Here is a 111911-nt window from a genome sequence, read left to right on the forward strand (position 1 = left end):
CGTGGTCAGCGGACCAAGACTAACGCGCGTACCCGTAAGGGCCCGCGTAAGCCGATCCGCAAATAACACGCAGGCTCTTATCCAGGAGCCTTCGTAAAGACAGGAATAGACATCAACATGGCTAACCCGCGTAGTAACCGTAAAAAGGTTAAAAAGCAGGTAGTGGACGCCGTTGCGCACATCCACGCCTCTTTTAACAACACGATCGTGACGATCACAGACCGCCAGGGCAATGCGCTTTCGTGGGCAACTGCCGGTGGTTCGGGTTTTCGTGGTTCTCGCAAGAGCACCCCGTTCGCTGCTCAAGTAGCAAGTGAACGTGCAGCGACTGCTGCAGCCGAGTATGGTGTGAAAAACGTAGACGTGCTGGTCAAGGGCCCCGGCCCCGGCCGTGAATCCGCCGTGCGCGCACTCAACGCCGCCGGTTTCCGCGTGCAAAGCATCGTAGACGCGACGCCCATTCCTCACAATGGCTGCCGTCCGCCTAAGAAACGCCGCGTTTAAGGAGAAAGATTCATGGCTCGTTATATTGGACCGAAGTGCAAACTTTCTCGTCGTGAAGGTACCGACCTCTTTCTGAAGAGCGGCGTTACCCCCTTCGAGAAAAAGTGTAAATCCGAGCAGATCCCGGGTGTACACGGCCAGCGTCGTCAGCGTCTTTCCGACTACGGCTTGCAGCTTCGCGAGAAGCAAAAAGTACGCCGTATGTATGGCGTACTCGAAAAGCAGTTCCGCAACTACTACAAGGAAGCCGCTCGCCTGAAAGGCGCGACCGGTGAAGTCCTTCTGCAGTTGCTCGAATCCCGACTGGACAACGTCGTCTACCGCATGGGCTTCGGCTCGACGCGCTCTGAAGCGCGTCAGCTGGTCAGCCACAAGGCGATCGCCGTTAACGGTCGTAGCGTCAACGTGGCTTCCTACAAGGTCAAGCCGGGTGACGTGATCACCGTCCGTGAAAAGGCGAAGAACCAGGCCCGTATTCAAAACGCGTTGACCATTGCGGCCAACCGTGGCGACATCGCCTGGATCGACATCGACGCCAAGAAGATGGAAGGCACTTTCAAGGCTCTGCCTGAACGCGGTGACCTGACTGCCGACATCAACGAAAACCTGATCGTCGAGCTGTACTCCAAGTAAGCAGTTTGCCCGGCAATTATGCTTCTTGAAGCCCGGGCGGGCGGTTTTCCGCTTCGCCCGGATGCTCTTGAGTACACGCTCTAGAGTACTCAGTATCCGTTTGGCAGCCTGAAAGGTGTTCATATGCAGCGTTCAGTGACAGAGTTTCTTCGCCCGCGCGATATCAAGGTCGAAGAAATCAGCGCACATCATGCCAGGATCGTTCTCGAACCGTTCGAGCGCGGCTTTGGCCATACCCTGGGGAATGCACTGCGTCGCATTCTGCTTTCATCCATGCCCGGCGCCGCCGTGGTAGAGGCTGAAATCAGCGGCGTCGAGCACGAATACAGTGCCCTCGAAGGGGTGCAGGAAGATGTCATCGAGATCCTCCTGAACTTGAAAGATGTTGCGATCAAGATGCACAGCCGCGACGAGGCGGTGCTCTCGCTGAACAAGCAGGGCCCGGCCGTCGTCACCGCTGGCGACATTGCGCTTGATCATAGCGTCGAAATCGTCAACCCGGACCACGTCATTGCACACGTCAATGAAGGTGCCGAGCTGAAGATTCAGCTGAAAGTGGCGCTGGGTCGTGGTTACGAACCGGCTGACGCTCGTGGCTCGGATGAAGAGACCCGCGCGATCGGTCGCCTGCAGCTGGATGCCACCTTCAGCCCTGTCCGCCGCGTTTCCTACTCGGTCGAAGCCGCTCGTGTCGAGCAGCGCACCGACCTCGATAAGCTGATTATCGACCTGGAAACCGACGGTACTCTGGATCCGGAAGAGGCTATCCGCCGCAGTGCGACCATCCTGCAAGAGCAGCTGGCCGCCTTCGTCGACCTGGAAGCTGACAAAGAGCAGGAAGTCGAAGAGGAAGAGGATCATATCGATCCGATCCTGTTGCGCCCCGTAGACGATCTCGAGTTGACCGTTCGCAGCGCGAACTGCCTGAAAGCCGAGAATATTTACTACATCGGTGATCTGATCCAGCGCACGGAAGTGGAGCTGTTGAAGACCCCGAACCTCGGCAAGAAATCCTTGAACGAAATCAAGGACGTTCTGGCAGCGCGCGGTCTTTCCCTTGGCATGCGGTTGGAAAATTGGCCACCCGCGAGCCTGAAGGACGATAAGGCTTCCGCGTAAGCGTCGTCTCGAGTCCCAGTTTGGTAAGGAATCACAACCATGCGTCATCGTAAGAGTGGTCGTCAGTTAAACCGCAATAGTTCGCACCGCCAGGCCATGTTCAAGAACATGTCCGTGTCGCTGGTCGAGCATGAAATCATCAAGACAACCCTGCCCAAGGCCAAGGAACTGCGTCGCGTCATCGAGCCGCTGATCACCCTGGCCAAGCAGGACAGCGTCGCCAACCGTCGTCTGGCGTTTGCCCGTACCCGTTCCAAGGACGCGGTCGGCAAACTGTTCAACGAACTCGGTCCGCGCTACGCCGAGCGTCCCGGTGGCTACATCCGCATTCTCAAGTGCGGCTTCCGCCCCGGCGATAACGCGCCCATGGCGTACGTCGAGCTGGTCGACCGTCCGGCAGTCGAAGAAGCCGCCGCGGAAGAGTAAGCCGACCGCGTTGGCGCTGTTCGAAGCCGGGTCGAGCCGGCTTGGCTTCGACACAGAGTGAAAACCGACCCTTCGAGGTCGGTTTTTTTGTGCCCGGTGGTGTCAAAGCGCCTGGTTGGCGTTAGAAGGCGTTTACTGGCGCCCTGTACGTGCTAACCTGAGCGCTTGGGGGAGACCGCGTCGAGTGAGGCGGCCACAAGACGAATCCAGCAGTAAGCAAGGGGCAAGTATGGCAGCGAGGGACGTGACTTCAAACACCGCCCTGCGGTGGTGGCTCGTGTGCGCCGTGGCAATCGTGGCGCTGGTACTGCAAGGCACCGCCCAGGCCAACGGCAACCCGCGCTACGCGGGCATCGTGGTCGACCTGGAAAATGGCGAAGTGCTCTACTCGGAAAACGCCGATGCGCCGCGCTACCCTGCCTCGCTGACCAAGATGATGACCATTTATCTCGCCCTCGAGGCGGTCGAGAACGACCAGCTGCGGCTGGACTCGCCGCTGGCGGTCTCCGCCCAGGCCTCCGCCATGCCCGCCACCAAACTATGGCTTTCGGCGGGCAGTACCATCGATCTGGACACCGCCATTCGCGCGCTGACCGTACGCTCGGCCAACGATGTCGCGGTGGTGGTCGCCGAGGCGCTGGGGGGCAGCGAGCAGCGTTTTGCCAGCCTCATGACCGCCAAGGCGCGCGAGCTCGGCATGCAGAACACCACCTTTCGTAACGCCTCGGGCCTGCCGGATGATGGCCAGGTCACTACCGCCCGCGACATGCTGATTCTCTCTACCCGCGTGATGCAGGACTTTCCGCAGTACTATCACTACTTTGGCCTGCAGGAGTTCAGCTACAAGGGTACCCGCCATACCAGTCACAATCGTCTGGTGCGCGACTATCCAGGCGCCGATGGTCTGAAGACCGGCTTCATTCGCGCCTCGGGGTTCAACGTCGCCACCACCGCGGTACACGGTAACCGGCGCATGGTCGCGGTAGTGATGGGCGGATTCAGCTCCTCCTCCCGCGATGCTCACATGACCGACCTGCTCAACCGCAGCTTCGCCCGGGCAGAGCTTCGCGACAACCGCTCCTGGCTTGCCGATACCAACTTCTCCCGCGAGTTCATGGGCTTTGGTACTGCGCCGGCAGCGCTGAGCGCGCCGCCCCCGAGCACGCCGCCGTCGCCGATTCTGGCCAATGTCGATACCACGACGCTGTCACCTGCGGCCACCGCCGGTGCCAACGGCTCGGCGCAGCCCCAGCGCACCGCCGCTGCCCCGGCCCCGCAGCAGCCGCCGCGCGGTCAGCCGAGCGCCCCCCACGACCCGCTGCAGGCGCTGATCGACGAGCAGCGCTAGGCTACCGCCGCGCCGCTCGCCGTGGCCGCTAATAGCGGCGGCTGGGGCATTCAGGTCGGCGCTTTCAGCCAGGCAAGCCACGCCGAGCAGCTCGCCCGCCAGGCCGCCAATCAGCTGCCCACCAACGTTGGCGGGCGCGTGGCGGTGGATACGCTGGAGGGCCAGACGCCGGTATTTCGCGCCCGCGTGGTCGCGCTCGACGAAGCGCGCGCCATCGCCGCCTGCCAGACGCTTCACGCCCGCGGCATGGACTGCATGGTGGTCAACGCCAGCCTCTAGCGCACCCAAAATGCGGCCCCGCTGGCGTTTCGCCAGCGGGGCTTTTTTTCGCCCCGCCCAGGGTCGGGCGCGTACATGAAAAGGAGTAAAAACGCCATGTCGACATCATTCAAGGGAATACTCAGCATGTGTCTGGGCGTGTTCTTTCTGGCCCTGGGCGATGCGATTTCCAAATGGCTGGGCGAGACCCACTCACCGTTTCAGATCATGTTCTTTCGCTCGCTGGTAGCACTGCCGCTGATTGCAACGTTGGCCTATTTCGGCGGCGGGCTTAGAAAGCTTTCCACGCGAAGGCCCGGCGTACACCTGCTGCGCGGCGTCATCTATACCGGCACCATGGGCTTTTTCATTCTGGGATTGACGCTGTTGCCCCTGGCGGAGGCGACGGCGATCGCCTTCGTCGCGCCGCTGTTCGTTACGCTGCTGTCCGTTCCCCTGCTGGGCGAGCGTATTGCGCCGCCGGTACTGATGGCGTCACTGCTAGGCTTTGTGGGAGTGGTGATCGTCGTGCGGCCCGGCGCCGGCGCGCTGGGCCCCGGCGCGTTGTCGATGATCGCGGCGGCGATGTTCTACGCGCTCACCATGATCACGGCGCGGCGCTACGGGGCGCGGGAGAATCTCTGGGCGCTGCTGTTCTACGTTTCGCTGATCCCGATGCTGCTCAGCGCCACGACGCTTTTCTGGGTGTGGCAGACTCCGCAGGGATGGCAGTGGGCGGGGTTTCTCGCCTCTGGCGTGCTGGGCGTCGGCGCAATCGGCTTCATTACGCTGGCGTTTCGCTATGCCCCGGCGGCGATCGCCGCGCCCTTCGACTACACGGCGCTGTTATGGGCGGTGCTGCTGGGCTGGTGGTTCTGGGGCGAGCTTCCGGACCAGTGGGTCTGGGTCGGCAGCGCGCTGATCATCATAAGCGGGCTCTGGATCGCCTATCACGACCGCCGCACAACACTGAAGCGTCGGCCCTCTTCCTGACGCTTCACCGTCAGGCCCACGTCATCGAACGTCACGCGAAGGCGTACACGTCCATTGCCAGCACGCCGTGCTCGACGCTGTGATGGAGCTTTCGCCCCTCGCCGCCGGCGCCCATGGCCACCAGCAGCGGCTGAAAGTGCTCCGGGGAGGGGTGATTGCGCGCCGCCTGGGGCGCTTCTTGCCAGCCGAGCAGCGCCTCGCGGTCGTGGTGCTCGAACTGCGCGCTGACCCAGTCGGAAAACTCGCCGACCCATTCCGGCATCTGGCTGCCCATGGGCAGAGTCTCGTACAGGTTATGGGTCAGGCTGCCAGAGCCGATGATCAGGATACCCTCATCGCGCAGCGGCGCGAGCTTCTCGCCCAGTGCCACCAGCGCTTCGTTGGACCAGCGAACCGGCAACGAAACCGACACTACCGGAATGTTCGCTTCTGGAAACATCAGCGACAGCGGCACCCAGGCCCCGTGATCGAAGCCGCGCTCGACCAGGCTTGCATCGAGCAGCGAGGCCAGCCGCTCGGCCAGCGCCGGCTCACCGGGGGCCGGATAGCGGCACTCGAACAGCTCACGGGGGAAGTTGCCGAAGTCGTGAAGCGTCTCCGGCCAGGCGGTGCGGCTGACCCGCAGGCTCACGCTCTCCCAGTGGGCGGAGATCACGATCACCGCTTTCGGGGTCAGGGTACGGCCAAGCTCGCGAAGAAAGCGGTGCGCGGGCGTGGTGTTCAGCGCCAGCATCGGCGAGCCGTGGGAAATGAACAGGCTGGGTAACATGGTGACTCTCCTTTTACGGGCCGGCGCACCGGCCCGGGTGGCGTGAGTTAGCGGGTGCGTTCGAGTAGCGCGAAGCGGCCGCCGCCAAGCCCGGCCTGCACGAGCAGCGCCACGGCCCAGAACACCGGGAACTCCCAGCCGCCGCCTTCGTTGGAGAACATCCAGCCGTTGCCCAGGTGGACCGAGGCCGCGCCCAGCAGCAGCGGAATCATCAAAAGGCTCACCCAGCGGGTATACACCCCGGCGATCAAGGCCAGGCCGCCGCCGATTTCACCGGCAATGGTCAGGTAGGCGAGAAAGCCGGGCAGCCCCAGGGATTCGAAGTAGCTCACGGTACCCGGCAGGGTGAAGACCAGCACTTTCAAAAGGCCGTGGGCCAGCGCCATCACGCCCAGGGAAACGCGCAGCAGCGTGGCAGCGTAGGGGGTAAACGAGGATTCGGTGGGGGAAGTGAGTGCGCTCACGAGGTCTCTCCAGTAGGGGGCACGCGATGTGCCGATGAAGAGACTATAGCGATCTTCGATGCTGGGATAATCTGCGTTTTTTTCACATCACTGTTGCGCAGGTTGTGATAATCCCATGGCGCGTTCCCAGCAGGGCGGCTCGCCCCAGGCCTTGTGCAGCGTGGCGATGAAGCGCTCGACCTTGGCCGGCAGGTAGCGCCTGGCCGGGTAGAGCGCGTAAATATCGAGCAGGGTCGGCGGCTGATCGGTGAACAGCGCCACCAGGCGACCCGCCAGAATGCTTTCGGTTACCAGAAAGCTTGGCTGCTGCGCGATGCCCAGCCCCGCCTCCGCCATTTGGGTCAAGACATCGCCGTTGTTGCTTTCGAGCGGGCCGTGCGGGGTGAGCGTGGTACCGTCTCCCAGCCGCCACTCGGCGCTCGCCTGCCCGCTTTTGTAGCGAAGGCCACGATGCTCGGCGAGCGCCGCCGAATCCAGGGGCGTGCCGTACCGCTCCAGGTAGCCGGGCGAGGCGCAAAACAGCATGCGGCAACGTGTGATGCGCCGGGCGATCAGACTGGAGTCCGTCAACTGGCCGATACGAATCGCCAGGTCGTAGCCCTCCTCGATGAGATCCACGCGGCGGTCGTTGAGATCGAGGCGCACGTCGAGCGCCGGGTGCTCGACCATGAAATCTGCGACCAGCGGCGCGAGATGGCGTACGCCAAAACTCATCGGCGCATTGATGCGCATTTCACCACGCACGGTCTGGGCGGCACTGCTGACGTCGCTGGCCGCCTCATCCAGCGCGCGCAGAATCGACTGGGCGTGGGCCAGGTAGCGTTCGCCTTCGTGGGTCAAGTGCAGGCGCCGGGTGGTGCGCTGTAAAAGCCGCACGCCCAGCGTCTCCTCCAGCGCCATCACCTGGCGCGAGAGCCGGGTGCGCGAACTGCCCAGCGCCTCGGCGGCGCGAGTATAGCTGCCAAGCTCCGCCACCCGGACGAAGGCGCTGATATGCTCGAGCTGGTGGTTCATCGCCTGAACGCCTGGGCAGCGCGGTAAGGGTTTGGCGAGCCGCAAATGGCCGAGATCACCGCAAGCCCGCCGGCGCCCGCCGCGAACACGGCGCCCGCGTGTTCGGCCTTGAGCCCGCCGATGGCCACGGTAGGTAGGCGGCTCGCCCGAACAAGCTCGGCCAGGCCGGCAAGGCCCAGGGGCGCGGCGTGGTCCTGCTTGCTGGCGGTGGCGAACACCGGGCCGAGCCCCAGGTAGTCGAGTGCAGCCAGCGGCGCGCGGTCGAGCTGCTCGCGGGTGTTGATCGAAAGCCCGATGATTGCATTCGGGCCAAGCGCGGCGCGCGCGTCCAGCGCGGCGGCGTCGCTTTGGCCCACGTGCAGGCCGTCGGCGCCGCTTTTAATCGCCACGTCGAGGCGGTCGTTGATGATCAGGGGCACGCCGGTGCCAGCGAGTAGCGCTTTCAAGCGCCTGGCCTCGTCGATCATCGCCGCATCGCTTGCCTGCTTGTCGCGCAGCTGCACTACGCTGACGCCGCCGCGCACCGCCTCCATGACGGTGTGCTCGAGTCCGTGTTTGCGGCAAAGCGCGGCATCGGTCACGAGATACAGCGAGAGATCAAGCGCCATGGGCCGCTCCTTCGTCGGTGCTAAAGCTTACGCACTGGTTCGCGCCCTGTTCGAGCCGCGCCGGGGTCAGCGCGTAGAGCGCGTCCAGCAGCGCGACCTGAAAGGTGCCGGGGCCGCTGGCGCGAGTGCCGGCTTCCTGGCCCGCCAGCGCGAACGTGGCCAGCGCCGCCACGCTCGCTTCAAAAGGCGCCTCAGGACTCGCCCCGACGAAGCCCGCCGTAACCGCACTGAGCCCGCAGCCCAGGGTGGTGATCCGCGGCATCAGCGCGTGGCCGCCGCTGATGCGCGCAACGCGGGTGCCGTCGGTCACAAGATCGCGCTCGCCGGTCATCGCCACCACGCAGCCCTGGCGTTTGGCCAGCATGACGGCGGCGGCGGTGGCGTTCGGCGTTTCTGGGGCGGCATCGACGCCGCGCCCCTGGCTTTCAAGCCCGCACAGCGCGAGGACTTCCGAGGCGTTGGCGCGAATCACCGTGGGCTCAAGCTCCAGCAGCCGCTGACACAGCTCACGACGGTAGGCGGTGGCCCCGACCGCGACCGGGTCCAGCACCCAGGGAATCGAGCGGGCGCGCGCCACCTCGGCCGAGGCCAGCATCGCTTCGGCCCAGTGGGGAGAAATAGTGCCGATATTGATCGAAAGCGCGCTTGCAAGCGCGGTGAATTCCGGCGCTTCTTCGATGGCGTGAAGCATGGCGGGGGAGGCGCCCACGGCAAGCACCAGGTTGGCGCTCGAGTTCATCGCGACGAAATTGGTCATGCAGTGAACGAGCGGGGTGGTGTGGGTCAGCGCACTCAGGTAGCGCCCAAGGGAGGGGTCGGTCATCGCGTCTCGCATCCTCCGGGTAGAGAGGTGGTGCGAGCACCACGACTCCCTACGCCGGTGCTATCCGGTTCAGGTTCAAAGGGTGCATCTCAGCCCAAACGGGCGCCCCTGTCGTGGCGACTACTATCCGGATACGGCGGCGACTTGTAAAGCCGCGCCATGGATACATCGTCGCTAGTGCACCGCATCCATGGCGTGCTGCTGGAGGGTGACCAGCGGGATGATGTCGAGGGTTTTCTGGTGGGTGCCCGAGAGAATCACCGGCGGCGCCAAGCCCACTTCGGCAGCCTCCTGCCAGCGTTTGGCGCACAAACACCAGCGATCGCCCGGCGAGAGGCCGGGAAAGCCGAACTCCGGGCGCGGGGTAGTCAAATCGTTACCCCGGGATTGGGAGAAGGCGAGAAACTCCTCGGTCACGATGGCGCACACCGAATGCACGCCGGCGTCATCAGGGCCTACCCGACAGAAGCCATCACGATAAAAACCGGTTTTTGGCTCATGGCAGCAGGGCGTCAGGGGCTCACCAAAAACATTACGGTCACGAGACATGGTGCCTCCGGAGGCCAGGGCTGGAAATCGCCAGGCACTGACCTCATTTGTCAGAATGAAAGATAAAATGCAGGAAAATGTGCGTTACCGCGCTATCAAGTAGACTACAGCCTTGTACATCGTATCGGTTTCGTCAAAGTTTATCGTTTTGTAAGGAGAGTTCATGAGTTTTCACGGCGAGCAGCATCCCGGCGTCGAAGCCGCACCGGCCAACACCCAAGGGTTTCGTCTCAACCACACCATGCTGCGGGTGAAGGACCCGGAAGTGGCGCTGGCGTTCTACTCGAAGGTGTTCGGCATGCGGGTACTGCGCAAGCTCGACTTCGAGGAGATGCAGTTCTCGCTCTACTTTCTGGCCAACGTGGAGCAGGGCGAGCAGATTCCCGAGGATACCCGCGAGCGTACGGCCTGGACCTTCAGCCAGAAAGGGCTTCTGGAGCTGACCCACAACTGGGGCACCGAGGAGCAGGCGGATTTCGCCTATCACGACGGCAACGCCGAGCCTCAGGGGTTCGGCCACATCTGCTTTAGCGTGCCGGATCTCAACGCCGCCCAGGGCTGGTTCGATGTCTGTGAGGTCACTTTCGTCAAGCGCGCCGAGCAGGGCAAGATGAAGGACGTCATCTTCGTCAAGGACCCGGACGGCTACTGGATCGAGGTGATCCAGGCCGATCTGATGGCCGGTATGGGCGACTGACATGGCGCATCTGCTGTTTCGGCTGCGCCACGTGACCGAAGAAGAGGCCGCCGAGGTACGCGCGCTTCTGGACGAGCAGGGCTTCGACGTCTACGAAACCCAGGCAGGGTTTTTTCGCCTGGGCGTCGATGCCATCTGGCTCGCTGACACGCGCCAGCGTGAGGCCGCTGAAGCAGCGTTGGACACCTATCAGCAGGCGCGCCTGGCGCGCGAGCGTGACGCCTTCGAGCAGGCCCGCGCACGGGGCGAGGCGCCTACGCTGTGGAAGCGCTTTCTGGCACACCCGGTGCAGGTGGCGCTGACGCTCGTGGCGGTCGTAGTGATCGCGCTGTTGACGCTGCTGCCGTTTCTCGGGCTCGCCACGCCCTGAAGGCAGGCGTCAGGCCGCCGAGAGGTGGCCGCGCTTGAGATAAAGACGTACGCCCTCGCTTCCCGCACGCAGCGTGGGCTGCGCCCCGAACGGGTAGCGGCACCAGCTGCCCGCCGAGTACTCATGGCTATCTTCCCGGAGCGAACCTTCCAGCACGAACACTTCCAGCCCCTTGCCGAACTGCGGGGAGTCGAGGGTGACCCCGGCGGCCCAGCGCTCCAGGCTGACTCGCTCCTGGCCGTGGGTGTGCAGCATCTTGTAGGCCACGCCTTCGCGCCGGTCCGGCTGCCAGGGCAGGCGATGGGCGGGCATCGCCATCTTCAGCGTATCGGTGTGCTCGAACTGGTGCAGTTTGACCAGTATCAGCGCGCCCTCTGCGCCGATCTCGGGGGCGTGGTCGGTGCCGATGGGGTTTCGCAGGTAGCTGCCCGCCGGATAGCGGCCGTGTTCGTCGCCGAACACGCCCTCCAGCACCAGAATCTCCTCGCCGCCGCCGTGCACGTGACGCTCGAAGCGGCTGTTGGGCGCGTAGCGCACCAGGCTCGTGGCCCGGGCGACTTCGTCACCAATACGGTCGAGCATCATGCGCTCGACCCCGGCGCTTGGTGAGGCGACCCAAGCGTACTGGTCGGGCGTGACGCAGGCAAATCGGGAAAAGTCGGCGTTCAGGCGCATGGGGCAACTCGTCTTTCCTGGGGCAGGAAGGGCAGTCTCCCCACCCCTGGTGAAAAATGCAATGCGCGAAGGCGTATCAGTGTCGGCTCGAAGGGAGCGGTAGCGCACGCTTTGGCCATGAAAAAGGCGCCCACGAGGGCGTAATGCCGTTCAGTTAAGCATGAATAGCACTTGTGGGAGGGAGCTTCAGCTCGCGACGGGTGGTCAGGCCAAGGCACCTGACGGCGCCATTCGCCCGCTAAAGCGGCCTCCCACGATAAACGAGCTAAGCTCAATGGGTGTTGGATACCTTAACTGACTGGCATTACCCAAGAGGGCGCCTGGTGTAACGCGTTGGCCGCTTAATGGCTGTGTTCGTGCTCATGGTCGTGATCGTGGCCATGATCATGCGTGTGGTCATGCTCGGCGACCGTCTCGCCGTGACCCGGCTGCGCCAGCGCTTCGTGGAGCAGTTCGGCGTTGTGGCGCATCATGCCAAGGTAGGTGCTGGCTTCACCCTTCGATGCCAGGGAGTCCGCGTAGAGCGTGCCGGCAACCCCCACCCCGGTCTCCTCGGCCAGCTGGTCGATCACCGCCTGGTTGGTCATGTTCTCGTGGAACAGCGCCTCTACGCTTTGTTCGTTGATCAAATCGACCAGCTCCGCCATGCCCGCGCCGGTGGGTTCGGCCTCAGTAGAGAGCCCGACCGGCGACAGGAAACGCACGCCGTAGGCGTTGGAGAAGTAGCCGAAGGAGTCGTGGCCGGTGATCACGCTGGTCGAGGGCGGAATGTCGCTGATCAGCTCACGAATTTCGCCGTCGAGCTTAGCCATCTCGTCCAGGTAGCGCTCGGCGTTGGCGCGGTAGTCGTCGGCGTTCTCTTCGTCGGCGTCGATCAAGCCGTCGCGAATGTTGGCGATATAGACGCGCGCCTGCTCCATGTCCTGCCAGGCGTGGGGGTCGAACTCGCCGTGCACGTGGTCGTGAGCGTGGTCATGGCCGTGCTCATGCTCGTGATCGTGGCTGTGTTCATGATCGTGTTCGTGGCTGTGTTCATGATCGTGTTCGTGGCTGTGTTCATGATCGTGTTCGTGTGCATGATCATGGCTGTGGTCATACCCTTGTTCGTGAGCGTGGCCGTGGTCATGACCGTGATCGTGAGGATGGTAGTCGAGCTTGTCGATGCCATCGGTGGCGACGATCAGCTCGCCCTGGTATTCACTCGACTCGAGCAGGCGATCCATCCAGCCTTCGAGCAGTAGCCCGTTGAACACTACCAGGTCGGCCTCCGCCAGTGCGCGGGCGTCGCCGGGGCTCGGTGAGTAGATATGGGTGTCGCTGTCCGGGCCGACCAGCGAGGTCACCTCGACGTGCTCGCCGCCGACGTTCTCCACCATGTCGGCCAGAATCGAGAAGCTGGTGACGACCTGAACCCGGTCGGCGGCCAGCGCCGCGGGAATCGCCAGCAGCGCGGAGACGCCTACCAGTACGGGGGGGAAACGTAACGACATGACTCACTCCTATCCAGGGATCGGCTATGAAGAGCTCTATGGGTGTGTGGACTGCTCGTGAAGCGGCAGGGGTTTACGACGCAGCCGGGCGGCCAGGCTGTGGTAGCGCCCGAACAGCGTCGAAAAGAGGTACGCCGAGCCTGCCAGCAAAATGATGCTGGGGCCGGACGGAATATCCAGGTGGTACGACAGCAAAAGCCCGCCGATGCTTGCGAGCATCGCCAGTACCACGGCAATACCGATCAAACCTTCCAGCCGGCGGCTCCAGAAGCGCGCCGCGGTGGCGGGCAGCATCATCAGGCCCACCGCCATCAGCGTGCCCAGGGTCTGAAAGCCGGCGGTGAGGTTGAGCACCAGAAGTGCCAGAAACACGCTGTGAATCCAGCCGTTGCGCCGGCTCTGCCCGCGTAGAAAAAGCGGGTCCAGGCACTCGACCACCAGCGCGCGGAAGATCAACGCCAGCGTGAGTACGATCAGCGTGCTGATACCGGCGATCAAGAGCAGCGCTGTCGAGTTGACCGCCAGAATCGAGCCGAACAGTACGTGGGTCAGGTCCACGCTGCTACCGCCAAGCGAAATCAGCATCACCCCCGCCGCCAGCGAGGTGATGAAAAAACTCGCCATGGCGGCGTCCTCGCGCTGCCCGCCCATCTTCGACACCGCCCCGGCCATCAGCGCCATCAATAGCCCGCACAACATCCCGCCCAGGCTCATGATCGGCAGCGAAAAACCGGCCAGCAAAAAGCCCAGCGCAATGCCCGGAAGAATGGCGTGGGACATGGCGTCACCGATCAGGCTCATGCCGCGCAGTACCAGAAACACCCCCAGCGGCGGTGCGGCCAGCGAAAGCGCAAGCCCCCCCACCGCCGCGCGGCGCATGAAGCCGTAATCGAACGGGGCGATGAACCAGGCGTTAAGCAGATCCCACATGGCGGCCTCCGAAGATCATGGGCTGGGCGGGCATGTGGGCCGGGTGCTCGAGCGCTTCGGGCATCATCCACTCGCCGTGACCGCCGCTGAGCATCAGCACCTCGTCGGCCAGGCGTTTCAGGTGGTCCATGTCGTGAAGGACCACGATGATGGTCACGCCGCTCTCGGCCATCTGGCGCAGGATCGTCACCAGAATGTCCACCGTCTGGCTGTCGACATTGGCGAACGGCTCGTCGAGCAGCAAAAGCTCGGCCTCCTGCATCAGGGTGCGGCCGATCAGCGCGCGCTGGCGCTGCCCGCCGGAAAGCTCGCCAAGCGGGCGGTGGGCCAGCGCCGAGATACCCAGCCGGCCCATGATGTCGCGCCCCTTGCGGTAGTGGGCTGCGCAGTAGCCCTTGAGCGCGCCGTGGCTTGGCCAGGTGCCGGTCATCACCAGCTCCTCAACGCTCATCGGGAAGGTCAAGTCGAGCGCCAGCTGCTGGGGCAGCCAGGCCCGCCGCTCCTTGGCGACCAGGCACTCCACCCGGCCGGACACCGGGCGCAGCTCGCCCATGATCGATTGGATCAAAGTGCTCTTGCCCGCGCCGTTGGCGCCGATCAGCGCGGTAATCGCACCGGGCAGAAAGTCTCCCTGCAGGCGTTCGAGCACCAGACGCCGGCCTTGGGCCAGGTGAAGGTCGTGCAGGCGCAGGCGGCTCTCGTCGCGGTGACTCATCGTAGCCACCCGCCGGCCCACAGCACCAGCGCCCAAAGGGCGAGCAGCGGCAACGTGACCAGTAGCAAGCGCTTGGCAGCGGAAAGCGACATCAGCGAAAAGTGGCAAGGCCCCTCGCGATTGTGGCGGTGTGTTGGGTGACTCAAGACGACTCCTTGCGCGTACCGGCTAGGTTATAACATAACAATGATTGTGTAAAAATTGCCGGTCATTCTACTCTCTTCTCCGAGCTTGACAATGCATGTGACGCAACGCCGCGTTCATCGGACAATGTCACAGATCGTGGCGGTGAGGGTGAGCGGGACCGGTCAAACGCCCTAACTGACCGAAATCGACGCGCCCGATCTCGTCGTCGTAGAACACGTCCTGATGGCGGACGTTGCGCACCACGCGCACCCGGTTGGGCTGGCCGCGCTCGTCCAGACCCAGCACCCAAGCGAGATAGCCGTGGGAGAACTCGACCAGGCTGCCGAGCGGGTAGAAGCCGTGGCGCTGCACGTAGCGCGTGACCCAGTGCTGATCAAAACGCGTTGGGCGATGATACAGATAGTGATACGCCTGCACGGCGCTCATCGGCGCCCGGTCACCGCGCGGTCGGGTCATGGCGTCGATTACATCGACCACCGCCGCTAGCCGTGCCACGTTGGAAAGTGTCTCGCCGCTGGCGCCGCGCGGGTAGCCCGAGCCATCCAGGCGCTCGTTGATGTTATCGATAAGATCACGCTCCAGCGCATCAATGGGGTAGCCCGCCTGCGTCAGCGCCGCCATCAGCGTTTCCACGTGCGTTTGCAGCCGCTGGCGCTGGGCGTCGTTCAGCTCGCTTTCCAGCGATGGCAGGGTGTCGTCGATCAACAGCGCCTTGCCCATGTCGTGAATCAACGCCGCGCGCACTGCCACTCGCGTCCTTGGCGCCAGCGTTGGCTCGGCCTGTATCAAATCCGCCAGTTTGCCGGCCACGTTCAGCGAGTGCTGCAGCCAATGGGGCTCGTCGGTCAGGCACGCTAAGCCGTAGAAAAACCCCTGACGCTCCTTGCTTAGCAGCTCCAGCAGCGTATCGACGCCGCGCTCCAGGCGCTCGACCGGAAGCGCCTCACCGTTTTGCAACGCCAGCAAAAACAGGTGCAGTTGACGCGCGACCCGGCGCAGCGGCTCGACGGTTTTGGTAGAGGCCCGGCGTCTGGCGCGAGTTTTCGCTGTGCGCCGCCGCTTATCCTGGACGGCGTAAAGCGCGGTAGGTGAGGCCAGCCGCGAGCCCTCGCCCGAGCGCCAGGCGATTTCGCGCTCGGTGGTCAGCGCGATCTGTAAAAGACGCTGGCGCTGGGCCTTGTCCAGCGACTCGAAGGCGAACCCGATCGCCGCCTCATAAGTGCCGGCGACCGGCGTGACGTGACGAACCGAGGCGCTGGCGCTAAAACGCTCGCCGTTGGGAAAGGTCAGCGTCAGGCGGGGGACCACGACGTTCTGGGTAAGCGGCACGCTCTCGGCCAGCGCCAGCCGCACCAGACACCCGCCGCCGGAAATATCCCAAAGCCTTGATGCGATCGGCGGCTGATCGGCAAAAAGCGCCAGTTCAGCCTCCACCGGCATATCGCCGCGCAGCTTGACCCGCGCGAAGCCGCGCCGGGCTGCGGTCAGCATCCGCTTTGGCAGCGTGGCGTTGATGATCAGCGTTTGCTCTTCGCGACGAGCCTCGATGACCGTGATGCGCTCGAAACGAAGCGGCTGGTCATTCTCCGCCTCGAGCGTAAGGCCGCGCTGCTCCAATCGGTCGGAAGCGAGGCTGCCGGCGTCGGTGATGCGCAGCGAAAGCGCCGCCTCTTCCAGGCCCAACGACACCAAATGCGCCGGGTAGTCGGTAGCCTGCCCCTCCACGCTGACCGTCAGCGCGTGGTGGCGATCATCGAGCCCGGCCAGCACCCGCGCGATCTGGTGCTGGTCCTGCACGGTCAGCTGGCCGGCGGCCGGTTCTTCGGTCGTCGTCTCCATGACGTTCCCTGTCCCTTGTTCTGCTCTTTCTCTGTTTTTATCTTTTTCGCCGCGCTAGTAGCGCCATGTCGCGCCCAGCTGGTTTGGCGCCAGCGTGATGGCGTACTCGCCCTCGAGCGTCACCGGCCCCAGCGACACCCGCGCCGGCTGAAAGCGGTTGATCGCCGATGACGCCTGATTCGGCTGGGTCCAGATTTGTAGCTCGTTGACCAGCATGCCCGAGGCGAAGTTGAGCGCCGCGTCGTCGCCTCGGCCATCGGCGGCGATCACCCCGGCGGCCAGCCCATTGACCACGAGCGAGCCCACCCGCGCGCTCCATCCCCGGCGCTCACGCTCCGCCTGGGCAAGCTCGAGTCCCAGCGCCTGCACACCGCTGAACTCTCCATTGGCTTTCAAGCGCTCGTAGCGTTCCAGCGCCGCCGGATGCGGCTGGCGGTCGGTCAGCATGCCGCCCAGCGCCAGCGCGGACTTCACCGCGCCCACCCGCGCATCGAACCGGTCGTCGGCATCGCTCGCCTCGCTCGACTGATACGCGTTCACCGCCAGACTCGTGGCGTAGATCCCCGTCCACCCCCACTGCCACAGATTCGCCTGGCGCGCCCCGTTTTCGAACACGTCGTCGTACTGCGCCCAATCACCGGAAGACTGCGCAAAAGCAGGAAGAGTAAACGCGCACGCAAACGCGCCGAGCCAGAGACGTAGCCGCATGATCGAAAGCCTGTAAGGAGAAAAGTCACGCTAAGCGTAGCACGGCCCTTGGTCATCGGCCGTTAATTCGTATGGCCCATGCTTAAGTATGACGAGGATGCTTGGCGTTCAAGCGCCGATGGTGATTAGATGGTGAAAAATACTTAGAGGTGCCTATGGATGACGTTTCGCCGAACGATCTAAAAACCATCCTGCACTCGAAGCGGGCGAACCTTTATTACCTTCAGCACTGTCGGGTACTGGTCAACGGTGGCCGCGTCGAATACGTCACCGATGAAGGCAAACGCTCGAAGTACTGGAATATCCCGATTGCCAACACCACATCGCTTCTGCTGGGCACCGGCACCTCGATCACCCAGGCCGCCATGCGCGAGCTCGCCAAGGCGGGCGTGCTGGTCGGCTTCTGCGGGGGCGGCGGCACGCCGCTGTTTTCGGCCAACGAGGTGGACGTCGACGTGGCCTGGCTCACCCCGCAAAGCGAGTACCGGCCCACCGAGTACCTGCAGTACTGGGTGCGCTTCTGGTTTGACGATGCCAAACGCCTCGACGCCGCCCGCGCGTTCCAGCAGGCACGCCTTGCGCGTATCGAGGCGCTCTGGAGCAGCCGGGCGATGCGTGACGCGGGATTCGACATCGACGAAGCGCGGCTCAAAGGCGCACTCGCCCACCATCATCAGGCCATCGACCACGCGCCCAGCACCGTCGATCTGCTGACGCTGGAGGCGCGGCTTACCAAAACACTGTTCAAGCTGGCCGTGGAGGCCACCGGCTACGGCGAGTTCACCCGTGCCAAGCGTGGTACCGGCGCTGACCCCGCCAACCGTTTTCTCGATCACGGCAACTACCTGGCCTATGGCCTTGGGGCCACCGCCACTTGGGTGCTGGGCATTCCGCATGGCCTGGCCGTACTGCACGGCAAGACCCGCCGGGGCGGGCTGGTGTTCGACGTGGCGGATCTGGTCAAGGATGCCGTCATCCTGCCCCAGGCGTTCATCTCCGCCATGCGTGGCGACGAGGAGCAGGAGTTCCGCCAGGCGTGTATCGAGCGCCTGACCCGCACCGAATCTCTCGACTTCATGATCGACACGCTCAAGAACGTGGCCCAGGCGTTGGGGCAAGAAAAGGGGAGCAGTGCGCCATGAACGTGCTGTTGATCTCCCAATGCAACAAGAAGGCGCTGAAGGAAACCCGGCGCATTCTCGACCAGTTCGCCGAGCGGCGCGGAGATCGCACCTGGCAGACGCCGATTACCCAGGCCGGGCTCGAGACGCTGAGAAAGCTTCTGCGCAAGAGCGCCCGCAAGAACACCGCCGTGGCCTGCCACTGGATTCGCGGCCACGACCACAGCGAGCTTTTGTGGGTGGTGGGGGATGCCGCGCAGTTCAACATGAAAGGCGCCACGCCCACTAACACCACAAGGCGCAATATTCTGCGCCGCGAGGACGAAAACGACTGGCATAGCGGGCGGCTGATTCATCTGCTCGCCTCCCTGGCCGCGCTCTTTCACGACTTGGGCAAGGCGAGCGAGGCCTTCCAGTGGCGCCTGAAGGGCAAGCTCGAAGGACGCAATCGCTACCGCCATGAATGGGTATCGCTACGCCTGCTCGAAGCCTTTGTGGATAAGGGCGACGACGCTGCCTGGCTGGGCCGGCTCGAAAAGCTCGACGAGCATGAGGCGAACGGCTGGCTTGACCGGCTCACGCGCGATGGCCTGGAGGATTCGGCACGTCCGCGGCCCTTTGATCACCTGCCACCGCTGGCGGCGGCCATCGGCTGGTTGGTCATCAGCCACCACCGCCTGCCCGCCTTGCCTGCGTTCGATGAAAATAGCGGCGCCCAGAAATGGCTGGGAGCGAGTGCGCATCTCAACGCTGATACGCTTCCCGAATTGCCCGGGGAGATCACTGCCGCCTGGAACGAGCGCGTCGAGGCGGCGGATGCGAACGATATCGCCCCTTACTGGCACTTTCCTCATGGCTTGCCCAGCGGTGAAAAGCCGTGGCGCGAACGGGCAACGCGCCTGGCGCGCCAGCTCAGGGACGTGCGTATCGACCGACCGCCTATCGAATCCCCCTACGTAATGCATCTGGCGCGGCTGTCGCTAATGCTGGCGGATCACCACTACTCCAGCCTGATCGACGCCGGGCGGTTGAAAGGGCCGTGGAGCGAGACGCTCTACGCCAATACCACCACGGTCGATGGCAAACGCCAAATGAGCCAGCCGCTGATCGAGCATCTGGTGGGCGTGGCCCGCGCCACCGGCGAGATCACCCACCGCCTGCCGGACATGCTCGGCGCGATGAGCGGTATCACCCACCACAAGGGCTTCAAGGCGCGCAGCAAGCACCCGCGGTTTCGCTGGCAGGATAAGGCGTTCGATCTGGCCGTGGGTCTGCGCGAGAAAAGCCGCGCCCAGGGCTTTTTCGGCGTCAACATGGCCTCCACCGGCTGCGGCAAGACCATTGCCAACGGGCGCATCTGCTACGGGCTGAGCGAGCCGGAAAAGGGCGCCCGCTTCTCGATTGCGCTGGGCCTGCGCACCCTGACGCTGCAGACCGGCCAGGCCTACCGCGAGCGGCTGGGCCTTGGCAGCGACGACCTGGCCGTGCGCGTGGGCGGCGCGGCCAGCCGCGAACTATTCGAGCATCAGCAGGCCCGGGGCGGTTCGGACTCGCGCGCCGAGCTTCTCGACGAGCAGAGCCACGTCCACTTCGAAGGCAGCCTCGAGAACCATCCGGTGCTGGCCCGAGTCATCACCGACCCGCGCGCCCGCGCCCTGATCGGCGCGCCGATTCTGGTTTCCACCATCGACCACCTGATGCCCGCCACCGAGAGCCTGCGTGGCGGCCATCAGATCGCGCCCATGCTGCGCCTGATGAGCAGCGACTTGGTGCTCGACGAGCCGGACGACTTCGATATTGACGATCTGCCCGCGCTCACCCGGCTGGTGCATTGGGCGGGCCTGCTGGGCTCCCGGGTGCTGCTGTCGTCTGCCACGCTGCCGCCCGCGCTGGTCCGCGGGCTTTATGACGCCTACCGGGAGGGCCGCGCCGAGTACCAGCGCCACCGGGGCGCGCCCGGCGCGCCCATCGAGCCGGTGTGCGCCTGGTTTGACGAGCACGGCTGCACCCACGCGACCTGCGTCGACGGTGAGCGCTTCGACGCCGCGCACGCGGCCTTCGCCCAAAAGCGTGCGGTCAGACTCGCCACCCTCGAACCGCTACGGCGCGGCTATACCGTGCCGTTCACCGCGCCTTCGTCGCTGGAAGCGATCAGCGAAGCGCTGGCGCAGACGATCCTCGAGCAGGCACGGGCGCTTCACGGCGCGCATCACACCAAAGACCCGCAAAGCGACAGGCGCGTGAGTTTCGGGCTGGTGCGCATGGCCAATATCGCGCCGCTGGTGGCCGTGGCGCAGGCGCTCTACCGCCTGGAGGTAACCGAAGGCATCCACCTGCATCTGTGTGTCTACCATTCCCAGTTTCCGCTGCTGCTGCGCTCGCGGCTGGAAGCGCGGCTCGACCGGGCGCTGGATCGCCGCGACGAGTTCGCCGTGTTCGACCTGCCGGATATCCGCTCACGCCTGCAAGGAAAAGCGAAGGATCACCTGTTCATCGTGCTCGGCTCGCCGGTGACCGAAGTAGGTCGCGATCACGACTACGACTGGGCAATCGTCGAGCCTTCTTCGATGCGCTCGATCATCCAGCTCGCCGGGCGGGTGCGCCGCCACCGCCAGATGCCGATCAGTGCGCCCAACCTCGCCCTGCTCGACACCAACGTCAAACACCTGGAAGGGCGGCAAGACGCCTTCAGCCACCCCGGTTTCGAAACCGCCCAGTACTGGCCGCTGACGACCCACCGGCTCACCGGGCTGCTGCGTGACGACGAGCTCGACCCCATCGATTCCCGCCCTCGCCTGACCCCTGCCGAACCGCTGGCGCCGACCGACAAGCTGGTCGATCTGGAACACGCTCGGCTGATGTCGTTGATGGTGGAAGGTGCTGAGCCAGTTGCCGCACCGAGGCGGCGCAGACGCCGGGGCGAGCCGCCAAAGCGCGATCTGGGCGCTTATCTTTTCTACCGCCCGGCCACGCTCTCACTTGGCGCCGTTGCCCAGCAGCACGCGCCGTTTCGAGAAGATCACGCAGCCCAGAGCGAGTTCGTGCTGATGCCGGACGAAGCCGAGGAGGATTACCGGTTCTACCGCGTGGAAGGCCACGGCAGGGACGAGCAGCTGGTCGCGGTGGAGCGCGAGCTCGACCGGCTACCCCAGGCGCTTTTTGATCACCCGCGTATCACGCCCTGGAACGAACCCGACTACATCGCCGCACTCATCGAGCAGGCCGAGGCGATGGAGATGAGCCTGGCCCGCTGCGCCCGCCGCTTCGGCCACATCCGACTCAAGACCGACCACGCTCCGTACGGCTGGCATTTCCATCCGGCGCTGGGGTTTGTGAGAAGAAAATAATTAGGGAGGTTTTATGGAAGAAAGAGAGGAAGGCGGTGCCTCATTGAGGAAAAAACTAGAAATCTTTCTTGCCGCAAGACTGGAAAAGCGGCTGGAAACACAGAAAGAGGAGAGCAAGCGTGCCGCTCTGAGAGAGCGCTTTATATTTGATAACTGGTTCGAGTATGCCGCAAGCAAGGTAGAGAAACTGCAAGCCGCTACGCACGTTGCGAAATTCTCACATCCCTCGATAAAAAAAGCTTCCGACATATATTTTGAAATCTCGGAAACCGAGAGAGAAGGCCTAATTGGCACTCACTCCGTCGCTTGGCAATCCTTCCAGCATGACTTATCCACTGGAAATGCCGCTGATCTGGATGGAGATATTAAAGAGTTCTTGCGAATCAGTCATAGTGGCAGAACTGTATTCGATATGATTCTTGTGCAAGATGAAGAGCTGAAAGCAACGGTGAACCCTGATCCAGGCCGCGCCGAATATATACTGAAAGCGCTACTTTCATTAAAAAACACTCGCAATGAAAAACGCTCCCACGTGCTGAGCAAACAGGTTTTCTGGTTGGTACATGAAGACCCTTCATTGGATCAAAACTACCATCTTTTGTCGCCAATGCTTGCCACGTCTTTGGCGCATGCTGTTTTTAAAACCATCAGTGAAAGTCGATTTGGCGCCTCTTCAAAGGAAGGTCGAAATGCCCGTCATGCCGGTAAAGCCTTTGATGGTGAGTATCATGATTATCCTGGTTTGGCGGTGCAGAAGATGGGGGGATCTAACCAACAAAACGTCAGCCAGCTCAACAGTGAGCGTGGTGGGCAGAATTATCTGCTCGCCTCGCTGCCGCCGCACTGGCAGTCTCGTGAGATCTATCCGCCCATGCGCGAGGCATTTCGCACTTTTAAACGTCGCCCGGAGGTCTGGAAAATACTTGATGGATTGAAGCGTTTTCTGGAAACCGACCCCGACCCCAACATGCATACAAGGGATTTGCGCGATGATTACGTCGCGATGCTGGTCGACGAGCTCATGTTGTTTACCTTTGACATGCACTCGCTTGCCCCCGGCTGGAGCGCCGATGAAAAGTGCGAGCTGGTCGTTGAAGAGCAGTTCTGGCTCGACCCCGGGCGCGCTCATCAAGACGCCGACTTCGATAAGGCCCGCCAGCAGTCCAACTGGCATGAGGTCGTTACGGATCGCGCCGCGGGCTGGCTCAACCGTGAGCTGAGTCATAAAAGCCCGCTGAGCATGGGTGATCCAGAGCATGACTATTGGGAAAAGCAGATCGGCAGTGTCCTCAAGGTATTCAGGCGCCAAGTGGACGACTTGCAGGACGCCCTGCGCGACGATGATGACAATTTTTCAGGAGAGCCCGCATGATCGATCATCTCCTGTTGTTGCCCCGGCTGCGCATCCAGAACGCCAACGCCATTTCCAGCCCGATGACCTGGGGCTTTCCCGCCATGAGCGCCTTTGTTGGCGTGCAGCAGGTGCTGGAGCGCCACCTGCCCGACGACATCAAGCTGGTGTTTAGCGAGATTGGCGTGGTGTGCCACCACATCGAGCCTCAGGTCACCGAAGGCGGCTTCATCAAGGCGTTTCATCTCACCCGCAACCCGGTGGATAAAAGCGGCAATACCGCCGCCATCGTCGAAGAGGGGCGCACGCATCTGGAGGTCAGCCTGCTGATCGGGGTCGAATCCGACGGCGAAGCGCTGGGCAGCCCCGAGCGCCGCCGCGAGATCGCCCAACGTCTTTTCGAGCAGGTGCAGGGCATGAGGATCGCCGGCGGCAGCGTCATGCCCTCGCTCGACACACACCGGCGCCACTGGCCTGAACTGATCAGCTTCGATGTCAAGGAAGATAAGCGCGCGAAACAGTGGCAGCGCCTCAAGCGCCGGCTGCTGCCCGGCTTTGCGCTGGTGCTGCGCGAAGACCTGCTTGCCGACCATACCGCCACGCTGGAAGCCCAGGACGCGCACGCCACCGCGCTGGACGCCTGGCTCGATCTCTCCCGGCTCAACCACGCCTGCCATGTCGAGCAGGTAGAGGATGAAAAGAGCGGCACGACCAAGGAGGTCGCCCGCTGGACGCTGCGACGCCCTTATCCCGGCTGGCTGGTGCCGATTCCCGTGGGCTACGGCGCCATCTCGGAGCTCTACCCACCGAGTGAGGTCGCCAACGCCCGCGATCCCGAAGTGCCGTTTCAGTTCGTGGAAAGCCTCTACTCGATCGGCGAGTGGGTCAGCCCACACCGCTTCAATAAACCTGACGACCTGATGTGGTTCGTGGACAACGACCTGGATCGCGGGATTTATCGCCTGCAAAACGACTACGCCAAAACGCAACAAGACTAATTCAAGGGGAAATGACATGGCTAAAAACGATACGCTCAAAACCGCTTCTGTCCTCGCTTTCGAGCGCAAGCTTGATCCATCCGACGCGCTGTTCACCGCCGGCAGCTGGGAGGCGCGCAGCGAAGCAGCGCACTGGCCGCCCGTTCCGGTGCGTGAAAAATCGGTGCGCGGTACCATTTCCAACCGCCTGAAGGCCAAGGATCAGGACCCGCTCAAGCTCGATGCCGCCATCGAAAATCCCAACCTGCAGACCGTCGACGTCGCCGCGCTGCCCCATGACGCCGACACACTCGCCGTGCGCTTCACGCTGCGCGTGCTGTCCGGCGCCGGTACCCCTTCGGCCTGCAACAACGCCGCGTACCAGAAAAAGCTCAAGCAGACAGTCGAGGGTTACGTCAGTGAGCACGGCTTCGATGAGCTGGCCCACCGTTACGCCTGCAACCTCGCCAACGGGCGTTTTCTATGGCGTAACCGTATCGGCGCTGAAATGGTCGAGGTCGTCGTGAGCCAGATGAAAGCGGGGCAGCCGGAAAAAAGCTGGACGTTCGATGCGCTCGCCCAGTCCACGCGCGATTTCACTGGAGACGCGCAGACGAAGGAGCTGGGCGTCGCCATCGCTCAGGCGCTGGCCGGCGAGCAGTACCTGCTGCTGGACGTGGTCGCTTTTGCACGCATCGGCGCCGGGCAGGAAGTCTTTCCCTCCCAGGAGCTGATTCTGGATCGCGCCCGCGGCGACAAGAGCAAGACGCTCTACAGCATCGGCGATGACAAGCAGGCCGCGATCCACTCGCAAAAACTCGGCAACGCCCTGCGTACCATCGACACCTGGTACCCGGCGCCGGAAGACGGCAGCGACCTTGGCCCGATCGCCGTCGAGCCCTACGGCTCGGTGACCACCCAGGGCACGGCCTACCGCCAACCCAAACAGAAGGAAGATTTCTACAACCTGCTAGATCACTGGCTTTTGAAAGACCAGGCGCCAACGGTGGAAAACCAGCACTTCGTGATGGCCACCCTGATTCGCGGCGGCGTCTTCGGCGACGCGGGGTAAGCCATGGATCACTATATCGACCTCCGACTCAGGCCGGACCCGGACTTCGAACCGCCCAAGCTGATGGGCGCGCTCTACAGCAAGCTGCACCGGGCGCTTTTTGATCTACAGGCCAGCGACATCGGCGTGAGCTTTCCGCAGCACAAGGTGGGCGTGAAGGCGCGCAGCCTAGGGGAGCACCTGCGCCTGCACGGCACCCGTGCCCGCCTTGACGAGTTGATGACCTTGAGCTGGCTAACCGGGATGCGCGATCACGTCACCGTCAGTGATGTCATGGCCGTGCCCGGCGAGGCGCAGCAGATCAACGTGGTGCGCAAGCAGTTCAATACCGGAAGCCCCAGCCGAGTGAGGCGTTATGCCAAACGCCACAATGTATCGGAAGCCGAAGCGGAAAAGCTCTATGCCCCCACCCACGAACGGCGGATTACCCTGCCGTTCGCCCAGTTGGGGAGCCGCTCGACGCAAGAACGCTTCTGCCTTTTCATCCACCACAGCAAACCCCAGCCGGAAGCGGTGCACGGCACCTTCAACCACTACGGCCTCAGCCCCAAAGCCACGGTGCCCTGGTTTTGACCCTTTTTTTCCACGAGGAAATCACTGACCTATAATCAATGACTTAGCGGTATTGCCTAGAAAAGGGTAATATCGCCTTTCTTGACCACTGTTCTTTAACAATCAGATGGTTATTATTGAATGGCTCTAGTTCGCTGCCGAGCAGGCAGCTCAGAAATTCAGCATTTTCTGAGTTTCATTTTCAGCCACGTTCGCTGCCGAGCAGGCAGCTCAGAAACGAGCCATGATGCGCCGTTGCGCGATAGGTCTGGTTCGCTGCCGAGCAGGCAGCTCAGAAATGCCCGCACTCGGCGCGCTCGAGATCCAGCGCGTTCGCTGCCGAGCAGGCAGCTCAGAAAGATGAACGTCACCCCCATCTCCGCCGCCAAGCGTTCGCTGCCGAGCAGGCAGCTCAGAAATCGCCGCAGACGGTATACATTCCGTTTCTCTCGTTCGCTGCCGAGCAGGCAGCTCAGAAATTGATCTCGCCGCCTTCCTCGATTCGCCATTCGTTCGCTGCCGAGCAGGCAGCTCAGAAATGGTCGACGATCGAGCCCCACTCGTCGGTGGCGTTCGCTGCCGAGCAGGCAGCTCAGAAATCATCCAGTGGCGCAAAAAGCTTGAGCGCAGCGTTCGCTGCCGAGCAGGCAGCTCAGAAAAGTGAATACTGTCGAGTTCTTCTACATCTGTTGTTCGCTGCCGAGCAGGCAGCTCAGAAAAGATACGTCTAATACGGTACCAAGTCCAAACAGTTCGCTGCCGAGCAGGCAGCTCAGAAAAATAACGTGCATAGGGTATTCTCGCTATCAAGGTTCGCTGCCGAGCAGGCAGCTCAGAAAGTTCAAATCCACGGCTGCCATGATGCGCTTCAGTTCGCTGCCGAGCAGGCAGCTCAGAAAGCCGGCCTGGCCAGGTCGATAACCTGATCATTGTTCGCTGCCGAGCAGGCAGCTCAGAAAGACACTGATGCAATCAAACGTCGAATATATGAGTTCGCTGCCGAGCAGGCAGCTCAGAAAGGGTTCTTGCCGATGTTCTGGGCGCCGCCGGCGTTCGCTGCCGAGCAGGCAGCTCAGAAAATGTAGTCGGTTACTGCGACTGTTACGGCGCCGTTCGCTGCCGAGCAGGCAGCTCAGAAATTCTGTGCGCCTATCTATTCCAGTGCCCAGCTGTTCGCTGCCGAGCAGGCAGCTCAGAAAGTAAAAGCGCTGGCGCATTTTGCCGAACTCGTGTTCGCTGCCGAGCAGGCAGCTCAGAAATAGAGCGCGCCTTGAGCGTGCAGGCCACCCCGTTCGCTGCCGAGCAGGCAGCTCAGAAATCCTCGAAGATGGTTTCTGCCGCCGGGATGCCGTTCGCTGCCGAGCAGGCAGCTCAGAAAATTCATCGAACGGCGGGAACTTGATGCGTACCGTTCGCTGCCGAGCAGGCAGCTCAGAAAAAAGCGTGGTCACTACGCCGATCAACAAGAGCGTTCGCTGCCGAGCAGGCAGCTCAGAAATTCTGCATGCGCCGGATCGGAATTTGGCTATTGTTCGCTGCCGAGCAGGCAGCTCAGAAAAAAAAGCCGACCAGGCTATGCCAAATATAGACGTTCGCTGCCGAGCAGGCAGCTCAGAAATTCTGCTCTTCGGTCAGCCCCAAAGCGCTGCCGTTCGCTGCCGAGCAGGCAGCTCAGAAAACTTGCCGCCGCTGCCAACGAGATGAACAGCAGTTCGCTGCCGAGCAGGCAGCTCAGAAATGAGCGTACCGATGTCATCGTTTCAGGCATCGGTTCGCTGCCGAGCAGGCAGCTCAGAAAAAGCCGCGCTCTGACCTGCTCCTGGTAGGTCAGTTCGCTGCCGAGCAGGCAGCTCAGAAATGGCGATTGAACACGATGTTCGACGTCGTGGCGTTCGCTGCCGAGCAGGCAGCTCAGAAATTATTCAGAACATCTTCGATCGTGGCCTCGGGGTTCGCTGCCGAGCAGGCAGCTCAGAAATACATCACCGACCTCGCCGCCAACCACCAAGGGTTCGCTGCCGAGCAGGCAGCTCAGAAATGCTCGGCCAGCTCAATCAAGCCGGGTTCGACGTTCGCTGCCGAGCAGGCAGCTCAGAAAAGAAACCAGTTGGTGTAATGCCGCATGGGTGTGTTCGCTGCCGAGCAGGCAGCTCAGAAAATCTGCTGCCAGAAGTGGGCATTGTCGTCGGTGTTCGCTGCCGAGCAGGCAGCTCAGAAAATCACCTCTTCGATCCGGTCGATGTAGCCGAAGTTCGCTGCCGAGCAGGCAGCTCAGAAAAGAGGCTCCGGGCCGGCAGGGTGTCGATGATGGTTCGCTGCCGAGCAGGCAGCTCAGAAATGGCGCCCAAACTCACGCAGCAGAGTTTTCAGGTTCGCTGCCGAGCAGGCAGCTCAGAAAATTCAGGTTGATGCCGGCAGTCTATGGGATGGGTTCGCTTCCGAGCAGGCAGCTCAGAAAACTTTCGATAAGGCAGATTCCGGCCATGAAGAGTTCGCTGCCGAGCAGGCAGCTCAGAAATGACCCACGCCGCCATGGCTGCCACGCTAGCCGTTCGCTGCCGAGCAGGCAGCTCAGAAATCGCGGCTTTCGTCCTGCAGCTCGTACTGCTTGTTCGCTGCCGAGCAGGCAGCTCAGAAAAGCCCCATGACGTGATCGCGCAGGGCGCCGGCGTTCGCTGCCGAGCAGGCAGCTCAGAAAAGCCAGCTGGTCATCGCGGGTGATGTTCTTGAGTTCGCTGCCGAGCAGGCAGCTCAGAAATCCAGAAGAAGAGAAAAAAGCCCAGCTTGCCCGTTCGCTGCCGAGCAGGCAGCTCAGAAACGGCGGGCTACGTGACTGACCTGTTCACCCAGGTTCGCTGCCGAGCAGGCAGCTCAGAAAGTACGTGCTGATGTTCAAGCGCGGATTGGTTTGTTCGCTGCCGAGCAGGCAGCTCAGAAAATAAAAAAACGCCGCCATTGCGGGCAGCGTCTGTTCGCTGCCGAGCAGGCAGCTCAGAAAAGAACTACGGTCTCGATGCGAGCGACAAGGAAGTTCGCTGCCGAACAGGCAGCTCAGAAAAGCCGCCGACCGGCCTTGGTGTTAATCGTGATGTTCGCTGCCGAGCAGGCAGCTCAGAAAAGAACGAATCCTTGGAAACCCACTTGATCAGGGTTCGCTGCCGAGCAGGCAGCTCAGAAAAAATGGTGGCGCGCCCAGCGACTGGCCGATGCGTTCGCTGCCGAGCAGGCAGCTCAGAAATGCCCAATCAGCTCAGCGGCTTCGCGCACGTCGTTCGCTGCCGAGCAGGCAGCTCAGAAAAGCAAGCGGCCAAAGCAGCGGCCGCCGATTTTGTTCGCTGCCGAGCAGGCAGCTCAGAAAACCGGCTGGTTCGATTTAGCGGCGGCCACCAGGTTCGCTGCCGAGCAGGCAGCTCAGAAAATGGCGCAGCACCACCTTCTTGGATACCAGGCGTTCGCTGCCGAGCAGGCAGCTCAGAAAACTCAAATCTGCATCCAGTAGCCTCCGCAATTGTTCGCTGCCGAGCAGGCAGCTCAGAAAGACGCCCGCTGGCGCGTGCGGCTCTTTTACGAGTTCGCTGCCGAGCAGGCAGCTCAGAAACGATCACCGCCGAGTATTCTCAATCCGTGGATGTTCGCTGCCGAGCAGGCAGCTCAGAAATCAACCAGGGCGCGGAAACCGGCGGTACTGTCGTTCGCTGCCGAGCAGGCAGCTCAGAAAGTCAAGGCGCCGGCACGGCTGGCACTGATGCTGTTCGCTGCCGAGCAGGCAGCTCAGAAATGGGCGCCATATTCGAATGCTACGTGGGCGATGTTCGCTGCCGAGCAGGCAGCTCAGAAAATAAAGAGATCGCCAAGCTGCGCGGCTGTTCGGTTCGCTGCCGAGCAGGCAGCTCAGAAAATACATCGTCTCCATGCTTATTCATGGGGAATGTTCGCTGCCGAGCAGGCAGCTCAGAAAAGCGAGATCAACGGCAAGCCGGCGCGGGTGGCGTTCGCTGCCGAGCAGGCAGCTCAGAAACTGCCACCGAGCGCCGAAGGGTCGGAAAAAAAGTTCGCTGCCGAGCAGGCAGCTCAGAAACGCATGCACCGTGCCCGCCGGCTGGAATTTGCGTTCGCTGCCGAGCAGGCAGCTCAGAAAAGCGTGGGCGATGTCGTCCTGGCTCCAGACGAGTTCGCTGCCGAGCAGGCAGCTCAGAAAAGAAAGACCAGTTTTTTACCGGGTTCCTTGAAGTTCGCTGCCGAGCAGGCAGCTCAGAAAAAAGCACGATATCGACGCGGCGCGGTTGAAGCGTTCGCTGCCGAGCAGGCAGCTCAGAAAGTCGGGCATCCAGTAGGTGTAAGCGTCGACGTGTTCGCTGCCGAGCAGGCAGCTCAGAAACACACGACGAATTTGCGGGAGATCCTGTAATGGTTCGCTGCCGAGCAGGCAGCTCAGAAATGGAGCTGATCACCCGAGCCGAGCTGATGCGCGTTCGCTGCCGAGCAGGCAGCTCAGAAAGGGTACGCCAACGCGTACAGGACGCCGCCCGCGTTCGCTGCCGAGCAGGCAGCTCAGAAAATGCGCCACCGCCCACCGAGCCGCACCCACAGGTTCGCTGCCGAGCAGGCAGCTCAGAAAAATGACGTGCTGGCGCTGCTGTCGCCCCGGCGGTTCGCTGCCGAGCAGGCAGCTCAGAAAACCAGGTGGTTAGCGAGCGCACGCAATCCGGGGTTCGCTGCCGAGCAGGCAGCTCAGAAACTGCGCCAAAGTGCCCATTATCTGGACGTGCGGTTCGCTGCCGAGCAGGCAGCTCAGAAACGCAACGAGGCGGCATGGGCTTCACCCGCACCGTTCGCTGCCGAGCAGGCAGCTCAGAAAATTGGCCTGCCGCTAGGAAATCTGACATCACAGTTCGCTGCCGAGCAGGCAGCTCAGAAAACAGCGCTGACCTACTACCAGCGCCGGCTTGCGTTCGCTGCCGAGCAGGCAGCTCAGAAACCGGGGCTGCGTTGGTCTTTCGTCGATGAAGTAGTTCGCTGCCGAGCAGGCAGCTCAGAAAAAGGAGCACACGCGATGACAAATCAACTGGCGGTTCGCTGCCGAGCAGGCAGCTCAGAAAACCGAGGCGGGCGTGACGGTCGAAAGCACCGGGTTCGCTGCCGAGCAGGCAGCTCAGAAATAGCGGCGTCGTGCCCACGCGAATGTAGCCCTGTTCGCTGCCGAGCAGGCAGCTCAGAAATGCCGCAACACACGGCATATAAATTTTGCCGCGTTCGCTGCCGAGCAGGCAGCTCAGAAAGAGTTGCCTTGATCTTCAAGCAGGTCTATCAGGTTCGCTGCCGAGCAGGCAGCTCAGAAAACTATCCGCTCTACCCGGGTGAGCCGCCAGAAGTTCGCTGCCGAGCAGGCAGCTCAGAAATTCCAGGTTGAGGGGAGCGGGCATATCAAAGCGTTCGCTGCCGAGCAGGCAGCTCAGAAAAGACGCCGCCAGCCAGGCCGTGCTGGCCCGCGGTTCGCTGCCGAGCAGGCAGCTCAGAAAACCTCAAAATGGATCGCCGAGATCTACCCGGAGTTCGCTGCCGAGCAGGCAGCTCAGAAAATCATCTCGCGCAGCGCTTCGTCTTCCATGGCGTTCGCTGCCGAGCAGGCAGCTCAGAAAAGTATCAAGCGGTACGCGGGGGCATTGGATTTGTTCGCTGCCGAGCAGGCAGCTCAGAAAAGGACGCGCTTCTAGCATACGCCCGCCGCTTTGTTCGCTGCCGAGCAGGCAGCTCAGAAAATCTGGGCGTTGGCCTGTTCGAATGCGTGGTTGTTCGCTGCCGAGCAGGCAGCTCAGAAAGCTCCGAGGCCCGCGCGGCTGAATCTCTCGTTGTTCGCTGCCGAGCAGGCAGCTCAGAAATCGACGATGGCGCGGGCCAGTGGCGGGCAAACGTTCGCTGCCGAGCAGGCAGCTCAGAAAAGTGCGCGGGCCTCGACCGGACCACCGGTCATGTTCGCTGCCGAGCAGGCAGCTCAGAAAATGCGCGCGCCCGCTGCCCGTTGACACCTGAGGTTCGCTGCCGAGCAGGCAGCTCAGAAAAGCAGATGGCGTTCAGCGTTTCGGGCCATGAGGTTCGCTGCCGAGCAGGCAGCTCAGAAATCGCAAACAAGGACGAGGCGTTGGCGGCTGAGGTTCGCTGCCGAGCAGGCAGTTCAGAGCACTCAAGACGAATAAATCTCAAGCAGCATGCAAAGGGTGCCTGCCGCGCGGGAGGCACCCGCGCTAGCCCTCATCGACGCGTAAAGCGAAGGGGTCGGCAGCCATGCCGAGGGCAGGCTGGAGTATTCTGAAGTGGCCGCGCGTCACCTTCAAGCGTGGTGAAACGATGGACAGGATTGACCCGTTAGGGCGGCCACCGCTACTGTTTAGCGGTGAAGCAAGAGGCCAATATTCGTCTGGCGTACCCTGCTCTGGCAGATGAGGTATCGGGGGATGGCGAACCCGCCTTGCTTCACTCCTCTCGCGCATACATGGCACGTCTGTTTGCGCTCCTTTTGCCAGCGCGGCTTGGCAAGTCACTCACCTCACATCAGTAAAGAATTCTCGCCGACGTAGCTGCCAATAAGGCTGTTCAGGGCGTTGGCAATCTCCTGCTAATGGCTGGCTGGTTTGGGGCAGGCGGTTGGCAGTCGTGGTGGTTGGACATAACGCCGGTTTCGACGAGCATCGAGGGCATATCCGGTTTGAGTACGGAGAATGCGGCTTCGTTGATACGCCGGTTGTGCAGGTGCGTAACGTTTGAGAGCAGCTCAATGGTGCCGGTGGCGAGCTTCCCGGTAGGTCGATCACCATCCGGGGTGGCTGGTCCAGAGTGAATACGTTGTCTTCGAGATGGCCGGCGAGCTCGATGACGGAGCTGGCATCGCCGGTCAGGTTGTCGAGGGTGTAGCGTGGGCGGGTCGAGTTTAAAACGGGGAGGCAAATGGTCCGGGTCTCGTGAGTGGTGGGCCGGCAGCGGGCCGGCCCGGCCGATACGCGTTTTAACGGTCGGATTCGTCTTCGTCCCAATGCTCCATCGCTCGCTTGTCGTCGGGCAGGCGGACGATGTCGTCGATGCTGAGCTTGCCGTGGGTCTTGTAGCGGTGGCCGTGGGCGTCGAGGATGGCGGCGACGCTGCCCACGCTGACGCCTTCGTCCTCGCGGTAGGTTTCCACTTTCACGCGCACGATACGGTTCTGGTAGCGGGCGGAGAGAATGGCGCCGGGGTAGGGGGCCACGTGATTGGGGTCATTCTTGAAGTAGGCGGAAACGCTGGCGCTGCCGGGGTCATCCCATTCGATGTGTTGATGCATCCTCAATATCCCTTGTCGAGCGAATGATGTGCTTAGTGTAGTTTGTACTCACGCAAATCGGCCACTATTCGCCCGGCACGCTTTCAACGTATTGAAACTGAAAGGGTAGCGCGGCGGACTGGCTGGCCCACCATATCCGCTGCCCGGCGCTGATGTAGAGCACCACCGGCGGCGTGTCGTTGGGGGCGTCAATACGTTAGCGCCATGATATTGAAGAGGCCATTAAAAGTATTACGCGCTGTCCAGCGGTCTCGATTCGACTGCTACAGCGAAGCGGCTGAGTTCTTTTGCACTATTTTGGTTCATTAAAGCTGTTTTATGTTTGTTATTGGTGCATTGGATGGCCGTTTATTGAGGCGATCGAGCATCGAAGCGCGGGAACGCAACATTGCGGCGCAGCCTGAAGAATGAAAATTGTTTTCCAAAACAGTTATTTGATATTGGGCCATGCCATATTGGTGCAAAGTTGGCACGCTACGTGCTTTAACAAAGGTAACGGCTGGCGTCGTAGGCAAACGCGTTCGAGCGTGCTACAACGATAGCCGGTTCATTTTACCGCCGGTCCCGGGCGCGACAGCTCAAGGCGCTCCACGCACCGTGCGGATCCACTGTTGTATCGACAGTCGTATCAACAGTGGCTGTATCAACAATACGTTTAATCGATCGCTTAACAGTAGTCGCTTTAAGCCACGCTCATACCGGAGACGGAGAACAGTATGTCAGCCAAGACGCTCGCGCTAATCGAAGAACATGAAGTCAAATGGGTAGATCTGCGTTTCACCGATACGCGCGGTAAAGAGCAGCACGTCACCGTACCGGCACGGGACGTGGACGAAGAGTTTTTTGAAAACGGTCAGATGTTCGATGGCTCCTCCATCGAAGGCTGGAAGGGCATCAACGAATCCGACATGATCCTGCGCCCGGAAGACGGCAGCGCCTTCCTCGACCCCTTCACCGAAGACTCTACCCTGATCCTGCGCTGCGACATCATCGAGCCAGCCACCATGCAGGGCTACGATCGTGACCCGCGCTCCATCGCCAAGCGCGCCGAAGCCTACCTTGAGTCCACTGGCCTTGGCGACACTGCCTTCTTCGGCCCGGAGCCCGAGTTCTTCATTTTCGACCAGGTTCACTGGAAAACCGACATCCAGGGCTCGATGTTCAAGATCTCCTCGGAAGAGGGTGCCTGGGCAACCGACAGCGACGTGGAAGGCGGCAACCTCGGCCACCGTCCGCGCGTGAAGGGCGGCTACTTCCCGGTGCCGCCGGTCGACAGCTTCCACGATATCCGCGGTGCGATGTGTAACACCCTGGAAGCGATCGGTCAGACCGTCGAAGTCCACCACCACGAAGTGGCGAACGCCGGTCAGAACGAAATCGGCGTCAAGTTCAACACCCTGGTGAAGAAGGCCGACGAAGTTCAGGAAATGAAGTACGTGATCCACAACGTGGCCCACGCCTACGGCAAGACCGCGACCTTCATGCCGAAACCGCTGGTCGGCGACAACGGCTCGGGCATGCACGTGCACCAGTCGTTCTGGAAGGATGGTGAAAACCAGTTCGCTGGCGACGAGTACGCGGGCCTTTCTGAAATGGCGCTCTACTACATCGGCGGCATCATCAAGCACGCGCGCGCCCTGAACGCTTTCACCAACGCTTCGACCAACTCCTACAAGCGTCTGGTGCCGGGTTTCGAAGCGCCGGTCATGCTCGCCTACAGCGCGCGTAACCGCTCCGCCTCGATCCGTATTCCGTACACCGCGAGCCCGAAAGGCAAGCGTGTCGAGACTCGCTTCCCCGACCCGACCGCCAACCCGTACCTGGCGTTCTCCGCCATGCTGATGGCGGGCATCGACGGCATCAAGAACAAGATCCACCCGGGTGACGCGATGGACAAGAACCTGTACGACCTGCCGCCGGAAGAGGGCAAGTCCGTACCCACCGTGGCCTCGAGCCTGGACCAGGCGCTGGAAGCACTCGACGCCGACCGCGCGTTCTTGACCGAAGGCGGCGTGTTCACCGACGAGATGATCGACGCCTACATCGAGCTCAAGATGGAAGAAGTGACCCGCATGCGCATGGCCACGCATCCCATCGAGTTCGACATGTACTACAGCTGCTAAGTACAGCTGCCAGGTACAGCTGGCAAGTACGGCTGCTAATATCACCGCGAGGTGTATTGGCTCGAAACCCCGCCTCGGCGGGGTTTTTTTATGGAGGCCGTGATGCAATCGAATCGTTTTATTGGGGCACTGCTTTTCCCGGCACTGATGGTCGCGGCGCTTGCCGCCGGCCCGGCCCTGGCGCAAACCGTCTACCGCGTGGTCGACGAGACCGGGCGGGTGACCTACACCGACAACCCGGAGCGCGGCGGCGAGGCCGTTACGCTTACGCCGCTGCCGAGCGTGCAGAGCGCCCTACCCCCGGCCGCCACACCTGCCCGGGGGCGCCCGGGCCAGCCTTTCATGCCCTATGACCGCTTCGTGATCGAAAGCCCGCCCACCGGGGCATTGCTCAGGGATTCGATGACGCCGGTGGATGTGCGCGTTCAGCCGCCGCTGCGTGAGGATCACCAGATTCGGCTGCTGCTCAACGGCGAGGTGAGCCAGTCGGCGCTTCATAGCGAGGCGTTCTGGCTGACCGGGCTGGCCCAGGGCCAGCACCGGCTGGAAGCGGAACTGCTCGACGCTCAGGGCCGCGTGCAGCACCGCACTGAAGCGGTGAGCATCACCGTCAGCGCTCCCTGATATGCACTAAAATAGTGCATTGGCAGCGCGCCTTCGCTACGCTGCCGCGCGCTTTAGCTCCCAGGCGCGCAAAAGCCGTGCGTGAACGCCGTGCACGGCGGCATTGCTGCACGATTGGCGCGCTTTTTGCAGCTCCACCTTTGTGCGCCGCGCAACCCGGCGCCGATTCATGCACTTCAAGGGCTCTTCAGGACACGCCATGTATCAGCGTTTACTCGAACATCTCACCACCGCCGTGCTGCTGCTGGATGGTGAACTGCGCGTTGGCTGGATGAACCCCGCCGCCGAGGCGCTGCTGGCGGTGAGCATCAGCCGGGTGAAAGGCACGAGCCTGGATACGCTGTTGGGCTGCGGTGACAGTGTCGATAACGTGCTGGCCAAGGCGCGCGACGCCTTTCACCCTTACACCCAGCGCGAGGCGCGCATTACCCCGCTCAACGGCGAGCCGCTGACCGTGGACTACACGGTTACGCCGCTCTCGCCCGATGAACTGCTGCTGGAGGTGGAGCCGCGCGACCGGCTGATGCAGATCTCCCGGGAAGAGGCGCTGACCACCCGCCAGGAGACGATCAAGGTGCTGGCGCGTGGCCTGGCCCACGAAGTGAAGAATCCGCTGGGCGGCATTCGCGGCGCCGCGCAGCTGTTGGAGCGCGACCTCGACGACCCGGCGCTGCGCGAATACACCCATATCATCGTCGAGGAGGTCGACCGGCTGAAGGATCTGGTCGACTCCATGCTGGGCCCCAATCGCATCACTCGGCACGCGCCGGTCAATATTCACAAGGTGCTCGAGCGGGTGCGCGCGCTGCTGCTGGCCGAGCATCCGGGCATCACCATCACCCGCGATTACGACCCGAGCCTGCCGGAGCTCTCCGGCGACGAATCACAGATGATTCAGGCGGTGCTGAACGTGGCGCGCAACGCCGTTCAGGCCATGACCGAGGCCGAGACCGAGGCGCCGGAACTGATTCTGCGCACTCGCGCCAAGCGCCAGTTCACGTTGGGCGCCGAGCGCCACCGGCTGGTCAGCGAAGTGGGGTTGATCGATAACGGCCCCGGCATTCCCGAGCCGTTGATGGCCACGCTGTTTTTCCCGATGGTATCCGGCCGCGCCGAGGGCAGCGGTCTGGGGCTTTCCATCGCTCAGTCGATTCTGCATCAGCATCACGGATTGATCGAATGCGACTCACAGCCAGGACGGACCGAGTTTCGTCTTCTAATTCCGTTGGTTAATCACATTACCGGAGACGCATCATGACTGAGGCGGCACACACCGACGTATCACGGGTCCTCATCGTCGACGACGACCGCGCCATCCGCTGGGTGTTGGAGCGCGCGCTCGCGCAGCCGGATTTACAGGTCGAATGCATCGAGCGCGCCGATAACGCCCTCGACGCGCTCTTGAACAACCCGCCGGACGTGCTGGTCACTGATATTCGCATGCCGGGTATCGACGGGCTGGACTTGATGGCGCGGGTACGCGCCGCGCACCCGGACCTGCCGGTGATCGTGATGACCGCGCATTCGGATCTCGACAGCGCCGTGGCCTCCTATCAGGGCGGCGCCTTCGAGTACCTGCCCAAGCCCTTCGATGTCGACGAGGCGCTGGCGCTGGTGCGCCGCGCGGTCGCCCATGCCCGCGAGCGCCAGCGCCCGGTCAGCGTGCCGGAAGGGCTCAACGCCGAGATCATCGGCGAGGCGCCGGCGATGCAGGAGGTGTTTCGCGCCATCGGGCGGCTGTCGCATTCGCATATTACGGTGCTGATCAACGGCGAGTCCGGTACCGGCAAGGAGCGCGTCGCCCAGGCGCTGCATCAGCACAGTCCGCGGGCAGGCAAGCCGTTCATCGCCCTGAACATGGCGGCGATCCCGCGGGATCTGATCGAATCCGAATTGTTCGGTCACGAAAAGGGCGCCTTTACCGGCGCCAACGCTCAGCGCCAGGGACGCTTCGAGCAGGCCAACGGCGGCACGCTGTTTCTCGACGAGATCGGCGACATGCCGGCGGAGACCCAGACGCGGCTCTTGCGCGTGCTGGCCGATGGCGAGTTCTACCGCGTGGGGGGGCACACGCCGGTCAAGGTGGACGTGCGCATCATCGCCGCGACCCACCAGAACCTGGAGTCGCTGGTCGACGAAGGGCGCTTTCGCGAGGATCTCTTCCACCGCCTGAACGTCATTCGCGTTCATCTGCCCAAGCTCGCCGAGCGGCGCGAGGACATTCCGCGCCTGACCCACCACTTTCTTGCCGAGGCCGCCCGCGAGCTCGCCACCGACGTCAAGGTGCTGACTCCGGAGACCGAAACTCACCTCACCAAATTGCCCTGGCCCGGCAACGTGCGCCAGCTCGAGAACATCTGCCGCTGGCTGACGGTGATGGCTTCCGGACGCGAAATTCTGATCGAGGACTTGCCGCCGGAGCTGCGTACGCTCGGCGCCGCGCCGGAAGGCGCCCACGGCGACTGGCGCACCGCCTTTCGCGGCTGGGCGGATCACGCCCTGGCCGAAGGCCATACTCATCTACTGGAGGAGGCAGTGCCGGACTTCGAGCGCATTCTGATCGAAACCGCGCTCAAACACACCGGCGGGCGCAAGGGCGAAGCCGCCGAGCTTTTGGGTTGGGGGCGCAACACGCTCACCCGCAAGCTGAAAACGCTGCTACCGGCGCTGGCCGACGAGGCGTGAGGTTATTACGAGCCAAACTCGCACTCGGGGTTGGCTCACGCTTTCTGGCACAGCGCCAGAAAGCGCTCGAAGTCGGCGAGGATAGTGTCGAGGCTTTCGTGCAGGCGGTGGTCGTCATCGACCATGCGCAGTGAAAGCCGCTGACGGCGGGCGTGCTCGATGACCGGCTCGCAAGGCACCACGTCGTCGCGCCAGCCGTGAATGATATGCGTATGCCGGGCTTTGATCTCCACCGTCGTTTCCGGGTAGTCCGGCATGCCCAGCGCCGGGGCGAGTAGAAAGCAGCCCCGCACCGGGTGGCGCTGGCTAAGGGCCGCACTCAAGAAACCGCCCAGGCTCGACCCCGCCATGATGCAATGGGCGGGGTCGTCGCCCCGCGCCTTTAACGTGGCCAGCAGGTGCTCGAAGCGCGCCTGGTGGCTCGGCTGGTCGCGGTAGTCCATGACCACCGCCTCAACGTCCTCGCACTTCTCTACCACGCCCTTGAGCGCCTGTACCTTGAGCGCCTGAGGGCCGCTTTCGAGCCCGTGCGAGAGATAGACGTGGGTCAGCATCAATCCTCCGCGGCGTCCTGAACGACCCGGCCTCCCTGTTCGATATCGCGTCCCATTCCCTGGAACGTGTTGCAGCCGCTTACCAGAATAAGAGTCATCAACAGCGCAAAACCCAAAGCGATCGAGCGTTTCATTGGCGAGTACCTGTAGTGGCGTCAAACGAGTAAGGAGGTGCGTCGGCGCAGGGCAACCGGCCCGCCGGGCGATCCTGTCCTTACTTTAGCCAGCAATATGCGCTTTGGTAAGAGGAATTTATCGGCCAGGTAAAAGCAGCGGGGCGCGGGCAGTGCCCGCGCCCCGTGTGCCTGACAGGCTTCACGTCAGGCAGTAGGCTTACGCCTCTTTCGGTGGGATGAAACGGCGTTTGGTGGCCCCTTCCCGGTAGGTCATCTCGGAAGGCAGCTGCAGCATCTCCACCAGGCTGCCCCAGGGGGTGTGGAAAAACCACAGCTTGTTGCCCGGGCCGCTCTCGGCGTCGAAGCAGTCCTGGGGGCCTTCGAACATCGTAGCGCCGGCGGCTTTCGCCGCGCGGCCTGCCGCGTCGATATCGTCGACGACGATGGAGAAGTGGGTCAGGCCCAGCGAGCAGATCTGTGCCGGCTCGCCGGTCGGTTTGGAGACTTCGAACAGCTCCAGATTGGCGCCGCCGCCCATGCGCAGCATCGAGATGGCGCGCTGGGCGTTGTCCCTGGGCATACCGTTGATCGCACCCACTTCCTCACCGGACTGGTCGTCGGCGGACTTGGGCAGCACCCGGTAGAGGACATCGGCGTCGAAGGCCTCGATGAAGAACGCTTCCGCCTCTTCGATGTTGGGCACGGTCATGCCGACGTGCTCGATTCCGCGAACGTTCGCCATTTTAAAGCTCCTTGAAGGCAGCGACGGCGACTTCGGCCAGTTCCTGCTCCAGCGACTCAAAAGCGCCGGAAACCGACACGGCGCCCACGCTCTGGCCATTGACCTTCAAGGGCTCCGAACCACCCAGCGGAATCAGCCCCGGCATGTTGCCGATGTAATCCTGCTCTTCAGCGGCCATTTTGGAGAATTTGGTCAGCGGCTCTTCGAACTTCGCCGCCGAGATCGCCTTTTCGATCGCCCCGTTCACGCCGCCGGCGACGGCGCCGTCCATCCGGTGAAACTCCACCAGCCAGCCGCCGCGGTCGACCACCGCGATCGAGACCGGGAAGTCACGCTTCCTGGCCTCCGCCACGGTCGCCTCGATGATCGCATGGGCGCCAGCGGTGGTAATGCTTGCCCAGGTGTGGGTCTTCTCGCTCATGATGAAATCCTTTTATCAATTGAAGAATTACGCATGCAGGGTGGCTTGAGTATGGCCCCCTGCGGCACTCCTGGCCGTTACGGCGCTGCTAATTAAGCGCGCCCTGAAAAAGTAGCCGTGACAGTCACGCTTCGCCAGCCGACTAGCTGCGTCAACTTGTCATGGCCCTCAGGATTTAATGTCGCATGTGTCAGTTCTATACAGCGTGAGGGCGCCTGAACCCGGTAAAACGGGTTGTTCTTGAAAACCATTTTTATTTTAATTTTTTGAATTTAAAGACTTTTTGTATTTTTATAGCGATGTTGGCCTGATGAGTGCAGTTATTTATTCAGGAGTACCGTAATGATTCAACAAGCCATTATCGGTTTGAGCAGGCTACAGAACATACAGGATGGCAGGAAGCCGCTACTCAAAATGGATTTTTAAGGACGCTAGTCTGCTCACTCTTACCGGCGCACGGTGGCGCCGTCATCAAGGCCAGGGAGTGGCGACGATGCAAACCGGCCATTTCGGGTAATCGAAATGGCTTTTTTGCGTGTATGGGAAATTTCTAATGTATTGATATTTGTACGTATTTTGTCATGACCAAGGTTTGATGAAGAATCTGTATAGTATTTTATACGGATAGCGTTCCCGTTTTGGTCTATCCTCTGGGATACACCAATTCAGCGGCCATAAGACGTCAACGCACGGCCGCCTACTCAGGGACACGCGTCATGGCAATGGCTCTAATGTTCGTCATGTTTTTACTGTTTCTAGGTTTTTCCGCGGTGGGGGTGTACGTCGTTTTCAAGACGTCCTTTCTGACCCGCGAAGAGCTCGACGACATCCCGCCCGATCTCAAGTAAGCGTATCTGAAGCGACGCCTTTTCCCACTCCGATTCATAACGCCCTACGCCCGCTTTTGCGGGCGTAGGGCGTTTGGTATGTGCACGCTGAATACGACTACTGGCTTTTCGCCTGCCAGCGCCCCTTGCCGCGCTCGGGTACCATCCGCCCGAAGTACAAAAGCCCGAAGGCGAGCCAGCCGGCGGTCAGCAGGGCGGTGAGAATGAGAACGGCGAGCGCGCCGAACTCGGCAATCAGCGGAAGCGCGGCGGCGGTAAAGAGCCCGCCACCCACGATCGGCTCGAACATCAGCTGCTTGTAGCCAAAGCTTTCCAGCGCCCCGGACTCGTTTTTTGGGTCGGCCATGCGCATCAGCAAAAGCCCTGTCACCGTGACGCCCATGGATTGGCCGAAGTCGCCGATGCCGCGCTCGAACCAGTGGTGTGGAATGATGCGCGGCGCCAGCACGATCAGCACGAAAAGCCCCCAGGCGATACCGGCAAACGACAGCAGTAGAAACGGGATCAGGTAGTCGCTGAGGGTGGTGAGCGAGAGCGTCGCGAGTGCCGCGACGATGGTGAAGTCCAGCGCAGTGCCGGCGATGCGCGACATGGTGCGCGTCGAGACGTGGCGCTCCAGACCAAAGCGCATGACGAAAAGCTGCACGATCACCCCGCCGATCATGGCGATCGGGAATAGCGGCACGTGGGCCAGAATCTCGATGCCGCCGTCACTTGCCCAGGTGGCCTGTTCGATCCACTGAAGCCCCGAGAGAATCAGCCAGCCGATCACGATAGCCAGGCCCACCAGGCCGATATGCAGGCTCAGCGGGTCGGTGGTGCCGGCTTCCTGGGTCAGATCCTTCTTGAACTCGCTGAACTCATCGGTCGAGGGGCGCTCCTCGTCGCGAAGAGTCTCATCCGGTGCTGACTCCTGTTCCTGCTCCGGCGTCACGACCCCGCGCCGCGCGGCGATGTTGATCATGAGCGTGCCGATCAGCACGCCAGAAACGATCCCTACCGTGGCAAGGCCCAGCGCCAGATCCGCGCCTTCGGCAAAGCCCAGCTCGGCGAAGGTATCGCCCATGCCCGCAGCGGTGCCGTGGCCGCCCTCAAAGCCGATCTCGATCAGCGCGCCGGCCATGGGGTTCATGCCGAACACCGGCGCCAGCACCAAAAGCGCCAGCGTAAGCCCTACCACGTACTGCCCCCAGGCCATGGTCTGGCCGACCACCACTTGAGGCCCGGCGCGCATCCAGATCGTTCTGAGTCCGGGGATGGTTTTGCCGATGAACAGCGCCGCGAACACCACGTTGATCAAAAGCCCCGGCAGCGCCGACCAGCTCTCCTGCACGTAGCCGGGAAAGAGCCCGGGGCTGCCCTCGAAAAGCTCCGGAATGAAGCGGCCCAGCACGTCCGGGCCCATCAGCAGAATCAACAGCCCCGCGATCACCGAGCTTGGCAAGAACAGGCGTCGAAGCCAGGGCAGCAGTAGCCGAATGGCGTTACTGAGCAACAGCGCCAGGCCAATCAGCACTAGCGCAATGAAGAGTTCCCCTACGGTCATGGTCATGTCATCACTCCCTGATGAGCAGCAATGGTGGTACGCGCCCTTGAGTTTTATAAGCGTCTGGAGTGAATTAACCGTAGTGGTTTTTTAGTAAAAGCGCTATCAGGGCACCAGGTAGAGCGCGAGCAGCGCAAAGCCGTAGCCGATTGCCGCGCCGGCCAGCACGTCGCTTGCGTAGTGAAGCCCAAGCCCCACCCGCGAGATCGCGATCAAGCCGCTCAGCGGTAGCACCACGGCCAGCAGCCAGGGCGTATGCGCGGCCACCAGCACGCAGAACATCACCGCGTGCATGGTATGCCCGCTTGGGAAGCTGTAGCGATCGCGGGCGGGCTCGCCGCAGTGTACGCCGCCCAGATACGTAATGAACGGCCGCTCGCGGCAAAGGCGCGTCTTGATCAGCCGGTAAACCGCCATCGCGACCAGCGCGATGGCACTGTACTGCAGCACCCGGCGATGGCCGTCGGCTGCAAGCCAGGGCTGCGCGGCGATCAGCAGCACCCACGCCGGCCAGTCCCCCAGCCGGCTGGCGATTTGCAGCACGCGCCGCCATACCGGGTTCAGCGACAAGCGGGTGACGCGCTGGCAAAAGCGCCACTCCCAGGTATCAAGACGATCGAACGCGACAAGCGGGCGAGTGCGCATGGTGGGTCTCCTGAGCTTGCTGTAGATAACGCTTGAACTGCTCGGCGATGCCGGACCAGCTGTGTTCGAGCACGCCAAGCCGCGCCGCGCGCCCAAGCCTGGCGTAGTCCGCCGGGTGTTGGCAAAGCTCGGCAGCGGCCCGGCACAGTCCGGCGGCGTCGGTAGGGGGAAGGCTCAACCCGTTGTGGCCATGACAGATCAGCTCGGCGCTGGCGGCGTGGGCGAACGCCACTACCGCCAGGCCGCTGGCCATGGCCTCGGTGATCACGTTACCCCAGGTCTCGGAAAGCGAAGTAAAGACGAAGATGTCGGCGCTGGCGTAGTGGCGGGCCAGCGTCGGTTGATCGAGAAATCCGGTGAAGTGCGCCTGGGGCAGCGCCTGTTGCAGCTGCTCGCGGGCGGGGCCGTCGCCGACGATCACCTGGGCCATGTCCGGGCGCACTTCGCGCATGGCCTGAAAGGCGTCCACCAGCAGCGTCAGGTTCTTTTCCGCGGCGAGCCGCCCGACGTAAAGCGCCACCGGCTGGTGCTCGCCCACACCCCATTGGGCGCGCAGCGCGCTCTGCCGATGCGCGGGGGAGAAGTGCGCGCCGTCGATCCCGCGCGAAAGCACGCTGACATCCCGAATACCCGCCCGGCGCAGGGCGCTGGCTTGGGCGTTGGTCGGCACCAGAGTGAGGGCGCAGCCGTTGTGAAAGTGGCGCAGGTAGCGCAGCGTCGTCGAGCCAAGCCAGGCGATGCCGTAGTCCTGGCAGTAGTGGTCGAAGTTGGTGTGCCAGCCCGCCACGCATACGATGCCGAGCTTGCGCGCGGCGTGGCGCGCGGCGAGTCCCAGCGGGCCTTGGGTAGCGAGATACACTACGTCCGGCGGGTTCTGCTTGAGAAAGCGTTGGATCTGACCGGGAGTGGCCAACCCGACCTGTACCTCGGCGTAGCCGGGCAGCGGCAGCCGGTGCACCTGGAGCTCGCGGCCGGCGCCTTTGAGGTGCCCGCCCGCACGCGGTCTGGGGCGCACGACATCGACCCGAACGCCTTTGTGTTCGAGCTCGAAGGCGAGGCGCTTGAGCGTATGGGCTACGCCGTTGATATCCGGCGCCCAGGTCTCACTCACGATACAAAGCCGCATGCGCCTCGCTCCCTCGGTCACGTTTTATAAAGCCTCGCAAAACGCCATGACAGGCCGGGGTCAGGCGCGTGAACAACGTGTGACAAGGCGAGCTTTAAAAGCGTCGAACAAGCGCTCGCACTTATCTTTTATCAAGTTTCATTAGAAAGTGCTTAAAGGTGGCGCAAAGCCGCAGTGCTTTAAGGCTGACGTAATAAAACTCCGGCAGCATGCCTGCGCACAAGGGAGAACGGCTGACCAGGCGGCGGGCAAAAAGCCGGGTTTGCGTTCACGATCAAACCATCACGAAGGTGGTTGAATACAATAGGGTGGCGCATGTTGGAAAGGATGGTATGGGTGACGCTGGTCGGTTTGTTCACGGCGTCGGGGGCCAGGGCCGCGTTGGTGTACGACGAAGGGGAGACGTCGGTCGATATTTACGGGCGTCTGGCGACGGGAATTGAAGGCGGAGGCCCCAGCGACGGCGTGAACAACGACGCGGCGTTTGCCGATTTCGGCTCACGTTTGGGCTTTCGACTCAGCCAGCGCCTGACTCGCGATGTAAGCGCCTTTGGTCACCTCGAGTGGCGCTTTGACAGCAGCCGGCAAGATCAGCCCGGGTTCGATGAGTTGCGCCAGAGCTATATGGGTCTTGAGAGCGACCGATTCGGTACCTTCACCGCGGGTAACTTCGATAGCGTTTACGATAACTTCGTCATGAGCGTGTTCGATGTTTACGTGGGCGAAGGCTACGAATTTGCCGGCGACAGCCTGCAGGCGCGCGGCGACTCGATCGGCTACCAAACGCCGGAGCTCAACGGCTTTCAGGCGGTTCTGGCGGTCAAGCACTTCTCCGAACGCGGCCTGACCGTCGAGGAGCAGACCGACCGTGGGAGCGGCTTCTCCTCACAAGGGGGCGTGGGCTATCAGGCCGGGCCGATGCGCCTGGCGCTGGGTTTCGTCGATGACGACGTGCGCGGCGGCGGTAACAACCAGACCCGCCTGGGCAGTACGCTCGCCTACGAACCCTCCGATGACATGCTGCTACGCCTGGGGTTCGAATCCAGAGGCGATAGCGATGTGTACGGCGGTGGCTTCGAGCGCTACGGCGTAGGCGCTACCTACACCATCGGCTCGCTAAGCCTGAACGGCGATTACTATAACATCGACCCGGACGACAGCCGCGGCTCGCGCAACGCCTGGGCGTTGGGCACGCTGTATAAGCTGAGCGAAGACTTCGATACCTTCGCCGAGCTCTACAACGCCGATCGCAAAGCGCTGAGCGACACCGATACCGACGACGTCTACTACGCCGTTGGCGCGCGCTACTATTTCTAGGCCACCTTCCTGGTCACCTTTCAAGCCACGCCTTGGGGTCGAACGCAAAGGGCCGACACGCGATGGCGTGCCGGCCCTTTAGCTCGTCTGACGCTGCGCCCTTGAATCAGCGCTGGTCGTCGCGCGCGTCGATGGTCTTTCGGTAGCCGTCGATGAACGGCTGCTCGGCCTTGTCGATACGGTCCATGTTGGCCACTACGCGGTGCCAGTAGGGGTACTGCGGCGCCGGGCGGGTGGCGGCTTCGATACGCGCGATCTCGTCGTCGCTCAACGTCATCTCGGCGGCGGCCAGGTCATCCTTCAGGTGCTCTTCGCTGCGCGCGCCGACCAGCAGCGACGTCACGCCAGGACGATCCTTCAGCCACGCCAGGCACGTGCGGGGAATCGAGGCGCCGTGAGCCTCGCCGATCTCGGCCAGCAGCTCGATGATGTCGTAGGCGCGCTCCATGTCGTGCACGTAGGGCTCGGGCCAGCCGTTGCCCTGACGGGTGCCTTCCGGCGCCTTCTGGCCGCGACGCACCTTGCCGTTGAACAAGCCCTCGCCCAGCGGCGCCCAGACGAGCGTACCGATGTTCTGGTCGATCGCCAGCGGCATCAGCTCGTACTCCGCCTCGCGCGACTCCGGGGTGTAGTAGATCTGCTGACTGATCGGGCTCACCAGATTGTGAAGCTCCGCCTTGCCCAGCGTCTTCATCATCTGCCAGCCGGTGAAGTTGGAGGTGCCGTAGTAGCGAATCTTGCCGCTCTGCACCAGGTGATCCAGCGCGTAGAGCATCTCCTCGACCGGCGTCACGCCGTCCCAGTTGTGCATCTGGTAAAGGTCGATATGGTCAGTGTTCAGCCGCTTCAGGCTCGCCTCGCAGGCGTTGATCAAATGATAGCGCGAGAAGCCGCTATGGTTGGGGTTGTCGCCCAACGGGCTTCGCGCCTTGGAAGCGAGAATTATGTCCTGGCGCTTGTCGCCCAGCGCCTTTCCGACGATCTCTTCGGCTTCGCCCATGGAGTAGAGATCGGCGGTGTCGATCATGTTGACCCCGGCGTCCAACGCCAGGTCGATCTGGCGCTTGGCACCGCTGACATCGACGCTGGCGGCCTTTTCGAAGCCGCCGCTACCGCCGAAGGGCACGGTACCCAGCACGATTTCCGACACCAGCAGGCCGGAGTTTCCCAACGGACGATATTTCATTCTGCACATCCTTGTTGAACGAAAGTAGTAGTGTCTTGCGGTACGCCTTCAGCCTAGGAGATGCGCCGGTGATGTCAACGCGGCCCTCTTCGATGGTCAAAATTCAACTTAATAAACGCCAGTAACAGTGTTAATACTGTCAAAAGCGAGCTCAAGGGCGCCGGTCGAGCGACCCGGGCGAACATACAATATCCAAAGGAGCTGGAATGACCGTTTCTCGTATCTCGTTACCCGCTGGAGTAGCGCTGCTGACGCTGTGCCCGGCCGCGCTGGCCGCGCCCTTCACGCTGACGATCTACCACACCAACGACCTGCACGGGCGCACCGACAGCTACCCGCAGCTGGTCACGGCGCTTTCGCAGGCGCGAAGTGAGCACGGCGAGGGCCTGCTGCTCGATGCCGGCGATATCTTCTCCGGCACGCTCTACTTCAACGCGTTTCAAGGGTTGGACGCCGTCGAATTCATGAACCTGATGGGTTATGACGCCTTCGTGCCCGGCAACCATGAGTTCGACCTGAACGACCCGGAAAACGGCCATCAGGCGCTGGCGGCACTCTTCGAGGCCGCGGACTTTCCTGTTCTGGGCGCGAACCTCGACTTCTCCGCCGCGCCGGAGTTCGCTGGGCTGCTGGGTGAATCGATCAGCGATACCCCCGAGCCTGGCCATCTGTATGACGGCGTTATTCTCGAGCAGGGCGGCGAGCGCATCGGTGTGTTCGGGCTCAGCACCCCGTCGAGCGAAGACGTCTCGAGCCCGGGCAACGTCACCATTAGCGACTACCGCGCGGCGGCCGAAGAGGTGGTCGCGGCGTTCGAAACCCAAGGCATCAACAAGATCGTCGCGCTGACGCACCTGGGCTATGACAGCGACCCGAGTGTGGGCAACGACCTGCTGCTCGCTCAGCACGTCGAGGGCATCGACGTGATCATTGGCGGCCACAGCCATACCCGGCTCGAGTCGCCGGTCATCGTCGATGAAAACGACCTTGGCGAGCCCAAGGCGGCGCCTACGGTGATCGGTCAGGCGAACGAATACGGCAAGTACCTGGGCGTAATGCAGGTCACCTTCGATGACGACGGCGTGGTAACCGGGGCCACCGGCGAGCTGCTGGCGGCGGAGGATTTCGAGCCGGATGTGGATGCCGCCGCGATGCTCACACCTTATACCGAACGCATCGAGGAACTGCGCGATGCGGAGGTGGGCGTGACGCTCGACACGGCACTCCCCAACCCGCGCCACGGAAACGGCGACGAACAGAGCGTGCGCGCCGACGAGACGGCGCTGGGTAACCTGATCGCGGATGGACAGCTCGCCGCCGCCCGCCAGGTGGACCCGGCAACCGTGCTGGCGCTGCAAAACGGCGGCGGCGTGCGCGAGCCAATCCCCGCAGGCCCCGTCACCGTGGGCGAGCTGATCGCCGTGCAGCCCTTCGGCAACCGCCTGACGCTGATGGACGTGACCGGCGCCGAGCTTCTGGAAACCTTCGAGATCGCGCTGGCAAGTGCCCCGCAAGAGAGCGGCGCCTTTCTGCAGGTTTCCCAGGGCACCGAGGTGATCTACGACAGCTCCAGGCCTGCCGGATCGCGGGTGGTGAGCCTGAAAGTGATCGAGAACGGTGCGCTTACCGACATCGACCCGGCGCGCACCTACGTGATCGCCACCAACAACTTCACCGCCGCCGGCGGCGATAGCCACACGGCGCTCGAAGCCGCTTACGACGATGATCGTAGCCATATCGCCGGCAACACCGATTGGGAGATGCTGCGCGATTACCTGGTGGAACAGGGCGAGGTCGCGCCCCGGGTAGAAGGGCGCATCGTCGATGTGGCACGGGAGTGAGTGTTTGCCGGCCCGCTAGTCGGTGCGCTTTCCGCTTTCGCGATTGAACGGGTGCAGGGCGCTGCGGGCCACATAAAAGCGCAGCGTCTCACCCTCCTTCACCGGGGGGGAGCCTGAACCGGTGCGGATCACCGTGGGCTGCTCGCTTTCCAGTAGGTGCACGTAAAGATGGCTCTCGGCACCGGCGGCCTCGAAAAGCTCCAGGGTGGCGTCGATAGCCAGGTGCGGTATATCGGGTGGGGTCAGGCGCATGTCGTCCGGGCGGATGCCGACCACGTCGGTGCCCGCAGGCAAGTCCTCGAGCAGGCCGTCCATGCTGCGCGCGGCCAGATACTCGACGGGTAGCATGTTCATCGCCGGCGAGCCGATGAAGCCGGCCACGAACATGCTCGCCGGGCGGGCGTAGATCTCCATCGGCGTGCCCACCTGCTCGATCCTTCCGGCGTTTAGCACCACCAGCCGGTCGCCCAGGGTCATCGCCTCGAGCTGGTCGTGGGTCACGTAGAGGCTGGTGGTCTTCAAGCGCCGCTGAAGCTTTCGGATCTCGACGCGCATCTGCACGCGCAGCTTGGCGTCCAGGTTCGATAGCGGCTCGTCGAACAAAAACGCCGCCGGCTCGCGCACCAGCGCCCGGCCCATGGCCACCCGCTGGCGTTGGCCGCCGGAGAGCTGGCGCGGCTTGCGGGTAAGGAACTCCTCGATTTCGAGCATCTTCGCCGCCTTGCGAACGCGCTCCTCGATCTCGAGCTTCTTGAAACCGCGGTTCTTGAGCCCGTAGGCGAGGTTGTTGTACACCGTCATGTGCGGGTAGAGCGCGTAGTTCTGAAACACCATGGCGATGTCGCGCTCGGCGGGCTCTAACGTGTTGACCACCCGGTCGCCGATCTTGAGCGTGCCCTCGGAAATCGTCTCGAGCCCCGCCACCATGCGCAGCAGCGTGGATTTACCGCAGCCAGAAGGCCCCACCAGCACCACGAACTCGCCGTCTTCGATGGCAAGGTCGATCCCTTTCACCGCCTGCACGTTGCCGGAGTAGGTTTTCTTCAGCCCTTCGAGGGTAATGCTGGCCATCTTATTTCTCCGTCTCGGTCAGGCCTTTCACGAACAGTTTCTGCATCAATAGCACCACCATCACCGGCGGTATCATCGCCAGCATCACCGTGGCCATGATCAAATTCCACGCCGGCACCCGGTCGGACGAGGCCATCAGCCGCTTGATGCCGAGCACCACGGTGTAGAAGTCCTCGTCGGTGGTGATCAAAAGCGGCCACAGGTACTGCACCCAGCCGTAGATGAACATGATCACGAAGAGCGCGGCGATATTGGTGATCGACACCGGAAGCAAAATGTCCTTGAAGAACTTCATGGGTCCTGCGCCATCGACCCGGCTCGCCTCCATCAGCTCCTCGGGCACGGTCATGAAGAACTGGCGAAACAGAAAGGTCGCCGTGGCCGAGGCGATCAAGGGCAGCGTCAGCCCGGCGTAGGAGTTGAGCAAGCCAAGGTCCGCCACCACCGCGTAAGTAGGGATGATGCGCACCTCCACCGGCAGCATCAGCGTGATGAAGATGATCCAGAACGCCAGCAGGCGAAAGCGAAAGCGAAAGTAGACGATGGCGAAGGCCGAGAGAATCGAGATCGCGATCTTGCCGATGGCAATCGTCAGCGCCATGATCGTCGAGTTGGCGAGCATCAGCCAAAGCGGCGGCGCGCCGGCGACCCGCCAGCCGGAGCCGAGCATCTGCGCGTAGGTATCCCACAGTTTGTCGCCGGGGGTGAGCGGCAGCACCCCGCGCACGAAGGCGCCGGCGTCGTGGGTCGAGGCGATGAACGCGACATACACCGGAAACGCCACCACCAGCACGCCGGCAATCAACACCACGTGGGTCAGAATGTTCAAGTAGGGTCTGTTTTCGACCATGGTTAAGACCTTTGCGTGCTAGTAGTTGACCCGGCGTTCCACGTAGCGGAACTGCACGAAGGTCAGAAGGATCACGATGCCCATCAACAGCACCGACTGGGCCGAGGAGGAGCCGATGTTGAGCCCCGCTACGCCATCGGTGTAGACCTTGTAGACCAGCGTCATGGTCGCCTGGCCCGGCCCGCCGGCGGTGGTGGCGTCGATCACCCCGAAGGTGTCGAACATCACGTAGTTGATGTTGATGATCAGCAAAAAGAAGGTGGTGGGTGACAGCAGCGGAAAGACGATGCTCCAGAAGCGCTTGAAGGGCGTGGCGCCGTCGATGGCGGCGGCCTCGATCAGCGATTTGGGTACCGACTGGAGCCCGGCGAGAAAGAACAGAAAATTGTAGGAGATCTGCTTCCAGGCCGCGGCGATAGTGATCAGCACCATCGCCTGGCTGCCGGAGACCCGGTGGTTCCAGTGGATGCCGAACCAGTCGAGTACGTGGGGCAAAAGCCCGATGGTCGGGTTGAACAGAAACCACCACAGCACCCCGGCCACCACCGGCGCCACCGCGTAGGGCCAGACCAGCAGCGTGGTGTAGAACTTCGCGCTTCTCAGCACCCGGTTGACGCACACCGCAAGCAAAAGCGCCAATCCCATGGAAAGCACCGTGACCGAGATGGCGAAGATCGCCGTGCGCCCCAGGGCGTTCAGGTAGCTCGGGTCACTCAGAATGCGCGCGTAGTTCGAAAGCCCCACGAAGGTGGTCTTGAAGCCGAAGGCGTCGGTGCGCTCGAAGCTCGACTTCACCGCTTGGCTCGCCGGCCAGATGAAGAACACCAGCGTAATGGCAAGCTGTGGCGCCAATAACCAATAGGGAAGCCACCGATTCTGATAGGTGGAGCGCTTGGTTTGCATGATCGATCCTGTGTGGCGAAGGCCCGGAAAAGCCGTCCCCTGAGCCCGCCCTTGAAAGCGAAAAGCCAGGCGCAGGGGAGGGCTCTCACGACCAACCCCGGCCAAGGCCGGGGTTGGTCGAAAGTGTCAGCGCTTAGTTATTGGCCGACTCGAAATCGCGCAGGATCTGGTTGCCGCGGCGCGCCGCGTCATCCAGCGCTTCTTGCCCGCTCTTGTCGCCCGCCAGCACCGCCTGGAACTCCTCGTCGAGCACCATGCGCACCTGCGGGTAGTTGCCAAAGCGCAGACCCTTGGAGTTTTCGGTGGGCTCGTTGAGGTTGATCTGCTCGATGGCGAGATCCGCGCCCGGGTTCTCCTCGTAGTAACCCTGCTCCTGGCTCAGCTCATAGGCGGCGGTGGTGATCGGCAGGTACCCGGTCTCCTGGTGCCACTCGGCCTGAACCTCGGGCAGCGACAAGAACTCGAGGAATTCCGCGACGCCGGCGTATTCGTCCTCGTCGTGACCTGCGAGCACCCACAGGGTCGCGCCGCCGATGATCGAGTTCTGCGGGGCGCCTTCGACGTCCTCATAGTAAGGCAGCATGCCGAAACCGACCTCGAAGTCGGAGTTGGCCAGTACGTCGGCGCGCGAGGCCGAGGAGTTCATGTACATCGCGCAGTCGCCGGCGTAGAACGAGGGTGCCGCGTCCGGGCCGTTGGCGGGGCCGGCGTAGCGGTAGACGCCGCTGTCACTCCACTCCTTGAGCTGATCCCAGAAGCGCGCCTGCACCTCGCCGTTGAAGACGAACTCGGTGTCCATGCCGCCAAAGCCGTTCTCTCTAGTGCCGATCGGCTGATTGTGCAGCGCCGAGAAGTTTTCCAGACCAATCCAGTTGGCCGCGTAAGCCATGGTGAAGCCACAGGACGCCGCGCCTTCATCGACGATCTGTTGGCCCATCTCGCCCATTTCCGCCCAGCTGGTCGGCGGCGTCTCCGGGTCGAGCCCGGCGGCCTCGAAGGCGTCCTTGTTGTAGTAGAGGATCGGCGTCGAGGAGTTGAACGGCATCGAGAGCATGTTGCCATCGGTGTCGGTGTAGTAGCCGGTCACGACGGGCAGGTAGTCGTCAGGGTCGAAGGTGTTGCCGTGGGCCTCCATCAGCTCGAACACCGGGTAGATGGCGCCGCGGGCGGCCATCATGGTGCCGGTGCCGACTTCGTAGATCTGCACGAGGTGGGGCTGCTCGCCGGCGCGGAAGGCGGCAATGGTGTTGACCATGGTCGCTTCGTACTCGCCCCGGTAGGAGGGCACGACCCGGTACTCGTCCTGGGTGGCGTTGAACTCTTCGGCCAGGCCGACCAGGCGCTCGCCGAGCTCGCCGCCCATGGAGTGCCACCAGCTGATCTCGGTCGCTGCCTGGGCGGAAACGCCAAAAGTGGCCGCCGCGATACCGACGGATAACGCGCGTAACGTGAAACGAGACATACATCACTCCTTTTGAGCCCGGACGAGCCAGGCGGCGCAGTACGTTTATTGAGGTTCTTGGGTGCACTGAACAGTAGTGAGTCTAGATGACAAATTGATGAACGCTAAGCGTCAAAAGACGTGAGGGCATGCCACTTTGGCAGTAGGCGCCTGGTCCCAAGCGGTGCTAGGGTGGGCAAAACCGATCCATCGAGACACGCCATGACGAATGCAGAATCGCTTCTTTCACAGCTTATCGCCTTCGATACTACCTCGCGTGGCTCCAACCTCGCACTGATCGAGTTCGTCGAGAGCTATCTTGCCGACTACGGCGTCGCCTCGGAGCGGGTGATGAGCCCCTGCGGCACCAAGGCGAATTTGATCGCGCGTATCGGCCCGGAGGCGCCGGGTGGAGTGATGCTCTCCGGCCATACCGACGTGGTGCCGGTCGAGGGCCAGCCCTGGTCGACGGACCCGTTCACGCTTCACGACGGCGGCGACGGCCGGCTTTATGGCCGGGGCAGCTGCGACATGAAGGGCTTCATCGCCTGCGCGCTCGCCCTGGTGCCCGAGTGGGTCAAGGCACCGCTCGCCCAGCCCATCTATTTCGGCTTCTCCTATGACGAGGAGATCGGCTGCGTCGGCGCGCCGGACTTGATCAAGCGCTTTTACGAGCACTACTCCACCACGGCTCATGTGATCGTCGGCGAGCCGACCTTGATGCAGCCGGTGGTGGCGCAAAAAGGCGCGACCAACCTGCGTACCACCGTGACCGGGGTCGAGGCGCACAGTAGCCAGGTCAACCAGGGCACCTCGGCGATCCACGTCGCCGCAAGGCTCGTCACTTTCATCGAGGACACCATGGCTGAGCTGGTGGAAGAGGGCCGGGTGGACGAGGCCTTCAACGTGCCCCACACCAGCCTTCACGTGGGCAGGATCAAGGGCGGCACGGCGATCAACATCATGGCCCGCGAATGCACCTTCGAGTGGGAGATTCGCCACCTGCCGACCGACACCTTCGACGAGGTGTTCGCCCGCTTCACGCAGTACGCCGATTCGCTCAAGGCCGAGCTTGCAGCGCGCGGCAAACGCGTCGAGATCGACACCGAGGCGCTCAACGTCACCGTGCCGGGACTTGCCGATCGCGACAACGCCGCCGTGCTGCGCCTGGCGAAGGATCACCTGCCCGATGAGTGCTGCAACCACGCGGTGGCCTACGCCACCGAGGCTGGCCAGTTCCAGGGCCAGGGGCTTCAAACGATCATCCTCGGCCCCGGCAGCATCGCTCAGGCCCACCAGCCGGACGAGTACATCGAGAAGAGCGAGCTTGAGGCGTGTGTGGATTTCATGACCCGGATGGGTAGGGCGCTGGAGGCGCCGTTCGAGGGGTAAAAGCTCAAACACTTGAGAAAGATGGGTGCGGTGCCGGGAAGCTCTACGCGAGGGCGCTGTGAATACTTCCTTGTACGCTACTTTCGCCATCCCTGGCGAAAGACCCTCGCTACGAGCTACCCGGCACAGCTGACAAGGTGGATAGGCTATAAACCACTAACAAAAACACCCGCCTTGAGCGTAATGCCAGTCAGTTAAGGTATCTGGCTACCCATTGAGCCTGGTTAGTCTACCGTGGGAGGCCGCTTCAGCGGGCGAATGGCACCGTCAGGTGCCTTGGCTTGGCCACCCGTCGCGAGCTGAAGCTCCCTCCCACAAGTACTATCCATGCTTAACTGAACGGCATTATGCCTTGAGCGGGTGTTTTTCACATACTGCCGAATAATACGCCTAGGGCGAGGAGTGCTCCTCATAAAGCTCCGCCTTGGCGTCGCGCATGACCTCCTCGCAGGCCTGCTGATGGGCAAGCTGGGTGATCAGACTTTGAGTGACTTCGAAGCCTTTCATCAGGCAGGTATCCACCTCGGCGAGGCTAATGGCAGGCGTTACGCGGCAGTCGATTCTGACCGTGCGGCCGCTGCCCTGAAGGCGGTCGGCGAATCGCCGCAGTCGCCAGGCAAGTCGTTCTTTCCATCGGGCCGCGTCTACCGCGCCCTCGTTTACGCTAAACGTGCACTGCCATTCCGGTCTGTATACCTTCATGCGAACCTCCGCTGCGTCTGGAAAGATGATTGGGTCGTGTGTCGTACTCCGTCTTTTTTGGCCATGTGACTCTGCTACTATACCCACATTGACCGCGACCGATACAGGAAAAAGGCCCGATACACCCGCGTTAATGGGGCCACCGCTATGACCTCTAGCCTGAAGACAAGTTGCCCCTGTGGCAGCGGCGCTGTGTACGAAACGTGCTGCGGCGTTTACCACCAGGGCGTGCCCGCGCTTACCCCCGAGGCGCTGATGCGCTCGCGCTATAGTGCCTTTGCACTCGATCTCGTCGATTACCTGAAAGCCACCTGGCACCCCAGTACCCGGCCTCAAGCGCTTTCACCCGACCCGGCCACGCAGTGGAAAAGGCTCGTTATCGAGAGCGCCCCGGCTCCCAAAGGCGAGCGCGGCACCGTCCACTTCAAGGCGTACTTTTTCGAGCGCGGCTGGCACGTGCTGGAAGAGGTCTCGCGCTTCGTAAATGAGTCTGGGCGCTGGTACTACCTGGACGGCGCCCCGCGCCTTGAAAAGCTCAAACCCGGACGCAACGAACGCTGCCTGTGCGGAAGCAATCGAAAATTCAAGGCGTGCTGCGGTGGCTGATGGCGAAGACGTAAAGGCGCCGTGGTATCTTTACCTGCTGGAGTGTCGGCGCGGCACTTACGCCGGTATTACCAACGACTTGACCCGGCGCTACCGCGCTCACTGTCAGGGCAAGGGGGCGCGCTATACCCGCGCCCACCCGCCCAGGGCGCTGCTCGGTGCGCAGCCCTTCGACAATCGCGCTGAAGCGAGTCGCGCCGAGTATCGACTCAAGCAAAAGCCCCCCGCCGAGAAGCGCCGTTGGGCGGCAAACTGGCCCTACCGGCTCGACGATCACCCCTTTCAAGGAGTCCCTGTCATGAAGACGTTCTTCTCCGAACAGAGCTTTCGCCGCCAGGCGGCCACCGAGCTTCACGGCAGCACGTTGGTGGCCCCTTATGAGACGCCCCGGCGCATGGAGATCGTGCTCGAGGCGATCGAGCGGGCGGGGCTTGGTGAAGTATGCGCTCCCGCCGACTATGGCCTCGAGCCCGTGAAGGCGGTGCACGACGCGGGCTACGTCGACTTCATCGCCCACTTCTGGCCGCGCTGGCAGGCCGAAGGCCACCCCGGCGAGGCGATCCCGAGCATCTGGCCGGCGCGCACATTGCGATCCGACCGTATTCCCCGTTCGCTGAACGGCCAGCTCGGCTACTACGCCCTGGCGGCGGAGACCTCGCTGTGCGAAGGCACGTTCGAAGCCGCGCTCGCCAGCAAGGACACCGCACTCGCCGCCCTCGATCACGTCCTCGAAACCAGTGAGCCGAGCTTTGGCCTCTGCCGCCCGCCGGGCCACCACGCGGCCACCGACCAGTTCGGCGGCTACTGCTTTTTCAACAACGCCGCCATCGCCGCCCAGCGCGCGCTGGATAAAGGCAAGAAGCGCGTGGCGGTGCTCGATGTCGACTTCCACCACGGCAACGGCACCCAGCAGATCTTCTATCGCCGCTCGGACGTCTTCTTCGCTTCGCTGCACGGCGACCCGGACGTCACCTTTCCCTACTACCTGGGCTACGCCGACGAAACCGGCGAAGGCGAGGGCGAAGGCTTCACCGCCAACTACCCGATGCCGCCGAAAACCCCGGTCAGCGTCTGGATGCAGGCGCTCGAGAAGGCGCTGGCCGAGATCGCGCGTACCGAGTGCGAGCTTTTGATCGTCTCGCTCGGCGTGGATATCTTCGAACACGATCCGATCAGCACCTTCACCTTCAAGCGAGATGACTTCGTGGCGCTGGGCGAGCGGCTGGCAAAGGCGGGGCTTCCAACTCTGTTTTTGATGGAAGGGGGCTATGCGGTGGACGAAATCGGTGCCAATGTGGTAAGCGTTCTGCAGGGTTTCGAGGCCAAGCGCGGCGCAAAGGCGTGACAGCGCGCGCCAATTCGGGCAGGCTAGCGCCTTTTACACACGGCAACGGTAAGGGGCAAGGAGTAAGCGCGTGGCGGTTTACGGCGGTATTCAGGTACACGAAGCGGAGCGTTGGCTGGACGCGCTGACCAACGCCGCGTTCGACCGGCGCTGCCCGCTTTCAAAAGTGCACGGCGGCAACGCCCGTGCCCGCACCGCCCGCCAGGATCTTTTGTGTCTTGCCAGCACCTTTCGCGGCGAGCAGGGCGAAAGCGCGCTCATCGCCGACAGCCTCAGCCGCTGGTGCCAGCACTACCTCACCGAAACCGAGTGGTACGTGCTGGTCAGCGGCAAGGCGCCCAGGCGCCGCCCCGACGCCGCGCCCACCCGCGAAAGCGAGCAGGAAACGCCGGAATTCATCGAGGCCCTTCTGCAGCATAAAGTGGGTTAATAACTGCCCGCTTAACGCCGCCTCCAGAGCGCTGTTACAATGTATGGATGAACAGTGTTCTCGCCGCGCCCGCCACCGCTTCTCTCGATGATCCGCTCTACTACCTGACGAATTTTCGTTACGTGCTCGCGTGGGTGGCCGAGCGCCACGGCGATCTGCTCGGCGCCGAAGAGGCCGCCTTTCTCGACGCTTTCGATACCCTTCCTCGCCCCTCCCAGGCGCTGCTTGCGCGCATGGTAATGCGCAAGGGCGAGCTCTTTCGCACCGACAAGCTCGACTACGCCGAGATCGGCGACCCCCACCAGGCGCTGGCGCCGCTTTTTGCAGCGGGGCTTGTCGAGCCCGCCCCGGCGCTCGGCGCCGCCGAGCTCGTGCATCATCTTCGGCTGCCCGAGCTCAAGCTGGCGCTGATTGATGCGATCCGCGCCGCGGGCCTGGGCGCCTCGCCTTCCAAGAAGACGCTGGTCGAGCACCTGGCGCCAACCCTCGATGCCGTTCAGCCGCTGGCCCACTGGTGGTGCGAGGCGCCGTTTGCCATCGTGCGCCTCACCGTCATGGCGGTCTGCGACCGGCTGCGGCTGATGTTCTTTGGCAATTTACGCCAGGACTGGGCGGAGTTCGTGCTCACAGAGCTTGGGCGGCAGCGCTTCGAGCCGGTAGTGCTCGCGCCGAACGCGCGAGCGTTTCAGCGCCACGACGAGGTCTCCACCTATTTGACGCTACACGGGCTGCGCGAGCGGCTTGGCGACGGCGAAGCGCCGGCAGCGCTATATGAGTTGGTCCCGCCGGCGGGCGACAACCGCTGGCTCGCCGCCCGGCGCAACCGCCTGCTGGTGAGCCTTGGTCGCGAGGCCGAGCGCGGCGGCGACACACCGCTTGCGCTTGCGTGCTATCAGCGCGCCGCCAGCGGCGACGCGCGTATCCGCGCGCTGCGCCTGCTCGAGCGCCTTGGCGAGCACCGCCGCGCGTTGGCACTCGCCGAAAACGCGCTCGCAGGCGCCCCGCGCGACAGCGAGCGCCAGGCGCTGGAGCGGCTGGTGCCGCGCCTGGCGCGGCGTTTGGGCGGGCCGCCGGTCAAGCGGGATCGGCGCGCATCCGCCCCCGAGCGAGTGCTGACGCTACCCGGCCCGCAGCCGGTAGAGCGGGCGGTGGCCGAGCATCTAAGCGCCCCAAGTGCCCCGGTCTATTACGTCGAGAACACGCTGATCACCGCGCTGTTCGGGCTGCTGCTCTGGCCGGCGCTGTTCAAACCGCTGCCCGGCGCCTTTTTTCACCCGTTTCACAGCGCCCCGGCGGATCTCTACCGCGAAGACTTCGTCGAGGCGCGCCGCGACGAGATCGACACCTGCCTCGCACTGCTCGACGACGGCACCCACGCCGGCGTCATTCGCGACGCCTTTCGCCAGAAGCACGGCACCGCCTCGGCGTTCGTCCACTGGGCCGCCCTCGACGAGACGCTGCTGGAGCTTGCATTGGCGTGTCTGCCCGCGGCGCACCTGCGCGCGCTGTTCGAGCGCCTGCTCGAGGATCTGCGCCACAACCGTGCGGGCTTTCCCGATCTGATCCAGTTCTTCCCCGACGAGTTGGGCACGCGCTATCGAATGATAGAGGTGAAAGGGCCTGGCGATCGGCTGCAGGACAACCAGCGCCGCTGGCTCGAGCACTTCGCGCGCCACGATATCCCCGTTGAGGTGTGCCACGTGCGCTGGCAATCGGCGCCGTGAACGAGTACCGGGTCGCGGTCAGAGCGCTTTGCGAGTTCACCGCCCGCCGGGGCGATCTCGACTACCGCTTTACCCCGGCGCCCAGCGCTCAGGAAGGTATCGCCGGGCATACGCTCGTCGCGAGCCGCCGGGGCGAGGACTATCTTGCCGAGCTGCCGCTTTCCGCCACCTTCGAGGGCTTGAAGATCACCGGCCGGGCGGACGGCTATGACCCCGCCGCGAACTGCCTCGAAGAGGTGAAGACCCACCGCGGCGATCTTTCGCGCATGGCACAGAACCAGCGCGCGCTGCACTGGGCTCAGGTGAAGGTGTACGGGGCGCTTCTGTGCGCCGAGCGCGCGCTTGCCCGCGTCACGCTTTCGCTGGTCTACTTCGAGATCAATAGCCAGAAGGAGACCCGCCTGAGCGAGACCTTCGAGGCCTTTGAGCTTCAGGCCTTCTTTCATGAGCAGTGCCGGCGCTTTATCGCCTGGGCGCGCCAGGAAGCCGCCCACCGCGAGGCGCGCGACACCGCGCTGGCGATACTTGCCTTCCCCCACGCGCGCTTTCGCCCCGGCCAGCGCGAACTCGCCGAAGACGTTTACCGCGCGGTGAGCACCGAGCGCTGCCTGCTCGCCCAAGCCCCCACCGGCATCGGCAAGACGCTCGCCACTTTGTTTCCCATGCTTACCGCCGTGCCGCGCAAGCGCCTGGACCGGGTGGCGTTTCTGACCATGAAAACCCCCGGGCGGCGGCTGGCGCTGGACGCCCTTCAAACCCTGCAGGCCTCGAGCGCGAAGCCGCTGCGCGTGGTCGAGCTGGTAGCGCGCAGCAAAGCCTGCGAATACCCGGAGCGCGCCTGCCACGGCGAGGCGTGCCCGCTGGCGGCGGGCTTTTATGATCGCCTGCCCGAGGCGCGGGCGGCCTGCGTGGCGCGCGGCTTTCTCGACCGCGCCGGGCTCAGAGACGTAGCGCTGGAACACGCTGTTTGCCCCTATTACCTTGGCCAGGAGATGGCGCGCTGGGCGGACGTGGTGGTGGGCGACGTCAATCACTGGTTCGACGCCCACGCGCTGCTTCACGGCCTGGCAGCGGTCGGCGATTGGCGGGTGGGGCTATTGATCGACGAGGCCCATAATCTGGTCGAACGGGCGCGGGGCATGTACAGCGCCGAGGTGTCGCAAATGCGTTTCAACCGGGCGAAAAAGGCCGCACCGGCGGCGCTGAAAAAGCCGCTGGAGCAGCTCGGCCGCCAGTGGAAGACGCTGTCAGACAAAGAGAGCGAAAAAAACACCGAGCCTGAACGCTACCAGCTGCTCGAGGAGCTGCCCGGCAAGCTCGTAGGCGCGCTCTACAAGGTGACAAGCGCCATCACCGAGTATCTGGGCGAGCACCCGGAGGCGGCGAGCCTGGAGCTTCAGGAGCTTCTGTTCGAGGCGCTGGCGTTCTGCCGGCTGGCGGAAACCTTCGGCGAGCACTCACTGTGCGACGTTACCCGCCATGGGCGAGGCCGTGCGGTGCTGGGGATTCGCAACGTCATTCCGGCGGATTTTCTCACCCCGCGCCTCGCCCGCGCCCAGAGCGCGGTGCTCTTTTCCGCAACGCTTACGCCGCCGCGCTACTACCGCGACCTGCTCGGCCTGCCCGCCAATACCGTGTGGCGCGAGGTCGACTCGCCCTTTGCCGCCCACCAGCTCAGGGTAACGATTGCCCGGCATATCTCGACGCGCTACCGCGACCGGGAGCGCTCGATCGCGCCCATCGTCGATACCATCGCCCGCCAGTACCGCGAGATGCCCGGCCACTATCTGGCGTTTTTCAGCAGTTTCGCCTATCTCGAGGCGGCGTTTGCGCGCTTTCAGACCGAGTGGCCGGAGATCCCCGCCTTCGCCCAGACCCGCGCCATGGCGGAGGCCGAGCGGGAGGCGTTTCTGGCCCGCTTCACCCCCGGCGGGCGCGGCGTGGGCTTTGCCGTACTCGGCGGCGCCTTTGGCGAAGGGGTGGACCTGCCCGGCGACCGGCTGATCGGTGCGTTCATCGCCACGCTCGGCCTGGCGCCGTTCAACGCCTTCAACGAGGCGCTCAAGGCGCGCCTCGAGACTCGTTTCGGCGAAGGCGAGGCCTACACCTACCGCATTCCGGGCATGATCAAGGTCGTTCAGGCCGCAGGACGGGTGATCCGAAGCCCTGAGGACGAAGGCGTGGTGGTCTTGATGGACGATCGCTTCGACCAGCCGGCCAATCGCAAGCTTCTGCCGAGCTGGTGGGCGCTTTAAGCCGAAAGCGCCGAGAAGGCCAGCCCGATCACGCTGACCGCGATCAGCACCGCGCCCAGGACGCGGAAAAACAGCACCGTATCGGCCTTCATTAGATACTGGTGGGCCCGCTCGCCCATCAGGTGGCCAACGAGCGCGCAGGGGAACAGCCAAAGCTGGTGAACGAGCTGCAGATCGACCCCGGCAACGATGAACGAGGCCATCTTGATCACCACCAGGATGAACCAGAGCACGAACATCGTATCGCGCAGCTGCTCTTTCGCCACGTGGGCGGCGAACACGGCAACGATCAGGGGCGCGCCGATCAACGAGGTGCCGCTGACGTAACCGCCGAGCCCCAGCAGCGCAATATCCACGTAGCGGTGCTGGCTGGTGAAGGGCTTGTTGAGTACGTAGCTCACGGCGTAGACGATCACGATGACGAAGATGATGTTGGTCATGAGCGAGGCCGGCAGGGTCAAAAGCCCGACCACGCCGACGAGTTTGGGCACGATCATGATCTTCAGCGCCTTTTTGAGATAGCGCCAGTCGATGTTGCTTTGGGCGGTGGTCGTATCCGCCTTGAGCTGGCGGTTGCCCTGCCAGGCGATCCAGCTCGAGAAGATCAAAAGATGGATGGCGATGATCGGCAGAAACACCAGCGGATCGTCGTGCACCAGCAGCAGAAAGGGGAGTGCGAGCACCGCGCCGCCAAAGCCCAGGCTCGTGCGCACGAAGCCGCTCCAGGCAAAGATCAGCCCGATCAGCGCGTACTGGTACCAGAGAAGATCCGCCATCGACTCTTGTTCCTCGCTCCAACAAACGTTAAAGAGCGCCGCTGGCGGACGTTTTTTCCCCGGCGGCGGCTATGCTGGTACAAGCCTATCAACAATCCGCCGCGAAGGAACGCCGTTTACTACGGCCACGCGAGCCTGCCGACACAGTGGAACGTGTGACTCATGACAGCCAAAAAACCGATCAGCTTTTTCGTTCACCATCAGGGCCGCGGCCACGCCCGTCGCGCCATGGCGATCATCCGCCACTTCTCGAAAGAGCGCCCGGTCAGCGTGATGACCGCCGACCCGTCGCTGTTCGACGGCTTCGAGCGCGACATCGACCTGGTGGCGCTGCCCAACATGATCGGTGCCGCGGTGCCGACCATGGCGCTTTTCGACCAGCCCACGCCGCCTTCGATGCACTGCGTGCCGATGGGCGTGGCCGAGATGCGCCAGACCATGCGGCGTATTCTCGATCATCTCGACGATATCGACGCCGGACTGTTCGTGATCGACGTCTCCGCGGAGCTTGCGCTTTTGTCGCGCATCGCCAGCGTCCCGGCGGTGAGCATTCGCATGCACGGCGACCGTAACGACCCGGGCCACCTGGGCGCTTACGAGGCGAGTGTCGGGATGCTTGCACCCTTCGATGAGCGCCTGGAGCAAGCGGACTACCCGGCGCACCTGCGTGAGAAGACCTTCTACAGCGGCGGACTGTGTACCACCACGGCCAGCGTGCCGAGCCGTGAAGAGGCCCGCGCGCGGCTCGGGCTCGACCCGAACCGCGAAATCGTCGTCGCGCTGACCGGCGGCGGCGGGGCGGGCACGCCCTACGCGCCGCTCACCGTGGCCGCCCGCGCCGCGCCGGACACACTCTTCATCACCATCGGCCCGCTGCACCTGGAGGGCCACGAAACCGACTTCGCCAACCTGGTCAACTGCGGCTGGGTGGAGAACGTGGTGGAGTATCTCGCCGCCAGCGACATCGTGCTCGCCTCCGCTGGCGACAACACGGTGCACGAGATCGCCATGCTGAAACGCCCCTATATCGTCGCGCCGGAGTGGCGCTACTTCGGCGAGCAGGTGCGCAAGGCCGAGCGGTTGGCCGAACTCGGGGCGGCAGTGAACATGCCGGTATGGCCGGGGGACTTCGCCGGCTGGCAGGCGGTGCTGGAGAAGGCGCGCGGGCTCGATGTCGAGCGTCTAACCACGCTGTTCGACGCGCACGCAGCGCGCCGCGCCGCCGAGTGGCTGGAAGCCTGCGCCGACCGGCTCTGGGAAAGCGAGCCCACCGCCGCCGCGCTCAATGCCAACGCCGTGGACGCGGCGCTGGCGCAGGCCGCCAACCGCTAACCAAAGCGCGCGCTCTCGGGCAGGCGCGCGCGCTCGATGTCATCCCGCGTCGGGTAGCGAAGAATCTCGATGTTCGCTGCCGTCCTTGACCAGCGAATCGCCCCGGCCTTTTCGAACTGATCCAACCAGTACTCCATGCACCAGCGCCCCCAGCGCTCGTGAAAGCGCCGGGCGTTGGCGATGATCGCCTCGAAGTGCGGCCAGGGCGGCGCGTAGACCGCGTGATGCTGGTGCCAGGCAAGCGCCCCGCCGACCCAGAAAAGCGCCACGCCGGCCTTTTCGAGCCGCCAGGCGTAGTCGGTCTCCTCGCCGCCGTAGCCCACGTAGCCCTCGTCCATGCCGCCGGCGCGGCGGTGGTCCGCCTTCATCAGCGCAAACGAAAGCCCCCACAGGTTGCCGTGGTCCGACTCCGGGCGTAGTTCGTCCTCGTTGATCCTTGGGCGCGCCGGGTGGCGCTCGCCCGCTGCGTAGAGCGCCTCGAGATCGAGCGCGCCGCTCTCGAGGCGTGCCACCGCGCCGGCGGCCAGGTAGTGCACCTCGCCGATATAGAGCGCGGCGCGCTGCATCAGCGCCTGGCGGTAGCGCTCGATGAGCGTGGGTGAGGCGATGCAGTCCACGTCGAGAAACACCAGGGCCTCGAAGGATGCCGCCTCGACCGCAGCGTTGCGGGCGCGGGCGAGCGGCAGCGCCTCACCCTCGACGAACACGTGACGCACGGGAAAGCCGACCTCGGGCAGGTTCACATGCGCCGTCGGCTGCATCCAGGCGATCACCAGCTCGTCCGGCGGGCGGGTCTGGGTGTCGAGGCTTTGCATCAGGTTGACCAGGTGCTCGCGGCGCCCGCGCACGAGGGTAAGTGCGCTGATCTTCACGAGGCGATGTCCTTGGCCGCAGGCGTCGGCGAGCGGCCCTGGAAGTGCTGCACGCCCTCGATCACCCCTTGGGCGTGAGAGGCGCGGGCGACGTAGACATGACTCATGCCCGGCGCCTGGGCCAGGCCGTCGCTGTAGTTGGCCACCAGGATCGAGCATTTCGAGGCGCGCAGCATGTCCAGGTCGTTGCCGGAATCCCCCGCCACGTAGAGTGCCGCTTCGTCGACCCCGAGATGCGCGCGCACGTGCGCGACCGCCCGGCCCTTGGAGGCGGTTTCGGGCAGGATGTCGACGTAGCGCCCGTGGCTGTGGACCACGGTGCAGCGCAGCCCGCGCTGCTGGAGGTGGCGGGTCAGGCGCAGGGTGATGTCGTCGCTGTCGTCACTCAGGAAACTGAGCTTGTGGCGGCGCTGCTCGAGCGGCCCCTGGGGCGTGATGGCATCGAACTCGCTAAGCGCCTCGCTGAGCGCCTCGCGCTGCCAGCGGCGGTCGAGGGTGGCACGCCAGGCGGTGTCTTGTCGGTAAGTGACGCCGTCGTCATTGAGGTAGTGAATCTCGGTGCCCACCGAGGAGATGATCAGCGGCGGGTAGGGAATGCCCGCCTGGGAGAGAATGGCCAGGGCGCTGTGGAAGCTTCGCCCGGTGGCCACGCCGAAGCCCAGCCTTTTCTGCTCGGCGAACCAGGTGTTGAACGCCAGCACGCCCACTGGCGAGCCGGTCAGGGTATTGTCGATATCGCAGATCAGAAGCGCCGTGACTCCCTCGAGGATGGAGCGCCGGGGCGGGCGCAGCAGGCGGGCCACGAGGTCGTGGTAGCGCTCGGCGTGGCGCTGCCAGTCGAAGGCCAGCACCGCCCGGCGGCCGTTGTCCGCCATGGCCTGCCAGCGCGCCGGGTCGTCGAGCAGCGCAAGCGCCGCCCGGGCAATGTCATCGGGGCGCCGGGGGTTGACCAGCACGCCGTTGGCGCACTGCTCGATGATGTCGTTGGGTCCACCGCTGTCGGTGGCGATCAGCGGAAGTCCTGCCGCGGCGGCCTCCAGCAGCGTCAGGCCGAAGGGCTCGTTGAGCGCCGGATTGACGAAGATACCGCGGCGCTCGCGCGCCCAGGCGTACAGCGCCTTGATATCCTCCGGCGCGTGGTGCTTGGGGTAGGCGACATGGCCGTAAAGATCGAAATCGTCGATCAGGGTCAGGAGTTCGTGCAGGTTGTCGGCAAGCTCGGATTCGAGATCGTCGATATGCTCGCGCACCCCGGCAACGATCACCAGGTTCGCTTTTTCCCGCAATGCAGCGCTTTCGCCGAAGGCGCGCACCAGGGTGGCGAGGTTCTTGCGCGTCACCGGCCGGGCAATGGCGATCAGCGCGGGCTTGTCCGGGTCGATCAGAAAGGGGGCGAGCAGCGCATCGACCGCCGGGGTCGAGCGGGCGGTCTCGAACTCATCGAGATGGCTGCCCGGGGCGATCACGCGGATTTTGCCCGGCGCGTAGTGGTCGTAGTCGGCGTACTGGCTTTCGGCCTCGTCGCGGGAGCTCGCGATGATCAGCGCCGCCTCGCGAATCGTGCGCTCTTCGAACGTGATACGCCGCGAAAGCGCATCAAGCGTGGGCGAGTCCAGCGTCGCGCCTTCGTGTTCCAGGCATTTTTGCTTGCTGCGACCCAGCGAGTGGGCAGTGAACACGAAGGGAATGCCGCGTCGCGCCTTGATCTCGGCGGCAACCTCGCCGGCGTCGGCGTAGTGGGCGTGAATGATCGCGGGTGGTGCTCGCAGCGCGTCGAGCCAGGTCGTGAGCGCGTCGGTGAAAGAGGGCAGCTCTCGCCAGAGCGCTTCCTTGCAAAGGTAGTCGGGACTTTCGCTTGGCAGGCGGATCAACTCGATGCCAGGCGCGATCTGCTCGGCGCCCGGGCCGTAGTCGATCTCGCTGAACTGGCAGGTAAAGGCGCGGGTGACTAACGTTAGTCGTGTAACGGCCGGGTCGCGGGCGGAGGCTTCGACCAGCTCCAGCAGGTAGCGGATGTGCCCGCCGGTATCCGCGGTAATGCCATATTCGACGTCATGGCCGCGCAGGCAACCCTGTAACGCAATATGTACGATATGCATGTCGTGAATTCCCTTTCACTCAAGGCCTCATTGCGCCATGACCATTAAAAAGCGTATACGCATCGCTCAGATCGCTCCAGTGATCTTCCCTTCGCCGCCCCCGGGCAGCGGAGGTACTGAACGTATTGTGGCGGACTTGACCGAGGCGCTCTTTAACCTTGGTTACGATGTCACGTTAATTGGCCCGTCGGACTGCCGCACGCCGGCGCGCCACCTGGCCTGCGCGCCGAGTCTTTACGCCATCGAGACCGAACACGGTCAGGTACCGCCGGGGGTGCCCGGCGTGCTCGAAGCGCGGGTATTGGAAGCGCTGCGCGCGCATCTCGACGAGTTCGACGTGATTCACTGCCACGGCGAGTTCGCCCATGCGGCCCTTCTGGGAGACCGCCGTGGCGAAAGTGTGACCACCGTGCACTGGCGGGTCGACGAGCTGGACCGCCGGCTCTTCTTCGAGGGTTTTCCCGACCTTCCCGTGGCGGCGATTTCCCACGCCCAGGCCCGCGCGATTCCTGCCGCCAATCTGGCCGGGGTGATTCATCACGGTTTGAAGGCCGAGCGTTTCGCGCTGGGGCCGGGCGACGGCGGCTATCTGGCGTTCATCGGCCGCATGACCGACCAGAAGCGCCCGGACCGCGCGATCGACGTGGCGCGCAGAACCGGCTACCCCTTGAAGCTCGCCGGCGGCGTGGATGTAGGCAACCCGGGCTGGTTCGACGCTCACGTGGCGGGCGAGCTCGATGACGCCATCGTGCACGTCGGGACAATCGACGACGCACAGAAACAGGCGCTGCTGGGCGGGGCCGAGGCGCTTTTATTCCCCATCGACTGGCCGGAGCCTTTTGGGCTTGTGATGATCGAGGCGATGGCCTGCGGCACGCCGGTCATCGCCTGGCGAAACGGCAGCGTGGAAGAGGTGATCGAGCACGGCGTAACCGGTTTCATCGTCGATTCGGTCGAAGAGGCGGTGGCGGCGGTGAAACGGCTCAATGAGCTTGACCGCGCCCGCATCCGCGAGCGCTTTCTGGCCCGCTTCACCGCCGAGCGTATGGCGCGCGACTACGTCGCGCTCTACGAGCGGCTATTGGGGCGCTAGAGCGTGCTGTCGGCTTTCAAAAGCGTTTTGCCGAGCACCGCCACGATCAGTGCCAGCGTCACGCACAAAAGCCCCATCGCCAGGTACACCTCGCGCAGCGAATCGAGCCAGGGCGAGACGGCGGAGACCACTACCGGCGAGATGAACTGGCCGAAGAAGAACGTTGAAGTGAAACCACCGAACACCCGCGCGCGCACCCGCTCCGGCGAAATGCGCATCAGCCAGGTCGTGGTGTTGGGCATGAAAAGACCCAGGCCCAGCCCCGCTGCCGCCGCGCCTGCCATCGCCGTGGCGTAGTTTTGGGAGGCGCCGGTGATGAAAAGGCCGGTGGCGGCGATGAGAAACCCCAGCACGTAGATCGTCATCACCGAGAAGTGCGCTTTCACCCGGGCGTAGCAAAAGCTCACCAGGCTCGCGGTCAGCGCCGCCATCGAGAGCGCTACGCCGATCGCCAGGCCGCTTTCGATGCCCTGCTCGGCGAGCAGAAACGGTAGCTGGGCGGGGAACAGGTAAAACATCATCATGCTGATCATGGCGATCAGGTAGGCAAGGCCGGTGCGCCCGAGATCCAGGCGCGCTGCCGGTGCCTGGCTTGCCTGGCTTGCACTCGTCACCCGCTGAGGCTCGCGCAGCACGGTCAACGCGTAAGGTAAAAGCAGCACGCCGGTGAGATACAGAAGAAACGGCCCGCGCCAGCTCCAGTCGGACAAGAGCCCGCCCAGGTTGATGAAGATCACGCCGCCAAGCGCCATGGCGCTACTTTGAAGCCCCAGAAAGCGCACCCGCTCGGCGCCGCTGAAGTAATCGCCCACGAGCGTCGTGCTGATACTCAGAATCCCCGCTACCGCCACGCCCATCAGCGCTCTCGATGCCAGCAGCAGGTTCACGTCGTTGATCAGAAAGCCCGAAGCGCCGGCCAGCCCGTAGACCGAGAGCATCAGCATTAGAAGCGGCTTGCGCCCGAAGCGGTCGGCCAGATACCCCATCAAGGGGCTGAACAGCGTGATCATCAGTGCCGGCAGCGTCAGGATCAGCTGGATCAGCACCTGCGGGGTGTCATCGTAGAAGCGGCCGATGCCGGGCAGCGCCGGCGAGATGATCGCCCCGGACATCACGGTCATGGTGCTGGCGAAGAGCAGAACGGCCTTGGTGTGCGCGCTGTGGGAAATGGCGGTCATTCGGAACCTCTCTAAAGCGGATCGCCAAGCTTAGCACACCTATTAGCAGGCTACGTTTATCGCCCGCTCAGTACGCCCCGAACAGCAGCTGTAGCGCGATGGCGAACATCATGACCGCCACCAGCAGATCGATCAGCCGCCAGGTCAGGGGCCTTGCCAATAGTGGCGCCAGGCGCGTGCCGGCCAGCGCCAGGGCGCTGAACCAGAGGGTCGAGGCGCACACCGCGCCAAAGGCGAAGGCCCCAGGCGAGACCTGCTGAGCGCCAAGAGAGCCGATCAGCAGCACCGTATCCAGATAGACGTGCGGGTTCAGAAGCGTTACCGCAAACGTGGCCGCGAGCACCGCCGTAAGCGAGCGCGGTGCGGCCTGGCGGGCGGTCAGCGCATCGCGCCTGGCCGCCCGGGCCAGCGCCTGAACGGCGTAAGCGATCAGAAAGGCCGCGCCGCCGAAGCGGGCCAGCGCCAGTAGCGTCGGGTTCTGGCCGAGCAGGCTGGCAAGCCCGAACACCCCGGCGATGATCAGCAGCGCGTCGCAAAGGATGCATACCAGCGCCACCGGCAGCGGATGTTCGCGGCGCAGGCTTTGCGAGAGCACGAAGGTATTCTGGGCGCCGATCGCCACGATCAGACCAAGCCCCATCACCAGGCCGTTGATATAACTGAGTCCCACGGGTCGTTCCTCGTCGAGTCGTTGAAAAATCGCGGGAAATCCCGCCAGACGCTAGGAGTGTGGCGGGCGAGTCGGTATAAATAAAACGAATAATCGCTATGGGGTATAAGGAAAACTGATGCTCGACTACAAGCTTCTCGATGCCCTGGCCGCCGTGGTGGAGCAGGGCGGCTTCGAGCGCGGCGCCAGGGCGTTGGGGCTGACCCAGTCCGCGGTCTCCCAGCGCGTCAAGCTGCTCGAGGCGCGGCTGGGCCAGCCAGTGCTCCTGCGGGGGAGCCCGCCGGGGCCTACGGCGGTGGGGCGGCGGCTACTCAACCACGTGCAACAGGTGCGCCTGCTGGAGCACGATCTTGGCACGCAGGTGCCCTCGCTCGGTGAAACCGGCGCTCATAGGCTGCGGGTGGCGCTCAACGCCGACAGCCTCGCCACCTGGTGGGCCGAGGCGGTGGCGCCCTTCTGCGAGGCCGGGCGCGTACTGCTCGAACTGGTCATCGAGGACCAGGACGTGGGCTTGAAGCGCATGCGCGCCGGTGACGTTGCGGGGTGCGTCTGCGCCGAGCCTACGCCGGTGGCGGGTGCTGCGAGCGTGGCGCTGGGGGCGATGCGCTACCTGGGGGTGGCAAGCCCGGCGTTCGTTGCCCGCCACTTCGAAGGCGGCGTGACCGCCGAGCGGCTTTATCACGCCCCGGCGGTGATCTTCGGTAGTGATGACCGCCTTCAGCACCGCTTCGCGGCGCGCCTGGGCGTAGCGGACGGCTTCGTTCATCACACCGTGCCCTCGTCGGAAGGGTTCGTGCGCATGCTCGAAAGCGGCCTGGGCTGGGGGCTGGTGCCGGCGCTTCAGATTCGCCAAGCGCTCGAGCGCGGCGCGCTGGTGGAAATCTGCCCGGGCGAAGCCGTGGACGTACCGCTCTACTGGCACTATTGGCGCCAGGGCGGGGTGCTGATCGACGAGCTGACCGCGCGCTTGACCCATGGGGCGAGCCGGCATCTGGTGTGAGTGCGCCGGTCGCGGCTGGCCGGATGTGCCCGCGGGCCGTATCATATCGGGTCAATCGATCGCCCTTTCACTGTGAGCTCCCATGACTCAAACAAAGACGCCCTTCATCGTGGTGCTGACCCTGGCCATGACGATCATGCTGGGCCCGTTCTCCATGGACACCTACCTGCCGGCGTTTCCGGCGATCGGTGAGTCGCTCGGCGTCTCCCAGCACGCGGTATCGCTGAGCGTTTCGGTCTATGTGTTCGCGCTGGCGATCGGCCAGCTGGTAGGCGGGGCGTTGTCGGATCGCTTCGGGCGCCAGCGCGTGCTGATGGGTGGGCTTGGTATCTTTATCGTCGCGAGTCTCGTCATTGCCAACGCCGATTCGCTCGGCGTACTGCTGGGCGGGCGCGTGGTCCAGGCTTTCGGCGCCGGCTGGACGCTGGTCTCGGTGCCGGCGCTGGTGCGCGACCGGGTGGCCGGGCGCGACGCCGCCAAGCTCTTTTCGATGATGGGCTTCATCATCGTGCTCGCCCCGGGAATCGCCCCGAGTGTGGGCAGCGCGATTCTGGCGCTGGGCTCCTGGCACTACATCTTCTTCGTGCTGGCGGCCTACGCGCTGGCGCTGATCCCGCTGTTGATCAAGGTGCTGTTCAGCGGCAGCGGCAAGGTTTCACGCGCTAAAGGGCCTGAAATGGGGCTGCTAGCGCGCTACAAACTGGTACTTTCGACCAAACCGGCGCTGCCGTTCATCGCCTGGCAGGCGGGGTCGTTCTCGGTGATGATGATGTTCATCACCTACGCCTCGTTCATCTACCAGGGGCACTTCGAGCAGGACGCCTCGACGTTTTCGCTGCTGTTCGCCGCAAACATCGTCGCCATGTTCGTGTTCAACGTGCTCAACCGGGTGCTGCTCTCGCGTTTGCCGTCGCTGCGTATTCTGCAGCTGGCTACCGCCTGTCAGGCGGTGGGCATGGTGCTGCTGCTGGCCGCCACGTTCCTGCAGGCGCCGCTTTATCTCTTTCTGCCGGCGATGATGCTGACCATCGGCGCCGTGGGTGCGATCTCGCCCAACATTCAGGCCTGCTTTCTCGAGTTCTTCCCCACCAGCGGCGGCACCGCCGCCGCGCTTCTGGGCGCGGCCCAGTTCGGTATCGCCGGTATCCTGAGTGGGCTTTCCACCGTATTACCCCACACCCTGGAGGCAGTGGTGTTGGCCATGGCCGGCTGCGGCGTGGTGGCGTACCTGCTACTTGCTCGCTCGTTGATCAAGGGGCGCGCAGCGGTCGAGGCGCACTGAGGAAGCCGCTCTAACGCGAACGCGAAAAAGCGCCGTGGCGAGTCATCGCCACGGCGCTTTGCTTTATGCGAGGCGCTCAGAAGATCGCGCGTACGCAAAGATAGAGCAGCGACGGCGCTAAAAGCGCGCCCAGGCCGGTGTAGAAAGTGGCGGTCATGGCGCCGTAAGGCACGAGCTTCGGGTCGGTGGCGGCAAGACCCGCCGCCACACCGCTGGTGGTGCCCATCAGCCCGCCGAAGATCATCGCCGAGCGCGGGTTATCGAGGCCGATTCTTTTGGCCGCCATGGGGGTGAGCACCATCACCAGAATCGATTTGAACAGGCCGGCGGCGATCGACAGCGCGATGACCTCAGAAGACGCGCCGATCGAGGCACCGGCGATGGGGCCGACGATGTAGGTCACCGTGCCGGCGCCGATGGTGGTGAGCGCGGCGGGGTCGCGGTAGCCGAAGGCAAAGGCGATCGCGACACCGGCGATAAACGATACGATCACGCCCAGAAACAGCGCCAGTACGCCGCTGAGCCCGGCCTGGCGGATCTCCTGAAAGCGCACGCCATAAGCGGTGGCGATGATCGCCAGATCGCGCAGCATACCGCCGCCCATCAGCCCCAGCCCGGCGAACAGACTGATGTCCGCCAGGCCCTTGCTGCCGCCGGTATATATGCCGCCGAAGTAAGCCAGCGCCAGCCCCACCATGATGGCGATGGCGGAGCCGTGAACGCGCCCTTTGGTCAGCTTGTCGCTCACCAGATACGACACGTACATCGCCGCGCCCACCAGCGCGAAGGCGGCGATCAGATGCTGTTTTTCGAGCTGCGTGAGAAGTGATTCGAGCATGACGGCGGCTCCTTAGCGGGCGTGATGGGGGCGGGAAGAGGGCTTCGAGCGCCGGGCCTTCGGGGCGCGCGAGGCGACCTTGTTGACCGGCGTTTCATCGAGTGGCGCCTCGGGGCGCTTTTTGGGCTGGCCCAGCCGAGTCAGCGCCGGCACGAGCGCAAAGCTTGCGCCCACCGCCAGAAGCGCCGCCAGCAGGGCGATCAAACCGCCGTCGATGGCGGCGGCCACGTTCTGGCTGGCCGCCATTGCGACCACGATGGGAATGTACATCCCGTTCCAGAAGGTGATGCCGCTTTCGGTGCTCTCCGGCATCTTGCGCTTGTCGATCAGATAGCCGCCGAGAAAGATCAACAGCAGCATGGCGATGCCGACACCGCCGATGTTGGACTCCACGCCGAGCAGCATGCCCAGCACGTCTCCGGCCCACAGGCCCACCAGCATGCAGCCGGCGAGTAGCGCGACTCCGTATATGACCATGGAGTTTTCCTTTTGTGTTGTCGTTGTTGTCAGGGGGCGCCGCTTCTTACGGCGCCGGGTCGAGCATCAGGCGGTGGCGTCGCTCCTTGTGTTAGTGGCGGTGAAAGTGTCGGCAAAGGTCTCGCGCAGCTGGTTCTTCTGCACCTTGCCCATCACGTTGCGCGGCAGCGCCTCGACGAAAAACACTCGCTTGGGCTGCTTGTAGCGAGCGAGCTCGCCCTTGAGCGCTTCCAGCACCTGCGCCTCGCTCACCGCGCCCTGGGATTTCGGCACTACCACGGCGACCACGCCTTCACCGAGATCCGTATGACGCACGCCGATCACCGCGGACTCCGCCACACCTTCCATGTCGTCGATGATCTGCTCGATCTCCTTGGGGTAGACGTTGTAGCCGCCGGAGATCACCAGGTCCTTGTCGCGCCCGACGATGTTGAGATAGCCCTTCTCGTCGATCAGGCCAAGGTCGCCGGTGATGAAGTAGCCGTCGTCGCGAAACTCGGATTGGGTCTTCTCCGGCATGCGCCAGTAGCCCTGGAAGACGTTGGGGCCCGTCAACTCGACCAGCCCGGTCTCGCCCTGGGCAAGCTCTCTGCCTGTCTCGCGGTCGGTGATGCGCACCGTCACGCCGGGAAGGGGCATGCCCACGGTGCCCGGGCGGCGCTCGCCGTCATAGGGGTTGGAGGTATTCATGTTGGTTTCGGTCATGCCGTAGCGCTCGAGAATGGCGTGGCCGGTGCGCTCGCTGAAATCTTCATGGGTTTCGGCGAGAAGCGGCGCGGAGCCGGAGATGAACAGGCGCATGTTGGCGACCACCTCGCGGTTCAGGCGCGGGCTCGCCAGAAGCCGGGTGTAGAAGGTCGGCACGCCCATCAGTACCGTCGCGTGGGGCATCAGATCGAGCAGCTCGTCGACGTCGAGTTTGGGCAAAAACGTCATCGAGGCGCCGTTGATCAGCGTCACGTTGCAGGCCACGAATAGCCCGTGGGTGTGAAAGATCGGCAGCGCGTGGATCAGGTGGTCGTTCTCACTGTAGTGCCAGGCCTTGGTCAGCGCCTGGCTGTTGGAGGCGAGGTTTTCGTGACTCAGCATCGCGCCCTTGGAGCGCCCGGTGGTGCCGGAGGTGTAGAGGATCGCCGCCAGGTCATTGGCCGCGACCTCGGCGACCTCCGTCGTCTCCTCGGCGTTTTTGGCTTTCTCCATCAGGCTGCCGTCGGCGCTCACACCCAGGCTTTCAATATGCGCCACGCCGGCCTTGTCGGCGATTGGGCGGGCGCTCTCCAGCGCCTGGGGGCGGCAAACGAACAGGCGCGGCTCGGCATCATTCAGGAAGTAGTCGATCTCGCTGTCGGTGTAGGCGACGTTGAGCGGCAGATAGACCGCGCCGACCTGCAGGCAGGCCAGATACAGCATGACGATTTCAGGACTCTTGTCGACCTGAACGGCGACCCGGTCGCCGGGCGCCACGCCCAGCTCCTTGAGCACGGTGGCCAGTCGGCGGCTCAGGCTTAAAACGTCCTGGTAGCGGTAGCGCTGGCCGTCGAGCGTGTCCATCAGCACTTTATCCGGGGCGCGCTCGAAGTGCGGGTAGAAGTGCAGGTAAAGGTTGTGGTTCATGAAAGACTCCTTGTTATTGTCGTCAGGCCCTGGCGGGCGCCTTGGCTTCGAGATATTGGCTTGCCTGATTCGCCTGACGCCGAATGTCGCTGGCGCACACCACCGTGTGGTTCACGCTGTAGGCTTCGTGGTTCTGTTCGATACGGTTGAGCTGGTAGAGATAATTCACCATCAGCCCATGCGACTGCTGGAACCCCTTGCTCGAGGTATCTCCCTGCCAGTTCAGCCGGTGCAGGCTCGCGCCGTTGCCCAGGTGAAAGCGTGCCACCGGGTTCAAGGGCTGACCGCTCTTGTGCTTGACCTCCACCAGGTAGTGCGAGGCCAAGCGCATGAACTCCTTGTGGGCGGCAGAGGAGAGCTCCTCGCGCTCGTGGGTATCGAGGTAGGTAGTGAGCTCCTCGGAAAGCGACGCCTCTTCGCGAACGCTTGCCAGCCAGTCGGCAAAGCCCGGTACCGGTGATAGCGTAACGAAGTTCTTGATCTGGGGAAGCTCGCGGCTCAACTCCTGAACCACCTGCTTGATCAGGAAGTTGCCAAACGACACCCCCTTGAGCCCGGCCTGGCAGTTGCTGATGCTGTAGAACACCGCGGTGTCGGCCTCCTCCAGCGGCAGCTCCTCGCCGTGCTCGAGAATGCGCTGCACATTGCCGGGAATGCCGTCACATAGCGCCACTTCGACGAAAATCAGCGGCTCGTCGCCGGTCGCCGGGTGGAAGAAGGCGTAGCAGCGACGATCCTCCGGGTCGAGGCGGCGGCGCAGGTCGCGCCAGTCGCCGATCTCGTGCACCGCTTCATAACGGATGATCTTCTCGAGCACCGCCGCCGGGGTGTTCCAGTCGATGCTTTCGAGCATCAGAAAACCGCGGTTGAACCAGGAGCTGAACAGGTGCGCGAAATCGCTATCCAGCGCCGAGAGCTCCGGCGATTGGCGCAGGTGTTTGAGCAGGTCCGCGCGCATGTTGACGAGATCGAACGTGCCGCCGGGGCACAGGTTCAAACGGCGCAGAAGCGACTGGCGGCGGGGCTCGCAGGCGTTGAACAGCCGCTCGAGCGCGGCGTTGTCCTCGCGCTCGCGATACACCGCGTAGGCGGTGTGAATGTCGGCGGGCTCGGCGGCGTAGTCGTTGGCCAAAAGCTGGAAGAAAGAGAGTTTCTCGTCGTCATCCAGCGCCCGATAGTGGGCCAGCGCCTGCTGCGCCATCATGATCTGCGAGGCTTCGCCGGTGCGCCCCATCAAGCCCCGGCACGCATCACACAGCGCATCGAAGTGATTATCGCTGCCCTTGTCGGTGCCCAGCGCGCTGCTGAGCTGGCGGGTGCGTGTGCTAAGGTTCGTCAAAAGCCCCTGAAGAAACGACATATTCATGTTCATGCGCATCGGCCTTATCGTGAGCGGTTGGGCAGGCTGCTTTTTATGACGCCAGCGCTTTATTGTGATCATCGAGCGTGGTAAGTATTAAACAGCGCGACGTGTTGTATATAACAGATACAGGCAATGAATTTATGCGTCAAGGCAGGGTAGGGTAGACTTATGGCGAAGGTGTCTCAGGCCCAGCGGCTGCGCGACCTGCTCGAAGACGCGATCGTGGCCGGGCGGTTCGCGCCCGGTGAGCGGCTCGACCCGGACGCGCTGGCGCTGGAGTACGACTGTTCGCGCACGCCGATTCGCGAGGCGATCCAGCAGCTGGCGATGTCCGGCATGGTGCAGGTGGTACCCAAGCGCGGCACGTTCGTTACGCGGTTGGGGGTGTCTGATCTGGTCGAGCGCTTTGAGGTAATGGCGCAGCTCGAGGGGCTGTGTGGGCGCCTGGCCGCCCGGCGCATGAACGACGACGAGCACGCCGCCCTCATCACGGCGCTCAAGGCGTGCCGCGAGCGCGCAAAGGCTCAGGACGCCAACGGCTATTACTACGAGAACAGCGTCTTTCACCACTGCATTTATGCCGCGAGCCATAATCAGTTCCTGGCTCAGGAGGCGACCCGCCTCCACGCGCTTTTACAGCCCTATCGCCGTCTGCAGCTTCAGGTAAGAATGCGCGTCGAGAATTCGCTCGCCGAACACGAAGCCATCGTCGCCGCGATAGAGGCCGGCGACGGCGAACGCGCCGAAGCGCTTCTGCGCGAGCACGTCATGGTGCAAGGCGAGCGCTTCAACGACCTGGTGGCGTCGGTGCGTGAGCTTGAGATGGGATGATGGGGTCATGGTAAAAAAGGTTCATCGCGAGAAGCTGAGCGGCTTTTTTCAGGTTCATGCAATCCGTGGTCGGACCAGCAGGATTCGAACCGCCACTTTGCGGGACCAGACACCCAGGCGACAGAGCTGAAATGCTACCAGGCGCCACGTTATCGGCTTGGGTTGTGCTCCTGCTCCTGGATGTACGCCTTTAGCGCTTGGTCGATGCGCCGCTGCCAGCCTTCGCCCTGCGCCTTGAAATGCTCTATAACCTCCGGCGATAAGCGAATGGATGTCTTTACCTTGGTAGGTGCCTGCTGGCGACCGCGCTGGCCAATGGCACGCTGCAGGTTAGCGGGTAACACCTCAGACATGGGACGCATCTGCTCAACGTCCTGGTCGGTAAGCTCTCTTACGTCGCCGTCTCTATTCGTAAGCTGCTTTTTCATAGCGCCTGACCTCCCGCGTGTTGGCTTTCCTCAAACTGATAACCCTTATGCCGCCTTCAATGGGCGTAAGCACACTACGTGCACCCGTTGCCCAATTTTGCCTAATCCGATGAAGCGCTTTTCTGGATAGTCGTAGCGGTCATCTTCATGAAATAGTGCGTTGTCCCAATCAAAGCGTTCGACAACAGAGAACGGTAGGCTTCGCGCCTCCTAATTATGAGCGCTCTTGTTCGGGTCGAAGTCGATTATCATGTATTTAATCGTATGGACAAAAAGCCAGGAAGGAAAGTTCTATCCGTTGGCCGGGCTCAAGAGGTGTCGTTATTGGCCGGGGTGGTCTGGCGCCTATAAGCGGCTACTCTGGTGAAGTCCAGCGCACGCCCGTCATGGTGTGTAGGAGGGTTGAGCGTGTGCCATTGGCTGACACATGGCAGGCCAACAAAAAAGGCCACTCGCGAAAAGCGAAGTGGCCTTTTTTCATACAATCTGTGGTCGGAATAGCAGGATTCGAACCTACGACCTCTGTTTCTGGTTGCCTGTGTTAGGTTAAATTAGAGTGTTAGTAAGGGCGCCGGTGTGTCCCGGACTGACGCAGTGGTTGAGTGAGAGGTTGGATAGGTCATGAGGTTAAGCAGTTGCTGAAGTCAATTAAAAAAAATTGGCGAATACCGACTAGCTATTAAGGCTGTAGCAAGGTGACGCTAGCGAGAAAAAACCAGAAAATAGTAGTTCGGCTTTGACCATCGCAAGGTCTAAGAGGTGGAATACAGCCATATAGATCCAAACTTAAAACGTAGTGAGCTACTGATAGAATTTTTATAACTGATAAAATGGATTTTAAGGAGTAAGTTTTGATTAGTTTTTCTGTGCATCCTGAAGTTTATAAGACAAGTGTAGAAACAGGGCTTAGGAATATTCTAGAAGATATGTGGATCCGCTCATTAAGGAGAGGGGATGGCACTATATTCATTATCTCTGGCTTTGCAAATTATAATGGTGGAGCTAGGTTTTATAAGATATTAAAAGAGCATACTGAGAATGGAGGTAGGGTAGTTGCTATTCTCGGTGGGAGTGCTAGCCAGAGGCTGTCCAGTAAGCAAGTTGTTCATGCTTTGCTAGAGTGTGGAGCTGAGGTTTTTTTAATAAATAGAAAAAGAATTTTACATGCAAAATGCTATGGTTTTTTAACAGAAAATGGAGAGCAGTCAGCAGTAATTACCTCTGGGAATTTCACTGCTCCTGGCTTATCTCAAAATATCGAAGCATCTGTGTATTTAAAGAATCAAGCATTGTCTGACGCCAGCTTTAGCTGGTGTGATTTAGTTAATAAAATGTTCGATCAGAACTGGCAATATTATCAATGCTTAATAGATCCATTATCACCACACTGGAATCTATTGTATGACGAGACTCCTCAGGGCTATGTCTTAGATGAAGTTGATCAAGAAACCTTAATAGTTAAACTAGTGCCAACAGATACTAACAGGATTCAGGCGAATCCTGGAGATATAAGTGGCCGAGGTAGCCAGTACTTTTGGTTGAGCAAAGATTGCTTTGACTTTTTTCCACCTCTCACCATCCATAATCAAAGAGGTTGGAAAGGAACTCTATCGGCCTTTATAAATCTTGATTATGTTGACTTAGGAATTTCTGAACAAGTGAGAATCACATTTGAAGCGGAAAATAATTTAGATTTCAGGCTGGGAACGGGGAGGTTACGCTATACAAAAATGGCCGAGCCAGGGGATTTGGCATGTATAACAAGGATTTCTGAGGACTCTTACGAATTAAGAATAATTCGGCAAAACAATCCGGCATATAAAATGCTAGATTTATTTGCGCCTAATTTTATCGGAAGTCGTGGTAAGCGGTATGGTTATATAGATAGCCAACAATTTTTTAGCATTCTGTGAGTGATTTAATCACAAGATTCACTGATAAAAGGCCAGGCAATAGCCTGGCCTAATTGCTCATATTGCTTTAAGTATGACTAATGTTTCAACTTTAGTTGAGTTGTTTTGGTGAAGCCCATACCTTTTATAGGTCTGAAGAGGGATGCTTTCCATATGCTTCCAGCCTCTCTCTGTAGCAATGTTGGCAAGATGCTGTGGAGTATTTATGTCAAATCGAATCCCACTTAGTACCGTATGGTTACCACCCACAACTAATCCAAAAGGGGCGCCAGGCTTAACGAGCTCACGTATTGAGCTGAATGCGTCTGACATGCCTGAAAAATATCTATAAAGTAATGTTGGTACAACTTGTCTTCTAAAACCGTCATCTTCAGTTAGTGCACTTTGAAGCTTTGTGCAAAGATTTGCCTCATGTTCAGGGATGTTCGAAGCGTTTTTTTCCAGCTTTAATAATAAGTCTTTCTTGCTAGCCCCACGAATCTCTCGGCTACCAATCAGCCTTGCCTCTAGCTCTTTAACTTCTAAAGGAGAAAGTAAATCTAGCCATATTAGGCTTAAGCGCTGAGTGTCTATGTAAGGTAAAGCTGTAGCATATGGTGGGCTTGTAATAGCCATATCAAAGCTTTCCGGTCTCAATTCACCACTAGGATCAATTCCAGTGCAGTCCTGATTAAGTGCAATCCCGCTCCTTGAAAGGATTCCATGTACTTTTTGTGATTGTTTGAGTTTATCTGTAAAAGATTCAGTTGCCGTTAGAAATGCTTGAAAGAAAGAGACCTCGGGTAAAGGAGACTTTCTTCGTCTAATTCTTAGATCATTAGGATCCTGATATGAATAGTCACGTAGAAGGTTGGAGGCGATAGAAAGCAATATGGTTGACACATCGTCGTCAATCTCTTTTAAAGCTAATTTCAGGCTTTCTATTTTTATGAAATTATCCCTTGGAAACCAGGATAATAGGTAATTAGATCGTTCATTTTTTTCATTGATGGAGTGAATATTATTAATGGCTATTTCAGCTGCTTTTTTTGCACCTTCGAATATTTTCTGCGCTGGTGTGCAGAGGGATAAGACTTTTGCATTAGCAATGTACGCAGCTAATGGGTTGATATCTGTTCCTACAGAACTCAACCCGAGATGCATACATTCAATAAGTGATGTCCCGCTCCCGCAAAAAGGATCTAGTACTCTATCACTTTCTTTAGCTCCAAAAATATTCAACATTGCTTTCGCAATTTGAGGGTTGAATTTCCCTTTGTATTCATGCAGACCATGCGCAGAGTAACGAGTCGATTGACGTTTTGTACCATTAACTGTGCCTGATTCTAATAAAAATTGCTGCGTCTTATTTTTGCTGGTGTTGCTCTCGAATTCTTTAAAATAGACCAGCCTATTGGCAAGTGTAGTGTTTTGCGGGGCTGAAATCTCTATAGAGCCATCTACCTCATGAATTTCCTCCGGAGAAAGTAAACTACAAACTTCCCGGCGAGCAAGTTCTTTTTCGTATGGGAAATACTTGTACTGATGCCAGAAAAGTTTCATTTGGCCACCTTTTTAAAAACTAAAATAGATTCAGTCTTGATGTTGGCATGGGAGAGATTGAACGACTTTCGTTGAGAGTAAATATCCCTTTCTATACGTGTAACAAAAGACAGACCATGATTCTTTGCTGCTTGTTGAATAATATTACCATTGTCTATCACTTGGCCATGGATCTTTGATCTGCCTACAACAAAGCAGGCATAACCATCTTGGACTAAAACTTTATCCAACAATGAAAAAGTAGAAGACATTTGATCTAAGAAGAACTCAGGGGTATGTCCGTTTTTCTTGAAAAAATGAGCGCGAGCCCCAATTTCTTTTTCCTTAACTGAAATTGGGTTGTGCCCGAGCCACCACATTCTATACTTGTGATAAAGCCAGTACTCGTATGCGTTAGGGTAGGGAGGCGACGTAACAACTAAACCTATAGGTTGCTTTATTTGCTCTGGAGAAACCTCTAGTGTATTGGCCTCTAAGACCTCGGATTCTGTAAGGTTCCAGCTCCTTTTTCCAAGGGAGCTTATAAGCTTATCAGATGAGTTTTCAAAGAGCCTGAATACATCATCATATTTGATGTTTTTCTCTACAGCGGCATATCTTGTATCACTATCTTGATTCGATACACGCACCAAGATGCTAGAGAGGATAAGTTTTAAATGATCTCTCCAAGGAGTGTATTCCTTCTGTGAAATAGTGCTGCTTATTGCATCCACAGCAATCTGAATCTCTGGCTTGAACCAATGATTTATGTTGGGAATTTCACTTTTTCTATGTGTTTTTTTCGTTTTTGATATATCTAATACGCTTTTAATGGCGTCCTGTAAACCTTCGGGATATTGTGATGTTTTAACACGAGAAATTAAACAGGCAATCGGGTTCAAATCTATCCCAATAGAAGATAGTCCCGCGCGCTGCGCTTCTACTAAGCTGGTGCCAGATCCCACAAATGGATCTAGAACAGCAGTGCCCTCGGGGATAGGGATGTTCGCGATCAGCTCCCGCGGTATATCCCCAATAAACTTTGCAGGATAAGGGTGGATTTTTTCAAGAGGGGTTTGGATCTTTCTTTTGATAAAGCTCCAATCGATTTCGTTTAGTTTTTTGCTTACTTTTATTGCGGAGACGCCTCTATCGAGAAGTTCTTTAGTAGGTGCCGTTGCGGTTTCCATGGAAGTATCATTAATAATTATGCTTTCTTCTACTTTAGAAAAATCTAATGATATTTGGTTTCTATTATCTAAAAAAGTGTTCATGTTTTTAATAAACCACTCTTTCAAAGATAACCCTTCGTGAGCAAGGGCTGAATAAAGCCTTTTTTTCTGACCGGGATCGATCTCAACTACTATGCGTCCGCTGCTTCCAATACTCATATGGCTACCTTGTTACTATGTGCTTTATGTAACATAACATGAACTGGGGTTTAGATCCATGTCGTAAATAGAAAAAGGAACATTGTTTTTAGTTTAATTGCTTAAATTTAAAGGATTTTTACCTAGTGCAATGCCCCAAATCTTTGAGCGCTTTAAACTGCTAAAAAGGGTGTGCTTGGGATGAATCGACCCTAGTTTCTTAGACACCTCTAGGCTTTATGCTGAAGGCCTCAGAAGGTTCCTTGAGCCGTCAACGATACACCGAAGAATTCAAGATCGAAGCCGTCAATCAGTTGACGGAGCGAGTCCATTCCATTGCTGAAGTCGCCGCCCGACCAGGCGTGTCCGGCTATAGCCTGTATCAATGGATAAAACGCTACGCCAAGCCTGCGGAGCATCGGCAGCAGGATGTTGATCTTCACGCTGAGAATCGGCGCTTGAAGGCAGAGCTGAAGCGTGTATCAGAAGAACGAGATATTCTAAAAAGGCCACCGAGTACTTCGCCAGAGAGTCCGATTGAGGTACGCGTTTATCCACAACTATGCGGACCAAGACCCGATGCGCGCCTATGCCGCATGATGGCGGTGCATCCCGGTGGCTACTACGATTGGTTCCGTAATGTTCTGTCTGAACGGGCCAGGCATGACCAGCGCCTGCTGGGGCTGATCAAGCACACTTGGCTCGAAAGTGGTGGTGTGTATGGCTATCGTAAAATCCATTAGGACCTGCGGGAGGCAGGCGAAGCCTGTGGCAAGCACCGGGTAGCCCTCCTAATGCGCCGGGAAGGGCTGCGTTCCCAAACAGGCTATCGGCGCCGCCTGGGTGCTACGGCGGTAAACCGGCAATGGTGTCGCCCAACCACCCGGACCGACGGTTTGAAGCAGCAGCGCCCACTATCGTGTGGGTCACTGACATCACCTGCATCCGTACCTACGAAGGCTGGACCTACCTGCCAGTAGTCATCGACCTGTTTTCTCGACAGGTGGTGGGCTGGTCGATGAAGTCTCGCATGACCACTCACCTAGAATTGGATGCTTTGCTGGCAGCAGTTTGGCGGTGAAAGCCGCAAGGAGTTGTCATGGTGCATTCGTATCAGGGAAGCCAGTTCAGCATCACCGACTGGCAGAGCTTTCTGAAGGCTAATCAACTGGTGGGCAGTATGAGTCGCCGTGGTAACTGCCACGACAACGCCGTTGCAGAAAGCTTCTTCCAACTCCTTAAGCGTGAACGGATCAAGCGGCAAATCTGTCCGCCCCGGGAAGCCGTACGGAGCGATGTGCTCGATTATATCGAAATGCTCTACAACCCAAGTCGCCGCCATGGGACGAGTGATGGCCTATGACCCGTTGAGTTCGAGCGGCGTTACTTCCACAGCTTGGAGGGTGTCTAGAATACCTAGGGCTATTCAGGGTGCTTGCAGTTACTGAGTATGCTTTTTTGAAAATTTTTTGTGGTTGGGCAGATAGGGGGCATAAATGCCACAAGCTTTGAGGATGGTTACATTGTAGTGATGCAGACTATGAACTCACGTATCATGAACAGGCTCAGCGAAAAGTGACAAGGCCATAGTTGGTGACTTTTGGATCCTATATGGAGACTGGAATGAGGGTCCAAAAAAATGGCCACATGCTTTGAAAGCTAAGTGGCCATTTTTCTAACAATTTCTGGTCGGAATAGCAGGATTCGAACCTACGACCTCTGCCTCCCGAAGGCAGCGCTCTACCAAGCTGAGCTATATTCCGGCGCTCAATAACGGGGATGAATACTACGCCCGCCCCCCGATTTTTTCAAGTGGTAAATCAAAAAATACTGCATTGGTCCGATGGCGTCAGGACTGGCGCTCGACCGCCAGGCGCGCAAGCTCGGCCATGCTGTCGCGATACGCGCTTTCGGGCAGCTTTTCGAGCTCCTTGAGCGCGCACTCGACCATTTCCACCGCGCGTTCGCGAGTGTAGTCGAGCGCGCCGGTGCGGTGGACGATGGCGAGCACCTCGTCGAGTCGGTCGAGCCCGCCCTGGCGGATCGCCTGGCGGATCAGCTTGGCTTCTTCCGGCGTGCCGCGCTCCATGGCGTTGATCAGGGGCAGCGTTGGCTTGCCTTCGGCCAAATCGTCGCCGACGTTCTTGCCCATCGCATCAGCGTCGCCCTGGTAGTCGAGCAGGTCGTCGATCAGTTGGAAGGCAAGGCCCAGGTAGCGCCCGTAGTGCTGGAGCGCGCGCTCCTGTTCTGGCGTGGCCTCGGCCAGCACCGCGCCGCAGTGCGAAGCAGCTTCGAACAGCATCGCGGTCTTGCCCTGGATGGTCTCGAAGTAGGCGTCCTCGGAAAGGCTCGGGTTGCCGATGTTGGTGAGCTGGAGCACCTCGCCTTCGGCGATGATGCAGGTCGCGCTCGACAAAATCGCCATGATGCGCATCGAGCCGACGCTGACCATCATCTGAAACGAGCGCGAATAGAGAAAATCCCCCACCAGCACCGACGGCGCGTTACCCCAGGCGTCGTTGGCGGTCTTCCTGCCGCGGCGCAGGTGTGAGTCGTCGACCACATCGTCGTGCAGCAGGGTCGAGGTGTGCATGAACTCGATTAGCGCGGCAAGCGTAATGTGCTTGTCGCCTTCGTAGGCCAGCGCCCGGGCGGCGAGTAGCACTAAAAGCGGGCGCAGGCGCTTGCCGCCGCTTTCGATGATGTACTGACCGATGGTCTCGACCAGCGGCACGTTGGAGTTGAGCTGCTCGATGATGGCGCGGTTAACGGCCTCGAAATCGCCCGCCACCACGGCGTGCAGCGGTGAAGGCGTTGGGCTGGCAGGCGTTTTGGCAGAGACGTTCGTCATGAAGTTGGTTCATCGCGGCAGGTGAAAAGCGGCCGTTACCGCCTTGAGTGGGGATTATGCTATGGGGCCGCCTGTAAGGCGTCAAGGCGAAGCCTTTTACGAAGAGCGGCTTGGGTGATTGACACGGCGGTAGGGGCTTGTGGTAAAAGCGGATCATCGCTATAATCCGCGACCCACTCATCATGCTCCCTGTCAGATGGCTGCCGAAAGGGGCGCCACTCGCCGCAGGTCTCAAGAGCGTTGATTCGATGAGCGCCGGTTAGCCCGGCATTACCGACAAGTCCGGAGAGCGACATGTACGCAATTATCAAAAGCGGTGGCAAGCAGTACCGCGTTCAGGAAGGCCAGACCCTCAAGCTCGAGAAAATCGAAGTCGCCACCGGCGAAACCATCGATTTCGAAGACGTGCTGATGGTCGCCGACGGCGACGACTTCAACATCGGCGCGCCGCTGATCAGCGGTGCCAAGGTGTCGGCCGAGATCGTATCTCACGGCCGTGGCGAAAAAGTGAACATCATCAAGTTCCGTCGCCGTAAGCACCACATGAAGCGTCAGGGCCACCGTCAGTGGTTCACTGAAGTCAAAATCACCGGAATTTCCGTTTAAACGGACCCATTCCCCGATCAGGAGGCTATTTCGATGGCACATAAAAAGGCAGCCGGCTCCACGCGTAACGGTCGCGATTCCGAATCCAAACGCCTTGGTGTGAAACTCTTCGGTGGCCAGGCGGCAACCGCGGGTAACATTATCGTTCGCCAGCGCGGCACGCGTTTTCACGCAGGCCAGGGCGTCGGCATCGGCCGCGACCACACGCTGTTCGCGCTCAACGACGGTAAAGTTCAGTTCCAGACCAAGGGTCCGAACAACCGTAAATTCGTGAGCATCGTTTCCGAGTAAGCGTTTAGCGCTTGGACGAGTGAACGAAAGAAAAGCCCCGCCAATGCGGGGCTTTTTTGTCTGTTAACCCCCAGGCCCGCGGGCGGGGGAGAAAAGGGCGGCGAAAGCGGCCGGGAGAATTCAATGCAGTTCGTCGATGAAGCCTCGATCATTGTCGAGGCAGGCAAGGGCGGCAACGGCTGTCTGAGCTTTCGCCGCGAAAAATACGTGCCCAAGGGCGGGCCGGACGGCGGCGACGGTGGCCACGGCGGCAGCGTCTACCTGATCGGTGACGATGCGCTCAACACCCTGATCGACTTCAAGTATCAGCGCTTCTACAAGGCCGAGAACGGCCAGGGCGGCATGGGCCGTCAGATGAGCGGCAAGGCGGGTCAGGATCTGCACGTGAAAGTGCCGGTGGGCACCACGGTGATCGACGAGGATACGCTCGAGGTGATCGCCGATGTCACCGAGATCGGCCAGGTCGTGCTGGTCGCCGAAGGCGGGCGCCGCGGGCTTGGCAACATCCACTTCAAGTCCTCGACCAACCGCGCGCCCCGGCGCACCACGCCGGGCACCGAAGGCGACCGGCGCAACCTGCGCCTGGAAATGAAGGTGATGGCGGACGTCGGCCTGCTCGGAATGCCCAACGCGGGTAAATCGACGCTGATCCGCTCGGTGTCGGCGGCCAAGCCGAAGGTCGCCAACTACCCCTTCACCACGCTGGTACCGAACCTGGGCGTGGTCAAGCTCGGCATGCACGAGCACTTCGTAATGGCGGACGTGCCTGGGCTGATCGAGGGCGCCTCCGACGGCGCAGGGCTGGGGCTTCGATTCTTGAAGCACCTGACCCGTACGCGGCTTCTGTTCCATGTGGTCGACATCGCGCCGTTCGACGAGTCCGACCCGGTCGAGGCGGCCAGGGCGATCGTGCGCGAGCTCGGTCAGTTCTCGCCGGCGCTTTCCGAGCGCCCGCGCTGGCTGGTGCTCAACAAGTTCGACCTGCTGCCGGAGGAGGAGCGCGAAGCGCGCGCCCGTGCGGTGATCGAGACGCTCGATTGGGACGGCCCGGTATTCCAGATCTCGGCGATCTCGAGCGAAGGCACCGACAAGCTGGTGCAGGCCGCCCATCGCTGGCTCACCGAGCAGCAGCGCCTCGAGAACGAGGACGAAGAGGCCTTCGAGCGCGAGCAGGAGATGCGTCGGCGTATGGAGGAGGAGTCCGTTGCGCGCACCGAGGCGCGCCTGGGCCACAAGCGCAAGAAGCGCGACGCCGACGATGACGACGACTTCGACGACGATGACTACGACGTGGACGTCGAGTACGCGCCCTGAGCCGGCGCTCGAGCGAATCACGATAACGATCAGTGGGTGAGCGAGGAAGCACGATGGAGCAGCGCGAGGAGTTGCCGGGCCGGGAGGCGCTCAAGGGCGCGCGTCGGGTCGTGGTCAAGATCGGCAGTGCCCTTCTGACCAACGATGGGCGTGGCCTCGATGAAGCCGCGATCGGCGTGTGGGTGGATCAGATCGCCGCGCTGCACGCCCGCGGGGTCGAAGTAGTGCTGGTCTCCTCCGGCGCGGTGGCGGCGGGCATGGTGCGCCTGGGCTGGCAGGCGCGACCGAGCGCGGTGCACGAGCTCCAGGCCGCCGCCGCCGTGGGCCAGAACGGGCTGACCCAGTGCTACGAGCAGCACTTCGCCCGCCACGGCATGCTCACCGCCCAGATTCTGCTGACCCACGACGATCTCTCCAACCGCAAGCGCTACCTCAACGCGCTCTCGGCGCTGCGCACCCTGGTCGAGATGCGCGTGGTGCCGGTGATCAACGAAAACGACACCGTGGTCACCGACGAAATTCGCTTTGGCGACAACGATACTCTGGGCGCTTTAGTGGCCAACCTGCTGGAGGCGGACGCGCTGGTGCTTCTGACCGACCAGGAAGGGCTGTTCGACGCCGACCCGCGCCACGACCCCAATGCCCGCCTGATCGGTGAAGGCCAGGCCGACGACCCAGCGCTTGCCGCCGTGGCGGGCAGCGGTGGGGCACTGGGGCGCGGCGGCATGAGCACCAAGGTGCGCGCCGCTACGCTCGCCGCGCGCTCCGGCGCGTTCACCGTGATCGCCAGCGGCCGCCAACCCGAGGTACTTACCCGGCTCATGGCGGGCGAAGCGCTGGGCACGCTGCTCAAACCCCACCAGGCGCCGATCGCCGCGCGCAAGCGCTGGCTCGCCGGCCAGCTTCAGGTGCGCGGCACGCTCACCCTGGACGCCGGCGCGGTCAACGTGCTGCGCGAGAAGGGATCGAGCCTGCTGCCGGTCGGCGTTCGCCGGGTCGACGGCGCGTTCAAGCGCGGCGACATGGTGCTGTGCGTCGACGAGCAGGGCGAGCGTATCGCCAAGGGGCTTTGCAACTACGGCGCCGAGGAGGCGCGAAAGCTTGCCGGCAAGCCCAGTCACCAGATCGAGGCGATCCTCGGCTTCGTTGAGGCTCACGAGCTGATCCACCGCGACAACCTCGTCATCGTCTGATACCTCACTCGCCGCTGCCGATCGGCAGCGGCACCTCTCTGGGCCACTCGTCGGGCACGAGGATCACGCGCCGGCCCGCCTCTTCTTTCTCGCCTTGGCCCTTGAGCAGCACCTGCTGCGGGCCGAAGCGCTCGATGCAGGCCGCCAGCGCCGGCCAGAGCGCGCCTGGCGCCTCAAACGCGGCCTCCAGCGGCGGCGCCATCCAGAAAGGGCGCCTGAGCCAGGCGATGCTCACTTCGCCCGCCTCCTCCAGAAGCCTTCTCCAGTCTCTCAGGTAACACCACTGCCCACGGTAGTGCCCGTCGGTGACCCCGGTCGGCGCAGGAAGTGCGGCGTGGAACGGGTAGAACAGCACCCCCGGCATGGCCAGGCGCTGGGTGAGGACGCTCGTTTCATAAGGGCAGTCGCGCGGGGCGAGCCAGTGGCGCAGCGTCGCCCTGGCCAGCGGCGTGGCGGAGAGCGGCAGCTGGTGGGCGCGCAGGTGGGCACACTTGCGCGCCAGGCTATCGAGCCCGCCGGTGCCGATCCAGCGGTTGGGGCTCGCCGGATGATCCGGCCCTTCGGCAAGCCCCAGGTAGAACTTGATCGCCACTTCAAGATGCACCGGCGCGGGGTCGGTTCGCGTGCGGTAGAGCATATCGAGCTCGCCAAGCGTCTGGCGCCTTTCGCGAATGGCAACGTTGTGCGCCAGAAGCCGCGTGTTTGGCGCGTGGTCGAGCAGCAGATGCCAGAGCGCTTCGTGGTAATGGCCCATGCGCGTGACGCGACGACGAGCAAGCGCCTGGCAGGCCGGGTCGAGCCAATCGAGGCCATCTTGCGCCTCCCCGGCGAGCCCCATCTCGTCGAGGGTGGGCCGTCCGGCGTACTCTTTAAGCGTGATGAGATCCGGCGCCTTCACAAGCCATGCCAGGTCGCGGGCGACGCGCTGAGCAAGCGGCGAAAAGAGCGCTGGTGACCGGTCCAGGCTGTGCATGGCGAACTCCTGATGACGCTTATATTAGGCGCGGGCGAAATAATAAAGGGCTGCTACGCTTTAAGTCTCACCGACCTTCGATTCCATTGATACAGGGAGTGTGTTCATGGCGAAAGCAACGTCCAAAAAAACCAAAAACGCTAAAAAAGAGGCGACGGATCAGTCTCATATTGAAGCGCGGGCGCTGACTCCGCAAACCGGCGCGGCACTTTTCGAGGACGCCCGCTCGCGCCTGGAAGAAGTGTTCCAGGCGCTCGATACGCCCCACGATGCCCGTTCACGGCTGATGCAGCCGGCAGCGTCGCTGCAGGTGAGCGTGCCGGTGCGCATGGATGATGGCAGCCTGCAGGCGTTTCCCGCCTGGCGGGTGCAGTACGATATATCGCTCGGCCCGGCCAAGGGCGGCGTGCGTTTTCACCCGGACGTCAACCAGCACGAGGTCACCACGCTGAGCTTCTGGATGGCGGTGAAGTGCGCGGTCGTGGGGTTGCCCTTCGGCGGCGGCAAGGGCGGCGTGCAGGTCGACCCCAAACAGCTTTCGTCACTGGAGCGCGAACGCCTGGCGCGCGGCTACATTCGCGCCATCGCCGATATCATGGGGCCGGATCGCGACATTCCCGCACCGGACATGAATACCGACGCCGAGGTGATGGGCTGGATGATCGACGAGTACGAAAACATCAAGCGCGTCCGAGCGCCAGCGGCGATCACCGGCAAACCGATTCCGCTGGGTGGCTCTCAGGGCCGGGTGGAAGCCACCGGCCACGGCGCGCTTACCGTGCTCGACCTGTGGGCCGAGCAGGAAAACCGCAAGCCCGAAGAGACCACCGTGGCGGTGCAGGGCTTTGGCAACGCCGCCTACCACTTCGCCCGCCAGGCCGCCGAGCGCGGCTACAAGGTGGTGGCGGTGTCCGACTCCAGCGGCGGTATTTACAAGGAGGAAGGGCTCGATATCGACGCGGCGAAAAAGGCCAAGCAGAAGCACGGTGAACTTGCCAAGTGCCGCCAGGGCAAGCGCATCAAGGGTGACGAGCTGCTCGCGCTCGAGGTCGATGTGCTGGCCCTCGCCGCCATGGAAAACCAGGTGACCGGCGACAACGTCGGCGATGTGGCCGCCGGCATGGTGCTCGAAATCGCCAACGGCCCGGTCACCAGCGACGCCGACGCCGCGCTCGAAAAGCGCGGTATCGACGTGCTGCCGGACGTGCTGGCCAATACCGGCGGGGTCATCGTCAGCTACTTCGAGTGGCTGCAGAACCGCGCCGGGCAAGCCTGGAGCGAAGAGGACGTCAACCAGCGGCTGGACGAAAAGCTCGAGCGCGAAGCGCGCCAGGTGCTGGAGCGTGCCCGTGACGAGAAGATCACCTACCGCCAAGCGGCGTACCGCCAGGGCATCGAGCGCATCACCGAGGCGCTACTGGCCCGCGGCAACTGTCAGGACTGCCGCTAGCCGGGTCCAAACGCAAACGGCGGGCCATCGGGCCCGCCGTTTGCGTTCTGGTAGCGTAATTAGTCGCGATCGACCTCGACCACCTCATAAGAGCCCTGGCGGACGCTTACGTCGATGTCGCGGCCGCTCTCGTCGCGGCCTTCGAGATCGATGATGCCGCTGCGGTTGATGTCGATCTCCTCGAAATCGACCATGCCTTCCTGGCGGGCCCTCTCGAAAGCCTGGCGAATGTCCTCTTCACTCATGCCCCAGGCGCCGCTGACCAGGCGCTCGCGCTCTTCGCTCAGGGTTTCGCCGCTATCGAGCGAAAACTCGACATCGGCATACCACTCTTCGTCGAGCCAGCCCTCGACTTCGATGCGGTTGCCGCCATCGACGCTGAGCTCCTCGATGTGGGTAAAGCCGTAATCGGCGGTGAAGCCCAGCACGTCGTCGAGGCGATCCAGCGACAGGGTATCGGCCTGGGCGGTGCCCACGGCAGCGGTGAGCAGAAGGGCGGAGGCGGAGATCAAGGCTGCTTTCTTGATCAGGTTTTTTTGCATCAGGGTTTTGTGCATAAAGGGCATGTCAAACTCCTTCTCGAACGATCAAGGTTGAATATTGACCCGCATCGGCGTCGTGGATCGCGATGCGACACGCTCTTTATAACAGCGCGCTTCTTTCGCCAACCTGAAGGCGCCGTTCATCCAGCGTTCATCTCGGGTTTGGCATTCTTGGCGCATGAAAACGCTTATGTCGCTCTCGTCTTCCTTCGCACGCGCCGGGCTCGTGATCGCCCTGGCGGCGCTTGTGTGCGTGGGCGCAAGTGTTGCCAGCGAACGTGCGCTAGCGTCCTGGGAGGGGCTTCATGGCCAGGTGCGGCGCGGCGAAGCAGTTAGCCTCGAGTCGCTTTTGAACTGGCTGGAGGCGCGCTATCTTGGCGAGGTGATCGAGATCGAAATGGAGCGCGACGACGGCGAGATCGAGTACGAGATCAAGATGCTCGGCCCCCAGGGCCAGGTGGTCGAGTTCGAGTTCGACGGCAGAAGCGGCCAACTGATGAAAATCGAGGGCGTGCGCATCAACGAAATGCGTCGTAAAGACGTCGAAGGTGAGTGATGAAGTGTTTAGTGGTAGAGGATGACCAGGCGCTAGCCTTCGAGCTTGGCCAGGCGCTCAAGGAGGGCGACTGGCTGGTGGAAACCGTGGCGACCGGCGCCGAGGCGGATTTTCTGGTGCGCACCGAGGTGTACGACGCGCTGGTGCTGGACCTTGGCCTGCCCGACGGCGACGGCACGCGCTGGCTCGGTGCCTGGCGCGACGACGGCATCGACCTGCCGGTGTTGATTCTTACTGCCCGCGAGCGCTGGGCGGACAAGGCTGCAGGGTTCACCGCCGGCGCCGACGACTATGTCACCAAGCCCTTCGAGGCCGCCGAGGTGCTGTTTCGTCTGCGCGCGATCCTGCGCCGCACCCACGGCCACGCCCACCCGGTGATCAGGGTGGGGGAGCTTGGCCTTGATACCCATACCCAGAACGTGACGCTCGCCGGGCGCCCGATCAGCCTGACCGCCCAGGAAACACGGCTTCTGAGCTACCTGATGCACGCCGCCCCGCGAGTGGTCAGTCGCGCCGAACTCGCCGAGCACGTTTACGATCGTGATCAGGAGCCGGACTCCAACGTCATCGACGTGCAGATCAGCCGGCTGCGGCGCAAGCTCGGCGCCTGGCGCATCGCCACTTTGCGCGGCCAGGGCTACCGGCTTTTGGCCGAGTCGCCGGATGCCTAGCCTGCGTGCCCGGCGCTCGATCGCCACCCGGCTACTGCTCGCCGCGCTCGCGATCATTGGCCTGGCGCTGCCGCTTGCCGGGTGGCTGCTTTCACACCACTACCAGCGCACGGCGGTGGAGGCCTTCGATGAGCGCCTCGAGGCAACGCTCAACGTGGTGATCGCCGGTGTGACCTTCGACCCGGTCCGCCAAACGCTGGGTTATCAAAGCGCGCTTGGCGATGCGCGCTTCGACCAGGTATTTTCCGGCTGGTATTGGCAAATCACCGACCAGGGCGAGCACCGGCTCGCCTCGCGTTCGCTGTGGGACCAGCGCCTGCCGGTCACCGACAGCCGAACGCTCAGCGCGCGCAGTCTCGAAGGCCCGCGTGGCCAGCCGCTGCGCGTGGTCGAGCGCGACATCTACCTTGCGCCGCTGTCGTCGCCGCTGCACGTCAGCGTCGCCGCCGACGAAAGCAGCCTGCAGGCGGACATTCTCGGCTTTCAGCAGCTGTTGTGGCTGGGGATCGTGGCGCTCTCGGCGCTGTTGCTCGGCGTACTGGCGCTGCAGGTACGCTTCGGGCTGGCGCCGCTTCGGCGCATGAATGCCCATCTGCGCGCGGTCGAGCAGGGCGCGGCGAGCCGCATGGACACCCGCTTGCCCGAGGAGCTCGCCACCCTGGCCGGGTCGATGAACGCGGTGCTCGCCCGCGACGAGCGGCTGATCGAGCGCGGTCGCCACGCCGCGGGCAATCTCGCTCACGCGCTGAAAACACCGCTTTCCGTAATGCGCCTTCAGCTCAAGCACGTTGAGCCGGACCAGCGCGAACGCCTCGACACCGAGCTTGCGCGTATCGACGCCGCCGTGCGCCACCACCTGGCCCGCGCCTCGGCGGCGGGCAGCGGCCCGGCATTGGCCTCGATGTCGCTCGAAAAAGCCCTCGATGGGCTGATCGAGGGCCTGACGCGGCTGGCTGCGCGCCGCCAGATCTCCCTGACGCCGCGCTGGCAAACGCGTCCGCGGGTCCGCCTCGACCAGCAGGACGCCCAGGAAATCGTCGGCAACCTGCTCGATAATGCGCTGCGCTGGGCGCAAAGCCGCGTGACGCTATCGATCGCGATACAAGGCGCCACGCTCACCCTGAGCGTGGCCGACGACGGGCCGGGCATGAGCGAAAGCGAGTGCACCGCGGCGCTCGAGCGCGGCAAGCGCCTTGATGAGCAGCGCTCGGAAAGCGGGCTGGGGCTCGCCATCGTGGCGGATCTGGTAGCGCTTTACGGCGGTACCCTCACGCTTTCCCGCGCCGAGATCGGCGGGCTCGACGTTACCCTGACGCTGCCGGTGGTGGTCCATGACTGAACGCAACGCCCTCAACGCTTCCGCGCTGCCCGAGGTGCTGGTCGGCCCGCTGCTGCGCCGGTTGAGCACGACCCGGCTTTCGCTGTGGCTTTTGACCACGCGCCCGCTCGAGATGGCGCTGGTGCTCTTTCCCGGCCAACGCGTCGAGCGCGCGCTGGCCCTCGACGCGGCGAAGCGCCTGCGTATTGGCCATCACGCGTACATTGTCCTGATCGACGTGGCGCTCGACGAACCGCTGCCTTGCGATACGCGCATCGACTACGACCTGCGCCTGAAAGATTCGGCGGGGTATTGGCGTTCGATCAACGAGTGGGCGAGCTGGCTTTGCCATGACGGTCAGCCAACCCCCGCCTTCGTGCTCGCCTCGCGCCACCACCGTTTGATGCACGGCTCATGTCGCAAGCCGCACCACGAAAGCGCTGATGGCCTGGTGCGCGGCGATGCCTGGCTTGCCGAGCAGCAAAACGCGCCCGGCCAGTGGCCGGCGTGGCTTCTGATGACCGGTGACCAGGTGTACGTGGACGACGTGGCGGGGCCGACCCTTGCCGCGATTCATGCGCTGATCCGGCGTCTCGGGCTTTACGACGAAACGCTCGAAGGTGCGACGGTCGCCGATAGCCAGGCGCTTTACGCCGCCCCGGAGAGCTATTATCACCGCGAAGCGCTGCTGCCGGACGTGACCAGCAACGCCGCGCTGCGCGAGCGCTTTTTCGGCGGGGTGAAAAAGCCGGTGTTCACCTCGGCGAACGCCTCGAACCACCTGATGACACTGGCCGAAATGCTCGCCATGTACTGCCTGGTGTGGTCGCCGACGCCCTGGCGGCTGATCGAGGTGGCCATGCCGGCGTTGGCGGAAAAGGACGCCGCCGTTTACCGCCAGGAGCAGGCGGTCATGGACACCTTCGTCGAGGGCGTCGCGCAGTCTGCCCGACTGATGGCGCATCTGCCGACGCTGATGATCTTCGACGATCACGACGTGACCGACGACTGGAACCTGACCGCCGACTGGGAGCGCTGCGCCTACGGGCATCCGTTTTCCAAACGCATCATCGGCAACGCCCTGATCGCCTATCTGCTCTGCCAGGGGTGGGGCAACGACCCGGACAAGCTCACACCGCTGATCGACGAGGCCGGCGCGCTGCTCGACACGGAAAAAGGCCGTTTGGAAGCCTTGCGGCAGGATCGCTTCATCGAGCGGCTGCTGCGCTTTCAGGGCTGGGAGTTTCAGGTGCCCGGGGAGCCTGCGCTTCTGGTGCTGGATACCCGCACCCGGCGCTGGCGCAGCGAGCGAAGCCCCAAACGCCCCTCCGGGCTGATGGACTGGGAGGCGTTGATGGAGATGCAGCAGGCACTTCTCGAGTGCCAGAGCGCGGTGATCGTCTCGCCGGCACCGATGTTTGGCGTCAAGCTGATCGAAGGCGTGCAGAAGCTCTTTACCCTGGCGGGCAAGCCGCTGGTGGTGGACGCCGAGAACTGGATGGCACACCGCGGTGCGGCCAACGTGCTGTTACAAATCTGGCGCCACTCGAAAACGCCGGGCAACTACGTGATTCTCTCCGGCGATGTCCACTACTCCTTCGTGTATGACGTTTTCGTGCGCCGGGCCGAGCACGCGCCGCACCTGTGGCAGATCACCTCGAGCGGTATCAAGAACACCTTCCCCAAACAGCTTCTGAACCTTTTCGACCGGCTCAATCGCTGGCTCTACGCGCCCTGGTCACCGCTGAACTGGTTCACCAAGCGGCGCAAGTTCGACGTGGTGCCCCGCGACCCTGAACCGGCCAGCGCCGGTGAGCGGCTGGTCAATGCAAGCGGGCTCGGGCTTGTCGATCTCGATGCTCGGGGCCGACCTTCTGCCATTCGCCAACTCGACGCCCGCGGCGGCGAGGTCACGTTCCCCCCTCCCGAGCCTTCCTCGCACGACTAAGGCAGAGCGTGCCATCGGCTAGTCGTTCAGCGCGGTAAGCAGTGCGATTCTGCCCAAGGGTCATCGGTTCGTCATGCAACTGTCGCGCCGCTGTCATGCGCGGCTGCCACGATGCAATCACTTCGAACAATGCCCTCGGGAACCCACCATGACACGCTCCTTGACTCGTACGCTTGCCAGTGCCGCCGTGACCGGCGCCTTGGCACTGACCGCGCTTAACGCCGCCGCCGATCTCTCCTCGCGCTACACCGACAACGACGGTGACATGATCGCCGATGTACCGACGGACGAGTCCCAGTGGGTCGACCCCAGCACGCTGGTGTTCGCCTATACGCCGGTGGAGGACCCGGCGGTGTACGCCGAGGTGTGGGCGGATTTTCTCGACCACTTGAGTGAGGCGACCGGCAAGAACGTGCAGTTCTTCCCGGTGCAGTCCAACGCCGCCCAGCAGGAGGCGCTGCGCGCCGGACGCCTGCACATCGCCGGGTTCAACACCGGCGGCGTGCCGGTGGCGGTGAACTGCGGCGGCTTCCGGCCGTTCGCCATGATGGCCGCCGAGGATGGCAGCTTCGGTTACGAAATGGAGATCATCACCTATCCGGGTAGCGGCATCGCGTCCGTCGAGGATCTGGAAGGGCGCCAGCTGGCGTTCACCTCCGAAACCTCCAACTCGGGTTTTCGCGCGCCGTCGGCGCTGCTTCGCTCCGAGTACGGCCTGGAGGCGGGCGAGGATTTCGAAACCGCCTTCTCCGGCTCCCACGACAACTCGATTCTGGGCGTGATCAACCAGGATTACGACGCGGCCGCGATCGCCAACTCGGTGGCCACGCGCATGATCGCCCGCGGCGTGATCGATGAAAACGACTTCGACGTCATCTACACCTCGGAAACCTTCCCCACCACTGGCTACGGCCTGGCGCACAACCTGAAGCCGGAACTCGCCCAGCAGATTCAGGATGCGTTCTTCAGCTATGACTGGGAAGGCACGCCGCTGGCGGCGGAGTTCGCCAACTCCGGCGAGGCGCAGTTCATCCCCATCACTTACGCCGATGACTGGTCGGTGATCCGCACCATCGCCGACGCCAACGACGTGGCCTACGACTGCGACTGATCCCAGGTTTCACTCCCTTCTTTCGGCCGGAAGCAGCGCTTCCGGCCGAGTTTTGTCACGATGAGGTACTCCCATGCTCACACTCAAAGGCGTTGGTAAACGCTACCCCACCGGCGATCGCGCCCTGAGCGACATCGATTTGACGCTGCCCAGGGGGCAGGTGCTGGCGCTGATCGGCCCGTCAGGCGCCGGCAAAAGCACCCTGATCCGCTGCGTGAACCGGCTGGTGGAGCCAAGCCAAGGCAGCATTCGCCTGGAGGGCGATGAGCTGACCGCGCTTTCCGGCGCCGGGCTCAGGCGGGCGCGGCGTTCGATGGGCATGATCTTTCAGGAGTACGCGCTGGTCGACCGGCTCTCGGTGATGGAGAACGTGCTCTCCGGGCGGCTGGGCTACGTCGGCTTCTGGCGCAGTTTCTTTCGTCGCTACCCCGAGGATGCGGTGCGCGAGGCGTTTCGTCTGCTCGAGCGGGTCGGGCTAGAGCACGCCATCGACAAGCGCGCCGACGCGCTCTCCGGCGGCCAGCGCCAGCGGGTGGGCATCGCCCGGGCGCTGTTGCAAAGCCCGAGACTTTTACTGGTCGACGAGCCCACGGCGAGCCTCGACCCGAAAACCTCGCGCCAGATCATGCGCCTGATTCGCGAGCTCTGCGCCGAGCGGGGCTTGGCCGCGATCATCAATATCCACGACGTGGCGCTGGCCCAGCAGTTCGCCGACCGCATCGTCGGCTTGCGCGCCGGGCAGATCGTCTTCGACGGCGCGCCGAGCGGGCTCACCAGTGAGATCCTCACCACGATCTACGGCGAGGAGGAGTGGGATACCCGGGTCGAGCCGGAGGATACCGAGGCGCGGCCCGCCCTGGCATCGCGCGAGCCAGGCGCCAGCCGGGCGTTCACGCCAGCGGTGAGCGGGGGGCTGCGATGAGCGCTCGAATTGATGCGCGGCTGGCCGCGGCGCGCCAGGGGCAGTGGCGAAAGCCCGCCTTCATCGAGCGGACGTGGCTGCGCTGGGCGCTCGGCGCCGGCACCCTTTTGTACCTTGCGCTGGCGCTGGGCACCGTCGAGGTGAACTGGGCGCGGGTCGCCGAAGGCGCCGGGCGCGGGCTCAACTTTCTGGCCGCCTTTGCTCAGCCGGATTTCGTCAGCCGTCAGGGCGATATCGTCGCAGGGCTGATCGAGAGTCTGACCATGACGCTCACCTCCACGGTGATCGGCGTGCTGCTCGCCATTCCCGTGGGCCTTGGGGCGGCGCGCAACGTGGCGCCGCTGCCGGTTTATGCGCTGTGCCGGGGCATCATCGCGGTGTCGCGTACGTTTCAGGAGATCATCATCGCCATTTTGTTCGTGGTGATGTTCGGCTTCGGCCCGCTGGCGGGCATGATCACGCTGGCCTTCGCTACTGTCGGCTTCATGGCGAAGCTCTTGGCCGAGGACATCGAGGATCTCGATGGGCGCCAGGTCGAGGCGGTGCGCGCCACCGGCGCCGGCTGGTGGCAGGTGATGAACCAGGCGGTGCAGCCCCAGGTCATGCCGCGGCTGATCGGGCTTTCGATGTACCGGCTCGACATCAACTTTCGCGAATCCTCGGTGATCGGCATCGTCGGCGCCGGCGGCATCGGCGCGACCTTGAACACCTCGCTGAGCCGCTACGAGTACAGCACGTCGGCGGCGATCCTTCTGATCATCATCGCCATCGTGCTGGCCAGCGAGTACGCCTCCAGCCACGTTCGCCGCTTTACCCAATAAGCAGGAACCCATCATGCCCGTTTCGACCTCTCTCGATGGCCAGCCGCTGTGGCAGCGGCGCACCAGCCGCGCCCAGTGGCTGCGCTTTGGCGCCTGGCTTATCGGCCTCTGCCTTTTTCTGCTCTGCTGGAAGGTGATTTCCGACAACACCATGTGGGTGTTCGCCCTCGACGCCGGGCGCCAGGGCAGTGACCTTATAAGCCGGATGCTGCCGCCGCGCTGGGCCTACGCGGCGAGCCTCTGGCAGCCGATGTGGGATACGCTCAATATCGCCACCCTGGGCACGGCGCTGGGGATTGTCATGGCCTTTCCCGTGGCGTTTCTCGCCGCGCGCAACACCACGCCGCACCCGCTGGTGCGAAGCCTGGCGCTGACCGTGATCGTCTCGTCGCGCTCGATCAACTCGCTGATCTGGGCGATGCTGTTGGTGACCATCGTCGGCCCCGGCGTGCTCGCCGGCATCATCGCCATCGCGCTGCGCTCGATCGGCTTCGTCGGCAAGCTCTTGTACGAGGCGATCGAGGAGATCCACCCAACGCCGGTCGAGGCGATCAGCGCCACCGGCGCGGGGCGTTTGCAGGTGATGAGCTACGCCGTGCTGCCCCAGGTCCTGCCGGCGTTTGCCGGCATCAGCGTCTACCGCTGGGATATCAACATCCGCGAGTCCACCGTGCTGGGGCTGGTCGGCGCCGGCGGCATCGGACTTGCGCTCAACGCGTCGATCAACAGCCTCGCCTGGAGCCAGGTCAGCGTCATCTTCGTGATGATCTTCGCCACCGTCATCGTCTCGGAGTGGGTATCGGCGAAGGTACGTCACGCCATGATCTAGGCCGGCAGGTTACTGTGGCAAGCGCTTGTCCCTTGAGCCATGATGAAGCCTCATTAAAACCATTGGCCGAGCGCACCATGCCGATCACCCCTTGTTACCCCGTTGTTCGTTTTCCCTTCGCACGTCATCTGCCTCGCGCTTTGCAGCGTCTCGGGGCACTGCTGGCGCTTTTTCTGCTCGCCGGCTGCGCCAGCAAGGAGATCGCCACCGCCCCGAGTCAGGGCGCGAACATGGCGGGCATCTCGATGGAGCGCGCGCTGATTCTCTCTCACGCCCAGCAGGCGATCGGCACGCCGTACCGCTTTGGCGGGAACACGCCCAGGGGGCTCGACTGCTCCGGGCTGGTGGAAATGACCTACCGCGCCGCCGGACTCAACGTGCCGCGCACCGCCGACCAACAGTACCGGGCACTGCCGGGCACGGATTCACCGCGCCCGGGCGACCTGCTCTTCTTCGGCAGCGGCTCGAAAGCCACCCATGTGGGTATTTACCGCGGCAATCGCCAGATGATTCACGCCCCCGGTAGCGGCCGTCAGGTGGTCAGCGTGCCGTTGGACATCGATTACTGGGAGAATCGCTACCTGGGCGCCGCCGCACTTGCACCCTGAATCGGACGATCAGGTATTTAATGAAACGGCACGCATAAAGTGTTAGTAGTGGTAGTATTTGGTGAACTAGATTTATCCTATTGGCCGGTGATTTTTGGCCTTGCATCGCGTAGAGGTCCACTACTCGGTTTACTTGAGGAGCCATCGTGGCCCAATACACAATGGATGCCGCGTCGTCGTTGCCGGGAGCTGCACCGCTTGGGGTGGTGGCCTGCAACGCCCCGTTCTCGCCCGGCGAAGCAGCGTTTTGCTGTGCCAATGAAGCCATCATCATCACCGACGCAAGCAACCGGATCATCGACGTCAATCCGGCGTTCTGCGAGCTGACCGGGCTTTCCCGCGAGCAGGCGCTGGACCAGTCGCCACACTCCATCAGCATTCTGGCGCTCAACGATCATTCCGGCGTGCGCGAGAAGGAGGGCGTGCCGTTTCGCGACCGCAGCAAGAGCCAAGTGAGCTACCGCGGCCACGATGGCAAATCCTACCCGGCGATGATGTCGACCAACCGGGTGCGCAACGAGAAAGGCGAGGTGGCCTATCACGTCATCGTGCTCTCGGATCTTTCCGCCATTCCTGCCCACGCGCGACACTTGAACCGCGACATCAGCTTCGACTCGCTGACCGGGCTACCCAACCTGCACCTTTTGACTCAGCTGATTCACGAGTCTCTTCAGCACGCCGAGGAGAAGGGCCAGTGCCTGGCGGTGTGCTCGCTCGATATCGACTACTTTCAAACCATCAACGAGCGCCTCGGCGCCCAGGTCGGCGATGCGATTCTGACCGCCTTCGCCCAGCGCGTCAGCCACCTGCTGTTCGGCGACGATGTTCTGGCCCGGGTGGGCGGCGACGAGTTCGTGCTGCTGCTGCATCACGGCGTGGACGAGGCGTATTTCGAGGCGCTACTGGGCTCCATTCGACAGCCGCTTTTGATCAACGGGCAGAGCATTTATCTGACGGTGAGCCTGGGGGTGACGCTCTACCCCAACGACTACGCCCAGGGCGACGTGCTCTTGCGCCACGCCAATCAGGCGATGTATCGCGCCAAGCAGCGCGGACGCGATATCTACCACTTCTTCGACCCGGACCAGGATCGGCTGCTGCGCGCACGCCAGCAGCAGCGTCAGCGCTTCCAGCAGGCGATCGACGACGACGAGCTGCGCCTTTTCTATCAGCCGCAGATCGACATGCGAAGCGGCGCCGTCATCGGGCTCGAGGCGCTGATTCGTTGGCAGCACCCGGAAGAGGGGTTGCTGCCGCCGGCGGCTTTTCTACCGGTGGTCGAAGCCACGCCGCTCGAGACGGCGCTGGGGGAGTGGGTGATCGACGCCGCGCTCGATCAGCTCACCCGCTGGCAGGCGCTGGGCATCACGCTCACGGTGAGCGTCAATGTCAGCCCCTCGCACCTGCTGGTGAAGGATTTCAGCCAGCGGCTCGGCGAATGTCTGGCGCGTTACCCGAGCATCGACCCCGCGCTTTTGAAGCTCGAGGTGCTCGAAAGCGCTGCGATTCATGACATCGAGTCGGCGCTGGTGAACATGGCCAACTGCCAGGCGCTGGGTATCGGCTTCGCCATCGACGACTTCGGTACCGGGTTCTCGTCGCTGACCCATCTTCGCCAGCTGCCGGTGAACCTGATCAAGATCGACCAGAGTTTCGTGCGCGACATGCTCGTCGACCACGACGACATGGCGATCGTCGAAAGCGTGATCTACATGGCCAACCGCTTCAAGAAACCAATGCTGGCCGAAGGCGTGGAGACGCTGGCCCACGCCAGTGCGCTGCTGGCGCTGGGCTGCCCGCTGGCTCAGGGCTACGGTATCGCTCGGCCCATGCCCGCCGATGACGTGCCGGGCTGGCTCGAGCGCTGGCCAGAGCGCCTCGAGTGGCAGAGCTTGAGGCCACTCTCGAAAGGGCTTTTATAGCCCTTCGCCTGACGACTTTCGCCATTCGATCCGCCCATGCCCTCTATCGACGTGATCCTGAACTTGACCCCGCGCGAGTGCCTGGCGCACTACGAAGGGCGCTATGACAGCGTGCGCGCTAAAAGCGTGGACGGCCGCTGGGTGGCGTTTCCCGCCGAGGCGCTGCGCCGCGTGGTCGACCGAAGCGGCGTGCACGGCGTTTACCGGCTGACCTTCACCGACCAGGGGCGCTTTCGCGCCATCACCCTGGTGCGACGTTAAGCGCCGCCCCGCCCGGGCGTTCTGGCATCGAAATTGCCTATATACTGTGAAGTCAGGACTACGAAACTCGCCGGAGCTTACCCGCTCGGCGAACGGCGCTCGCTTACCCAGTGGGCGCCTTTTATCGATCAGGAGATCACCCATGTCTGCCTTGCCCGTCACGCTGATGGTGGCGCGCCGCGTCGCTAACGGCCGCTATCAGGACTTTCACCGCTGGCTCAACGAGGGCCGCGATCTGGCCTCGGACTTCCCCGGTTATCTGGGCTCCGGCGTGCTGGCGCCGCCCAGAGGCGACGACGAGTATCAGATCGTGTTTCGCTTCAGCGATCCGGATACGCTCAACGCCTGGGAGTTTTCGGCCTCGCGCAAGGGCTGGCTCAAGCGCGGCCAGGGGCTTTTTGATTCCCCGGTCGAGCAGCGCGCCATGGGCCTGGGCGCCTGGTTTCACATGGACGGGGTCGAGCCCACGCCGCGCTGGAAGCAGGCGGTGGCGGTATGGCTGGCGTTTTTTCCCATTTCCCTGCTGTTTCAGTGGCTGTTCGGCGGCCTGCTCGCCGACTGGGCGCTGGTGCCGCGCGTGCTGGTCAGCACGCTCGCGCTCACGCCGATCATGGTGTTCATCTTCATTCCGCTCTCGACTCGGCTGCTCGCGCCCTGGCTCTCGGGGCGCTTCTCGCTCAAACAGGCGCTCGGCCGCTGGTGGCAGAGCCACCGCTTTCAGGCCAGGCTGTGAAGGCTCACATCTTGAACACTCAACCGGGCAGGGAAGACACCATGATCCACGTACACCATCTTGAAAAGTCGCGTTCGCACCGGGTCATCTGGCTGCTGGAGCTTCTGGGTCTCGACTACGAGATCCATGCCTATCGCCGCACCAAAAGCATGCAGGCGCCCAGGGAACTCAAGAAGGTGCATCCGCTGGGCAAGTCGCCGGTGATCGTCGATGGTGAGCTGACCATCGCCGAGTCCGGTGCGATCATCGACTACCTGATAAAGCGCTACGACGAAGAGGGGCATTTATCGCCCAGCGCCGATCATTTCGAGGCTTGGGTGGACTACCGCTACTGGCTGCACTACGCCGAAGGCTCGCTGATGCCGCTTCTGCTCATGAGCCTGATATTCAGTCAGATTCCCAAACAGTCGCCGGCGCTGGTGCGCCCGGTGGCCAAGGGCATCAGCTCGACCATCCGCGAGCGCTTCATCGACCCGCAGCTCGACCAGCACCTGGCGTTCATCGAAGCGCACCTGAGCGAGAAGGGTAGCTTCGGCGGGGCCTGGCCCAGCGGGGCGGATGTGCAGATGAGCTTTCCCATGCTGGCGCTCAAGGGCACCCGCTCGCTGGGCAGTTACCCGGCCATTGCCGCCTACACCCAGCGCCTGGAGAGCGACCCGGCCTGGCAGCGCACCGTCGAGCGCGCCGGGCCGCTGGAGATTCTCGAGCGCTGAACCAGCGCCGGGTGCGGTCAACCGAAGTGGGTAAAGCTTGCCGCGTTGAGCCACAGGTGCACCAGAATACTGGCGATGTAACCCAGTAAAATCACCGGTGACCAGCGAAGATGGCCCATGAAGGTGTACGAGCCCCGCGCCTGGCCCATGACCGCCACGCCCGCCGCCGAGCCGATCGATAGAAGACTTCCGCCGACGCCGGCGGTCAGGGTGATCAGAAGCCACTGGCCGTGGGCCATCTCCGGCTGCATGGTGAGCACGGCGAACATCACCGGGATGTTGTCCACCACCGCCGACACCACGCCCAGCACCACGTTGGCGAAGGTCGCATTGCCGCCGGCGTAGAGCGCCTCGGAAAGAAGCCCCAGGTAGCCCATGAACCCGAGCCCGCCCACGCACATCACCACGCCGTAGAAAAACAGCAGCGTGTCCCACTCGGCGCGCGCCACGCGGTTGAAGACATCGAAGGGCACCACGCTGCCCAGCTGTTCGAGCTTCTTGTTGTCGCCCTCGCGGCTGTAGCGCTCGCGCTTGCGCGCAAGCGATTTGGGCAGGCTCTTACGCAGGTAGAAGCCGAAAAACTGCAGGTAGCCAAGCCCGGTCATCATGCCCAGCACCGGCGGCAGATCCAGCAGCGTATGGCAGGCCACGGCGGTGGCGATGGTGAGTAGAAACAGCGCAATGATGCGCCGCGCGCCGCGTTTCAATACCACTTCCTCGTAGACGCTGGCGGGTTTCTGGTTCTTGATGAACAGGCTCATCACCGCCGCCGGCAGCAGGAAGTTGACCAGCGCCGGCACAAACAGAATGAAGAACTCCTGAAACTGGATCAGTCCTGCCTGCCACACCATCAGCGTGGTGATATCGCCAAACGGGCTGAAGGCGCCGCCGGCGTTGGCGGCGACCACGATATTGATACACGCCAGGTTGATGAAGCGCTTGTCGCCTTCGGCCACCTTGGTGATGACCGCGCACATCAGAAGGGCGGTGGTGAGGTTATCCGCCACTGGCGAAAGCACAAAGGCGAGCCCGCCGGTGAGCCAGAACAGTGTGCGGTAGTTGAAGCCCTTGCGCAGCATCCAGGAGCGCAGCGCGTCGAACACCCGGCGCTCCTCCATGGCGTTGATGTAGGTCATCGCCACCAGCAGAAACAGCATCAGCTCGGTGAACTCCAGAAGCGTCATGCGAAAGGCGTACTCCGAGGTTTCCGACAGCCCGTTCTGCACGTAGACGAAGCCAATCAGCCCCCAGATGATCCCCGCCGCTACCAGCACGGGTTTGGATTTGCGCATGTGGATCTTCTCTTCGGCCATCACCAGCGCGTAGGCGAGAGTAAAAACGCCAAGGGCTAAAAGGCCCACCACCGAGGTGGTCATGTCGATTTCACCGGTCACCGCCAGCGCCGAAGGCGCGATGGCGACAAGGGCGAATAGCAATAAAAAAAGCCAGCGGCGAGAGGGTCGCGGCTGGCCGATGGCTTGATAAAGCGTCTGCATGGGCGTGGTGTCCAGATGAGTTTAAGGGGAGGAAAAGTTTCAGTAAGTTTAACCAGTAACGACGGAGGGATAACACGGAATAAAAGCGAACGAACCCGCCTGTGGCGCGGGCGGCTGCGTCTTTTTTTAGGAAATTATCCGTTTCGCTAATAGCCAGCCAGCCCCGCGAGTGGCATACCTTTTGAGGACTTATCCATTGGTCGAAGACGGCTCACCGCACGTTTAATCAGACGCTTTCACAGGCCCGGGGGTGGGCGGCGGCGGTTCGTGGTATGTTACTGCGCTGGCGCCTGCCCATCGAAGCGCGTCATCTGACTCAACGCCATGAAGGATATTTTCCATGCGCCTACTTTCCTGCTCTTTTCGGCGCGCGCTCAGCGTGTCCATCGCGGTTCTCGCCTTGAGCGCCGTGTCGCTTTCGGCCCAGGCACAAACGCGCATCACCTATAAATCCTCCTCGGCGGGTACCGCCTACTACCAGATGGGCGTCGAGCTTTCCGAAGCCATTCGCGCTGGCACCGACGACGCCATCGTATTGACACTGGAGGAGAGTCAGGGCTCGGTGCAAAACGTCATGGAGGTCATGGCGCGCCAGGCCAACTACGTGTTCACCGCGCCGCCGGCGCTGATCGAGCAAGCGATGGCGAGCGAAGGCCCCTTCGCTCAGCGCCGTAGCCCGCGCTTTCAGGAGATTCGCGGGCTGTTTCCGATTCCTTCGATCACCATGCACTTCGTGCTCGCCGGCGACCACGGCACCGCCCCCGTCGAGGCGCTGGCGGGCAAGCACGTGCTGATCGGCCGCGGCACCTATGGGGCGCGCGAGGCGCAGCGCTACTTCGAGCTTTTCGGCCTTGATGAGGAGATCCGCGTGGCGGACGCGGCGCTGGGTAACGGACCGGATGCGCTGAAAAACGGCCAGATCGACGCCTTCGTGACCGCCAGTTCCTTTCCCACGCCGAACGTGATCGAAACCGCTGCCAGCATGCCGATCACCCTGGTATCGCTGACCGACGAGCAGATCGAGCAAACCGGCGCCGTCGCCCAGACCATTCCCGGTGGTACCTATCCCGGCATCAACGAGGACGTGCACACCACGTCGCTTCCGGTCATGGCCTTCACCACCGCGCAGATGGATGACGACACCGCTTTTGAGCTGACCCGCACGTTCTGGGAGCGCCGCGACGCGCTGGCTCAGGAGACCGAGTGGTGGGGGAGCATCACGCCAGAGCTGCTTTCGAACATGACCACGCCGCTGCACCCCGGCGCGCTTCGCTACTACGAAGAGGCGGGCATCGAGGTTCCCGAGGCGCTGCGCTAACACCCTCATACCGAAGACGTTTTTACGCTTCACAACCTGACGCCACCCCGGCTGCCAATGCCGGGGTGGCGTCCTGCTGACAGGCCAACTCCATGCAGCTTCTTTCGACACCGCCAGCGGTTCGCCCGCAGGCGAATGGGTGGGTAGCGCTCGGCGCGGCGAGCGTGATCTTTCATCTTGGGCTGATCTTTTATGGCCTGGCGCCGGCGCTGGTAAGCCGGCCGCTGCACATGGCGCTACTGCTGCCTTGGGTGCTGGTGTACCTGGCGCGCGGGCGCCTTGCGCGGGCCAGCGGCTGGCTACTGACGCTTTTGGGCGTGGCGGCCTGCGGCTACATCGCACTCAACGAGCCGGCGCTTGCCAACCAGTACGGTTTCATCGATACGCCGCTTCAAATGGCCATCGGCGTGTTTTTGATGCTGCTGGCGCTCGAGGCCGCGCGCCGGGCGATCGGCTGGCCGCTGCCGCTGGTGGCGCTGCTGGCGCTTTTGTACGGCGTGTTCGGCGAGCACGTGCCCGGCACCTTCGGCCATGCGGGCATCCCGCTTTCAAGCCTGGTGGGTACGTTGACCATCGCCGAAGGCGGGCTCTGGGGGTCGCTGACCGGCGTGAGCGTCAGTGTGGTGGCGATCTTCGTCATTTTTGGCGCGGTGCTCAACGCCGGTGAAGCGGGGCAGGGGTTCATGAACCTGGCCTCCACCATCGCCGGGCGGCTGACCGGCGGCGGGGCGAAGGTTTCGGTCATCTCCTCGGCGCTGATGGGCTCGATTTCCGGCTCGGCGTCTGCCAACGTTGCCTCGACCGGGGCGATCACGCTTCCTTCGATGGTGCGCCTTGGCTATCCGCGCGCGCTTGCCGGCGCCGTGGAGGCGGTGGCGTCTTCTGGTGGGCAGATCATGCCGCCGTTGATGGGCGCCGGCGCCTTCGTGATGGTCGAACTCACCGGTACGCCCTACACGGCGATCATGGCGGCGGCGGCGCTGCCGGCTTTGCTCTATTTTCTGACCGTGTGGGTGGGCATCAATGCCTACGCCACGCGTTACGATTTAAAGCCCGTGTCCAGAAGCGAGCAGCCCGCGGCGAAGGAGGTGCTGATCACCGCGCTGTTCTTCGCCGTGCCCTTCGCGCTTCTGCTCGAGCGGATTTTCCGCGGTGGGGTCACGCCGCAGTACGCGGCCAGCGTCGCGGTCTTTGCCGGCGTGGTGCTTTTGCTGTTCGACGCGAAGCTGCGTTTCTCGCTTGCTGATTTCGGCGCAAGGCTTTGCGAGGCGGCGCTCACCGCCGGGCGCCAGATCGCGGTGATCGGCGCGATCATCCTGTGCGCCTCGCTGGTAGTCGGGGTGCTGTCGCTGACCGGGCTCGGGGTCAAGATCACCTCGGGCATCCTCTCGCTTTCCGGCGATCTGCTGTGGCCGGCGCTGCTGCTCACCGCACTTGCCTGCCTGATTCTGGGTATGGAAGTGCCGACCACCGCGGCCTACGTGATCTGCGTGTCAGTGGCGGGGCCGGCGCTCACCTCGCTGGGGCTTTCACCGCTGCTCGCGCATCTGTTCGTGTTCTGGTTCGCGCTGTTATCCACCATTACACCGCCGGTATGCGGCGGCGTGTTCATCGCCGCGGGCATGGTGGGGGAGAACTGGCTGAAGGTCGCCTGCAAGGCGATGGCGCTGGGTATCGGGCTCTATATCATTCCGCTGGCCATGGTGGCCAATCCGGCGCTGATCGACCTCGCCGCCGACCCGCTCGGTGCTGCGCTGAGCGCGCTCAAGATAGCATTGGGGCTTGGGCTGATCTCCTTTGGGGTCATCGCCCGCCGCGCGCTCCTCTGGCGCGTGGCGCTGGTGCTGGCCGGGGCGGCGGCCATTTTCCTCTTTTAGCGGGTATCCTCGAGCCAGAGCGGCGAGTCCGGCGCCAGTTTTTCGGTGGCGTAGACCACCCAGGTATCCAGCGCCGGGCCGAGTGTGCGGGCCACGCGAAGCGCGTGCGGGGCGCGCTCCGCTACGGCCTCGGCGCAGAGCCCGGCCTCCACCTCGCCGTTCAACAGCGCCTCGCCCACCGCCGAGGTCGTGGGCAGCTCGACGATCGTCTCGAAGGCGCTGAGATCGGTGTAGTAGCGGGTAGCGGGCTGTATCGCCACGCGCCTCAAGGGCCTAGCGTCTTTGCGCTCGACCAGGGCCAGCGGATGAGAGCCTGCCACGAACACATCCACCGGAAAGGCGCGGTGCATGGTGCGCCCCACGCAGTCGGCGTGGCTTGCGTGGGCGGTACACTGAAGCACGTGACTCACCTCGCCGCTTAGAAGCGCCTCGAAAGCGCGCTCGAAGTCATCAACATAAACACACTCGCCGGTATCCGGCGCGTGCCGGGCCAAATAGCGCGTGGCGACCAGCGCGTGGTTGCTGTTTGGCGGGCCCAGGGTGGCCAGTCGCATAGTCGGCTCCATCAGGTGGGTGAACCCGCATTATGCCAACAGTGTGAAGCTTGCCGCGATAAACACCGCGTAGCCCCCGAGCAGCGCTGCGCCTTCACCGCGCGAAAGCCGAAGCCCGGTGGCGAGAAACAGCAAAAGCGCCAGCGCCGAGGCGAGCATTATCCACTGGTCGAACGCGGCCATGCGCCCTGCCAGGGTCAGCGGCTGTAGAAACGCCGATACCCCGAGAATCCCCAGCAGATTGAAGATATTGCTGCCCAGAATATTGCCGACCGCGACATCCGCGTGGCGGCGAAGCACCGCCACCAGCGACACCGCAAGCTCCGGCAGCGACGTGCCGACCGCGACGATGGTCAAGCCGATCACCGCCTCGGAAAGCCCCAGCGCCTGGGCGATCCCGATGGCGCCGTAAAGCAAAAGCTGCGATCCGCCGATGAGCAGCGCAAGCCCTGCAACGAGCCCCACCCCGATTAGAGCCCCCGAGCTTGGCCGTTTGGCCGGCGCCTCGATCAGCACGTTGGCCGGCTCAAGCGCTTGAGGCTGGCGCTTTTCGCTCTGGTAGGCCCACACGAGATAAGCGGCAAGCCCTGCCAGCAGTACCACTGCGTCCACCCGGCCTAGCGTGCCGTTCACGCCCAAAACGATAAAGCCAAGCGTTGCCAGGAGCATCACCAGCCCGTCGCGTTTGAGCGCCTGGCGTTGAGTGGTCAGCGGATAGATCAGCGCGGAGAGCCCGAGGATCAGCATGATGTTGCCGATATTGCTGCCGATCACGTTGCCAATGGCGATATCGGGCTTGTTTTCGAGGGCAGCGTTGATCGATACCACCAGCTCCGGCGCCGAGGTGCCGAAACCCACGATCACCAGGCCGGTAAACAGCGCCGAAACGCCAAGGCGCTCGGCGCCGGCCACCGCGCTTCGCACCAGCGCCTCGCCGCCCAGCGTCAAAAGCGCAATCCCACCCAGCAGACTCACGATATACAGCATGGCTTTGCCCCTGTTCATGCAGCGTGTTCACACGACGTGACGCACCGCTCATCCTCAAATTAGTGTGCCTCTTTGCCTGACGCCATACGGGTAAGCGATTTTACGGCTTGCTCCAGGCGAGGGCCTTCTTTATCGTTATGTTATATTATATTTTTTGGTCGTTGGCACGTCGCTGCCAAGGGACTCGGACAATCGCATTAATACAGTCGTGAAAAAAACAGTCACGCAAAAAACAGTCACGTAAAAAAGGAGAACGTATGGCACGCTTGACGAAAAAGGCGCTTGGCGCGCTAACCGTGGGCTCGGTGATGATCGCAGGCCTGCAAGGGGCACACGCGCAGAGCGACAGCAATGGACATGCGCACTCCCATGACCACGAGCATGAACATTCCCACGAACACGATCATGGCCACTCTCATGATCACTCCCACGAACATGATCATGAGCACGCTCACGATCACGATAGCGACATTTACGCCGGCCACTTCGACGACGAGCAGGTGCAGGACCGCGAACTGACCGATTGGGAAGGCGACTGGCAGTCCGTCTACCCCTATCTTCAGGATGGCACGCTGGAGCCGGTGTTCGAACACAAGGCGGAAAACGCCAGCATGACCGCCGAGGAGTACGCCGAGTATTACGAGGTTGGCTACCAGACCGACGTCGAGCGCATCGTCATCGACGGCAACACCGTGACCTTTTATGAAAACGGTGAAGAGAGCAGCGCCCACTACGCCTACGACGGCTACGAGATTCTGGAGTACGAGGCCGGCAACCGTGGCGTGCGGTTCATTTTCGAAAACGAAGACAGCGACGAGATGCCGCGCTACATCCAGTTCAGCGACCACAGCATCTACCCGACCGATGCCCACCACTTCCACCTCTACTGGGGCGATGACCGCGGCGCGCTGCTGGACGAGGTGACGAACTGGCCGACCTACTACCCAAGCGACATGAATAGCGACCAGATCGTCGAGGAGATGCTGGCTCACTAAAGCGAGCAGCCGTAGCAAAGCACTCGCACAGGTCATCCGTACGCAGTACCCCCGGTAACATTACCGGGGGTATTTTTTTATCCGTTCAACGGCAACCCGATGACGCATACGTTGTCAGAACTCTGCGTGTAAAAAGCCGTATGCGTTAAAAATCAAATACTTTTAAGAAAGGTTAGGGATAGCGGCAGGGAAGCGCGCGCTCTAAAGTGCCCTGTACTACACGTTTATCCATGTAATGGCGCTCACGGTTAGCGCAGGATATCTCTACATTGGGTAAAAAAGTGTATCATAATGTAAAAGAGAACCGCTGGCTTACGGGTCCCAGGCGGTCAGCTTATAAGGGCGCTGCATATAACTTCACTGGATGAAAATACCATGTTGGAACCCTTGGCAATGTCCCCTCCTTCCTTGAAGGAGTCACACCCTCAAGCCATTGCGGTATTGGGCGTGGGCCAAGCAGCGAGTCGTCATTTGCGCCTTCTCGACGTCAGCGAAGAGTACACGCGCTTCTGGGGCGGAGGGCGGGAGCAGTGGCTGGGCGCTTCGCCGACCATCGTGGGGTGCGAAAACGAAAACCGCAAGCTCCTGCGCACGCTCAACCAGGCGCTGGCAAACGGGGAGCTTGAGGAGGGGTATTCACTTTCCGGGCTCGACAAGAGCAGCTGGCCGCTGGCCGTGGGCAAGCGCGCGCTTTTGATCGAGTGGCGCATCACGGCGATGACCATGCCTGGCCTTGGCGAACGCGTACTGGTGCTGGTGCAGCGCGATATTTCCAAGCGCGTGGAAAGAGAAGCCGAGCTTGAGCGTTTGGCCACGACCGACATGCTGACCGGGCTGTACAACCGCGTTCGCTTTGACCGGCTGCTCAAGACCGAGATCGGCCGGCGCAGCCGCTACGTGCGCCCGTTTTCGCTGATCATGCTCGATATCGACTTCTTCAAGGCAATCAACGATAGCCACGGTCACGACGTCGGCGACCAGGTGCTGGCCCAGCTGGGGAAGATTCTTTGCGACAACCTGCGCCAGGTGGATGTCTGCGCCCGCTGGGGCGGCGAGGAGTTCATGATTCTGGCCCCGGAAACCTGCCTGG

102 protein-coding genes, 1 tRNA gene, 2 pseudogenes, 1 CRISPR repeat array and 1 riboswitch (2 of these 107 only partly in view) are annotated in these 111911 nt (G+C 62.4%); of the genes and pseudogenes, 59 read left to right on the top strand and 46 right to left on the bottom strand.

Annotated elements, in window-relative coordinates:
• From rpsM to ACGK9R_RS00635, 8 genes are all read left to right on the top strand, one after another.
• Window positions 1-66: the final stretch of a 30S ribosomal protein S13 gene (gene rpsM / locus ACGK9R_RS00600; RefSeq protein ID WP_394577621.1), read on the top strand. Its footprint begins 291 nt before the window's first position; the window shows 66 of its 357 coding nt (coding positions 292-357); its start codon lies off the left edge, out of view; its stop codon occupies window positions 64-66.
• Window positions 67-117: 51 nt separating this feature from the next.
• Window positions 118-504 (top strand): 30S ribosomal protein S11, encoded by a 387-nt coding sequence (gene rpsK, locus ACGK9R_RS00605; RefSeq protein WP_009099028.1) that lies wholly within the window; start codon window positions 118-120, stop codon window positions 502-504.
• 12 nt (window positions 505-516) lie between these two features.
• Window positions 517-1137 (top strand): 30S ribosomal protein S4, encoded by a 621-nt coding sequence (rpsD, locus tag ACGK9R_RS00610; RefSeq protein ID WP_252105879.1) that lies wholly within the window; start codon window positions 517-519, stop codon window positions 1135-1137.
• A 123-nt stretch (window positions 1138-1260) separates the two neighbouring features.
• Entirely contained in the window at window positions 1261-2256 is a 996-nt protein-coding gene (locus tag ACGK9R_RS00615; protein ID WP_394577622.1) for a DNA-directed RNA polymerase subunit alpha, read from the top strand.
• A gap of 39 nt (window positions 2257-2295) precedes the next feature.
• Complete coding sequence (rplQ, locus tag ACGK9R_RS00620; RefSeq protein WP_394577623.1) at window positions 2296-2682, top strand: 50S ribosomal protein L17; 387 nt, start codon at window positions 2296-2298, stop codon at window positions 2680-2682.
• Window positions 2683-2911: 229 nt separating this feature from the next.
• Window positions 2912-4030, top strand: coding sequence for a D-alanyl-D-alanine carboxypeptidase family protein (locus ACGK9R_RS00625; protein ID WP_394577624.1), 1119 nt, complete (start codon window positions 2912-2914; stop codon window positions 4028-4030).
• Window positions 4031-4051: 21 nt separating this feature from the next.
• The gene (locus ACGK9R_RS00630; protein WP_394577625.1) at window positions 4052-4309 is read left to right on the top strand and encodes an SPOR domain-containing protein; all 258 of its coding nucleotides are present in this window, start codon (window positions 4052-4054) and stop codon (window positions 4307-4309) included.
• A 96-nt stretch (window positions 4310-4405) separates the two neighbouring features.
• Window positions 4406-5281 (top strand): DMT family transporter, encoded by an 876-nt coding sequence (locus tag ACGK9R_RS00635; protein WP_394577626.1) that lies wholly within the window; start codon window positions 4406-4408, stop codon window positions 5279-5281.
• Window positions 5282-5312: 31 nt separating this feature from the next.
• Here ACGK9R_RS00635 and ACGK9R_RS00640 read toward each other — a convergent pair whose 3' ends face one another.
• The 6 genes from ACGK9R_RS00640 to ACGK9R_RS00665 form a co-directional block, all read right to left on the bottom strand.
• On the bottom strand, window positions 5313-6050 hold the full coding sequence (locus ACGK9R_RS00640) for a DODA-type extradiol aromatic ring-opening family dioxygenase (RefSeq protein ID WP_394577627.1): 738 nt from the start codon (window positions 6048-6050) through the stop codon (window positions 5313-5315).
• A 47-nt stretch (window positions 6051-6097) separates the two neighbouring features.
• Window positions 6098-6514, bottom strand: a complete 417-nt coding sequence (locus ACGK9R_RS00645) for a DoxX family protein (protein WP_394577628.1) — start codon at window positions 6512-6514, stop codon at window positions 6098-6100.
• A gap of 87 nt (window positions 6515-6601) precedes the next feature.
• Window positions 6602-7528, bottom strand: a complete 927-nt coding sequence (locus tag ACGK9R_RS00650) for a LysR substrate-binding domain-containing protein (protein ID WP_394577629.1) — start codon at window positions 7526-7528, stop codon at window positions 6602-6604.
• On the bottom strand, window positions 7525-8136 hold the full coding sequence (thiE, locus tag ACGK9R_RS00655; RefSeq protein WP_394577630.1) for a thiamine phosphate synthase: 612 nt from the start codon (window positions 8134-8136) through the stop codon (window positions 7525-7527). The genes ACGK9R_RS00650 and thiE overlap by 4 nt, the downstream gene beginning before the upstream one ends.
• Window positions 8126-8959 carry a hydroxyethylthiazole kinase gene (gene thiM, locus ACGK9R_RS00660; RefSeq protein WP_394577631.1) on the bottom strand — a complete coding sequence of 278 codons (834 nt, stop codon included), beginning with the start codon at window positions 8957-8959 and terminating at the stop codon, window positions 8126-8128. Before thiM ends, thiE begins: the two co-directional genes overlap by 11 nt.
• 29 nt (window positions 8960-8988) lie before the next feature.
• Window positions 8989-9079: riboswitch (TPP riboswitch) on the bottom strand.
• Window positions 9080-9133: 54 nt separating this feature from the next.
• Complete coding sequence (locus tag ACGK9R_RS00665) at window positions 9134-9508, bottom strand: DUF2237 family protein (protein ID WP_394577632.1); 375 nt, start codon at window positions 9506-9508, stop codon at window positions 9134-9136.
• A 163-nt stretch (window positions 9509-9671) separates the two neighbouring features.
• Here ACGK9R_RS00665 and gloA point away from each other — a divergent pair, with 163 nt between their 5' ends.
• Both gloA and ACGK9R_RS00675 read left to right on the top strand, forming a co-directional pair.
• Complete coding sequence (gene gloA / locus ACGK9R_RS00670) at window positions 9672-10205, top strand: lactoylglutathione lyase (RefSeq protein ID WP_394577633.1); 534 nt, start codon at window positions 9672-9674, stop codon at window positions 10203-10205.
• Window position 10206: 1 nt separating this feature from the next.
• Window positions 10207-10575 (top strand): DUF6164 family protein, encoded by a 369-nt coding sequence (locus ACGK9R_RS00675; RefSeq protein WP_394577634.1) that lies wholly within the window; start codon window positions 10207-10209, stop codon window positions 10573-10575.
• Window positions 10576-10584: 9 nt separating this feature from the next.
• Here ACGK9R_RS00675 and ACGK9R_RS00680 read toward each other — a convergent pair whose 3' ends face one another.
• The 7 genes from ACGK9R_RS00680 to ACGK9R_RS00710 form a co-directional block, all read right to left on the bottom strand.
• Window positions 10585-11250, bottom strand: a complete 666-nt coding sequence (locus tag ACGK9R_RS00680) for a cupin domain-containing protein (protein WP_394577635.1) — start codon at window positions 11248-11250, stop codon at window positions 10585-10587.
• A 341-nt stretch (window positions 11251-11591) separates the two neighbouring features.
• Entirely contained in the window at window positions 11592-12740 is a 1149-nt protein-coding gene (locus ACGK9R_RS00685) for a metal ABC transporter solute-binding protein, Zn/Mn family (RefSeq protein WP_394577636.1), read from the bottom strand.
• A 36-nt stretch (window positions 12741-12776) separates the two neighbouring features.
• Window positions 12777-13670 (bottom strand): metal ABC transporter permease, encoded by an 894-nt coding sequence (locus tag ACGK9R_RS00690; RefSeq protein ID WP_394577637.1) that lies wholly within the window; start codon window positions 13668-13670, stop codon window positions 12777-12779.
• Complete coding sequence (locus tag ACGK9R_RS00695; protein WP_394577638.1) at window positions 13654-14385, bottom strand: metal ABC transporter ATP-binding protein; 732 nt, start codon at window positions 14383-14385, stop codon at window positions 13654-13656. Before ACGK9R_RS00695 ends, ACGK9R_RS00690 begins: the two co-directional genes overlap by 17 nt.
• Window positions 14382-14531, bottom strand: coding sequence for a hypothetical protein (locus ACGK9R_RS00700; protein WP_394577639.1), 150 nt, complete (start codon window positions 14529-14531; stop codon window positions 14382-14384). The genes ACGK9R_RS00695 and ACGK9R_RS00700 overlap by 4 nt, the downstream gene beginning before the upstream one ends.
• 127 nt (window positions 14532-14658) lie before the next feature.
• Entirely contained in the window at window positions 14659-16371 is a 1713-nt protein-coding gene (locus ACGK9R_RS00705) for an HD domain-containing phosphohydrolase (protein WP_394577640.1), read from the bottom strand.
• A gap of 54 nt (window positions 16372-16425) precedes the next feature.
• Window positions 16426-17079, bottom strand: a complete 654-nt coding sequence (locus ACGK9R_RS00710) for a hypothetical protein (protein WP_394577641.1) — start codon at window positions 17077-17079, stop codon at window positions 16426-16428.
• A gap of 155 nt (window positions 17080-17234) precedes the next feature.
• On the opposite strand from ACGK9R_RS00710, the gene cas1f reads away from it, so the two are divergent.
• From cas1f to cas6f, 6 genes are read left to right on the top strand one after another with little or no spacing between them, the layout of a single operon-like run.
• A complete protein-coding gene (cas1f, locus tag ACGK9R_RS00715) occupies window positions 17235-18221 on the top strand; it encodes a type I-F CRISPR-associated endonuclease Cas1f (RefSeq protein ID WP_394577642.1) in 987 nt (328 codons plus the stop codon).
• Window positions 18218-21547, top strand: a complete 3330-nt coding sequence (gene cas3f, locus ACGK9R_RS00720) for a type I-F CRISPR-associated helicase Cas3f (RefSeq protein WP_394577643.1) — start codon at window positions 18218-18220, stop codon at window positions 21545-21547. The genes cas1f and cas3f overlap by 4 nt, the downstream gene beginning before the upstream one ends.
• A gap of 13 nt (window positions 21548-21560) precedes the next feature.
• On the top strand, window positions 21561-22919 hold the full coding sequence (gene csy1, locus ACGK9R_RS00725; RefSeq protein WP_394577644.1) for a type I-F CRISPR-associated protein Csy1: 1359 nt from the start codon (window positions 21561-21563) through the stop codon (window positions 22917-22919).
• On the top strand, window positions 22916-23896 hold the full coding sequence (gene csy2, locus ACGK9R_RS00730) for a type I-F CRISPR-associated protein Csy2 (protein ID WP_394577645.1): 981 nt from the start codon (window positions 22916-22918) through the stop codon (window positions 23894-23896). The genes csy1 and csy2 overlap by 4 nt, the downstream gene beginning before the upstream one ends.
• A 16-nt stretch (window positions 23897-23912) precedes the next feature.
• Window positions 23913-24947, top strand: coding sequence for a type I-F CRISPR-associated protein Csy3 (csy3, locus tag ACGK9R_RS00735; RefSeq protein WP_394577646.1), 1035 nt, complete (start codon window positions 23913-23915; stop codon window positions 24945-24947).
• 3 nt (window positions 24948-24950) lie between these two features.
• Entirely contained in the window at window positions 24951-25520 is a 570-nt protein-coding gene (gene cas6f, locus ACGK9R_RS00740; protein WP_394577647.1) for a type I-F CRISPR-associated endoribonuclease Cas6/Csy4, read from the top strand.
• Between the two features lie 129 nt (window positions 25521-25649).
• Window positions 25650-31678: direct repeats of the CRISPR family, unit length 28 nt; unit sequence GTTCGCTGCCGAGCAGGCAGCTCAGAAA.
• A gap of 821 nt (window positions 31679-32499) precedes the next feature.
• On the opposite strand, the gene ACGK9R_RS00745 is transcribed toward cas6f, so the two are convergent.
• The gene (locus ACGK9R_RS00745; RefSeq protein WP_394577648.1) at window positions 32500-32811 is read right to left on the bottom strand and encodes a hypothetical protein; all 312 of its coding nucleotides are present in this window, start codon (window positions 32809-32811) and stop codon (window positions 32500-32502) included.
• Between the two features lie 716 nt (window positions 32812-33527).
• Between ACGK9R_RS00745 and glnA the strand changes: the two genes are divergently transcribed.
• The 4 genes from glnA to glnG all read left to right on the top strand — a co-directional run bounded on the left by glnA (window position 33528) and on the right by glnG (window position 38243).
• Window positions 33528-34934, top strand: a complete 1407-nt coding sequence (gene glnA, locus ACGK9R_RS00750; protein WP_394577649.1) for a glutamate--ammonia ligase — start codon at window positions 33528-33530, stop codon at window positions 34932-34934.
• 102 nt (window positions 34935-35036) lie between these two features.
• Window positions 35037-35558 (top strand): DUF4124 domain-containing protein, encoded by a 522-nt coding sequence (locus tag ACGK9R_RS00755; RefSeq protein WP_394577650.1) that lies wholly within the window; start codon window positions 35037-35039, stop codon window positions 35556-35558.
• A 199-nt stretch (window positions 35559-35757) separates the two neighbouring features.
• Window positions 35758-36816 carry a nitrogen regulation protein NR(II) gene (gene glnL / locus ACGK9R_RS00760; RefSeq protein WP_394577651.1) on the top strand — a complete coding sequence of 353 codons (1059 nt, stop codon included), beginning with the start codon at window positions 35758-35760 and terminating at the stop codon, window positions 36814-36816.
• A complete protein-coding gene (gene glnG, locus ACGK9R_RS00765) occupies window positions 36813-38243 on the top strand; it encodes a nitrogen regulation protein NR(I) (protein WP_394577652.1) in 1431 nt (476 codons plus the stop codon). The genes glnL and glnG overlap by 4 nt, the downstream gene beginning before the upstream one ends.
• Before the next feature lie 35 nt (window positions 38244-38278).
• Here glnG and ACGK9R_RS00770 read toward each other — a convergent pair whose 3' ends face one another.
• The 4 genes from ACGK9R_RS00770 to ACGK9R_RS00785 form a co-directional block, all read right to left on the bottom strand.
• Window positions 38279-38794, bottom strand: coding sequence for a YqiA/YcfP family alpha/beta fold hydrolase (locus ACGK9R_RS00770; protein WP_394578546.1), 516 nt, complete (start codon window positions 38792-38794; stop codon window positions 38279-38281).
• Between the two features lie 2 nt (window positions 38795-38796).
• Window positions 38797-38931, bottom strand: a complete 135-nt coding sequence (locus ACGK9R_RS00775; RefSeq protein WP_394577653.1) for an entericidin A/B family lipoprotein — start codon at window positions 38929-38931, stop codon at window positions 38797-38799.
• A 199-nt stretch (window positions 38932-39130) separates the two neighbouring features.
• Window positions 39131-39655, bottom strand: a complete 525-nt coding sequence (locus ACGK9R_RS00780) for a VOC family protein (RefSeq protein ID WP_394577654.1) — start codon at window positions 39653-39655, stop codon at window positions 39131-39133.
• Between the two features lies 1 nt (window position 39656).
• Entirely contained in the window at window positions 39657-40076 is a 420-nt protein-coding gene (locus ACGK9R_RS00785; RefSeq protein ID WP_394577655.1) for a heme-binding protein, read from the bottom strand.
• 716 nt (window positions 40077-40792) lie between these two features.
• Here ACGK9R_RS00785 and ACGK9R_RS00790 point away from each other — a divergent pair.
• Window positions 40793-40924, top strand: coding sequence for a hypothetical protein (locus tag ACGK9R_RS00790; RefSeq protein ID WP_394577656.1), 132 nt, complete (start codon window positions 40793-40795; stop codon window positions 40922-40924).
• Window positions 40925-41021: 97 nt separating this feature from the next.
• On the opposite strand, the gene ACGK9R_RS00795 is transcribed toward ACGK9R_RS00790, so the two are convergent.
• The 3 genes from ACGK9R_RS00795 to ACGK9R_RS00805 form a co-directional block, all read right to left on the bottom strand.
• On the bottom strand, window positions 41022-42476 hold the full coding sequence (locus ACGK9R_RS00795) for a sodium/glutamate symporter (protein WP_394577657.1): 1455 nt from the start codon (window positions 42474-42476) through the stop codon (window positions 41022-41024).
• Window positions 42477-42575: 99 nt separating this feature from the next.
• Window positions 42576-43115 (bottom strand): phosphatase PAP2 family protein, encoded by a 540-nt coding sequence (locus ACGK9R_RS00800; protein WP_394577658.1) that lies wholly within the window; start codon window positions 43113-43115, stop codon window positions 42576-42578.
• Window positions 43078-44241: a glycosyltransferase family 4 protein gene (locus ACGK9R_RS00805; protein WP_394577659.1), complete on the bottom strand. Its 1164-nt coding sequence runs from the start codon at window positions 44239-44241 to the stop codon at window positions 43078-43080. Before ACGK9R_RS00805 ends, ACGK9R_RS00800 begins: the two co-directional genes overlap by 38 nt.
• A gap of 315 nt (window positions 44242-44556) precedes the next feature.
• Between ACGK9R_RS00805 and ACGK9R_RS00810 the strand changes: the two genes are divergently transcribed.
• Window positions 44557-45558 carry a porin gene (locus ACGK9R_RS00810; RefSeq protein WP_394577660.1) on the top strand — a complete coding sequence of 334 codons (1002 nt, stop codon included), beginning with the start codon at window positions 44557-44559 and terminating at the stop codon, window positions 45556-45558.
• A gap of 106 nt (window positions 45559-45664) precedes the next feature.
• On the opposite strand, the gene ACGK9R_RS00815 is transcribed toward ACGK9R_RS00810, so the two are convergent.
• Entirely contained in the window at window positions 45665-46744 is a 1080-nt protein-coding gene (locus ACGK9R_RS00815) for an aldo/keto reductase (protein ID WP_394577661.1), read from the bottom strand.
• 206 nt (window positions 46745-46950) lie between these two features.
• On the opposite strand from ACGK9R_RS00815, the gene ACGK9R_RS00820 reads away from it, so the two are divergent.
• Window positions 46951-48585, top strand: a complete 1635-nt coding sequence (locus tag ACGK9R_RS00820; RefSeq protein WP_394577662.1) for a bifunctional metallophosphatase/5'-nucleotidase — start codon at window positions 46951-46953, stop codon at window positions 48583-48585.
• Window positions 48586-48600: 15 nt separating this feature from the next.
• Here ACGK9R_RS00820 and ACGK9R_RS00825 read toward each other — a convergent pair whose 3' ends face one another.
• The 4 genes from ACGK9R_RS00825 to ugpB form a co-directional block, all read right to left on the bottom strand.
• A complete protein-coding gene (locus tag ACGK9R_RS00825; RefSeq protein ID WP_394577663.1) occupies window positions 48601-49656 on the bottom strand; it encodes a sn-glycerol-3-phosphate import ATP-binding protein UgpC in 1056 nt (351 codons plus the stop codon).
• A gap of 1 nt (window position 49657) precedes the next feature.
• The gene (gene ugpE, locus ACGK9R_RS00830) at window positions 49658-50506 is read right to left on the bottom strand and encodes a sn-glycerol-3-phosphate ABC transporter permease UgpE (RefSeq protein ID WP_394577664.1); all 849 of its coding nucleotides are present in this window, start codon (window positions 50504-50506) and stop codon (window positions 49658-49660) included.
• An 18-nt stretch (window positions 50507-50524) separates the two neighbouring features.
• The gene (gene ugpA / locus ACGK9R_RS00835) at window positions 50525-51409 is read right to left on the bottom strand and encodes a sn-glycerol-3-phosphate ABC transporter permease UgpA (RefSeq protein WP_394577665.1); all 885 of its coding nucleotides are present in this window, start codon (window positions 51407-51409) and stop codon (window positions 50525-50527) included.
• Window positions 51410-51542: 133 nt separating this feature from the next.
• Window positions 51543-52871, bottom strand: a complete 1329-nt coding sequence (gene ugpB, locus ACGK9R_RS00840) for a sn-glycerol-3-phosphate ABC transporter substrate-binding protein UgpB (RefSeq protein ID WP_394577666.1) — start codon at window positions 52869-52871, stop codon at window positions 51543-51545.
• Between the two features lie 201 nt (window positions 52872-53072).
• On the opposite strand from ugpB, the gene argE reads away from it, so the two are divergent.
• Entirely contained in the window at window positions 53073-54242 is a 1170-nt protein-coding gene (gene argE / locus ACGK9R_RS00845; protein ID WP_394577667.1) for an acetylornithine deacetylase, read from the top strand.
• Window positions 54243-54632: 390 nt separating this feature from the next.
• Here argE and ACGK9R_RS00850 read toward each other — a convergent pair whose 3' ends face one another.
• A complete protein-coding gene (locus ACGK9R_RS00850; RefSeq protein ID WP_394577668.1) occupies window positions 54633-54944 on the bottom strand; it encodes a hypothetical protein in 312 nt (103 codons plus the stop codon).
• Between the two features lie 147 nt (window positions 54945-55091).
• On the opposite strand from ACGK9R_RS00850, the gene ACGK9R_RS00855 reads away from it, so the two are divergent.
• The 6 genes and pseudogenes from ACGK9R_RS00855 (at window position 55092) to ACGK9R_RS00880 (ending at window position 61304) form a co-directional block, all read left to right on the top strand.
• Window positions 55092-55550 carry a YchJ family protein gene (locus ACGK9R_RS00855; protein WP_394577669.1) on the top strand — a complete coding sequence of 153 codons (459 nt, stop codon included), beginning with the start codon at window positions 55092-55094 and terminating at the stop codon, window positions 55548-55550.
• Window positions 55543-55758, top strand: a pseudogene (locus tag ACGK9R_RS00860) (GIY-YIG nuclease family protein); the annotation flags it as partial. The gene ACGK9R_RS00855 and the pseudogene ACGK9R_RS00860, both read left to right, overlap by 8 nt.
• Before the next feature lie 90 nt (window positions 55759-55848).
• Complete coding sequence (locus ACGK9R_RS00865; RefSeq protein ID WP_394578548.1) at window positions 55849-56895, top strand: histone deacetylase family protein; 1047 nt, start codon at window positions 55849-55851, stop codon at window positions 56893-56895.
• A 70-nt stretch (window positions 56896-56965) separates the two neighbouring features.
• A complete protein-coding gene (locus ACGK9R_RS00870) occupies window positions 56966-57325 on the top strand; it encodes a hypothetical protein (protein WP_394577670.1) in 360 nt (119 codons plus the stop codon).
• 47 nt (window positions 57326-57372) lie between these two features.
• The gene (locus ACGK9R_RS00875; RefSeq protein WP_394577671.1) at window positions 57373-59049 is read left to right on the top strand and encodes a VRR-NUC domain-containing protein; all 1677 of its coding nucleotides are present in this window, start codon (window positions 57373-57375) and stop codon (window positions 59047-59049) included.
• On the top strand, window positions 59019-61304 hold the full coding sequence (locus tag ACGK9R_RS00880; RefSeq protein ID WP_394577672.1) for an ATP-dependent DNA helicase: 2286 nt from the start codon (window positions 59019-59021) through the stop codon (window positions 61302-61304). The genes ACGK9R_RS00875 and ACGK9R_RS00880 overlap by 31 nt, the downstream gene beginning before the upstream one ends.
• On the opposite strand, the gene ACGK9R_RS00885 is transcribed toward ACGK9R_RS00880, so the two are convergent.
• A complete protein-coding gene (locus ACGK9R_RS00885; protein ID WP_394577674.1) occupies window positions 61301-62080 on the bottom strand; it encodes a TSUP family transporter in 780 nt (259 codons plus the stop codon). The two genes, ACGK9R_RS00880 and ACGK9R_RS00885, sit on opposite strands and share 4 nt — an antisense overlap.
• 162 nt (window positions 62081-62242) lie before the next feature.
• Between ACGK9R_RS00885 and ACGK9R_RS00890 the strand changes: the two genes are divergently transcribed.
• Window positions 62243-63412, top strand: a complete 1170-nt coding sequence (locus ACGK9R_RS00890; RefSeq protein ID WP_394577675.1) for a glycosyltransferase — start codon at window positions 62243-62245, stop codon at window positions 63410-63412.
• Here ACGK9R_RS00890 and ACGK9R_RS00895 read toward each other — a convergent pair.
• Window positions 63409-64284, bottom strand: coding sequence for a glycosyltransferase family 2 protein (locus ACGK9R_RS00895; protein WP_394577676.1), 876 nt, complete (start codon window positions 64282-64284; stop codon window positions 63409-63411). The two genes, ACGK9R_RS00890 and ACGK9R_RS00895, sit on opposite strands and share 4 nt — an antisense overlap.
• A complete protein-coding gene (locus ACGK9R_RS00900; RefSeq protein ID WP_394577678.1) occupies window positions 64281-66383 on the bottom strand; it encodes an HAD-IIB family hydrolase in 2103 nt (700 codons plus the stop codon). The genes ACGK9R_RS00895 and ACGK9R_RS00900 overlap by 4 nt, the downstream gene beginning before the upstream one ends.
• A 37-nt stretch (window positions 66384-66420) precedes the next feature.
• Between ACGK9R_RS00900 and ACGK9R_RS00905 the strand changes: the two genes are divergently transcribed.
• Window positions 66421-67476, top strand: a complete 1056-nt coding sequence (locus ACGK9R_RS00905) for a glycosyltransferase family 4 protein (RefSeq protein WP_394577679.1) — start codon at window positions 66421-66423, stop codon at window positions 67474-67476.
• Here the strand turns inward: ACGK9R_RS00905 and ACGK9R_RS00910 are convergent.
• Together ACGK9R_RS00910 and ACGK9R_RS00915 are read right to left on the bottom strand one after the other, a co-directional pair.
• Entirely contained in the window at window positions 67473-68654 is a 1182-nt protein-coding gene (locus ACGK9R_RS00910) for an MFS transporter (protein ID WP_394577680.1), read from the bottom strand. The two genes, ACGK9R_RS00905 and ACGK9R_RS00910, sit on opposite strands and share 4 nt — an antisense overlap.
• Before the next feature lie 67 nt (window positions 68655-68721).
• A complete protein-coding gene (locus ACGK9R_RS00915; RefSeq protein ID WP_394577681.1) occupies window positions 68722-69324 on the bottom strand; it encodes a LysE/ArgO family amino acid transporter in 603 nt (200 codons plus the stop codon).
• A 118-nt stretch (window positions 69325-69442) separates the two neighbouring features.
• On the opposite strand from ACGK9R_RS00915, the gene ACGK9R_RS00920 reads away from it, so the two are divergent.
• Window positions 69443-70324: a LysR family transcriptional regulator ArgP gene (locus ACGK9R_RS00920; RefSeq protein WP_394577682.1), complete on the top strand. Its 882-nt coding sequence runs from the start codon at window positions 69443-69445 to the stop codon at window positions 70322-70324.
• Window positions 70325-70406: 82 nt separating this feature from the next.
• Window positions 70407-71606 carry a multidrug effflux MFS transporter gene (locus ACGK9R_RS00925; RefSeq protein WP_394577683.1) on the top strand — a complete coding sequence of 400 codons (1200 nt, stop codon included), beginning with the start codon at window positions 70407-70409 and terminating at the stop codon, window positions 71604-71606.
• 76 nt (window positions 71607-71682) lie between these two features.
• Here ACGK9R_RS00925 and madM read toward each other — a convergent pair whose 3' ends face one another.
• The 4 genes from madM to ACGK9R_RS00945 all read right to left on the bottom strand — a co-directional run bounded on the left by madM (window position 71683) and on the right by ACGK9R_RS00945 (window position 75901).
• Window positions 71683-72444, bottom strand: a complete 762-nt coding sequence (madM, locus tag ACGK9R_RS00930; RefSeq protein ID WP_394577684.1) for a malonate transporter subunit MadM — start codon at window positions 72442-72444, stop codon at window positions 71683-71685.
• 12 nt (window positions 72445-72456) lie between these two features.
• Complete coding sequence (gene madL / locus ACGK9R_RS00935) at window positions 72457-72921, bottom strand: malonate transporter subunit MadL (protein ID WP_394577685.1); 465 nt, start codon at window positions 72919-72921, stop codon at window positions 72457-72459.
• Between the two features lie 66 nt (window positions 72922-72987).
• Entirely contained in the window at window positions 72988-74535 is a 1548-nt protein-coding gene (locus ACGK9R_RS00940; RefSeq protein ID WP_394577686.1) for a malonyl-CoA synthase, read from the bottom strand.
• A 22-nt stretch (window positions 74536-74557) separates the two neighbouring features.
• Window positions 74558-75901 carry a malonyl-CoA decarboxylase gene (locus tag ACGK9R_RS00945; protein WP_394578551.1) on the bottom strand — a complete coding sequence of 448 codons (1344 nt, stop codon included), beginning with the start codon at window positions 75899-75901 and terminating at the stop codon, window positions 74558-74560.
• A 165-nt stretch (window positions 75902-76066) separates the two neighbouring features.
• On the opposite strand from ACGK9R_RS00945, the gene ACGK9R_RS00950 reads away from it, so the two are divergent.
• Complete coding sequence (locus ACGK9R_RS00950; protein ID WP_394577687.1) at window positions 76067-76729, top strand: GntR family transcriptional regulator; 663 nt, start codon at window positions 76067-76069, stop codon at window positions 76727-76729.
• A 149-nt stretch (window positions 76730-76878) separates the two neighbouring features.
• Here the strand turns inward: ACGK9R_RS00950 and ACGK9R_RS00955 are convergent, their stop codons facing one another.
• Complete coding sequence (locus ACGK9R_RS00955; protein WP_394577688.1) at window positions 76879-77157, bottom strand: BrnA antitoxin family protein; 279 nt, start codon at window positions 77155-77157, stop codon at window positions 76879-76881.
• An 851-nt stretch (window positions 77158-78008) separates the two neighbouring features.
• Here ACGK9R_RS00955 and ACGK9R_RS00960 point away from each other — a divergent pair.
• Window positions 78009-79070: a phospholipase D-like domain-containing protein gene (locus ACGK9R_RS00960; protein WP_394577689.1), complete on the top strand. Its 1062-nt coding sequence runs from the start codon at window positions 78009-78011 to the stop codon at window positions 79068-79070.
• A 57-nt stretch (window positions 79071-79127) separates the two neighbouring features.
• On the opposite strand, the gene ACGK9R_RS00965 is transcribed toward ACGK9R_RS00960, so the two are convergent.
• On the bottom strand, window positions 79128-80612 hold the full coding sequence (locus ACGK9R_RS00965) for a DNA methyltransferase (RefSeq protein ID WP_394577690.1): 1485 nt from the start codon (window positions 80610-80612) through the stop codon (window positions 79128-79130).
• Window positions 80609-81982, bottom strand: a complete 1374-nt coding sequence (locus ACGK9R_RS00970; RefSeq protein WP_394577691.1) for a DNA methyltransferase — start codon at window positions 81980-81982, stop codon at window positions 80609-80611. The genes ACGK9R_RS00965 and ACGK9R_RS00970 overlap by 4 nt, the downstream gene beginning before the upstream one ends.
• A gap of 242 nt (window positions 81983-82224) precedes the next feature.
• On the opposite strand from ACGK9R_RS00970, the pseudogene ACGK9R_RS00975 reads away from it, so the two are divergent.
• Window positions 82225-83324 (top strand): annotated as a pseudogene (locus ACGK9R_RS00975) (IS3 family transposase).
• A gap of 323 nt (window positions 83325-83647) precedes the next feature.
• On the opposite strand, the gene ACGK9R_RS00980 reads toward ACGK9R_RS00975, so the two are convergent.
• Both ACGK9R_RS00980 and ispB read right to left on the bottom strand, forming a co-directional pair.
• Window positions 83648-83724: transfer RNA gene (locus ACGK9R_RS00980), tRNA-Pro, on the bottom strand.
• 86 nt (window positions 83725-83810) lie between these two features.
• On the bottom strand, window positions 83811-84812 hold the full coding sequence (gene ispB, locus ACGK9R_RS00985; protein WP_394577692.1) for an octaprenyl diphosphate synthase: 1002 nt from the start codon (window positions 84810-84812) through the stop codon (window positions 83811-83813).
• A gap of 294 nt (window positions 84813-85106) precedes the next feature.
• Here ispB and rplU point away from each other — a divergent pair, with 294 nt between their 5' ends.
• The 4 genes from rplU (at window position 85107) to proB (ending at window position 88216) form a co-directional block, all read left to right on the top strand.
• The gene (gene rplU, locus ACGK9R_RS00990) at window positions 85107-85418 is read left to right on the top strand and encodes a 50S ribosomal protein L21 (RefSeq protein WP_394577693.1); all 312 of its coding nucleotides are present in this window, start codon (window positions 85107-85109) and stop codon (window positions 85416-85418) included.
• A 33-nt stretch (window positions 85419-85451) separates the two neighbouring features.
• On the top strand, window positions 85452-85709 hold the full coding sequence (gene rpmA / locus ACGK9R_RS00995; RefSeq protein ID WP_394577694.1) for a 50S ribosomal protein L27: 258 nt from the start codon (window positions 85452-85454) through the stop codon (window positions 85707-85709).
• A gap of 123 nt (window positions 85710-85832) precedes the next feature.
• Window positions 85833-87023 carry an Obg family GTPase CgtA gene (gene cgtA, locus ACGK9R_RS01000; protein WP_394577695.1) on the top strand — a complete coding sequence of 397 codons (1191 nt, stop codon included), beginning with the start codon at window positions 85833-85835 and terminating at the stop codon, window positions 87021-87023.
• 53 nt (window positions 87024-87076) lie between these two features.
• Window positions 87077-88216 (top strand): glutamate 5-kinase, encoded by a 1140-nt coding sequence (gene proB / locus ACGK9R_RS01005; protein ID WP_394577696.1) that lies wholly within the window; start codon window positions 87077-87079, stop codon window positions 88214-88216.
• A 4-nt stretch (window positions 88217-88220) separates the two neighbouring features.
• Here proB and ACGK9R_RS01010 read toward each other — a convergent pair whose 3' ends face one another.
• Window positions 88221-89189: a DUF1853 family protein gene (locus tag ACGK9R_RS01010; RefSeq protein ID WP_394577698.1), complete on the bottom strand. Its 969-nt coding sequence runs from the start codon at window positions 89187-89189 to the stop codon at window positions 88221-88223.
• Between the two features lie 106 nt (window positions 89190-89295).
• Between ACGK9R_RS01010 and ACGK9R_RS01015 the strand changes: the two genes are divergently transcribed.
• The gene (locus ACGK9R_RS01015; RefSeq protein WP_394577699.1) at window positions 89296-90639 is read left to right on the top strand and encodes a Glu/Leu/Phe/Val dehydrogenase; all 1344 of its coding nucleotides are present in this window, start codon (window positions 89296-89298) and stop codon (window positions 90637-90639) included.
• Window positions 90640-90698: 59 nt separating this feature from the next.
• Here the strand turns inward: ACGK9R_RS01015 and ACGK9R_RS01020 are convergent, their stop codons facing one another.
• Window positions 90699-91205 (bottom strand): PepSY domain-containing protein, encoded by a 507-nt coding sequence (locus ACGK9R_RS01020; protein WP_394577700.1) that lies wholly within the window; start codon window positions 91203-91205, stop codon window positions 90699-90701.
• A 166-nt stretch (window positions 91206-91371) separates the two neighbouring features.
• Between ACGK9R_RS01020 and ACGK9R_RS01025 the strand changes: the two genes are divergently transcribed.
• The 13 genes from ACGK9R_RS01025 (at window position 91372) to ACGK9R_RS01085 (ending at window position 103594) form a co-directional block, all read left to right on the top strand.
• The gene (locus ACGK9R_RS01025; RefSeq protein ID WP_394577701.1) at window positions 91372-91737 is read left to right on the top strand and encodes a PepSY domain-containing protein; all 366 of its coding nucleotides are present in this window, start codon (window positions 91372-91374) and stop codon (window positions 91735-91737) included.
• Window positions 91737-92408 carry a winged helix-turn-helix domain-containing protein gene (locus ACGK9R_RS01030; RefSeq protein WP_394577702.1) on the top strand — a complete coding sequence of 224 codons (672 nt, stop codon included), beginning with the start codon at window positions 91737-91739 and terminating at the stop codon, window positions 92406-92408. Before ACGK9R_RS01025 ends, ACGK9R_RS01030 begins: the two co-directional genes overlap by 1 nt.
• Window positions 92401-93747 (top strand): sensor histidine kinase, encoded by a 1347-nt coding sequence (locus ACGK9R_RS01035; RefSeq protein WP_394577703.1) that lies wholly within the window; start codon window positions 92401-92403, stop codon window positions 93745-93747. Before ACGK9R_RS01030 ends, ACGK9R_RS01035 begins: the two co-directional genes overlap by 8 nt.
• The gene (locus tag ACGK9R_RS01040; protein ID WP_394577704.1) at window positions 93740-95674 is read left to right on the top strand and encodes an alkaline phosphatase D family protein; all 1935 of its coding nucleotides are present in this window, start codon (window positions 93740-93742) and stop codon (window positions 95672-95674) included. The genes ACGK9R_RS01035 and ACGK9R_RS01040 overlap by 8 nt, the downstream gene beginning before the upstream one ends.
• Window positions 95675-95822: 148 nt before the next feature.
• Window positions 95823-96785: a phosphate/phosphite/phosphonate ABC transporter substrate-binding protein gene (gene phnD, locus ACGK9R_RS01045; RefSeq protein ID WP_394577705.1), complete on the top strand. Its 963-nt coding sequence runs from the start codon at window positions 95823-95825 to the stop codon at window positions 96783-96785.
• 73 nt (window positions 96786-96858) lie between these two features.
• Entirely contained in the window at window positions 96859-97707 is an 849-nt protein-coding gene (gene phnC / locus ACGK9R_RS01050) for a phosphonate ABC transporter ATP-binding protein (protein ID WP_394577707.1), read from the top strand.
• A complete protein-coding gene (gene phnE / locus ACGK9R_RS01055; RefSeq protein WP_394577708.1) occupies window positions 97704-98528 on the top strand; it encodes a phosphonate ABC transporter, permease protein PhnE in 825 nt (274 codons plus the stop codon). Before phnC ends, phnE (ACGK9R_RS01055) begins: the two co-directional genes overlap by 4 nt.
• Before the next feature lie 13 nt (window positions 98529-98541).
• Window positions 98542-99357, top strand: coding sequence for a phosphonate ABC transporter, permease protein PhnE (gene phnE, locus ACGK9R_RS01060; protein ID WP_394577709.1), 816 nt, complete (start codon window positions 98542-98544; stop codon window positions 99355-99357).
• Window positions 99358-99434: 77 nt separating this feature from the next.
• Window positions 99435-99965: a C40 family peptidase gene (locus ACGK9R_RS01065; protein ID WP_394577710.1), complete on the top strand. Its 531-nt coding sequence runs from the start codon at window positions 99435-99437 to the stop codon at window positions 99963-99965.
• A gap of 146 nt (window positions 99966-100111) precedes the next feature.
• Entirely contained in the window at window positions 100112-101887 is a 1776-nt protein-coding gene (locus tag ACGK9R_RS01070; RefSeq protein ID WP_394577711.1) for a putative bifunctional diguanylate cyclase/phosphodiesterase, read from the top strand.
• Between the two features lie 36 nt (window positions 101888-101923).
• Window positions 101924-102148 carry a DUF2835 family protein gene (locus ACGK9R_RS01075; RefSeq protein ID WP_394577712.1) on the top strand — a complete coding sequence of 75 codons (225 nt, stop codon included), beginning with the start codon at window positions 101924-101926 and terminating at the stop codon, window positions 102146-102148.
• Window positions 102149-102290: 142 nt separating this feature from the next.
• Entirely contained in the window at window positions 102291-102881 is a 591-nt protein-coding gene (locus ACGK9R_RS01080; RefSeq protein WP_394577713.1) for an antibiotic biosynthesis monooxygenase, read from the top strand.
• 41 nt (window positions 102882-102922) lie between these two features.
• Window positions 102923-103594: a glutathione S-transferase family protein gene (locus ACGK9R_RS01085; RefSeq protein ID WP_394577714.1), complete on the top strand. Its 672-nt coding sequence runs from the start codon at window positions 102923-102925 to the stop codon at window positions 103592-103594.
• A gap of 17 nt (window positions 103595-103611) precedes the next feature.
• Here the strand turns inward: ACGK9R_RS01085 and nhaD are convergent, their stop codons facing one another.
• A complete protein-coding gene (gene nhaD, locus ACGK9R_RS01090; RefSeq protein WP_394577715.1) occupies window positions 103612-105090 on the bottom strand; it encodes a sodium:proton antiporter NhaD in 1479 nt (492 codons plus the stop codon).
• Window positions 105091-105430: 340 nt separating this feature from the next.
• Between nhaD and ACGK9R_RS01095 the strand changes: the two genes are divergently transcribed.
• Both ACGK9R_RS01095 and ACGK9R_RS01100 read left to right on the top strand, forming a co-directional pair.
• Window positions 105431-106408: a TAXI family TRAP transporter solute-binding subunit gene (locus tag ACGK9R_RS01095; protein WP_394577716.1), complete on the top strand. Its 978-nt coding sequence runs from the start codon at window positions 105431-105433 to the stop codon at window positions 106406-106408.
• A 92-nt stretch (window positions 106409-106500) separates the two neighbouring features.
• Window positions 106501-108285 carry a TRAP transporter permease gene (locus ACGK9R_RS01100; protein WP_394577717.1) on the top strand — a complete coding sequence of 595 codons (1785 nt, stop codon included), beginning with the start codon at window positions 106501-106503 and terminating at the stop codon, window positions 108283-108285.
• Here the strand turns inward: ACGK9R_RS01100 and ACGK9R_RS01105 are convergent.
• Both ACGK9R_RS01105 and ACGK9R_RS01110 read right to left on the bottom strand, forming a co-directional pair.
• A complete protein-coding gene (locus tag ACGK9R_RS01105) occupies window positions 108282-108839 on the bottom strand; it encodes a hypothetical protein (RefSeq protein ID WP_394577718.1) in 558 nt (185 codons plus the stop codon). The two genes, ACGK9R_RS01100 and ACGK9R_RS01105, sit on opposite strands and share 4 nt — an antisense overlap.
• Before the next feature lie 30 nt (window positions 108840-108869).
• Window positions 108870-109826: a calcium/sodium antiporter gene (locus tag ACGK9R_RS01110; protein WP_394577719.1), complete on the bottom strand. Its 957-nt coding sequence runs from the start codon at window positions 109824-109826 to the stop codon at window positions 108870-108872.
• A 257-nt stretch (window positions 109827-110083) separates the two neighbouring features.
• Between ACGK9R_RS01110 and ACGK9R_RS01115 the strand changes: the two genes are divergently transcribed.
• Both ACGK9R_RS01115 and ACGK9R_RS01120 read left to right on the top strand, forming a co-directional pair.
• Window positions 110084-110821 (top strand): metal-binding protein ZinT, encoded by a 738-nt coding sequence (locus ACGK9R_RS01115; RefSeq protein WP_394577720.1) that lies wholly within the window; start codon window positions 110084-110086, stop codon window positions 110819-110821.
• Between the two features lie 393 nt (window positions 110822-111214).
• Window positions 111215-111911, top strand: the 5' portion of a protein-coding gene (locus ACGK9R_RS01120; RefSeq protein WP_394577721.1) for a GGDEF domain-containing protein. The gene runs 194 nt beyond the window's last position; the window shows 697 of its 891 coding nt (coding positions 1-697); the start codon lies at window positions 111215-111217; the stop codon falls past the right edge of the window.

The organism is Halomonas sp. HNIBRBA4712 (assembly GCF_043558675.1).
Taxonomy (GTDB): domain Bacteria; phylum Pseudomonadota; class Gammaproteobacteria; order Pseudomonadales; family Halomonadaceae; genus Vreelandella.

Excerpts from the sequence above, each read along its gene's own strand:
- rpsK (WP_009099028.1), top strand. The coding sequence starts at position 118 with ATGGCTAACCCGCGTAGTAACCGTAAAAAGGTTAAAAAGCAGGTAGTG.
- rpsD (WP_252105879.1), top strand. The coding sequence starts at position 517 with ATGGCTCGTTATATTGGACCGAAGTGCAAACTTTCTCGTCGTGAAGGT.
- ACGK9R_RS00615 (WP_394577622.1), top strand. The coding sequence starts at position 1,261 with ATGCAGCGTTCAGTGACAGAGTTTCTTCGCCCGCGCGATATCAAGGTC.
- rplQ (WP_394577623.1), top strand. The coding sequence starts at position 2,296 with ATGCGTCATCGTAAGAGTGGTCGTCAGTTAAACCGCAATAGTTCGCAC.
- ACGK9R_RS00625 (WP_394577624.1), top strand. The coding sequence starts at position 2,912 with ATGGCAGCGAGGGACGTGACTTCAAACACCGCCCTGCGGTGGTGGCTC.
- ACGK9R_RS00635 (WP_394577626.1), top strand. The coding sequence starts at position 4,406 with ATGTCGACATCATTCAAGGGAATACTCAGCATGTGTCTGGGCGTGTTC.
- ACGK9R_RS00640 (WP_394577627.1), bottom strand. The coding sequence starts at position 6,050 with ATGTTACCCAGCCTGTTCATTTCCCACGGCTCGCCGATGCTGGCGCTG.
- ACGK9R_RS00650 (WP_394577629.1), bottom strand. The coding sequence starts at position 7,528 with ATGAACCACCAGCTCGAGCATATCAGCGCCTTCGTCCGGGTGGCGGAG.
- thiE (WP_394577630.1), bottom strand. The coding sequence starts at position 8,136 with ATGGCGCTTGATCTCTCGCTGTATCTCGTGACCGATGCCGCGCTTTGC.
- thiM (WP_394577631.1), bottom strand. The coding sequence starts at position 8,959 with ATGACCGACCCCTCCCTTGGGCGCTACCTGAGTGCGCTGACCCACACC.
- ACGK9R_RS00665 (WP_394577632.1), bottom strand. The coding sequence starts at position 9,508 with ATGTCTCGTGACCGTAATGTTTTTGGTGAGCCCCTGACGCCCTGCTGC.
- gloA (WP_394577633.1), top strand. The coding sequence starts at position 9,672 with ATGAGTTTTCACGGCGAGCAGCATCCCGGCGTCGAAGCCGCACCGGCC.
- ACGK9R_RS00675 (WP_394577634.1), top strand. The coding sequence starts at position 10,207 with ATGGCGCATCTGCTGTTTCGGCTGCGCCACGTGACCGAAGAAGAGGCC.
- ACGK9R_RS00680 (WP_394577635.1), bottom strand. The coding sequence starts at position 11,250 with ATGCGCCTGAACGCCGACTTTTCCCGATTTGCCTGCGTCACGCCCGAC.
- ACGK9R_RS00685 (WP_394577636.1), bottom strand. The coding sequence starts at position 12,740 with ATGTCGTTACGTTTCCCCCCCGTACTGGTAGGCGTCTCCGCGCTGCTG.
- ACGK9R_RS00690 (WP_394577637.1), bottom strand. The coding sequence starts at position 13,670 with ATGTGGGATCTGCTTAACGCCTGGTTCATCGCCCCGTTCGATTACGGC.
- ACGK9R_RS00695 (WP_394577638.1), bottom strand. The coding sequence starts at position 14,385 with ATGAGTCACCGCGACGAGAGCCGCCTGCGCCTGCACGACCTTCACCTG.
- ACGK9R_RS00705 (WP_394577640.1), bottom strand. The coding sequence starts at position 16,371 with ATGGAGACGACGACCGAAGAACCGGCCGCCGGCCAGCTGACCGTGCAG.
- ACGK9R_RS00710 (WP_394577641.1), bottom strand. The coding sequence starts at position 17,079 with ATGCGGCTACGTCTCTGGCTCGGCGCGTTTGCGTGCGCGTTTACTCTT.
- cas1f (WP_394577642.1), top strand. The coding sequence starts at position 17,235 with ATGGATGACGTTTCGCCGAACGATCTAAAAACCATCCTGCACTCGAAG.
- cas3f (WP_394577643.1), top strand. The coding sequence starts at position 18,218 with ATGAACGTGCTGTTGATCTCCCAATGCAACAAGAAGGCGCTGAAGGAA.
- csy1 (WP_394577644.1), top strand. The coding sequence starts at position 21,561 with ATGGAAGAAAGAGAGGAAGGCGGTGCCTCATTGAGGAAAAAACTAGAA.
- csy2 (WP_394577645.1), top strand. The coding sequence starts at position 22,916 with ATGATCGATCATCTCCTGTTGTTGCCCCGGCTGCGCATCCAGAACGCC.
- csy3 (WP_394577646.1), top strand. The coding sequence starts at position 23,913 with ATGGCTAAAAACGATACGCTCAAAACCGCTTCTGTCCTCGCTTTCGAG.
- cas6f (WP_394577647.1), top strand. The coding sequence starts at position 24,951 with ATGGATCACTATATCGACCTCCGACTCAGGCCGGACCCGGACTTCGAA.
- ACGK9R_RS00745 (WP_394577648.1), bottom strand. The coding sequence starts at position 32,811 with ATGCATCAACACATCGAATGGGATGACCCCGGCAGCGCCAGCGTTTCC.
- glnA (WP_394577649.1), top strand. The coding sequence starts at position 33,528 with ATGTCAGCCAAGACGCTCGCGCTAATCGAAGAACATGAAGTCAAATGG.
- ACGK9R_RS00755 (WP_394577650.1), top strand. The coding sequence starts at position 35,037 with ATGCAATCGAATCGTTTTATTGGGGCACTGCTTTTCCCGGCACTGATG.
- glnL (WP_394577651.1), top strand. The coding sequence starts at position 35,758 with ATGTATCAGCGTTTACTCGAACATCTCACCACCGCCGTGCTGCTGCTG.
- glnG (WP_394577652.1), top strand. The coding sequence starts at position 36,813 with ATGACTGAGGCGGCACACACCGACGTATCACGGGTCCTCATCGTCGAC.
- ACGK9R_RS00775 (WP_394577653.1), bottom strand. The coding sequence starts at position 38,931 with ATGAAACGCTCGATCGCTTTGGGTTTTGCGCTGTTGATGACTCTTATT.
- ACGK9R_RS00780 (WP_394577654.1), bottom strand. The coding sequence starts at position 39,655 with ATGGCGAACGTTCGCGGAATCGAGCACGTCGGCATGACCGTGCCCAAC.
- ACGK9R_RS00785 (WP_394577655.1), bottom strand. The coding sequence starts at position 40,076 with ATGAGCGAGAAGACCCACACCTGGGCAAGCATTACCACCGCTGGCGCC.
- ACGK9R_RS00790 (WP_394577656.1), top strand. The coding sequence starts at position 40,793 with ATGGCAATGGCTCTAATGTTCGTCATGTTTTTACTGTTTCTAGGTTTT.
- ACGK9R_RS00795 (WP_394577657.1), bottom strand. The coding sequence starts at position 42,476 with ATGACCATGACCGTAGGGGAACTCTTCATTGCGCTAGTGCTGATTGGC.
- ACGK9R_RS00800 (WP_394577658.1), bottom strand. The coding sequence starts at position 43,115 with ATGCGCACTCGCCCGCTTGTCGCGTTCGATCGTCTTGATACCTGGGAG.
- ACGK9R_RS00805 (WP_394577659.1), bottom strand. The coding sequence starts at position 44,241 with ATGCGGCTTTGTATCGTGAGTGAGACCTGGGCGCCGGATATCAACGGC.
- ACGK9R_RS00810 (WP_394577660.1), top strand. The coding sequence starts at position 44,557 with ATGTTGGAAAGGATGGTATGGGTGACGCTGGTCGGTTTGTTCACGGCG.
- ACGK9R_RS00815 (WP_394577661.1), bottom strand. The coding sequence starts at position 46,744 with ATGAAATATCGTCCGTTGGGAAACTCCGGCCTGCTGGTGTCGGAAATC.
- ACGK9R_RS00820 (WP_394577662.1), top strand. The coding sequence starts at position 46,951 with ATGACCGTTTCTCGTATCTCGTTACCCGCTGGAGTAGCGCTGCTGACG.
- ACGK9R_RS00825 (WP_394577663.1), bottom strand. The coding sequence starts at position 49,656 with ATGGCCAGCATTACCCTCGAAGGGCTGAAGAAAACCTACTCCGGCAAC.
- ugpE (WP_394577664.1), bottom strand. The coding sequence starts at position 50,506 with ATGGTCGAAAACAGACCCTACTTGAACATTCTGACCCACGTGGTGTTG.
- ugpA (WP_394577665.1), bottom strand. The coding sequence starts at position 51,409 with ATGCAAACCAAGCGCTCCACCTATCAGAATCGGTGGCTTCCCTATTGG.
- ugpB (WP_394577666.1), bottom strand. The coding sequence starts at position 52,871 with ATGTCTCGTTTCACGTTACGCGCGTTATCCGTCGGTATCGCGGCGGCC.
- argE (WP_394577667.1), top strand. The coding sequence starts at position 53,073 with ATGACGAATGCAGAATCGCTTCTTTCACAGCTTATCGCCTTCGATACT.
- ACGK9R_RS00850 (WP_394577668.1), bottom strand. The coding sequence starts at position 54,944 with ATGAAGGTATACAGACCGGAATGGCAGTGCACGTTTAGCGTAAACGAG.
- ACGK9R_RS00855 (WP_394577669.1), top strand. The coding sequence starts at position 55,092 with ATGACCTCTAGCCTGAAGACAAGTTGCCCCTGTGGCAGCGGCGCTGTG.
- ACGK9R_RS00865 (WP_394578548.1), top strand. The coding sequence starts at position 55,849 with ATGAAGACGTTCTTCTCCGAACAGAGCTTTCGCCGCCAGGCGGCCACC.
- ACGK9R_RS00875 (WP_394577671.1), top strand. The coding sequence starts at position 57,373 with ATGAACAGTGTTCTCGCCGCGCCCGCCACCGCTTCTCTCGATGATCCG.
- ACGK9R_RS00885 (WP_394577674.1), bottom strand. The coding sequence starts at position 62,080 with ATGGCGGATCTTCTCTGGTACCAGTACGCGCTGATCGGGCTGATCTTT.
- ACGK9R_RS00890 (WP_394577675.1), top strand. The coding sequence starts at position 62,243 with ATGACAGCCAAAAAACCGATCAGCTTTTTCGTTCACCATCAGGGCCGC.
- ACGK9R_RS00900 (WP_394577678.1), bottom strand. The coding sequence starts at position 66,383 with ATGCATATCGTACATATTGCGTTACAGGGTTGCCTGCGCGGCCATGAC.
- ACGK9R_RS00905 (WP_394577679.1), top strand. The coding sequence starts at position 66,421 with ATGACCATTAAAAAGCGTATACGCATCGCTCAGATCGCTCCAGTGATC.
- ACGK9R_RS00910 (WP_394577680.1), bottom strand. The coding sequence starts at position 68,654 with ATGACCGCCATTTCCCACAGCGCGCACACCAAGGCCGTTCTGCTCTTC.
- ACGK9R_RS00920 (WP_394577682.1), top strand. The coding sequence starts at position 69,443 with ATGCTCGACTACAAGCTTCTCGATGCCCTGGCCGCCGTGGTGGAGCAG.
- ACGK9R_RS00925 (WP_394577683.1), top strand. The coding sequence starts at position 70,407 with ATGACTCAAACAAAGACGCCCTTCATCGTGGTGCTGACCCTGGCCATG.
- madM (WP_394577684.1), bottom strand. The coding sequence starts at position 72,444 with ATGCTCGAATCACTTCTCACGCAGCTCGAAAAACAGCATCTGATCGCC.
- madL (WP_394577685.1), bottom strand. The coding sequence starts at position 72,921 with ATGGTCATATACGGAGTCGCGCTACTCGCCGGCTGCATGCTGGTGGGC.
- ACGK9R_RS00940 (WP_394577686.1), bottom strand. The coding sequence starts at position 74,535 with ATGAACCACAACCTTTACCTGCACTTCTACCCGCACTTCGAGCGCGCC.
- ACGK9R_RS00945 (WP_394578551.1), bottom strand. The coding sequence starts at position 75,901 with ATGAATATGTCGTTTCTTCAGGGGCTTTTGACGAACCTTAGCACACGC.
- ACGK9R_RS00950 (WP_394577687.1), top strand. The coding sequence starts at position 76,067 with ATGGCGAAGGTGTCTCAGGCCCAGCGGCTGCGCGACCTGCTCGAAGAC.
- ACGK9R_RS00955 (WP_394577688.1), bottom strand. The coding sequence starts at position 77,157 with ATGAAAAAGCAGCTTACGAATAGAGACGGCGACGTAAGAGAGCTTACC.
- ACGK9R_RS00965 (WP_394577690.1), bottom strand. The coding sequence starts at position 80,612 with ATGAAACTTTTCTGGCATCAGTACAAGTATTTCCCATACGAAAAAGAA.
- ACGK9R_RS00970 (WP_394577691.1), bottom strand. The coding sequence starts at position 81,982 with ATGAGTATTGGAAGCAGCGGACGCATAGTAGTTGAGATCGATCCCGGT.
- ispB (WP_394577692.1), bottom strand. The coding sequence starts at position 84,812 with ATGACGAACGTCTCTGCCAAAACGCCTGCCAGCCCAACGCCTTCACCG.
- rplU (WP_394577693.1), top strand. The coding sequence starts at position 85,107 with ATGTACGCAATTATCAAAAGCGGTGGCAAGCAGTACCGCGTTCAGGAA.
- rpmA (WP_394577694.1), top strand. The coding sequence starts at position 85,452 with ATGGCACATAAAAAGGCAGCCGGCTCCACGCGTAACGGTCGCGATTCC.
- cgtA (WP_394577695.1), top strand. The coding sequence starts at position 85,833 with ATGCAGTTCGTCGATGAAGCCTCGATCATTGTCGAGGCAGGCAAGGGC.
- proB (WP_394577696.1), top strand. The coding sequence starts at position 87,077 with ATGGAGCAGCGCGAGGAGTTGCCGGGCCGGGAGGCGCTCAAGGGCGCG.
- ACGK9R_RS01010 (WP_394577698.1), bottom strand. The coding sequence starts at position 89,189 with ATGCACAGCCTGGACCGGTCACCAGCGCTCTTTTCGCCGCTTGCTCAG.
- ACGK9R_RS01015 (WP_394577699.1), top strand. The coding sequence starts at position 89,296 with ATGGCGAAAGCAACGTCCAAAAAAACCAAAAACGCTAAAAAAGAGGCG.
- ACGK9R_RS01020 (WP_394577700.1), bottom strand. The coding sequence starts at position 91,205 with ATGCCCTTTATGCACAAAACCCTGATGCAAAAAAACCTGATCAAGAAA.
- ACGK9R_RS01025 (WP_394577701.1), top strand. The coding sequence starts at position 91,372 with ATGTCGCTCTCGTCTTCCTTCGCACGCGCCGGGCTCGTGATCGCCCTG.
- ACGK9R_RS01030 (WP_394577702.1), top strand. The coding sequence starts at position 91,737 with ATGAAGTGTTTAGTGGTAGAGGATGACCAGGCGCTAGCCTTCGAGCTT.
- ACGK9R_RS01035 (WP_394577703.1), top strand. The coding sequence starts at position 92,401 with ATGCCTAGCCTGCGTGCCCGGCGCTCGATCGCCACCCGGCTACTGCTC.
- ACGK9R_RS01040 (WP_394577704.1), top strand. The coding sequence starts at position 93,740 with ATGACTGAACGCAACGCCCTCAACGCTTCCGCGCTGCCCGAGGTGCTG.
- phnD (WP_394577705.1), top strand. The coding sequence starts at position 95,823 with ATGACACGCTCCTTGACTCGTACGCTTGCCAGTGCCGCCGTGACCGGC.
- phnC (WP_394577707.1), top strand. The coding sequence starts at position 96,859 with ATGCTCACACTCAAAGGCGTTGGTAAACGCTACCCCACCGGCGATCGC.
- phnE (WP_394577708.1), top strand. The coding sequence starts at position 97,704 with ATGAGCGCTCGAATTGATGCGCGGCTGGCCGCGGCGCGCCAGGGGCAG.
- phnE (WP_394577709.1), top strand. The coding sequence starts at position 98,542 with ATGCCCGTTTCGACCTCTCTCGATGGCCAGCCGCTGTGGCAGCGGCGC.
- ACGK9R_RS01065 (WP_394577710.1), top strand. The coding sequence starts at position 99,435 with ATGCCGATCACCCCTTGTTACCCCGTTGTTCGTTTTCCCTTCGCACGT.
- ACGK9R_RS01075 (WP_394577712.1), top strand. The coding sequence starts at position 101,924 with ATGCCCTCTATCGACGTGATCCTGAACTTGACCCCGCGCGAGTGCCTG.
- ACGK9R_RS01080 (WP_394577713.1), top strand. The coding sequence starts at position 102,291 with ATGTCTGCCTTGCCCGTCACGCTGATGGTGGCGCGCCGCGTCGCTAAC.
- ACGK9R_RS01085 (WP_394577714.1), top strand. The coding sequence starts at position 102,923 with ATGATCCACGTACACCATCTTGAAAAGTCGCGTTCGCACCGGGTCATC.
- nhaD (WP_394577715.1), bottom strand. The coding sequence starts at position 105,090 with ATGCAGACGCTTTATCAAGCCATCGGCCAGCCGCGACCCTCTCGCCGC.
- ACGK9R_RS01095 (WP_394577716.1), top strand. The coding sequence starts at position 105,431 with ATGCGCCTACTTTCCTGCTCTTTTCGGCGCGCGCTCAGCGTGTCCATC.
- ACGK9R_RS01100 (WP_394577717.1), top strand. The coding sequence starts at position 106,501 with ATGCAGCTTCTTTCGACACCGCCAGCGGTTCGCCCGCAGGCGAATGGG.
- ACGK9R_RS01105 (WP_394577718.1), bottom strand. The coding sequence starts at position 108,839 with ATGCGACTGGCCACCCTGGGCCCGCCAAACAGCAACCACGCGCTGGTC.
- ACGK9R_RS01110 (WP_394577719.1), bottom strand. The coding sequence starts at position 109,826 with ATGCTGTATATCGTGAGTCTGCTGGGTGGGATTGCGCTTTTGACGCTG.
- ACGK9R_RS01115 (WP_394577720.1), top strand. The coding sequence starts at position 110,084 with ATGGCACGCTTGACGAAAAAGGCGCTTGGCGCGCTAACCGTGGGCTCG.